This is a genomic window from Komagataeibacter diospyri (assembly GCF_043995075.1).
GTDB classification, from domain to species: domain Bacteria; phylum Pseudomonadota; class Alphaproteobacteria; order Acetobacterales; family Acetobacteraceae; genus Komagataeibacter; species Komagataeibacter diospyri.
This window is the reverse complement of record NZ_CP171836.1, coordinates 3,345,001-3,460,343: the sequence shown is the minus strand read 5'-3', so window position 1 is coordinate 3,460,343 and position 115,343 is coordinate 3,345,001. Positions and strand designations below refer to the sequence as shown.

General features: G+C 58.0%; 88 protein-coding genes, 1 tRNA gene, 2 rRNA genes and 13 pseudogenes. 41 read left to right on the top strand and 63 right to left on the bottom strand.

Annotated features, from left to right (window positions below; genetic code table 11):
- Nucleotides 1-363: 363 nt before the first annotated feature.
- The 3 genes from ACE2AA_RS16075 to ACE2AA_RS16065 all read right to left on the bottom strand — a co-directional run bounded on the left by ACE2AA_RS16075 (nucleotide 364) and on the right by ACE2AA_RS16065 (nucleotide 3,695).
- The gene (locus ACE2AA_RS16075; RefSeq protein WP_395370474.1) at nucleotides 364-1,506 is read right to left on the bottom strand and encodes an acetoin dehydrogenase dihydrolipoyllysine-residue acetyltransferase subunit; all 1,143 of its coding nucleotides are present in this window, start codon (nucleotides 1,504-1,506) and stop codon (nucleotides 364-366) included.
- Nucleotide 1,507: 1 nt separating this feature from the next.
- Entirely contained in the window at nucleotides 1,508-2,536 is a 1,029-nt protein-coding gene (locus ACE2AA_RS16070) for an alpha-ketoacid dehydrogenase subunit beta (RefSeq protein WP_141262359.1), read from the bottom strand.
- 193 nt (nucleotides 2,537-2,729) lie between these two features.
- Nucleotides 2,730-3,695, bottom strand: a complete 966-nt coding sequence (locus ACE2AA_RS16065) for a thiamine pyrophosphate-dependent dehydrogenase E1 component subunit alpha (RefSeq protein WP_141262358.1) — start codon at nucleotides 3,693-3,695, stop codon at nucleotides 2,730-2,732.
- A gap of 217 nt (nucleotides 3,696-3,912) precedes the next feature.
- On the opposite strand from ACE2AA_RS16065, the gene ACE2AA_RS16060 reads away from it, so the two are divergent.
- Complete coding sequence (locus tag ACE2AA_RS16060; RefSeq protein ID WP_141262357.1) at nucleotides 3,913-4,878, top strand: helix-turn-helix domain-containing protein; 966 nt, start codon at nucleotides 3,913-3,915, stop codon at nucleotides 4,876-4,878.
- A gap of 288 nt (nucleotides 4,879-5,166) precedes the next feature.
- Nucleotides 5,167-6,963, top strand: a complete 1,797-nt coding sequence (locus ACE2AA_RS16055) for a Hint domain-containing protein (RefSeq protein WP_395370472.1) — start codon at nucleotides 5,167-5,169, stop codon at nucleotides 6,961-6,963.
- Nucleotides 6,964-7,280: 317 nt separating this feature from the next.
- On the opposite strand, the gene ACE2AA_RS16050 is transcribed toward ACE2AA_RS16055, so the two are convergent.
- The 4 genes from ACE2AA_RS16050 to ACE2AA_RS16035 all read right to left on the bottom strand — a co-directional run bounded on the left by ACE2AA_RS16050 (nucleotide 7,281) and on the right by ACE2AA_RS16035 (nucleotide 13,308).
- Nucleotides 7,281-9,530: an EAL domain-containing protein gene (locus ACE2AA_RS16050; protein WP_227001123.1), complete on the bottom strand. Its 2,250-nt coding sequence runs from the start codon at nucleotides 9,528-9,530 to the stop codon at nucleotides 7,281-7,283.
- 73 nt (nucleotides 9,531-9,603) lie between these two features.
- Nucleotides 9,604-11,577: a bifunctional diguanylate cyclase/phosphodiesterase gene (locus tag ACE2AA_RS16045; protein ID WP_227001122.1), complete on the bottom strand. Its 1,974-nt coding sequence runs from the start codon at nucleotides 11,575-11,577 to the stop codon at nucleotides 9,604-9,606.
- A gap of 1,178 nt (nucleotides 11,578-12,755) precedes the next feature.
- Nucleotides 12,756-13,130, bottom strand: a complete 375-nt coding sequence (locus ACE2AA_RS16040; protein ID WP_395372238.1) for a hypothetical protein — start codon at nucleotides 13,128-13,130, stop codon at nucleotides 12,756-12,758.
- Nucleotides 13,123-13,308: an SDR family NAD(P)-dependent oxidoreductase gene (locus ACE2AA_RS16035; RefSeq protein ID WP_395370470.1), complete on the bottom strand. Its 186-nt coding sequence runs from the start codon at nucleotides 13,306-13,308 to the stop codon at nucleotides 13,123-13,125. Before ACE2AA_RS16035 ends, ACE2AA_RS16040 begins: the two co-directional genes overlap by 8 nt.
- 385 nt (nucleotides 13,309-13,693) lie before the next feature.
- Here ACE2AA_RS16035 and ACE2AA_RS16030 point away from each other — a divergent pair, with 385 nt between their 5' ends.
- Entirely contained in the window at nucleotides 13,694-14,623 is a 930-nt protein-coding gene (locus ACE2AA_RS16030; RefSeq protein WP_395370468.1) for a DMT family transporter, read from the top strand.
- 371 nt (nucleotides 14,624-14,994) lie between these two features.
- Here the strand turns inward: ACE2AA_RS16030 and ACE2AA_RS16025 are convergent, their stop codons facing one another.
- Genes ACE2AA_RS16025 through gspG form a run of 7 tightly spaced genes read right to left on the bottom strand, consistent with a single transcriptional unit; the run spans nucleotide 14,995 to nucleotide 20,694 of the window.
- Nucleotides 14,995-15,603 (bottom strand): prepilin-type N-terminal cleavage/methylation domain-containing protein, encoded by a 609-nt coding sequence (locus ACE2AA_RS16025; RefSeq protein ID WP_141302595.1) that lies wholly within the window; start codon nucleotides 15,601-15,603, stop codon nucleotides 14,995-14,997.
- Nucleotides 15,600-16,019 (bottom strand): type II secretion system protein J, encoded by a 420-nt coding sequence (locus ACE2AA_RS16020; protein ID WP_141262353.1) that lies wholly within the window; start codon nucleotides 16,017-16,019, stop codon nucleotides 15,600-15,602. Before ACE2AA_RS16020 ends, ACE2AA_RS16025 begins: the two co-directional genes overlap by 4 nt.
- Nucleotides 16,016-16,429, bottom strand: coding sequence for a prepilin-type N-terminal cleavage/methylation domain-containing protein (locus tag ACE2AA_RS16015; protein WP_395370466.1), 414 nt, complete (start codon nucleotides 16,427-16,429; stop codon nucleotides 16,016-16,018). Before ACE2AA_RS16015 ends, ACE2AA_RS16020 begins: the two co-directional genes overlap by 4 nt.
- A gap of 1 nt (nucleotide 16,430) precedes the next feature.
- Entirely contained in the window at nucleotides 16,431-17,696 is a 1,266-nt protein-coding gene (locus ACE2AA_RS16010) for a type II secretion system F family protein (RefSeq protein ID WP_395370465.1), read from the bottom strand.
- A complete protein-coding gene (locus ACE2AA_RS16005; RefSeq protein ID WP_395370463.1) occupies nucleotides 17,693-19,441 on the bottom strand; it encodes a GspE/PulE family protein in 1,749 nt (582 codons plus the stop codon). Before ACE2AA_RS16005 ends, ACE2AA_RS16010 begins: the two co-directional genes overlap by 4 nt.
- The gene (locus tag ACE2AA_RS16000) at nucleotides 19,438-20,253 is read right to left on the bottom strand and encodes a prepilin peptidase (RefSeq protein WP_395370462.1); all 816 of its coding nucleotides are present in this window, start codon (nucleotides 20,251-20,253) and stop codon (nucleotides 19,438-19,440) included. The genes ACE2AA_RS16005 and ACE2AA_RS16000 overlap by 4 nt, the downstream gene beginning before the upstream one ends.
- A 15-nt stretch (nucleotides 20,254-20,268) precedes the next feature.
- Nucleotides 20,269-20,694, bottom strand: coding sequence for a type II secretion system major pseudopilin GspG (gene gspG / locus ACE2AA_RS15995; protein ID WP_227001129.1), 426 nt, complete (start codon nucleotides 20,692-20,694; stop codon nucleotides 20,269-20,271).
- A 126-nt stretch (nucleotides 20,695-20,820) separates the two neighbouring features.
- Between gspG and ACE2AA_RS15990 the strand changes: the two genes are divergently transcribed.
- The 9 genes from ACE2AA_RS15990 to ACE2AA_RS15950 all read left to right on the top strand — a co-directional run bounded on the left by ACE2AA_RS15990 (nucleotide 20,821) and on the right by ACE2AA_RS15950 (nucleotide 30,856).
- Nucleotides 20,821-21,237: a lytic transglycosylase domain-containing protein gene (locus ACE2AA_RS15990; RefSeq protein WP_141302537.1), complete on the top strand. Its 417-nt coding sequence runs from the start codon at nucleotides 20,821-20,823 to the stop codon at nucleotides 21,235-21,237.
- Nucleotides 21,238-21,287: 50 nt separating this feature from the next.
- Nucleotides 21,288-22,376, top strand: a complete 1,089-nt coding sequence (locus tag ACE2AA_RS15985; RefSeq protein ID WP_395370460.1) for a PilN domain-containing protein — start codon at nucleotides 21,288-21,290, stop codon at nucleotides 22,374-22,376.
- Nucleotides 22,376-22,981 carry a type II secretion system protein GspM gene (gspM, locus tag ACE2AA_RS15980; protein WP_141302533.1) on the top strand — a complete coding sequence of 202 codons (606 nt, stop codon included), beginning with the start codon at nucleotides 22,376-22,378 and terminating at the stop codon, nucleotides 22,979-22,981. The genes ACE2AA_RS15985 and gspM overlap by 1 nt, the downstream gene beginning before the upstream one ends.
- Nucleotides 22,978-23,640, top strand: coding sequence for a hypothetical protein (locus tag ACE2AA_RS15975; protein ID WP_141302531.1), 663 nt, complete (start codon nucleotides 22,978-22,980; stop codon nucleotides 23,638-23,640). Before gspM ends, ACE2AA_RS15975 begins: the two co-directional genes overlap by 4 nt.
- Entirely contained in the window at nucleotides 23,637-25,979 is a 2,343-nt protein-coding gene (gene gspD, locus ACE2AA_RS15970) for a type II secretion system secretin GspD (RefSeq protein ID WP_395370459.1), read from the top strand. The genes ACE2AA_RS15975 and gspD overlap by 4 nt, the downstream gene beginning before the upstream one ends.
- 26 nt (nucleotides 25,980-26,005) lie before the next feature.
- Nucleotides 26,006-26,812 (top strand): general secretion pathway protein GspK, encoded by an 807-nt coding sequence (locus tag ACE2AA_RS15965; protein ID WP_395370457.1) that lies wholly within the window; start codon nucleotides 26,006-26,008, stop codon nucleotides 26,810-26,812.
- 298 nt (nucleotides 26,813-27,110) lie between these two features.
- A complete protein-coding gene (locus ACE2AA_RS15960) occupies nucleotides 27,111-28,802 on the top strand; it encodes a glycoside hydrolase family 68 protein (protein ID WP_369693089.1) in 1,692 nt (563 codons plus the stop codon).
- An 86-nt stretch (nucleotides 28,803-28,888) separates the two neighbouring features.
- Nucleotides 28,889-30,472, top strand: coding sequence for a glycoside hydrolase family 32 protein (locus ACE2AA_RS15955; protein ID WP_395370455.1), 1,584 nt, complete (start codon nucleotides 28,889-28,891; stop codon nucleotides 30,470-30,472).
- Between the two features lie 156 nt (nucleotides 30,473-30,628).
- The gene (locus tag ACE2AA_RS15950; RefSeq protein ID WP_395370454.1) at nucleotides 30,629-30,856 is read left to right on the top strand and encodes a hypothetical protein; all 228 of its coding nucleotides are present in this window, start codon (nucleotides 30,629-30,631) and stop codon (nucleotides 30,854-30,856) included.
- Between the two features lie 130 nt (nucleotides 30,857-30,986).
- Here ACE2AA_RS15950 and ACE2AA_RS15945 read toward each other — a convergent pair.
- Nucleotides 30,987-32,321: pseudogene (locus ACE2AA_RS15945) on the bottom strand (transposase).
- Between the two features lie 317 nt (nucleotides 32,322-32,638).
- On the opposite strand from ACE2AA_RS15945, the gene ACE2AA_RS15940 reads away from it, so the two are divergent.
- On the top strand, nucleotides 32,639-33,325 hold the full coding sequence (locus ACE2AA_RS15940; RefSeq protein ID WP_395370453.1) for a TetR/AcrR family transcriptional regulator: 687 nt from the start codon (nucleotides 32,639-32,641) through the stop codon (nucleotides 33,323-33,325).
- A 64-nt stretch (nucleotides 33,326-33,389) separates the two neighbouring features.
- On the opposite strand, the gene ACE2AA_RS15935 is transcribed toward ACE2AA_RS15940, so the two are convergent.
- The 5 genes from ACE2AA_RS15935 to ACE2AA_RS15915 all read right to left on the bottom strand — a co-directional run bounded on the left by ACE2AA_RS15935 (nucleotide 33,390) and on the right by ACE2AA_RS15915 (nucleotide 41,512).
- The gene (locus ACE2AA_RS15935; protein ID WP_395370452.1) at nucleotides 33,390-34,811 is read right to left on the bottom strand and encodes an efflux transporter outer membrane subunit; all 1,422 of its coding nucleotides are present in this window, start codon (nucleotides 34,809-34,811) and stop codon (nucleotides 33,390-33,392) included.
- Entirely contained in the window at nucleotides 34,808-37,912 is a 3,105-nt protein-coding gene (locus ACE2AA_RS15930) for an efflux RND transporter permease subunit (protein ID WP_395370451.1), read from the bottom strand. The genes ACE2AA_RS15935 and ACE2AA_RS15930 overlap by 4 nt, the downstream gene beginning before the upstream one ends.
- Nucleotides 37,890-39,110, bottom strand: a complete 1,221-nt coding sequence (locus ACE2AA_RS15925) for an efflux RND transporter periplasmic adaptor subunit (RefSeq protein ID WP_395370449.1) — start codon at nucleotides 39,108-39,110, stop codon at nucleotides 37,890-37,892. The genes ACE2AA_RS15930 and ACE2AA_RS15925 overlap by 23 nt, the downstream gene beginning before the upstream one ends.
- A gap of 331 nt (nucleotides 39,111-39,441) precedes the next feature.
- Nucleotides 39,442-40,692: an IS701-like element IS1452 family transposase gene (locus ACE2AA_RS15920; RefSeq protein ID WP_012812328.1), complete on the bottom strand. Its 1,251-nt coding sequence runs from the start codon at nucleotides 40,690-40,692 to the stop codon at nucleotides 39,442-39,444.
- Between the two features lie 62 nt (nucleotides 40,693-40,754).
- A protein-coding gene (locus tag ACE2AA_RS15915) for an IS5 family transposase (RefSeq protein ID WP_395369507.1) occupies nucleotides 40,755-41,512 on the bottom strand; the annotation gives its coding sequence in 2 pieces (ribosomal slippage) (nucleotides 40,755-41,194 and nucleotides 41,194-41,512; 759 coding nt in all).
- A gap of 119 nt (nucleotides 41,513-41,631) precedes the next feature.
- Here ACE2AA_RS15915 and ACE2AA_RS15910 point away from each other — a divergent pair.
- Nucleotides 41,632-42,882 (top strand): IS701-like element IS1452 family transposase, encoded by a 1,251-nt coding sequence (locus ACE2AA_RS15910; protein ID WP_012812328.1) that lies wholly within the window; start codon nucleotides 41,632-41,634, stop codon nucleotides 42,880-42,882.
- A 479-nt stretch (nucleotides 42,883-43,361) separates the two neighbouring features.
- Here ACE2AA_RS15910 and ACE2AA_RS15905 read toward each other — a convergent pair whose 3' ends face one another.
- A complete protein-coding gene (locus tag ACE2AA_RS15905; RefSeq protein WP_395370447.1) occupies nucleotides 43,362-44,411 on the bottom strand; it encodes a PAS domain-containing protein in 1,050 nt (349 codons plus the stop codon).
- Nucleotides 44,412-44,637: 226 nt separating this feature from the next.
- Between ACE2AA_RS15905 and ACE2AA_RS15900 the strand changes: the two are divergent.
- A pseudogene (locus tag ACE2AA_RS15900) lies at nucleotides 44,638-45,620 on the top strand (IS481 family transposase).
- A complete protein-coding gene (locus ACE2AA_RS15895; protein ID WP_395372244.1) occupies nucleotides 45,514-45,915 on the top strand; it encodes a hypothetical protein in 402 nt (133 codons plus the stop codon). The pseudogene ACE2AA_RS15900 and the gene ACE2AA_RS15895 overlap by 107 nt, the downstream one beginning before the upstream one ends.
- Nucleotides 45,916-46,024: 109 nt before the next feature.
- Here ACE2AA_RS15895 and fdhD read toward each other — a convergent pair whose 3' ends face one another.
- The 11 genes and pseudogenes from fdhD to ACE2AA_RS15840 all read right to left on the bottom strand — a co-directional run bounded on the left by fdhD (nucleotide 46,025) and on the right by ACE2AA_RS15840 (nucleotide 56,377).
- Nucleotides 46,025-46,828 (bottom strand): formate dehydrogenase accessory sulfurtransferase FdhD, encoded by an 804-nt coding sequence (fdhD, locus tag ACE2AA_RS15890; RefSeq protein ID WP_395370446.1) that lies wholly within the window; start codon nucleotides 46,826-46,828, stop codon nucleotides 46,025-46,027.
- Between the two features lie 40 nt (nucleotides 46,829-46,868).
- Nucleotides 46,869-47,291: a molybdenum cofactor biosynthesis protein MoaE gene (locus tag ACE2AA_RS15885; protein WP_395370444.1), complete on the bottom strand. Its 423-nt coding sequence runs from the start codon at nucleotides 47,289-47,291 to the stop codon at nucleotides 46,869-46,871.
- Nucleotides 47,288-47,530, bottom strand: a complete 243-nt coding sequence (locus ACE2AA_RS15880) for a MoaD/ThiS family protein (RefSeq protein WP_395370442.1) — start codon at nucleotides 47,528-47,530, stop codon at nucleotides 47,288-47,290. Before ACE2AA_RS15880 ends, ACE2AA_RS15885 begins: the two co-directional genes overlap by 4 nt.
- The gene (locus ACE2AA_RS15875; protein ID WP_193558304.1) at nucleotides 47,518-48,147 is read right to left on the bottom strand and encodes an NTP transferase domain-containing protein; all 630 of its coding nucleotides are present in this window, start codon (nucleotides 48,145-48,147) and stop codon (nucleotides 47,518-47,520) included. Before ACE2AA_RS15875 ends, ACE2AA_RS15880 begins: the two co-directional genes overlap by 13 nt.
- A 45-nt stretch (nucleotides 48,148-48,192) precedes the next feature.
- On the bottom strand, nucleotides 48,193-49,278 hold the full coding sequence (gene moaA, locus ACE2AA_RS15870) for a GTP 3',8-cyclase MoaA (RefSeq protein ID WP_395370440.1): 1,086 nt from the start codon (nucleotides 49,276-49,278) through the stop codon (nucleotides 48,193-48,195).
- Nucleotides 49,279-49,292: 14 nt separating this feature from the next.
- Nucleotides 49,293-51,596, bottom strand: a complete 2,304-nt coding sequence (locus ACE2AA_RS15865) for an FdhF/YdeP family oxidoreductase (protein ID WP_395370438.1) — start codon at nucleotides 51,594-51,596, stop codon at nucleotides 49,293-49,295.
- A 23-nt stretch (nucleotides 51,597-51,619) separates the two neighbouring features.
- A complete protein-coding gene (locus ACE2AA_RS15860) occupies nucleotides 51,620-52,132 on the bottom strand; it encodes a nitrate reductase associated protein (RefSeq protein ID WP_395370436.1) in 513 nt (170 codons plus the stop codon).
- A 191-nt stretch (nucleotides 52,133-52,323) separates the two neighbouring features.
- A complete protein-coding gene (gene cydB, locus ACE2AA_RS15855; protein WP_141259428.1) occupies nucleotides 52,324-53,343 on the bottom strand; it encodes a cytochrome d ubiquinol oxidase subunit II in 1,020 nt (339 codons plus the stop codon).
- Nucleotides 53,344-53,346: 3 nt separating this feature from the next.
- Nucleotides 53,347-54,780 (bottom strand): cytochrome ubiquinol oxidase subunit I, encoded by a 1,434-nt coding sequence (locus ACE2AA_RS15850; protein ID WP_395370435.1) that lies wholly within the window; start codon nucleotides 54,778-54,780, stop codon nucleotides 53,347-53,349.
- Nucleotides 54,781-55,263: 483 nt separating this feature from the next.
- A pseudogene (locus tag ACE2AA_RS18120) lies at nucleotides 55,264-55,749 on the bottom strand (transposase); the annotation flags it as partial.
- A gap of 58 nt (nucleotides 55,750-55,807) precedes the next feature.
- A complete protein-coding gene (locus tag ACE2AA_RS15840) occupies nucleotides 55,808-56,377 on the bottom strand; it encodes a gluconokinase (RefSeq protein WP_395370433.1) in 570 nt (189 codons plus the stop codon).
- A 231-nt stretch (nucleotides 56,378-56,608) separates the two neighbouring features.
- On the opposite strand from ACE2AA_RS15840, the gene ACE2AA_RS15835 reads away from it, so the two are divergent.
- Together ACE2AA_RS15835 and ACE2AA_RS15830 are read left to right on the top strand one after the other, a co-directional pair.
- A complete protein-coding gene (locus tag ACE2AA_RS15835; RefSeq protein WP_395370431.1) occupies nucleotides 56,609-56,824 on the top strand; it encodes a hypothetical protein in 216 nt (71 codons plus the stop codon).
- 288 nt (nucleotides 56,825-57,112) lie between these two features.
- Nucleotides 57,113-58,231: an L-idonate 5-dehydrogenase gene (locus tag ACE2AA_RS15830; protein ID WP_395370429.1), complete on the top strand. Its 1,119-nt coding sequence runs from the start codon at nucleotides 57,113-57,115 to the stop codon at nucleotides 58,229-58,231.
- Nucleotides 58,232-58,294: 63 nt separating this feature from the next.
- Here ACE2AA_RS15830 and ACE2AA_RS15825 read toward each other — a convergent pair whose 3' ends face one another.
- Complete coding sequence (locus tag ACE2AA_RS15825; RefSeq protein ID WP_141259424.1) at nucleotides 58,295-59,101, bottom strand: SDR family oxidoreductase; 807 nt, start codon at nucleotides 59,099-59,101, stop codon at nucleotides 58,295-58,297.
- Between the two features lie 567 nt (nucleotides 59,102-59,668).
- Here ACE2AA_RS15825 and ACE2AA_RS15820 point away from each other — a divergent pair.
- Nucleotides 59,669-61,012, top strand: a complete 1,344-nt coding sequence (locus ACE2AA_RS15820) for a gluconate:H+ symporter (protein WP_395370427.1) — start codon at nucleotides 59,669-59,671, stop codon at nucleotides 61,010-61,012.
- A gap of 11 nt (nucleotides 61,013-61,023) precedes the next feature.
- Nucleotides 61,024-62,514: a carbohydrate porin gene (locus tag ACE2AA_RS15815; protein ID WP_141259422.1), complete on the top strand. Its 1,491-nt coding sequence runs from the start codon at nucleotides 61,024-61,026 to the stop codon at nucleotides 62,512-62,514.
- 235 nt (nucleotides 62,515-62,749) lie between these two features.
- Here the strand turns inward: ACE2AA_RS15815 and ACE2AA_RS15810 are convergent, their stop codons facing one another.
- From ACE2AA_RS15810 to ACE2AA_RS15760, 11 genes are all read right to left on the bottom strand, one after another.
- Entirely contained in the window at nucleotides 62,750-65,524 is a 2,775-nt protein-coding gene (locus ACE2AA_RS15810; RefSeq protein WP_395370425.1) for a beta-glucosidase, read from the bottom strand.
- Between the two features lie 192 nt (nucleotides 65,525-65,716).
- Nucleotides 65,717-68,053 carry a TonB-dependent siderophore receptor gene (locus tag ACE2AA_RS15805; RefSeq protein WP_162515698.1) on the bottom strand — a complete coding sequence of 779 codons (2,337 nt, stop codon included), beginning with the start codon at nucleotides 68,051-68,053 and terminating at the stop codon, nucleotides 65,717-65,719.
- A gap of 721 nt (nucleotides 68,054-68,774) precedes the next feature.
- Nucleotides 68,775-69,863 carry a proline racemase family protein gene (locus ACE2AA_RS15800; RefSeq protein ID WP_141299799.1) on the bottom strand — a complete coding sequence of 363 codons (1,089 nt, stop codon included), beginning with the start codon at nucleotides 69,861-69,863 and terminating at the stop codon, nucleotides 68,775-68,777.
- A gap of 70 nt (nucleotides 69,864-69,933) precedes the next feature.
- Nucleotides 69,934-71,235, bottom strand: a complete 1,302-nt coding sequence (locus tag ACE2AA_RS15795; protein ID WP_162515696.1) for an MFS transporter — start codon at nucleotides 71,233-71,235, stop codon at nucleotides 69,934-69,936.
- 91 nt (nucleotides 71,236-71,326) lie between these two features.
- Nucleotides 71,327-72,682 carry a hypothetical protein gene (locus tag ACE2AA_RS15790; RefSeq protein WP_227000746.1) on the bottom strand — a complete coding sequence of 452 codons (1,356 nt, stop codon included), beginning with the start codon at nucleotides 72,680-72,682 and terminating at the stop codon, nucleotides 71,327-71,329.
- Nucleotides 72,683-72,871: 189 nt separating this feature from the next.
- Nucleotides 72,872-73,288, bottom strand: a complete 417-nt coding sequence (locus ACE2AA_RS15785; RefSeq protein WP_193557598.1) for a RidA family protein — start codon at nucleotides 73,286-73,288, stop codon at nucleotides 72,872-72,874.
- Between the two features lie 58 nt (nucleotides 73,289-73,346).
- Nucleotides 73,347-74,102 (bottom strand): SDR family NAD(P)-dependent oxidoreductase, encoded by a 756-nt coding sequence (locus ACE2AA_RS15780; protein WP_395370423.1) that lies wholly within the window; start codon nucleotides 74,100-74,102, stop codon nucleotides 73,347-73,349.
- A 134-nt stretch (nucleotides 74,103-74,236) separates the two neighbouring features.
- Nucleotides 74,237-76,546, bottom strand: a complete 2,310-nt coding sequence (locus ACE2AA_RS15775) for an FAD-dependent monooxygenase (protein WP_395370421.1) — start codon at nucleotides 76,544-76,546, stop codon at nucleotides 74,237-74,239.
- 95 nt (nucleotides 76,547-76,641) lie between these two features.
- Entirely contained in the window at nucleotides 76,642-77,415 is a 774-nt protein-coding gene (locus tag ACE2AA_RS15770; protein ID WP_395370420.1) for a cyclase family protein, read from the bottom strand.
- A 12-nt stretch (nucleotides 77,416-77,427) separates the two neighbouring features.
- Complete coding sequence (locus tag ACE2AA_RS15765) at nucleotides 77,428-78,984, bottom strand: indolepyruvate oxidoreductase subunit beta family protein (RefSeq protein ID WP_395370419.1); 1,557 nt, start codon at nucleotides 78,982-78,984, stop codon at nucleotides 77,428-77,430.
- A gap of 48 nt (nucleotides 78,985-79,032) precedes the next feature.
- Complete coding sequence (locus ACE2AA_RS15760; protein WP_141299787.1) at nucleotides 79,033-81,201, bottom strand: indolepyruvate ferredoxin oxidoreductase subunit alpha; 2,169 nt, start codon at nucleotides 81,199-81,201, stop codon at nucleotides 79,033-79,035.
- Between the two features lie 375 nt (nucleotides 81,202-81,576).
- Between ACE2AA_RS15760 and ACE2AA_RS15755 the strand changes: the two genes are divergently transcribed.
- The 4 genes from ACE2AA_RS15755 (at nucleotide 81,577) to ACE2AA_RS15740 (ending at nucleotide 85,197) form a co-directional block, all read left to right on the top strand.
- On the top strand, nucleotides 81,577-82,065 hold the full coding sequence (locus ACE2AA_RS15755) for a DUF3830 family protein (protein ID WP_141259410.1): 489 nt from the start codon (nucleotides 81,577-81,579) through the stop codon (nucleotides 82,063-82,065).
- On the top strand, nucleotides 82,065-83,366 hold the full coding sequence (locus ACE2AA_RS15750; protein ID WP_395370417.1) for an NAD(P)/FAD-dependent oxidoreductase: 1,302 nt from the start codon (nucleotides 82,065-82,067) through the stop codon (nucleotides 83,364-83,366). The genes ACE2AA_RS15755 and ACE2AA_RS15750 overlap by 1 nt, the downstream gene beginning before the upstream one ends.
- Nucleotides 83,367-83,447: 81 nt before the next feature.
- Entirely contained in the window at nucleotides 83,448-84,620 is a 1,173-nt protein-coding gene (locus ACE2AA_RS15745) for a pyridoxal phosphate-dependent aminotransferase (protein ID WP_395370415.1), read from the top strand.
- A gap of 103 nt (nucleotides 84,621-84,723) precedes the next feature.
- Nucleotides 84,724-85,197 (top strand): MarR family winged helix-turn-helix transcriptional regulator, encoded by a 474-nt coding sequence (locus ACE2AA_RS15740; protein WP_162515695.1) that lies wholly within the window; start codon nucleotides 84,724-84,726, stop codon nucleotides 85,195-85,197.
- Between the two features lie 48 nt (nucleotides 85,198-85,245).
- Here ACE2AA_RS15740 and ACE2AA_RS15735 read toward each other — a convergent pair whose 3' ends face one another.
- Entirely contained in the window at nucleotides 85,246-85,659 is a 414-nt protein-coding gene (locus tag ACE2AA_RS15735; RefSeq protein WP_162515694.1) for an acyl-CoA thioesterase, read from the bottom strand.
- Nucleotides 85,659-86,096: a MarR family winged helix-turn-helix transcriptional regulator gene (locus tag ACE2AA_RS15730; RefSeq protein ID WP_162515693.1), complete on the bottom strand. Its 438-nt coding sequence runs from the start codon at nucleotides 86,094-86,096 to the stop codon at nucleotides 85,659-85,661. The genes ACE2AA_RS15735 and ACE2AA_RS15730 overlap by 1 nt, the downstream gene beginning before the upstream one ends.
- 463 nt (nucleotides 86,097-86,559) lie before the next feature.
- On the opposite strand from ACE2AA_RS15730, the pseudogene ACE2AA_RS15725 reads away from it, so the two are divergent.
- Nucleotides 86,560-87,659: pseudogene (locus ACE2AA_RS15725) on the top strand (IS3 family transposase).
- Nucleotides 87,660-87,708: 49 nt separating this feature from the next.
- Here the strand turns inward: ACE2AA_RS15725 and ACE2AA_RS15720 are convergent.
- Both ACE2AA_RS15720 and ACE2AA_RS15715 read right to left on the bottom strand, forming a co-directional pair.
- Nucleotides 87,709-87,975 (bottom strand): annotated as a pseudogene (locus ACE2AA_RS15720) (transposase); the annotation flags it as partial.
- 107 nt (nucleotides 87,976-88,082) lie between these two features.
- On the bottom strand, nucleotides 88,083-88,994 hold the full coding sequence (locus ACE2AA_RS15715; protein WP_141259942.1) for a LysR family transcriptional regulator: 912 nt from the start codon (nucleotides 88,992-88,994) through the stop codon (nucleotides 88,083-88,085).
- A gap of 98 nt (nucleotides 88,995-89,092) precedes the next feature.
- Between ACE2AA_RS15715 and ACE2AA_RS15710 the strand changes: the two genes are divergently transcribed.
- On the top strand, nucleotides 89,093-89,962 hold the full coding sequence (locus tag ACE2AA_RS15710; protein ID WP_395370412.1) for an aldo/keto reductase family oxidoreductase: 870 nt from the start codon (nucleotides 89,093-89,095) through the stop codon (nucleotides 89,960-89,962).
- A 74-nt stretch (nucleotides 89,963-90,036) separates the two neighbouring features.
- On the opposite strand, the gene ACE2AA_RS15705 is transcribed toward ACE2AA_RS15710, so the two are convergent.
- Nucleotides 90,037-90,987 (bottom strand): GlxA family transcriptional regulator, encoded by a 951-nt coding sequence (locus ACE2AA_RS15705; protein WP_395370410.1) that lies wholly within the window; start codon nucleotides 90,985-90,987, stop codon nucleotides 90,037-90,039.
- 180 nt (nucleotides 90,988-91,167) lie between these two features.
- On the opposite strand from ACE2AA_RS15705, the pseudogene istA reads away from it, so the two are divergent.
- From istA to ACE2AA_RS15665, 8 genes and pseudogenes are all read left to right on the top strand, one after another.
- A pseudogene (istA, locus tag ACE2AA_RS15700) lies at nucleotides 91,168-92,692 on the top strand (IS21 family transposase).
- Nucleotides 92,682-93,460 (top strand): annotated as a pseudogene (istB, locus tag ACE2AA_RS15695) (IS21-like element helper ATPase IstB). Before istA ends, istB (ACE2AA_RS15695) begins: the two co-directional pseudogenes overlap by 11 nt.
- Before the next feature lie 451 nt (nucleotides 93,461-93,911).
- Complete coding sequence (locus tag ACE2AA_RS15690; RefSeq protein ID WP_395370409.1) at nucleotides 93,912-94,754, top strand: RNase A-like domain-containing protein; 843 nt, start codon at nucleotides 93,912-93,914, stop codon at nucleotides 94,752-94,754.
- Nucleotides 94,729-95,112: a hypothetical protein gene (locus ACE2AA_RS15685; RefSeq protein WP_395370408.1), complete on the top strand. Its 384-nt coding sequence runs from the start codon at nucleotides 94,729-94,731 to the stop codon at nucleotides 95,110-95,112. The genes ACE2AA_RS15690 and ACE2AA_RS15685 overlap by 26 nt, the downstream gene beginning before the upstream one ends.
- A gap of 341 nt (nucleotides 95,113-95,453) precedes the next feature.
- Nucleotides 95,454-95,915 carry an RNase A-like domain-containing protein gene (locus ACE2AA_RS15680; protein WP_395370407.1) on the top strand — a complete coding sequence of 154 codons (462 nt, stop codon included), beginning with the start codon at nucleotides 95,454-95,456 and terminating at the stop codon, nucleotides 95,913-95,915.
- Nucleotides 95,890-96,273: a hypothetical protein gene (locus ACE2AA_RS15675; protein ID WP_395372236.1), complete on the top strand. Its 384-nt coding sequence runs from the start codon at nucleotides 95,890-95,892 to the stop codon at nucleotides 96,271-96,273. The genes ACE2AA_RS15680 and ACE2AA_RS15675 overlap by 26 nt, the downstream gene beginning before the upstream one ends.
- A 291-nt stretch (nucleotides 96,274-96,564) precedes the next feature.
- Nucleotides 96,565-97,032 carry an RNase A-like domain-containing protein gene (locus ACE2AA_RS15670; protein ID WP_395370405.1) on the top strand — a complete coding sequence of 156 codons (468 nt, stop codon included), beginning with the start codon at nucleotides 96,565-96,567 and terminating at the stop codon, nucleotides 97,030-97,032.
- A complete protein-coding gene (locus ACE2AA_RS15665) occupies nucleotides 97,001-97,384 on the top strand; it encodes a hypothetical protein (RefSeq protein ID WP_395370404.1) in 384 nt (127 codons plus the stop codon). The genes ACE2AA_RS15670 and ACE2AA_RS15665 overlap by 32 nt, the downstream gene beginning before the upstream one ends.
- A gap of 227 nt (nucleotides 97,385-97,611) precedes the next feature.
- Here the strand turns inward: ACE2AA_RS15665 and ACE2AA_RS15660 are convergent, their stop codons facing one another.
- Complete coding sequence (locus tag ACE2AA_RS15660; RefSeq protein ID WP_395370402.1) at nucleotides 97,612-98,007, bottom strand: nuclear transport factor 2 family protein; 396 nt, start codon at nucleotides 98,005-98,007, stop codon at nucleotides 97,612-97,614.
- Nucleotides 98,008-98,100: 93 nt separating this feature from the next.
- Between ACE2AA_RS15660 and ACE2AA_RS15655 the strand changes: the two genes are divergently transcribed.
- Nucleotides 98,101-98,913: a helix-turn-helix domain-containing protein gene (locus ACE2AA_RS15655; RefSeq protein ID WP_395370401.1), complete on the top strand. Its 813-nt coding sequence runs from the start codon at nucleotides 98,101-98,103 to the stop codon at nucleotides 98,911-98,913.
- Nucleotides 98,914-99,090: 177 nt separating this feature from the next.
- On the opposite strand, the gene ACE2AA_RS15650 is transcribed toward ACE2AA_RS15655, so the two are convergent.
- Entirely contained in the window at nucleotides 99,091-100,056 is a 966-nt protein-coding gene (locus tag ACE2AA_RS15650; RefSeq protein WP_395370399.1) for a LysR substrate-binding domain-containing protein, read from the bottom strand.
- A 97-nt stretch (nucleotides 100,057-100,153) separates the two neighbouring features.
- On the opposite strand from ACE2AA_RS15650, the gene ACE2AA_RS15645 reads away from it, so the two are divergent.
- Nucleotides 100,154-101,482, top strand: coding sequence for a D-serine ammonia-lyase (locus ACE2AA_RS15645; RefSeq protein WP_395370398.1), 1,329 nt, complete (start codon nucleotides 100,154-100,156; stop codon nucleotides 101,480-101,482).
- Here ACE2AA_RS15645 and ACE2AA_RS15640 read toward each other — a convergent pair.
- The 4 genes and pseudogenes from ACE2AA_RS15640 to ACE2AA_RS15625 form a co-directional block, all read right to left on the bottom strand.
- Nucleotides 101,466-101,720, bottom strand: a pseudogene (locus ACE2AA_RS15640) (transposase); the annotation flags it as partial. The gene ACE2AA_RS15645 and the pseudogene ACE2AA_RS15640 overlap by 17 nt on opposite strands.
- Nucleotides 101,721-101,765: 45 nt before the next feature.
- Nucleotides 101,766-101,930, bottom strand: a pseudogene (locus ACE2AA_RS15635) (IS3 family transposase); the annotation flags it as partial.
- A 253-nt stretch (nucleotides 101,931-102,183) separates the two neighbouring features.
- Nucleotides 102,184-102,501 (bottom strand): hypothetical protein, encoded by a 318-nt coding sequence (locus tag ACE2AA_RS15630; RefSeq protein ID WP_395370397.1) that lies wholly within the window; start codon nucleotides 102,499-102,501, stop codon nucleotides 102,184-102,186.
- A 2-nt stretch (nucleotides 102,502-102,503) separates the two neighbouring features.
- Nucleotides 102,504-103,265 (bottom strand): helix-turn-helix transcriptional regulator, encoded by a 762-nt coding sequence (locus ACE2AA_RS15625; protein WP_395370395.1) that lies wholly within the window; start codon nucleotides 103,263-103,265, stop codon nucleotides 102,504-102,506.
- A 194-nt stretch (nucleotides 103,266-103,459) separates the two neighbouring features.
- On the opposite strand from ACE2AA_RS15625, the gene ACE2AA_RS15620 reads away from it, so the two are divergent.
- The 4 genes from ACE2AA_RS15620 to ACE2AA_RS15605 all read left to right on the top strand — a co-directional run bounded on the left by ACE2AA_RS15620 (nucleotide 103,460) and on the right by ACE2AA_RS15605 (nucleotide 106,131).
- Nucleotides 103,460-103,768 (top strand): helix-turn-helix domain-containing protein, encoded by a 309-nt coding sequence (locus tag ACE2AA_RS15620; RefSeq protein WP_395370394.1) that lies wholly within the window; start codon nucleotides 103,460-103,462, stop codon nucleotides 103,766-103,768.
- Nucleotides 103,765-104,025, top strand: a complete 261-nt coding sequence (locus ACE2AA_RS15615; RefSeq protein ID WP_395370392.1) for a ParB N-terminal domain-containing protein — start codon at nucleotides 103,765-103,767, stop codon at nucleotides 104,023-104,025. Before ACE2AA_RS15620 ends, ACE2AA_RS15615 begins: the two co-directional genes overlap by 4 nt.
- Before the next feature lie 35 nt (nucleotides 104,026-104,060).
- A protein-coding gene (locus tag ACE2AA_RS15610) for an IS5 family transposase (protein ID WP_395369507.1) occupies nucleotides 104,061-104,818 on the top strand; the annotation gives its coding sequence in 2 pieces (ribosomal slippage) (nucleotides 104,061-104,379 and nucleotides 104,379-104,818; 759 coding nt in all).
- A gap of 62 nt (nucleotides 104,819-104,880) precedes the next feature.
- Nucleotides 104,881-106,131 (top strand): IS701-like element IS1452 family transposase, encoded by a 1,251-nt coding sequence (locus tag ACE2AA_RS15605; RefSeq protein WP_012812328.1) that lies wholly within the window; start codon nucleotides 104,881-104,883, stop codon nucleotides 106,129-106,131.
- A 344-nt stretch (nucleotides 106,132-106,475) separates the two neighbouring features.
- Here ACE2AA_RS15605 and istB (ACE2AA_RS15600) read toward each other — a convergent pair.
- Together istB (ACE2AA_RS15600) and ACE2AA_RS15595 are read right to left on the bottom strand one after the other, a co-directional pair.
- Nucleotides 106,476-107,257 (bottom strand): annotated as a pseudogene (gene istB, locus ACE2AA_RS15600) (IS21-like element helper ATPase IstB).
- Nucleotides 107,247-108,239: pseudogene (locus ACE2AA_RS15595) on the bottom strand (Mu transposase domain-containing protein). Before ACE2AA_RS15595 ends, istB (ACE2AA_RS15600) begins: the two co-directional pseudogenes overlap by 11 nt.
- A 639-nt stretch (nucleotides 108,240-108,878) precedes the next feature.
- On the opposite strand from ACE2AA_RS15595, the pseudogene ACE2AA_RS15590 reads away from it, so the two are divergent.
- Nucleotides 108,879-109,594: pseudogene (locus ACE2AA_RS15590) on the top strand (IS5 family transposase).
- Between the two features lie 16 nt (nucleotides 109,595-109,610).
- Here ACE2AA_RS15590 and ACE2AA_RS15585 read toward each other — a convergent pair.
- From ACE2AA_RS15585 to ACE2AA_RS15560, 6 genes and pseudogenes are all read right to left on the bottom strand, one after another.
- Entirely contained in the window at nucleotides 109,611-110,120 is a 510-nt protein-coding gene (locus ACE2AA_RS15585) for a DUF2285 domain-containing protein (protein ID WP_395370390.1), read from the bottom strand.
- A gap of 25 nt (nucleotides 110,121-110,145) precedes the next feature.
- Nucleotides 110,146-110,394, bottom strand: a complete 249-nt coding sequence (locus ACE2AA_RS15580; RefSeq protein ID WP_395372235.1) for a transcriptional regulator domain-containing protein — start codon at nucleotides 110,392-110,394, stop codon at nucleotides 110,146-110,148.
- Between the two features lie 596 nt (nucleotides 110,395-110,990).
- Nucleotides 110,991-111,730 (bottom strand): annotated as a pseudogene (locus ACE2AA_RS15575) (hypothetical protein); the annotation flags it as partial.
- 247 nt (nucleotides 111,731-111,977) lie between these two features.
- A tRNA-Met gene (locus ACE2AA_RS15570) sits at nucleotides 111,978-112,054 on the bottom strand.
- Between the two features lie 21 nt (nucleotides 112,055-112,075).
- Nucleotides 112,076-112,191, bottom strand: a 5S ribosomal RNA gene (rrf, locus tag ACE2AA_RS15565).
- Nucleotides 112,192-112,302: 111 nt separating this feature from the next.
- A 23S ribosomal RNA gene (locus ACE2AA_RS15560) occupies nucleotides 112,303-115,043 on the bottom strand.
- Between the last annotated feature and the right edge of the window lie 300 nt (nucleotides 115,044-115,343).

Here is a 115,343-nt window from a genome sequence, read left to right as displayed (position 1 = left end):
GCATGGCAAGTATGGGTGGGACACCTTCTGGTGACCTGCAATCACAGAAATTTTTCCGTCATTTCGATATATTACAGAACATTACTGGCAGAACAGGAACAGTATCCGCCATCATTCCAAATTCAAAACCATTACCTGTAGAACAGGACCGTTTCCGTGCTTTCGTGAAATAACCTGCACTTCATAAGGGGAATCTGAGGTGAATAATTGAATATAGTGTCCGGGAAAACTCCACCTGTTTGAAAAAAGGCGGCACCCAAAAGCTTTTATTACTTTCCCAATAGGCTGTTTCGAAACAGCCTCCTGCCCGAGGATGGCAATGCAGGCTGAAACCTGCACGCCATCCTGGAACGGCCTTTGTATTTACGTGGCGACGACTTTTGATTTCATGAAGTCTTCCACCATTTCGTTGACCTTGTCTGCGCATTCAAGCTGTGGCATATGCCCGATATCAGGCAGGATATGCCGTTCAACCGAAGATGACAGCCCATCGGCCTGTGTCGCGGGCAGGATTTCATCCTCCCTGCCCCATATCACCGTTACCGGGACATCTTCCCCCGCCAGCACGGGACGCAGGTCATCACCCTGATGTCCGCCCGGGAAACAGGCATCCGCCACCGTGCGCAGGGCGGTCTGCACCCCATCCAGCCGTTTGTAGCGCAGCACATCATCAGACATGCGCCGTCCGATCAGTGATTTGTCATGCACAAGGTATTTCAGCACGTCCTGCACCGCGCGCACGCGATCGGCTTCGATAAAACCGTTGATGAAGTCCATGTTGATCTGCGGCCCAAGCCCGGCAGGCGCCACCAGCACCAGCGAAGCCACGCTTTGCGGAACAGTATGCGCCAGCGTCAGCGCAATACCACCGCCCAGCGAATGCCCCATGACATGTACCTGCCTGATCTTAAGCTGCGCCAGAAGCTGCGCCGTGACATCCGCGAAGAACGCCAGCGTGCCCGGCCCGACATCCTTCGATGATTCGCCATGTCCCGGCAGGTCAAAGGCAATGACGCGCCGCCCGCGCGCAAGGGCTGCGTGGTTGAGCATCCAGTTTTTCAGGTCACCGCCAAACCCATGGATCAACAGGAGGGGCGTGCCGTCGCCTTCCCCACGTTCATGCACGCGCAGGGTATGATCGCCGACTGTCATCATGACCGGTTCATCAACAGCGGCATTGTCCGACTGCGTATCGGATGACGCGGCAAAGTCAGCCTGAAAACGGGTAATGAAGGCGTCAATATCCGTATCGGGCACCGCCGGATCGGCCACCACGCCAATCAACGCACCCACGGGCAACATTTCCCCGTTACTTGCGACCTGCCGCCGCAACGTGCCGGTGACGGGACTTTCAAAGGCATTGGTGATCTTGCTGGTTTCGATATCAACCAGTTCATCGCCGGTTTTTATTGCAGCACCTGGTTCGACCATCCACCCGGCAATCTTGCCTTCAGTCATGGCCAACCCGAATTTGGGCATGGTGATGGGGGTTATGTCATGGGTCATGTCAGACTTTCTCCACTACGCGGTGGGCCATGGTGGCGGTCACGGCAGCCTCGATCCTGTCCACGCTGGGCAGATAGAGCGTTTCCAGAACAGTGGCGAAGGGAACCGGCGTATGCGGCGGCACCACGCGACGGATGGGCGCGCGCAGGGTATCGAATGCTTCTTCCGCCACCAGGGCCGCGATATCGGTGGCCATGTTACACCGCGGGCTGGATTCATCGACGATCACCAGCCGCCCTGTATCGGCCACGCATTCCAGAATGGTGTCGCGATCAAGTGGGGAGGTCGTGCGCGGGTCGATGACAGTACAGCTTATGCCCTTCTTTTCCAGCCGGTCAGCCGCCTGATTGGCCAGTCCGACCATGCGGCCAAAGGCGACAATGGTGACATCGCGTCCCTCCCGCGTCAGGTTGGCTTCGCCAAACGGGATGGCATAGGGTTCATCCGGCACGTCTTCCTCCTCATCATACATCACCTTGTTTTCAAGGAAGATGACGGGATCATCATCACGGATGGCCGAAATCAGCAGCCCCTTGGCTTCGTAGGGTGAGGATGGGATGACCACCTTCAGGCCGGGAATATGGGTAAACAGGGGATACAGCGCCTGACTGTGCTGGGCGGCGGCATTGAAGCCTGCGCCAAACATGGCACGGATCACCAGCGGGGTCCGCGCCTTGCCACCAAACATGTAGCGGAACTTGGCTGCCTGATTCATGATCTGGTCCAGGCAGCAGCCGACGAAATCAACAAACATCAGTTCCGCCACCGGGCGCAGGCCAGTCACGGCGGCACCTGCGGCGGCCCCGATATACGATGCTTCGGTAATGGGCGTGTCCAGCACGCGGGTGTCGCCAAATTCCTCCAGCAATCCCTTGGTCACGCCCAGCACGCCGCCCCATGCGTCCTTTATGCCAGCCGATCCGCCACGTCCGCCGGCCACGTCTTCACCCATAAGGATGACGGTGGGATCCCGGCGCATTTCCTGCCGCAGGGCTTCATTGATCGCCTGACGAAAGCTTTTCTTGCTCATGGTTCATTTCTTCCGTGCATTGGAGGCTGTTCGAAAAACAACTTGGTGATAAAAAATAAAAGTTTCCGGGTTCCACCGTTTTTCAAGAAGGTGGCTTCCTTGAAGCTTTTTGAAAAATCTTCACCAGAAACTTCCTTATGATTGCAGGATGTTTCCTGATCTGGCTTTCCAGGCAGCCTCCTGGGGATACGTATCAGTAACGGACATACACATCCGCCAGCAGATCAGCAGACTGGGGCAGCGGGTCGTCCTTGGCCTGCACCACGGCGGCCTCGATCTCGTCCGCGACGGCGGCATCAACTTCATCAAGTTCACTGTCTTCAAACAGGCCTGCCTGCGTCACGCGCGTACGAAACAGCTTGAGACAGTCATGGTCGCGCCGGGCGTTGGTCACTTCATCCGCTGCGCGATAGGTCATGGCGTCACCTTCAAAATGCCCGTACCAGCGCGCCAGATGGACATGCAGCATGACCGGCCCCTTGCCTGCACGCGCATGGGCGATCGCCTCGCCTGACGCCTGATGGACGGCGAAGTAATCCGACCCGTCACATTCGAGATAGGGCATGCCAAACCCCGCCGCCCGCGCCTGCTGGGTGCCGGCGCAGGCATAGGATGCGGCGGTGGCCTCGCCATAACCATTGTCCTCCACCACGAACACGGCGGGCAGGTTCCATACGGAGGCGAGATTGAGGCTTTCGAGTGTTGATCCCTCGTTCGACGCCCCGTCACCGTAGAACGCCACCGCCACCCCGCCGTCACGCAGGGTCTTGTGCGACAGCGCCGCCCCGCAGATCAGTGGCGGCCCGCCACCCACGATCCCGTTGGCCCCCAGCATGCCACACGCAAGGTCGGCAATATGCATCGACCCGCCCTTGCCACGGCATACGCCGGTGCTGCGGCCATAGATTTCAGCCATCATGCCCGCCACACCCACGCCCTTGGCAATGCAGTGGCCATGACCCCGATGGGTGCTGGCTATGGTGTCGTTATCCGTCAGGTTGGCGCACACGCCCACGGCGGATGCTTCCTCACCACAATACAGATGCACGAAACCAGGGATTTCCCCCGTGGCAAATTCAACATGCAGGCGCTCTTCGAACATGCGGATGGTACGCATCGCCCGGTAGGAGCGCAGCAGCGTTTCACGCGCTATTTGCATGGTTGTTTCCCCTGTTTTTTCTGGTCCCGCGGCACTGCGTCCGTGCATGCCGCCGGGCTGTGTGCAGCACACACGCATTGCGCCATTGCGGACAAGGATACACCATGGTCCCTTCACGCCCATGTGACACGGGGCGTACGAAGTGTCGCGAAACCGCGACACTCGGGCAGGTGTTTACCCGCCAGCATTCCTGAAACACTGAACGCAAAGAAACAGCATGCTGCGTGGTCCCGGCTTTTTGCGTCCTGACCTGACCTTTTCCGCCATGGCCATGGTCCAGACCGGGCTTGATGCCTCATGGCATCGCTGCCAGCATGAGTACGGCCTTGACCCCGCTGCCGCCCCCCTGCCGGATGTGTTATCGGGCGCGGAACTGCGACAGGCATGTCTGCACATGGGACGACTGTTGCATTTTGCCGGGCCGGAAATGGAACGACTGCATGCAGCCCTTGCCCCGGTGGGCTATACCGTCATGCTGTCGGACATGGATGGCATCGTGCTGACGCATCAGGCAGCCGGCGCCCTCCGGCGCGGTTGCCGCAGATGGCATTTCTGGCCCGGTGCTGTATGGAATGAACGTCATGCCGGGACAAACGGCATCGGAACATGCCTTGCCGAACAACGCAGCATAAGCGTGCATCGCAACCAGCACTGGCGCAGTAGCCTGCATGGTCTGGCGGGCATTGCAACGCCGGTTTATGATGCATCGGGTCGGATGGCGGGCGCGCTGAATGCCAGTTCGTTCCGTCCATCGCCTGACGGCAGCCTGGGCGTGCTGATCGCATCCAACCTGCTGCAGGCGGCGCACCAGATCGAACAGACCTGTTTCATGGACCGGTATCGGGGCCACGCCATCATGCTGCTGGGCAATGCAGTGGGCGCGTCCGTCCCGCTGGTCGCACTGGATCGCGACCGGCACGTGGTGGGCGCAACCCATGCCGCACGCGCGCAGATGGGCATCCCGCCCCTGACGGATGTCAGCATGTGCCTGCTTGATGATACGGCCACCCCTGCCCCGACCGCACCACTTCGCGAAGCGCAGACCATGGCCATCCATACGGCGCTGGCCAGCGCACGCGGCAAGGTTGCGGTCGCCGCGCGCATGCTGGGTGTCAGCCGGTCCACCCTGCACCGCAGGATCCGTAACATTGCAGAACAGGAACAGGCCGGGACGCGCTCCTGAAGAACAGCCCCGCCATCCACCGGATGGCACGGACATATATGAAGCATGACGGCAAGACTACCCGTTTTCCCCAGGGACAGACAGCCTGTTTTCATGCCCATGGTAGCATGGCTGTGGCCGTTCGTTTACGGATTGATCATTTTTATAAAATAGACTGCGAATTCAGATTTTATGGACTTTCCGGTGTCAATCGCTCCAGAAAAAGGTGTCAGCCATGTCATTCATGAAAATAAAAATCCGTCATCATAATTTTAAAATAAATACATAAGTGCATAAGGATAAATAAAAATGTCTGATTCGACCATTCTTTATGCATATGGGAATACCGTCGACACCAGCGGTGACTATGTCCTTGCTCCGGCATTATGGGTATTGGGTGTTGCTGGTGTAGGCGGAGGAAGCGCTACGTTCGAAGGGAGTGATGTCAATGCAACCCTTTCCTTCGCCCCGACCGTAATAGGCCTGCTGAGCCCCTATTCCGTAACGTCCGAGGACGGAGCGCATGTTACACTGACAGGAACCGACGGGTCCCTTGTTTCCGCCCTGACTGGCACCACGATTACCGCGAACGGGGGAACGGTTACGCTGGCGGGCGAAGATGCCATTTCAGCCCTGTCCGGTACCACCTATAATATTGAAAATGGTGGCACGTTGATGATCAACCAGGTGCAGGGGGCCGATGCCATCGCCGCACTGGGGGGGTCAACGGTCAATTTCGGGACGGGTGGAGGAACACTGGTCATCACCCCCGGGTCCAACGTATCCATTCTGGAATTCCCCAGCATCACCGGGTTTGACCAGCCGGGCGCAACCATAGAAATTCCAAATGCGACCGCCATTTCTTCCGTATCGCAATCCGGCAGTGACACCAATATCGTCACAACCACCGGCCAGACCATTCAGGTTCAGGGTGATTTTTACGATTACGCGACCCAGCACAACCTGTTCCAGTCAACCAGTGACGGGAACCTGTATATCAGCACCACCCCCGTAAACAGCACAGGCGATACGGGTGTTCTGGTCTGTTTCCTGCCGGGTTCAATGATCTCCACCCCCTCCGGCACGGTCGCAGTGGAGGATATCCGGGAAAATGATGACGTCATGGCCTGGGTGGACGGTCAGCAGATCCCGCGCAAGGTCACATGGGCAGGCAAGGCACGGGCGAATGTGCGTGCGGGCATGCCCGATGATGAAGCGGGATATCCCGTGCGTATCCTTCCAAACGCCATTGCCGACGGCGTGCCCTATAAGGACATGCTGGTAACTGCTGAACATTGCCTGTTTTTGGACAGCCGGTTCATCCCTGCCCGCATGCTGGTCAACGGACGGTCGATTTTTTATGACCGCTCAATCACTTCCTATGATTACCATCACATCGAGACGGAAGAACATTCTGTCATCATGGCCGATGGCGTAATGACCGAAAGCTATCTTGATACCGGAAACCGCCGCGCCTTCCAGCAGGCTGACAATATCATCCGGATCGGGGAAAAGGTCCGTAACTGGGCACATGATGCTGCAGCCCCGCTTGGCGTCAGTCAGGCTTTTGTTGAACCCCTTTTTCGCCAGATTGCGGCGCGGGCCATTGCAGCAGGCCGGGAAAACGTATCTGAAGCCCCTGTCCTGAGTGATGATCCGGCACTTTACCTGTTGACGGAAACAAATGCCGTCATCAAACAGATACGCGCCGCCAACGGATTTGTCTTTTTCATGATTCCCCCGGGTGTGCAGGACGTACGCATCATGTCCCGTACCAGCCGCCCGTCGGATACAATCGGCCCCTATGTGGATGACCGTCGCCGACTGGGTGTTCTGGTCAAGGATATCAAACTGTTTGAAGGCAATGCCGTCCGTGCCATCACAACGCATCTTGCACAAAATGCACCATCTGGGTGGTACGATGGCTGGTACGCACCATCCAATGTCCCCTGCCGATGGACAGATGGTCAGTCATCCCTGCATCTGGGCACTACGCATCGCGCTACTTCCATGGGCCTGCTCTGCATCGAAATTCTGGCAGGCGGCCCTTACGCTGTTGTAAACAACGACACCCCTGCAACAGATATACCCCGCCTTACAGCCTGAACTGGCACATTTACTGCAGATAAGCGGTAATGTCGGCCGATCAGGGAAGCAGATGCTGGTGCTGCTTCCCTATCGTGCAGACCGCATCAACCCGGCACCCATGAATACCGTTCGGTCTTGAACTGCCTGTACCCGCATCTCTCTATTTTCCAGACCAGCAGCAAGCCGGTTTCAGGATACTTTAAGCCGACTATTTACCACCCCGCTGAAAAATGGTCCGCAAGTCTAAAAAAATCTGGCAAAGATTTTTTTAAATATTCGAAGAACGCCGCCTTTTAAAAAAGGCGGCACCCAAAAATATTTATTACTCCAGTTAATTATTTTGATTTCGGCTGACCAGGCGCCTGTTTTTTACCAAGAGCCTTGCGCATCGCGGGCATGATCTTGCGTGGTTGCCTGAACCACGCTTCAAGATCCTTGGGCGCCATGGGTTTCGCGAACAGATAGCCCTGCATGACATCACAGTGCAGGCTTTCCAGAAGTTCATACTGCGCTTCTGTTTCAACCCCTTCGGTGACAACCGTCATACCCAGACGGTTACCAATCCCGATGACGGCGGTCGTCACGGCCTGCGCATTCGCATCATGTTCCAGATTCATGATGAAGCTACGATCAATCTTGATTTCCGTAAGCGGCAGACGGGTCAGGCGAGACAGGGATGAATAACCGGTTCCAAAATCATCCATGGACAGGCCAACATCCAGGGCACGGATGGCATTCAGCACATCCATCGTGTCCTTGTTTTCATCCATCATGACGCTTTCGGTTATTTCTACCGTCAACCGCTTCGGTGCGATACCGAACCGTGTCAGCAGGTTGGAAATCATTTCAGGCAACTGACGTTTGCGGAAATGCCCGGCGGACAGATTGACGGATACAGCCGGGATCATGACACCGTCACGGTCCCATGCGACAATCTGGCGGCAGGCTTCTTCCAGGCACCATGCACCGATGGCCTCGATCTGCCCGGTATCTTCCGCCACCGCGATAAAACGTGACGGGAAAATGTTGCCCAGATGCGGATGATGCCACCGCGACAGGGCTTCCACACCGTACAGTTCCCCTGTTTTCGCCTCGATCTGTGGCTGGTAATGAAGGTTCAGCAAGCCCTTGGCCAGGGATTCACGCAGGGCGGACCCAAGAACAAGACGATCCTGCGCCGCTGCATGATCTTCCGGCGTTGCAACACGGAATGTGCCCCGTGCTTCCTTTTTGGCAAGGCGCATCGCGGCTTCGGCATGACCGATCAGGGATTCACTGTCCGGCCCGTTTTCGGGGAACATGCTGATCCCCACGCTAACCGAGGCCGCAAGGAAATTGCCCCCGATTTCGATGGGTTCTTCCATGCCCGCGATCAACGTTTCGGCAAATGCCGTTGCATTGGCGGCCTTTGTGTCAGGCAGGATGATGACGAACTCATCCCCGCCTGCGCGGCTGAGGATATAATGGCTACGGCAAAGGCTTTTGATCCGTATGGCTACCGCCTTCAGGAAATCATCCCCGTTGGCATGCCCCAGCGCATCATTAATGTCGCGAAAACGGTCCAGATTGAGCATCAGCACGGCAAAATGGTTATCTCCCGGCTTGCCGACCAGGGTTTTCAGGACTTTATGGATCGCGGTCCGGTTGAGGAAACCCGTCAGGGGATCATAATTCGCCAGTTGGGAGATATGGTGCCGGGCATCATACTGCTCGATCAGCACACTGCAGAAGGGCACGCAGCCTGCCACGACTTTCTGCGGCCAGTCGCTGGTTTTATTCAGGTTGCGTGAAAACAGGGCGAATATTCCCGATATCTTCCCATTTCCTGCCTTGATCGCCGATGCCCAGCAATGATGGAGACCCAGCGAAACCCCAAGGGATTTATAGCTGTCCCACACCACCGTCGCAGCTTCGTCCAGATCATTGGACAGGGCCATGATATCCGCATCGGAAAGGGTCACGTTCTCCAGCGCCCCGGCATAACGTCGCGGCAGGCCAGGACCCGACAGAACATGCAGGCGGTGATCCTCACCGATCAGGACCAGAATGGCGACAGTATTGGGAACGAAATTTTCAACCTCGCGACAGACAAGATCAGCCACATCCTGAATCTGCATTTCGGTCGAAAGGGACTGAAAGACCGTATTCTGCAGATCCAGCAGCTTCTTGCGATGGTTTTCCTCCGTTACGGCCTTGATGGACGCCAGATAGTATTTCGCGCCCTTCGGACCAACGGGGCTTGATGACAGGGTCAGTTCGCCAGTGATGTAATCGCCATGCTTGTTCTCGAATATGATTTCCCGTGATATGCCAATAATGGTGCTGGCATCCGTTTCCCGGTTATGGGCAACGTGACCATCATGTTCATGCCAGACGAAATCCGGGACAAGCATCCTGACGTTATGGCCAAGAACCTCACCCTGCGTATAACCCCACAGCTTTTCCGCCCCGGTGTTGAAAAAGATGATGTCATTCTTGTCGTTGACAACGACAATGGCCTCGGTCGCGTCATGGAGCAGGGCCAGTGCCGCATCCCCTGAGAGGGCGGGTTTCCTGGACGGCGGGGAAAGAAGAAGTTCGTTCATGATGATGGGCCAGTTCACAATTGGGCAGGTACGGTGCGTTAGTCTGCATCGGACGGTAAAACGGGGTCGTGGGTCAGGCTGATTGCAGTCCCAGTGCTTCAGGACGGGCCGGACGCCCCAGCAGGAAGCCCTGTCCCGCCACACAGCCTTCGCCCCGCAGGACTTCAAGCTGTCGTGGCGTTTCAATCCCTTCCGCCAGCACGGAGATATTCATGGTGCGGCCAAGGGCCAGGACCGAGCGGACAATGGCGGCGGCATCCGAATTGGTTTCGATCCCCTTCATGAAACTGCCATCCAGCTTGATCCGGTCAAATGGGAAGGACCGCAGCGTATCGATGGATGAATAACCCGTCCCGAAATCATCCAGTGCAATCGCAACGCCCAGTTCCTTGATCCTGCGTACGATTTCCAATGCACGTTGCTTGTCATCAATAATTGAAGTTTCCGTTAATTCCAGTTCCAGCCGGGCTGGCGCCAGCCCGGTATTTTCCAGCGTTTCCTGAACCAGCCGAAACAGGTCAGGATGAAAGAACTGTACCGGCGACAGGTTTACCGCCAGTTTATAGGCAGGATCCCAGTGGGCCGCCTGTGCGCAGGCGGTCTGCAGCACCCATTCACCCAATGGAATGATCAGGCCATTTTCTTCCGCCACGGGAATGAACGTGGCGGGAGGCACCTCGCCACGTTCCGGGTGGTTCCAGCGCAGCAGGGCTTCGTAGCCAAATATCTCGCCCGTCGCTATGGCCGTCTGTACCTGATAATGCAGGGAAAGTTCACCCTTCTCCATTGCAGTCCTGAGATCCGCCGCAAGCGCACGTGCCTCACGGACCGTTTCATCCATGGATGGTTCATAATAGGCGACAGTCCGCACCGGGTCCGCCTTGGCGCGATACATCGCAAGGTCCGCGCGTGTCACAAGTGTTTCCTTGTCGGTCGCATCCTTCGGGAACAGCGCCAGCCCCACGCTTCCGCCGGTAGTGACGGCGTAATCATCAATCGGGATGGGCAGGTTGATGGCTTCCTCGATCCGGGCAACAAAAGCCGTCAGTTCGTCGGGATTACTGGTCAGGTGGACCGCCGCGAATTCATCACCACCCAGACGGGCCACGAATTCCCCTTTCCCCAGCATTTCGGTAAACCGGTTGGCAATGGTGACCAGAACGGCATCCCCTGCAGCGTGCCCCCTTACATCATTGATTTCCTTGAATTTATTTAGGTCAATGCCGATCAGGGCAAATTGCGTTCCGTCCTTTTTGGCATCCTCGATCACCTGATCCAGATGATCGTTGAAGCTGACACGGTTCGGCAGCGATGTCAGGGCATCGTGCAGGGCCATCTGCCGCATGCGTTCATAGGATTCCGCCCGCGTCGCATCATCAATCGAAAAGCTGTTCCCCCCCGTGGCGACAAGCAGAAGGGTCGTGATGGCCAGCGCAACCCCGAGCACGACCGGTGCATTGCCACCGGATGTAAGGTCAGCAGACAACATGGTCGTGCGCATGGCTGACACGCCGACAAAATGCAGTCCGGCAATGGCAGCGACAAACAGGACCGTCGCCAGAAATTCGCGGTGCCGGTTCGCGCTGCGCAGCAGGCACTGAAGCGACAGGGTGCCAAAAACCATGCCCAGCAGCAGGGACAATGCGATTGTTGGCGCGCTCCATGCCATATGTTCGCCAAAATCTACTGCATACATTCCTGAATAATGCATGCCAGCAATAGCCAGCCCCAGTACGGCGCCCCCCATGGCCGGCCCCATCCGGCTTTTGCTGGTGGTCGCGATGACGGTTGCCGCCAGTACGCCCCCGGCCGCCACAATGAACGAAAACAGCGTGAGCGGAATGTTCAGCAGGCCAGCAACGCCGGGCATGTAAGCCAGCAAGGCCAGAAAATGGGTGCACCAGATGGTGGTCGCGCCAGCTGCCGCACATTGCAGATACCATGAATGGTTTTGTCGTCCTGGCGTTGCAGCGATACGCGCCATGATACGTACAGTGATCCACGAACCCGCGATACAGACGATCAGGGCAGAAATAAGAAGGGGCATGTTGGAATCCACTATCGTTTCAAACAATTGGGGCACGGCATTATTCCATGAGTAAACAAACGCCATAATACATATGACCAATTTACTTAGACAAAATGTGTATGACGTAGATTATGTTATATTTTTATAACTGTATGGATAATCAATAATTTGAATATCCATGTTACTTTAACGATTTCTGTGGCGGATTAAGCGCTTACGTCCTTAATCGAATGCTTGTTGCAACAAAAATATACCTTACCCGATCGCCGATAAGTATCATTAATACAAATCAACTAATCGTGATATATTATTTATACCAATTGGTATAATTCCTAGATGCATTCCAAAGGATATATTTATCCTTATAGTCCATATTATACCGAAATTACAATCATATCATTTTTTTCTTATTTTTCATCGCATTGGCTTATATTCATCCAGATCATCGGTACAACGGTTTGTAACGATCATGCGCAGAAAGATAAAATGACCATCACTAAATATTGCAAACGCATTACCAATCGATAATACTTATAAAATATACGTATCCATTTGCCCGAATGAAATATCATCTGCATGACCTGCCACACCAGGGCAGACAGGCGAAATCAGACAGATGGCCATCACCATTCATGTAAACTGACCCAATGACATGCTGCGTATGACAGCTTCAGGGTTTCGAATACGGAAAATGACTTCTGGCAAGGGCTGAACTTACGCCCCGGTTTACCCAAAAGTAAAAATCCCGGGAGATAAGCTCCATACCAGAAAATAAAGAAAACAGCGCATCATTTTTCTGAATTCCGCAAATCCACGACAGATCTGCCAAATGCACATCCTGTTTCACATTACACAGATCAGTCCCCCTATTGCGCGTATGGGGCGACGCCCCTCATGGCAGCGTCTCCTGCCCATGCCGGCTGGCACGCCAACATGGATACCGCGCCCCATAGTCAGGAATGCCCGGGCCGTCATTGCGCCCAACGCGCCTGTTGCTGCAGATAAGGATAGCCTGACTGCCAATGTCCTCAGACCATGCCACTCCAGGGGGATGCGCAGAATCTTCCACGGCGACAGATGCCAGCCGTCATCACCACGCACTCGGGTCAGAACGAACGGATTTTCCACCTGCTCTGAATAATGGTGGAAAGTTGAGGGGACTTTTGTCATCCCGTCCAAACCCCGAGGGATCATTGTCATGCTACCCGGCGGAACGCACGATATCGGCCCTGAGCAGGATGAACATATCCGGCACGGAGACAATTTTTCGTGCACACGCGCGGCCCATGGAGCCCGCGGGGCTTTGCTATCCTCATTCCCGATATGATTGACCGCACCAACCTCCAGCCTACGCCCACATTGTCGCAAACCTGATTACCCTTGCACACCAGCAGGGACCGGAATCCGTTTTTCTTCGGGGCACGAGTCAGGGCAGCAGCATTACTAATCAGATAAGCGACGGCGCTGGCAATTTCGTCCGGCCGGGCAAAGCGGCCCGTTGGCACCGGCGTGCGGAAGATATCGCCGACCGGCCCGAACCAGACCTGCCTGCCCGGTTCCGTCTCAACCACAGCGGGCGAGATGGCGTTGACCGTCCCCCCCGACGCGCCACCATTCAAACGCCAGCACCTTTGTCAGGCCCGGAATGCCAGCCTTGCTCGCGCTATAGGCCACATGCTTGTCCAGTGCGACGAGTGCCGCCTGCGATGCAATATGTTCACGATCCGCCCGAAACCCCTTCCTGCACATGGCAGGCTCGATCCAAACCCCCCCCAAGGTCGAGCAGCGACATCGCAGCCTGACTGTCATCGGGCGGAAGTCAGGGCATCAGCGCCGAAGGCGGCACGTAGGCTGCAGCGTCACGCCATACAGCCCCCGGCGACAGGGGGGATAGCAATGCCCCGGCCCGAAACGGGTCGGGCACCAGTAAAGCAGCAGCGTGCTGATAGCCGACTACCGCCCGTTTTACAGGGGCAGGCCATGATTTTCGGGCGCAACCTGCTACCCGAAAAAACCGGACACGTCATATGAAATCCGTCGTAAAAAACGCATGACTGGATTTACCGACAAGCGCTGGTCTTTCCCCATCAACATCCATATCTGCGCCTGAATAATTTTTTCGTGAGCAGTGTGGATGAAGAATACCGGTCTTTCGGCGGGCATGATGCTGGCGTTTGCGGCATTCGCCTCGTTTTCGATCAGTGACGCTTATTCAAAGCTGCTTGCGGGGCAGATTGATCCGTTTGAAGTGGCGTTTTCCGGCGGTGTTTTCGGGCTGCTGCTTATTCCCTTCATACGGGGAAAAAACGAATCCTACCGCGACCTGATCGTAATCAGGCAGCCGGTCATGTGGCTGGTGCGGGCGGTATCCACCTTTGCCGCTACGGCGGCGAGTGTCGAAGCCTTCATGCTCCTGCCCATGCCGGAGGCTTTCTCCCTTATTTTCCTCATGCCACTTTTTGTGACCATCCTCTCGGTCTTACTGCTGCGTGAAAAGGTTTCCACACTGGGATGGCTGTCGGTCATCGTGGGCTTTGTCGGCGTGCTGATCGTGCTGCGGCCCGGTCTGCGCGCGCTTCAGTTCGGACATCTGTGCGCGCTGATCTCGGCCGTGGCGAATGCGGTCGGCGTCATTGCCTACAGGTTGTCAGGAAAGAACACACCACGCCTGTCCATGTTCAGTTCCAGCCTGTGCGGTCCCCTGCTGGGCAATGGGATCCTGATGCTGGCCCATGCAAGCTGGCCACAGGGGGCAACGGTATGGATGTTCCTGTTCGGCTATGGTTTTCTGGCCGCACTCGGGCAGCTTCTCATGATGATGGCCGCCACCCGGGCTACCGCCAGCGCAATCGCCCTGCCGCAATACAGCCAGATGCTGTGGGCCGTGGCGTTCAGTTTCTACGTATTCCATGAACCGCTGGACAACTGGACCTTTGTCGGTATCGCTGTAATCGTCGCGTCGGGTCTTTACAAATGGGCCTATCCGCGTGCGATTACCAAACTGGCAGTCATAAAGCGGCAGAGGATCATTCAGCCGCCATGTGGTCCGTACCCACTGGCCTGATAACACGATAACCGTGGACCGTACGCCCGCAGGCTTTTCATGCCAGGGGGCGCATATCATGACCAGCATCCGCCCCATGGTCAGCATGACTGTCGGTCAGGCCAGCATGTACATCCCGACGTCCGGGATCGGCCTGTTGCCTGACGTGACACCGGTCCATTCGCAGGGCCATCAAATATGGAAAAATCAAATCCGATAGAAGGCTCATCCTGATCCTGCTGTTTTAGGGGCTGTCATAGGGCAAGCCAGTAAAGGATTGAGCTCGCAGCCTGATCGTTCGACAGATCTTTTCCGGCAAACGCGGGGCAGTTCATTGTCACGCAATCAAGCCAGCCCCGGGAGCGTGAAGGATCATACCGGGTGCATTCACATTAATTATGCGGGCTGCGTATCAATGCGACAACGATATCGGGCCATATCCGCCTTTCACGATCGGACAATACGATACGGATGCGGACAAGATCGGGAAATCCGTCCGTTGCCCATTCCGCCAGCCACTGCCCACGGGCAAAATAACTGATTTCCAGATCCGAAACAGGGGACAGCAGAACGGCCCTCTGCGGTGGACCTGGCAATCCCCGTGGCATGACATGCTGATGGGGCAGCCAGGATAAAAGCAGAGCGTTCCCTTCGCGGGTCAGGCGGACATCCGCCAGACGATCGGCAGACGCCATCGCCGCCCCTTCGGGCAGGCGGGTACGGAAAACCATACCATGATGGGTACCCGTCAACGTGCGGGTATCCAGACTGCTGCCGGGATCAGCCTGTTCGATCATCGGACGCAACAGGCCGTCAAGATCGATCAGGCGCTCGCTTTCCCCAATGGACCTGCGTTGCCGCTCGAACACCGTGACGCCGAAATAAGTGCCCTGACCCAGCGTGGCCAGCAGGACGCCGAATATGACCAGAACCACCAGCAGTTCCAGCAACGTAAAACCCGCATCGGATACAGGCCCGTCATATCGGTCATGACGGGTCATGGTCCGCCCCCTGCCGCCCGACCGATACGCATCGTGCGCAACAGGACCATGCGCGGATTATCTTCATCCGCCGGCGCTGTCCTGTTCTCACCGCGCGACCACGTTTCCGCGACCTCGACGGAATAAAGCGTAAGGCGTCCCGCGCTCTGGACGGGTACGATGCGCAGTCGCCATCGAAAACCATGGCCATCATCGCCTTCCTGCACCGTAGCCGACACAGCCAGCCCATGCCCTACGACCGCCAGATGGGACTGCGCACGCGACAGGGCCTCTGACGCGCGATCAGCAATCCATGCGTTGCGCCATCCCCCCATGCCCGTATCAAACAGGACACCCAGCGCAAGGGCGGCAATGAAAAAGGCGACCATGACCTCCAGCAGGGTAAAACCCGCATCATGCCCCGCCCGTTCCGTCATGGAACGTTCTCACGCACCGTCACGCTACCCGTCAGGGCACTGGCGGCAAGCGTGATCCGCCGCCCGCCCCGCAACAGCGTGACCGTACGGCCCGTCACACTCCCGTCGGGATGGAATACAAGGGTGACATCATCCGCCAGCATGACGCCGTATGGCAGCGCATGGGACGGCCTGCCCTCCATGCCATACCGGCCCAGCGGCGCATTAGCCTTGAAGATGACGGGGCGGGCCATGACAATGGCGGTCATGCGTCCATCACGCATGGCGGCCATCATGCCCTGTGCCGCGACGCGCAGTTCCAGCGTGGGTGAACGCATGGGACCACGAGACACGATCACCATACCAACCAGCCCCAGCACGGCCAGCACCACGATCATTTCAAGAAGGGTGAACCCCTCCGCACGTTTCACGCTAGTGCTGCGCAAGGTCGTTCAGCCCGAGCATGGCCAGCATCAGCGACGATACGATACCGGCGATCATGGCCCCCATGACGATGGTGATCAAAGGCACCAGCAGCGCCACCAGACGCTGTACCCGCAGGCGCACCTGTTCTTCATGAATACCGGCGGCCCGTAGCGCAAGCGGGCCAAGCTGCGCCGTATCCTCTCCCAGCCTGAGCAGATGGATGGTGCGGGAGGGAAACAGGCCGGATGCACCAAGCGAACGCGACAGCACGCCACCGCCCCGCGCGGTATCCGTTGCCTGTTCCACTGCCCCCAGCACGGCCCGGTTGCCGATCACATCACGTACAATGCCCAGCGCTGCCAGCAGGGGCACACCGTTGGTCAGCAGGGTACCCAGAGTACGTGTAAATCGTGCTGCGATCGTCTCACGCAATAACACGCCGATCACGGGCAGATGCAGCCATAACCGGTCAGCACGCAGGCGGGGACCGGGCTGGCGGAGTATCCACCTTCCTCCCATACCGATCAGGAACAGGCCGGACAGCGCAATCACCCCGTATTGCGCCAGCCAGTGCCCCGCCCCGATCAGCAGACGGGTGGAAGGCGGCAGTGTCGCCCCGTTTTCCATGAATAACGGTACGAACTGCGGCAGCACCTGCGTCAGAAGCAGAACGACAGACCCCACGGCGGCGACCGACAGCAGGGCAGGATAGATCATGGCGGACTGGATGGTCGCAACCAGCGCGCGTTCACGCTCCATCATGCCCGCCAGATGTTCAAGCGTGGCAGACAGGCTTCCCCCCGCTTCGGCCGCCCGGACCAGCCCGACATACAGCGGTGGAAAACTGTCCGGGCATGAAGCCAGCGCCACATGCAGGCTGCGCCCGTCACGCAACGCAACGCGGATACGCTCCAGCACCGTGCGCGTACGCGGACCGGACGCCGTTTCGACCAGAAAACGCATGGCCCGGTCCAGATCCTGCCCCGCCGCCAGCATGACGGAAAGCTCCCGCGTCAGGTGCGTGACCTCCGTACGACGCAGGCCGTGGCGGCGACCGGCAAAACGGAAATTTCCCGACGGCAGCCATCCCAGCAGAAACTGGATTATTCCCAGTCCCCCCGGTTCAGCGCGAAGCGGCAGATTACCCTGCCGCCGTATCCATGCGACGGCTTCGGCCTCGCTGGTGGCACTGACCGTACCCCGTATGGTCTGTCCGTCGGGGGTCAGGGCCGAAAAGCGGAATGTATGACTGACGGACGAAGGCTGGATCATGGCTGTTCCGCCCGTATACTGCGGGTGACTTCCTCGATCGTGGTCTGGCCGGTAAGGGCGGCGTTCAGCCCCGTCTCGAACATCGGCACCATGCCGCCTGCAATCGCCGCACGTTCAATGGCCGCGTGGTCGCCGCCCGTAAAGACCAGATGCGTGACCACCTCATCAGGCACCAGGAATTCCGTAATGGCCAGACGACCGGCATACCCGGTGTGACGGCAACGGGGACAGCCCATGGGCTGAAACAGGATGACTGCCTGCCCGCCGCTGCGTTCCGCCAGGCCAAAACGGGTAACCAGTTCGGGTGATGCCGGCCGGGGCTGGCGGCAGGCCCCGCACAACCGCCGCACCAGGCGCTGCGCCATGACCCCACGCAGCACGGCGGTCAGAAGATAATCCTCCACCCCCATGTCGCGCAGGCGCACGATGGCGGCAGCGGCAGAGTTCGTATGCAGGGTGGACAGGACCAGATGCCCGGTCAGGGCGGCCTGAACCGCGATCTGCGCGGTTTCCACGTCACGGATTTCGCCCACCATCACGACATCCGGATCCTGTCGCAGGATGGCACGCAGTAATGTTGCAAAGTTCAGGCCGATCTGTGGCTTGACCTGAATCTGGCTGATGCCGGGTAGCTGGAATTCGATCGGGTCCTCGACCGTGACAACATTCCGATCAACCGTATTAAGGGTTAGCAGACCGGAATAAAGGGTTGTGGTTTTCCCCGATCCGGTTGGCCCGGTCACCAGAACCATGCCATTGGGCAGCGCAAGCGTCCGGGACAGGCACGCGACCACGGCTGGTGCTATACCAAGGGTTGCATAATCAAACGTTACGGCCGAGCGGTCCAGAACGCGCAGCACCACCGTTTCACCATGCAGGGAGGGAATGGTGGAAACGCGGAAATCGACCTCATGCCCCCGGATGGGCAGGCGGATACGTCCATCCTGCGGCAGGCGGCGTTCGGCAATGTCAAGACGCGCCATGATCTTGATACGCGAGATGACAGCCGCCGTCAGTGATGCAGGCGGGCTTTCGACTTCGTGCAATATACCGTCATAACGGTAGCGTATGCGCAGGCGGTCTTCGAACGGTTCGATATGGATATCGGATGCCCGGTTTTCGACCGCGCGGAAAATGATCTGATTGACAAGCCGGATGACCGGCGCTTCAGACGCCATATCGCGCAGGCGTTCCGTATCTTCCTCAAACGGCGTATCGGCTTTTTCTTCTCCTTCCGACGCATCGCTCGGGGGATAAAGACGCTCGAAGGCGGCTTCGATCTCAACGGGGATCGCAATGGCGGGTGTCACCGCAAGGCCCGTGGCGGCAGTGATCGCGGCCGTGGCAAAGTGGTCCAGCGGATCGGTCAGCGCGACGACAAGTGCATGCTCCGTGCGGACGATCGGCAGCGCATGGACATCACGCAGGAAACGTGGCCGCAACCTGTCGGACAGGATGGGTTCAGCAGGAAACTGGTCGGGGGTGACAATAGGCATTCCCAGCAGTTCGGCATAGGCTTCCGCCAGTCCCCGTTCTGAAATCAGCCCCAGCCGCAGAAGGGCGATATCAACCCGCCCCCCCATATCCACCGCCGCCCGGCGTGCGCGATCAAGCGTACGCGGATCGCACCGCCCCGTCCGGGCCAGAAGCTGAAGCAGACGTGTCTGCGCTGTATCGGGTGCAGGCGTCCCCTCCGTCACGACTACCGGTGCGGGAGCGTCATCCCCATACGGTTCCGTCATCATGACGCGCCGCCCCCCACATCAAAAAGGAATACAAGCCACGTGACCAGACCCAGCCCTGGCCCGAACGGAATGCGGATGGCCGTCACATGGCCCCGTTCGCTGTGCACAGGCCGGACATCCATCTGCCTGTGCAGGGACAGGCCGGTATATGATGCCACCCCCGTTGCAACCAGTGTCACGATGGCGCCACCCGCAATGACGAAAGGCAGGGAATCAAGGCCCGTCCACGCCCCGGCCGCAGCCAGCAGCTTCGCATCCCCCATGCCCAGTCCCTCGTACCCGCGCAGGCGACGGTACATCAGCGCAATCAGACGAAAACTGCCATACCCCACTGCCGCCGCGACCGTATGCGCGGGCACGGCTGCGGGTGACAGCAGGCGACATGACAGCAATCCCCCCAGCAGTAACGGCAGGGTCAGCGCATCGGGCAGACGCAGAATTTTCAGGTCAATCCAGCCCAGTGCAAGCACGCACCAGCCCAGCGCGCAGCCACTCCATATCCATACCGGGTCCGGTGTGGAAAAACGCATGTATCCCGCACACGTCACGATAACCGCCACCCCCAGCGCCAGCAGCTCGACCAGGGGATGGAGCCAGCCGATAGGTACATGGCAGTACCGGCACCGTCCGCGCGCCAGGACATAACTCAGTAACGGCACCAGATTGCGGGCCGTCAGTACCGATCCACAGTGCTCACAGGCGGACCGGGACAATATGACCGGCAGGCCACGCGGCAGGCGACGGATCAGGACACCAAGGAATGATCCCGCGAAAGGGGCGGCCAGCAGCGCAACAAGAGACGTTCCGTCCATTCCCGCACATCCCGTCTAGGGGTTGCATATCTGGTGGGCGGGATCATCTCCATGACCAGCCGGTCCGGCAGAGCACAGGTCATAATCATGACCGGGACGATCGGAAGGATTGCGATAGATATAAGGATGGTTCCACGGATCGAGCAGCGGATGACTGTCCTTTACATAAGGACCGTTCCACGTCTCGGAATCGGTGGGACGGGCCACAAGGGCCTGCAGGCCTTCATCGGTGGAAGGATAGGACCCGACATCAAGTTTATAAAGATCGAGGATCTGCCCCATCCGTTCGATTGACTGCCGGGCGATGGAGGCCCGCGCCCCACCCAACTGGCGCAGGGCCGCCGGGGCGACCAGCCCGATCAGCAGGCCAAGGATTGCAATAACGACAAGCAGTTCAATTAACGTGAATCCTGCCTCGTCGCGTTTTTCGTGGAATCCGATGAAACGGACGACATTTTTTCTTTTCCCTGAAATAAACTGCCGTTCTTTTCTTGCGTTTTGCAAATGATTGCGCGGGGCCATCCCTCCGCATTGCACAACGTCGCGGTCAGAAGGTGCGGGAGAACGATGGGCATTCCTTATCTGGCCTGCATGGCGCTTGTCGCATCGCTCTATCATCTTCCGCCGCGCGTACTGCCTGCAATCCAGGCGGTGGAAGGGGGGTATCCCGGTCTGGAACACCCCAATACCAACGGCACCCGTGACCTGGGGGTCATGCAGGTCAATACGGCATGGCTTGTTCCACTGGCCCGTTATACCGGTACCCCCGTAACCATGGTCTATCGCCGGTTGCGTGATGACATCTGCTACAACATCGCGGCGGCAGGGGCGATCATGCGCACCCAGCTGGATGCCACGCATGACGGTCTGCTTCGGGCTGTCGGCAATTACCATTCCCATACTCCCGACCTGAACCGGGCCTATCAGTTACAGGTCATGCAATCGGCAGCCCGCCTGTTCGCCACGGCACAGACCGGACAGTGAAACGTAATCGCCATGCTGGCCGATACTTTCTCCGACACCCGGAACACACCATGGATGCGAGAGTTTCCCTGACCATGAAAATACGCGACGTGCGGGACTGGTGGTTACGACAGATGCGCGACCTCATGCCTGCGTGGCTCAGGCATGAAAGCCGTGCATTCGATGGCTACATGATCGACTACCTGCCCGATAGGATCATGCTGCGCCTGCCGGACGGAACGGCCATGTCCGTGCCCACCCCTGCGCGGCAGGCGGATGATGGGGACATACCGGCGCCCGATCAGTCCACCATGCACGACGCGCTGGCGGCGATCGTGACAACCCATGGTCGCAGGGAAGTCATCCTGCATCCAGATCCCGCGATGCTGCTGGAACGTGAAGTGATCCTGCCGCCAGCAGCGGAACACTCCCTTGACCATGTACTGACCTACGAAATGGACCGCCTGACGCCCTTTGTCGCGGCGGATGTTGTTTTCGGCGCACGGGTCATGCGCCGGGACATGGCGGCGGGACGGCTGCATGTGCTTCTTTCACTTGTTCCGACCGCGGCACTGCGTGGGTTACTGCCCGTCCTGCGCACAGTCGGCATGGAGCCAGTGGCGCTGGAAATCCCCCGTCCCGGTCATAATCCCCTGCGCCTTTCGCTGACACGGCGGGGATCAGAGGCGCAGCGCCGCACCCGGCACCTTCTTACCGGGGCGGCAGCGACATGCGGTGGGCTGGCGGTCGTGGCCCTGATCCTGCCCTTTGTATTGCAGTCCGTGGCTTACGCACGGCTGGACCGCCGCATGGCCAGTGTGCGTGCCCCGGCACAGGCCGCGACCCGCATCAGGCAGGACATACAGGGCGAAGCCGCAGGACGAAACCTTATGCGCGCCGAACAGCAGAGACTGGGTAATCCCCTTGTCATACTCGACGCCCTGACCACGGCCCTGTCCGATGAGACCTACCTGACCGACCTGTCCCTGCAGCAGGGACGACTGCTGATAAGCGGCCAGTCGCATGCGACGACTGCGGTCATACAGGCGATGAACGCCGACCCGGTTTTTGTGGCACCATCCTTCGCGGCCCCCGTCACCCAGTCCAGCGACCGGGGCTACAGCCAGTTTTCCATACAGGCTACGGTGGGAAAACGCTGATGGTTTCCCTGCAGCCCCCCACCATGACACAGGGCATCCTGCCCGAAGGGCGGCCGGGCAGGATACTGGCATGCGCCATGACGGGTATCGTCATTCTGGTGATGTGGAACGGCATCGCGCTGCCACTGATGGGCTGGTACCATCAACGGGCCGAAACACTGGCCATGCGCACCGCAATGACCGCCCGCATGACCGAACTGGCGGCGGCCCTGCCCGCCCTGCGCCAGCGGGCCGCGACATCCCGCCCCACGCCGTCGTTTTTCCTCAACGGGGCCAACGATACGGTTACCGCCGCCGCGTTGCAGGACCGGGTGCAGGAAATGGCATCTGCGCTGGGCGCGACACTGTCGAGTGTGGAAACCCTGCCCGCCGTGCAATCAGGGGCCTATCACCGCATCAGCGTGCGGATTGCCACCACGGTTTCCTTTGAAACGGATGTCCGGCTGCTGGATGCAATTGCGCGGGCGACGCCAGCAATGGTGGTTGATGAACTGCAACTGCACCTTGCCGCAGGGGCGCGGCGCGACAGTCCCATGCTGGATACGGCCATGACCGTCATTGCCTACAGGCCGGAAAGCAGCACGCCGCGCAAGGGGGCGCAATGATCCGCCCTTCCCTGCCCCGCCGGCTGCCCGTTCCTGCCGGCCTGCTGGCGCTGGTCTGCTGTGGCGTGATGCTGGCGGGCATTGTGATTGAAGAATGCCGCAGTCCCGCCGCCCCCCACCAGCCTGCGCAACCCGATATCCTCAGGGGACTGCCCATGGCGCAGGGGGGCGGGCAGAATGGGACAGACCGGCTGGAAGGCCTGTTGCCGACCATCCTCCAGCGGCCCCTGTTCGTTCCCTCCCGTCGCCCGGCGAATAACGGTACCATGGCCATGCCGGGCATGCGGCTGAGTGGCATCGTGGTCGGACCGGGCGGCAGCAGGACTGCCATCTTTTCCCTGCCCCGCGGCGCAGTTCCATCGGGCGCCATGCACGGCCCCGGCAATCCCGTGGTTGCAGGCAGTCGCGGCATACTGGCGCGTGAGGGGGACGTGATCGGGCCATGGCGCATACGCCGGATCGGACCGGGAACAGTGGGCGTGGAAGGCAGTCATGGCATGACGGAACTGCGTCCTGATCGGGAGCGCGGTGGTAGCAAACGCGCCCCACCAGGCAGCCTGCAGGGCGACGATGCGTCTGCCGGTCCGGATGATGCCATTACACTCCCTGAAGCCCGCTTTCCCGTTCCCCCGCCCCCTCCGGCCCGGTCGCATCCATGAACCCATTTTCTGTTGCCCCTACCCGCTTCGCCACCCTGTCCGGGTGGTGTGCCGCCCTGCTGGTGTGCATGTCCGTGACAGGATGCGATACGGGCGCACCGCCCAAGGTATCGCCACTGCCCGGTCCCCAGTTGCTGCATGGCGGGGCCGAACCCCCGGTGAACGGGCCGGTCGGATCGACCGATCGTCCCATGACGGCACAGGTCAGCTATGGCCGAGACAGCAGCCCCCGTCTGGGTCACGAAGTACAGACGACCCCATCGGGAACCGTGACGCTGGATTTTGCCGATACGGATATCCGTGATGTCGTGGCGCAGATATTGGGCAATGTGCTGCACGTCAATTACACGATCGATCCAGCCGTAACAGGCACGGTCACACTGCATACCGCAACACCACTACTGGCCGGTGAAATGCTGCCAGTCCTGCAGATGCTCCTGTCGGAAGTGGGTGCTACACTGGGCCGGATGGGCGACCTGTACCGGGTAACGCCCGGTGCCGGCAGACCTGCGGGCACCGCTGCCGGGGCGGGTACCGCTGGCGGCAGTCCGGTGGGGCTGGCGGAAGATCCGGCAATGGCGGGCAGCATCATGGTACCCCTGCGCTATGCCGGGGCGGAAGACCTTGCCAAGGCGCTGCAACCCTTCATGCAGGGCAGCGGCCATGTCAGCGCGGTCAGCGGAGCGAATGCACTGCTTGTCGCCGGCGATCCCGTCACGCGCAATACGATCGTGGATCTTATACACGCCTTCGATGTCGATATGCTGGCGGGACAGTCCTATGCCCTCCTTCCCGTCTCCTCCGGTGCGGCACGCGACATGGCCACGGCGTTGCAGGAAGCCCTGCGCGGTCATGGCGGCACACTGGCGCAGATGGTACGGGTCATTGCGATGTCGCGCGTGGACGCCGTGCTGATTGTGGCCAGTTCCGCCCGATACATTACCGACACGCGTCGGCTGTTCGACCTGCTGGAACGGACCCGGCGGACGACAATGCGTACATGGCATGTCTATTATATCCAGAATACCAATGCCAATGACGCGGCCTATATCCTGCAGCAGGCCTTTACCCCTGACGATGTGACAGCCCAGCCCACCCAGCCACCACAGGCAAATATTCCCGGTGCGGGCCAGCAGGGCACCACGGGCATGGGTGGAGGCCTGTCCGGACTGGGGGGGGTGGGGGGCATGCAATCCGGCAGCACGCCGGGTGGCGGGGCCGGACTGGGGGCCGGCACGGGCATGATGTCCGGTGTCACACAACCCGGCGCACAGGGCGGTGCGGCTGGCGGCACGCAGCCTGCGAACGCCAATCCACTTCTGGGCGGCCTTGATAATACCGCCGGGGGAAACGGTCGGGTCCGGGGCATGCGGATCATCCCCAGCCCCCAGCATAATGCACTGCTGATCTATGCCACCGATCAGGAAAACGACACGATTGAAGACATGCTGCGCAAGGTGGACATCCTGCCCGTGCAGGTACGCATCGATGCCGTGATTGCCGAAGTGCAACTGAATGACGCCCTGCGCTACGGCACGCAGTTCTTTTTCAAGTCGGGTGGCATCAACGGGGTCCTGAGCAGCAGCAGCCAGACCATTACCACCGGCAAGCTGGCCTCCGCCGCGTTCAGTCATACCCTGCCCGGTTTCATAATCGGCAGCGCAAGTGGCAGCGGGGGCGCCCCCATCGCCCTGGACGCACTGCAGAATGTGACAAAGGTACATGTCCTGTCCTCGCCCCAGATCATGGTGCTGGACAACCAGCCCGCGCGCCTGCAGGTGGGACAGCTTGTTCCGATCCAGACGGGATCACAGTCCAGCACGATCGGGACCTCGATCTACAACCAGTTCACGTACCAGCCCACCGGGGTCATCATGCAGGTGACGCCACGGGTCAATAACGGCGGACTGGTGACGCTGGATATTTCGCAGGAAGTCAGTTCGGTCAGTTCCACATCATCCAGCACGGTCAACCCGACCTTCAATGACCGCTCCGTCACTTCCCGCGTGGTCATACAGGACGGGCAGACGCTGGGGCTGGCCGGGCTGATTACCGATACATCTTCACGTAACAACAGTGGCATTCCATGGCTGAAGGATATCCCGGTGCTGGGCATACTGGCAGGCGACCAGAGCAATAACCGCCAGCGCACGGAACTGCTGGTTCTCATTACCCCCCATGTCATGCATGACCAGCGTGATGCACAGGCGCTGACCGCCGACCTGCGCGATGCATTGCCCAATGCGGCAGGCGTGCCCGATGAACTGCTGAACATGCGTTCCACCGGCAGCGCCGACCCGCAGGCCCGCATCCGACGTGGCGTCGGTCTGGGGCCATGAAAACCCCACCGCCATGCCTGCGAACCATGACCGATGGTGGTTTCGCACTGCTGATCGTATTATGGACGGTGGTCCTGCTGTCATTTCTGGCATTTGCCATCGCATCCGCAGGACGGGGGCAGATACATACGACCGACATGCTGCGCCTTCATGCACGCCTGCAGCAGGAAGCCGATGGAGGGATATGGGAAGCAGCGTTCCACCTGCTTGATACTTCGGCCGGGCATTGGGGGGCGGATGGAACCGATCACCTGATCCGGCACGGAAACACCCGCCTGGACCTGCGGATCACCAGTGAAGCGGGAAAAATCAATCCCAACATTGCCTCAACCGGGCTGCTGCTGGCGCTGTTACGGGCGACAGGGTCGGATATGCACGAAGCGCAGGCGCTCACCCTCAATATCCGTGCGTGGCGCTTCCCGGCATCATCTGACAGTGCAGCACTGCCCGGCACAATGGCCGCCTATGTCACGGCCGGCCGGCCCTACGGACCGCCGGGCGCACCGTTCCAGAGCGTGGGGGAACTGCGTCTGGTGCTTGGCATGACGCCCGTAATCGCAGCCCGGCTTATACCGCATCTGAGCATATACTGGGATGATGAACCGGTTGTCGAACAGGCTGATCCGGTGGTGCGTCAGGCCATGATGAGCGTTGGGAACACTTTTCCCACTGGTGGAATGCCCCGGGCCGAGCGGGTGGTCAGTATTGAAGCTGCTGCGATAGACAGGTCCGGCGCACGCGCCTTCCGTCATGCGATCATCATGAAGGCACCTGCTGATAACTCTGCAGTCCCCGTCAGATTACTGGAATGGGACATTCCTGTAGGAAAATAAAACGTATGGCTGTGCTTCGGGGCTGCATTAAAAATCAGTTAAAATATTTTTCTGTCCGGGCAACCTGTCCATAACCCTGCCGTTCGAGACACGAGATCTCATGCCTGTATATTCTTGAAATATGGCAAGATGATTCTCAAATAAAACGAAAATAGACGCGACAGTCATGATCGTGTTCTTATGCCCTGAAATATCCAGAAATAATGATATGGAACAAGTAATGACGTCGAGTCCATAACCCGTATACTTCGGCACGGCGTCTGAAGTGCGGGTTCATCCTATGCCGGAGTACGTAAAAATGGAAATTTCCAATCAGGATGTCCCCAGAATAATCGGCAACGGTCATTCTGGCCGAAAAGTATATGGGACCGCCATCAGGCTGGTCCTTGCCAGTAGCATTGCGGGCTATATCCCCTTTACCATGGCGCACGCGCAGACCGCAGTAACCCCGGTTCCCGGTTTTCCGGCGCCCACGACCCATTCGCAACAGGCCTATAGCCCGTTCGACACGTTCACCTCCCGGTGGACACGTGCGGATGCGCGGCAGATCAAGGCCCGATCCGACCCGAATGTTGCGGTAGGAGCTAATTCCATGCCGACCAGCGTGACAATGCCCGATATACCCGCCGACTTTCCCCAGACGAACCCCGATGTCTGGCTATGGGATACATGGACGTTGATCGATGCCCACGCCAACCAGTTCAGCTACAATGGATGGGAAGTCATTTTCGCGCTTACGGCTGACCCCAATGCCGGATACACGTTTGATGACCGGCACGTGCATGCACGTATCAGTTATTTCTATCGCCGTGCAGGCATCCCCGCTTCGGCGCGGCCGCGTAACGGGGGCTGGATATATGGTGGTCACCTGTTCCCCGACGGAGCCAGCGTAAAGGTATTCGGTTCCACAACACTGACCAACAATGCCGAATGGTCGGGATCGACCCGCCTGCTGAAAACGGACGGGAACGAGGTGGCGGTGTTTTATACCGCACTTGGCTTCAACCGCACGGCGGATGGTGCAAACGTCGCGCCCCCCGTTGCGATCATTTCCAAGGCGAACGGCCGGATCCATGCGGACCTGAACCATGTCTGGTTTACCGGTTTCAACAACCATACCGGCCTGCTGCAGCCTGATGGAACCTATTACCAGACCGGGCAGCAGAATGAATTCTATTCCTTCCGCGACCCCTTCACGTTCGAGGATCCGCAGAACCCCGGACAGACATTCATGGTATTCGAAGGGAACACGGCAGGCGAACGCGGCGCCAAGGACTGCACGGCAGCCGATCTTGGCTATCAGGCGGGCGACCCATATGCCGAAGACCTGGATACCGTACAGAATTCGGGGGCAACATACCAGAAAGCCAATATTGGCCTGGCGGTATCCACCGACAGCTCCCTGACGCAATGGCGTTTCCTGCCACCCCTTATTTCTGCGAACTGTGTCAATGACCAGACCGAGCGGCCTCAGGTCTATATCAAGGATGGGAAATACTATCTGTTCACCATCAGTCATCGCTCGACTTTTGCTGCCGGCATTGATGGGCCAGATGGGGTCTACGGTTTTGTCGGCAATGGCGTGAGAAGCGATTTCGAGCCGCTGAACTGGGGCAGCGGTCTGGCACTGGGCAACCCCACCGACCTCAATACCGCAGCGGGTTCGGATTTTGATCCCGATCCACAGCAGAACCCACGAGCCTTTCAGGCCTATTCGCATTATGTAATGCCCAATGGCCTGGTTGAATCGTTCATCGACACGGTAGAAGGCCGACGTGGCGGGGCACTGGCGCCCACCGTAAAGATCCAGATCAGTGATGCAACCACCCAGATCGACCTGTCTTACGGTCAGAACGGACTGGGTGGATATGGCAACATCCCGGCAAACCGGCATGATCTGGACTGGCAGGGGTTTGTGCGTGATCTGCTGCGGTCCGGAACGTCATCCAGCGCCAATGTGTCACTTGCTTCGTTCGTCCAGCAGCAATAATGCGGCCACTGTTCATATGATGCCTGCATTCTGAAGGGGGAGACATCAATAATATGCGGGCAGAAACGATACGGCGGACTGTATTGATGGTATTACTGACCAATCTGCCTGCGCTGGCGATGGCGCAGGCAGCCGACACGCAACAGATCCCTCCGTTACAGGCCACCACCCCGCAGTGGCGGCCGCTGCTGCATTATACGCCCCGACGCAACTGGATGAATGACCCCAATGGCCCGTTTTTCCACAAGGGGGTCTATCACCTTTTCTACCAGTACAATCCTGTAGCTCCGGAATGGGGCAACATGTCGTGGGGGCACGCGACCAGCACGGATCTGCTGCATTGGCATGAACAGGATGTGGCCCTGCCGTTCAGTGCGACAAAAGACATCTTTTCCGGAACGGTCGTCGTGGACACCCATAATACGTCCGGGCTTGGCACGCCTGATAACCCGCCACTGGTTGCATTGTACACCAGCGTTTTCAAGCAAGGCGCGCCCAGGGCGCCCGGTGTGCAGGCCCAGTCCCTTGCCTACAGTCTTGATGATGGCCGGACATGGAAGCCCTGCCAGAAGGATCCTGTCCTGACGTTATCACCTGACTCACTCCATTTTCGTGACCCTGGCGTTTTCTGGTACGCACCCGGTGGATACTGGGTCATGGCAACAGTCGTTGCAAATGCACCGGTCGTGAAGCTGTACAAATCATCAAACCTGACAGACTGGACGTTCCTGAGCGATTTCGGGCCTGCAGATTTTGTCCGGTCGGGCATGTTATGGGAAATGCCGTCACTGTTTCCCCTGCCACTGGATGGAAATCCGGCACAGCAGAAATGGGTGCTGATGCTGGGGGTCAATCCATGGGGCATCGCAGGCGGGTCGGGCAGTCTCTATTTTGTCGGCTCCTTCGATGGCACGACATTCCGGCCGGAAGGACTGCCGCCCAAGGGTTCAGACCCTGCGGCCCATGACTGGCTCGATCACGGGGCGGACCATTATGCCGCCATCCCGTTTGCGGGCCTGCCTGAAAACACACCGCTCACCATCGGCTGGATGGGCAACTGGGATTATGCAGCGCAGGTACCGACATCTCCATGGAAAGGCCAGATGACCCTGCCCATGGATATGGCCCTTCGGACAATTGATGGCCGCCCGCAGCTGTGCCTGGAACCTGACAGGCATTACATGGCACTGGTCGCTGCCCGGCCGGCGCTGTCTTTCGATGGACTGCAGCTTTCCTCCGGACGGCATCTGTTGCCCGACCGTGCGCGTGGTCAGGTTATGGATATCGACATGAGCATGCATATGCACGGCGCGGATCGTGCCGGAATATTCGTACGGGCGACGGCCGATGGCCGCATTGGCACCAGCATTGCGTATGACATGAAAAAGCATGTGCTGGTCATCGACCGGTCACATTCGGGTCTGACTGACTTCTCGCCCAAATTCAGTCAGGAACATATCGTCAATATGCCTGCCCCCACAGGGGAGGTTTCATTGCATGTCATTGTTGACCGCAACTCGGTGGAAGTTCTGTCACGCAATGGTTCGGTTGTCATAACGGATCTTGTCTTTCCGCCTGCCGATGCCGACCGCATCATCGCTTTTTCCGAAAATGGCATGACCGAATTCAGTCATATGAAAATAACGCTTCTGGACCGCGATCAGGAATAGAACCTGTCCTGTCCCGCAGTTGCCCACAGGGTGTACGGACATCCATCAATGCTGGACAGGACCAGTCAATGCCAGTTGGGCTTCCCGATCGTCCGAAATCGCGGATGACAGGTCATCCAGCCTGACCGGCTGTGAATTCAGGAGAATGGAAAAAACATGGTGGACCTGACGCGCATCAGTTGCCGACGCACCGTGGCCCGGACCATGACCGGGCTACTGTTTCTGGCCACCGCGATGACCTGCGGCATCACCGGCAGCCATGCAGGGTCCGTGTCCCATTCCCTGGACCAGATCCAGACCGTTGTCGTAATCTTTGCCGAAAACCGCTCCTTTGATAACCTGTACAATGGTTTCCCGGGTGCCGACACGTTTGCGGGCTGTTAAGCAGCATGGAAACGTGCCTCATCCGGACGGGGGGGGGTACACAGGCAGCCAAAATGACCTGAATAGCCCCTGGCAGGCTGTCGGATAGGCCTCTGCTGTCATGGTGAGTGAGGGGGAGAGGCGACGGGGTTTATGCGGCCGTCAGTCGCGTGATCCTGCGGCAGTTGTATGCGAGGGCGACAAGCGTCCATTCGGTTGCGACGTTGGCGAGGCCACGGAGATGGAAGCGGATGAAGCCCATGCCGCTCTTGATGATGCCGAAAACCGGTTCGACGGTCTGCTTGCGTAAAGGGCCTTTGCCGGGTTCTGTTGCAGCCTGGCCTTCATTTCCAGGCGCCAAGGTTCGGTGATCCGGCGCGACGCCCTGGGTGGCGGTTCTGCCCGGAAGTCATAAGAGCGCCGATCCAAAGGGCGTCCGATGGCGACCAGCGGATCCACGCCGCTGGCCTGCAACGTTCCGATGGCTTTGCCGCTGGCGAAACCCGTGTCGGCGAGGACGGTTCGTGGCAGGCCGATCCTTTTCTCCATGCCCAGGATGGTGGCGGCGAAGCCGGGCGCGTCCGCCGTCGTCGCAACAACTCCAATTTCCAGGACCAACTGGCTACCCTCGGCACAAACCACGGCCTGGGCATTGTAGGCTTGCCGGTATTCATGCGCCTCGGAGCGGCGCATCAGCTTGCTGTCCGGGTCAGTCAGATTGATCTGCCGGTCTGGTGGCGGTTCATCGTCCGGCGCTTTCGGCGGCCGACCGCGCCGTCCCCGCTTCGCATTAAAGGCCGCTTTCCTACGTTCATACTCGGGCCTGGCGGCCTCGCCCTGCTTGCGGGCACCGCTTCCAGCCGCGCGCAGGCTTCATCCAGTTTTGCCTTCAGAACCTCGCGGCGGCCAGTTCGTCCGGCAAGGCCTGATGATCCGTTTCGGTCGCATCTGCTGCCTCTGCCCGCTCCATCAGGGTGGCGATGTCGGTGGCCAGTTTCTCGCGTAGTTCTTTCGCGCGGTCATAACGGATGGAACGGTATTTCGAGGCATTGGCATCGATCTTCGTGCCGTCGATCGACACCGTGCCCAGCCGCATCAACCCCGTCTCGCGTGCCAGTTCCAGCACATGCATGAATGCCGCCTCGATCGCCACGCGGTTGCCGCGCCGGAACGTCGCGATCGTGTCATGGTCAGGATGCAGGTTCGCCACCACAAAGCGCATGCCGATGTCACGATACGTCGCCCGTTCGGTCCGACGCGATGAGAATACGCCGTTCGCATAGGCGTAGATCAGCAGCACCAGCATCAGGCGCGGATGATACTGCGCCTTGCCGCCAGGCCGCCGTGGCACTAAAAATGTCCCTGGCAGCATCCGCTCCACCGCCGCCACGATAAAATGCGCTACATCGTCTGCAGGCAGCCAGAACTTCAGATCCGGCGGCAGAAGATACGGTTGCGACCGGTCAAACAGGATGAAACGGCTCATCCTGAAAACTTACCGCAGATCTCCACAGGCCGTTACCCCAACCCGACAGCCTCCGAACCAGTAAACTGATCACTTTATGGCGGAAAAACATTACCGTACCTAAACAGAATATGCATCGGGCAAAGACAGCGATACGCCCTGATTTTCAGACAGGTTGTTAAGCTCCCATGACCGTCATCTGGATGCGTTATTCATGGAATGCAGGCGAACAGGATGATGCCTTCTTTCTGCTCCAAACGGGATGTCGGTCCTGTCGAAAGCCCTTGCGGGAGGATTTCGTCCCCTATAATCGGATGGGACTGCAGACAGGAGGTCGAATGGCGGATCAGGACAGAAAAAAGAAATTTTCAGGTCGGCCCGACAGTCGCATGTCGGAAGAACTGGACGCCCATATCCTGAAAACCGCCACCCGACTGTTTGGGGAGCAGGGCTACGCGGCCACATCCGTCGAACAGATCGCGGCCGTGGCCAAGGTGGGCAAGCAGACCATCTATCGGCGGCATCCTTCCAAGGAAAACCTGTTCAAGACGGTCATTTCCGAACTGGGAAACAGCTTCCTGCTCGCCGCTTCCCCGTCAGATGAAATGGTTTCCAGCGATCCGCTACAGGCGCTGTACAAAACCATGCGGATGCTGCTTGATCTGATTCTCAGCCCCGAAACACTTTCGCTGAGCCGCACCTTCATCGCGGAAGGGTGGCGTTTTCCGGATTTGGTGAACCATGCCGGTGCCCATATCTTTGATCCACTTGAAAAACTGACGTGCAAGCTCCTGACCGCTGTCTCCAGGGCGGGTCTTCTGAAGGTGGGTTGTGACCTTGAAGAAACCAGCCAGATGCTTGCCACGCTCTGCCTTGGCGGTCCCCACCAGCAGATGCTGTTTGGACGCAGGATCCTGACAACGGCAGAGGAGCGCGACGCCTACCTCGACCACGCCTGGCGTGCCTTCATGACGGGCATACTGGCGGTCCCCGCTTTCAGTCCGTCCGGCAAACGGAGCCGGTAAAAGACACGGTCTGGTTTCTTCTGGCATGCACCCATAGCCGGGACGCAGGCCCTCTGCCCCACCGTTATTTCTGCTTCCTGCCCTGCGGGGCGCTGGTGTCAAATCCGCCCCCGATCGCCCGGTACATGTCAACCGACGCATCAAGGCTGGACAGCAGTGCTGTCGTATGCGCCAGTTCCGCCTGCTGCGCGAGTACCTGTGCGGAAAGCACATCCAGCCTGCTGGAATAGCCGTGTTCCAGCCGCAGCTGCGTCAGTTCCACGGTTTTTTCGGCGGCTGTCTCCCTGTCTCCGTCGCCCTGTTCGCGCTCATGGGCATTGTTCTGTTCCAGCAGGGCGTCATGCACTTCCTTGAAGGCCGCGCGGATACTCTGCTTATACAGGATGATCTGCTCGTTCTTCTCGGCTTTCGCCAGTTTGACGCCGCTTGCCGTGCGGCCAAAATCCATCACCGGCGCCGCCATGGAGGCCGCCAGCGTCCATGACCGCGTGGTGGCGCGATACAGGTTATCGATGTCGATGTTGTTCACCCCTGCCAGACTGGCCAGCGAAATGGTGGGAAAATAGGCCGCGCGCGCAAAGCCGATATTGAAGTTGCTGGCGATCAGCGTCTGTTCATGCATGGCGATGTCGGGCCTGCGTTCCAGCAGGGTGGACGGAATTTCCGGCGGCGTCGCGATGGGGATTGTCAACGCGTCTATGTCCCTGCCCCGCTCCATTGCCTGCCCGATGATCTGCTGGGGCGAGCGGCCCAGCATGACGGCCAGCGCGCTTTCGGCCTTGCCGCGCTGATCCTCCACATCCGGCAGGGCAGCCTGGGCGGCGTCACGCTGCTCGGTTACATTCTGCACCACCAGCGCGTCCACCGCGCCCACCTCATGCTGGCGCTGCACAAGCGCCAGGAGTGCCGTCTGGGTCTCGATGGTCTGTTGCAGAATCTCGCGTTGCCGATCCAGCGCGCGCAGGCTGAAATACAGCTTTGCGGTTGCGGCAGCGATGGACAGCCGGGCGGCCTCGTGTCCGTAACCCGCCGCCTTAACGCCCGCTTTCGCCGCCTTGCTCAGACTGGCATTTTTGCCCCAGAAATCCGCTTCATAATTCAGCATGCCGCCGACGAAGCCCAGGTTGCTCATCTTGTGCGTGACCGGCAGGTCGTCCTTCAGGTGCAGGCGGCCAACGGCATCTGCGCCTGCTACCGAGATGGAAGGCAACTGGTTGGCGAAAGCATATTTATACTGTGCCCGCGCCTGCTGCAGCTTTGATCCGGCCAGCGCAAGGTCATCATTGTTCTTCAGCGCTTCCGCCACCAGCGCGTCCAGAACCGGGTCTCCATAGCTGCGCCACCATTCGCCGCCATCTGGCACGGTAGCGGCCTGCTGCGTGCCCCATTTATCGGGCATGGGCATCCGTGGCCGGTGATAGGCCGGCGCCAGCCATGCGCAGCCCGCCAGCAGCACGGGTAGCAGGAGGATCGGGGTGCGTTTCATCGGGTAGCTCCCTCAACCTGCGGCGGTGGCGTTTCCTTCACCCTGAACCACAACACGTAAAGCGAAGGCAGGAAGATCAGCGTCAGTACCGTCGCCACGGCAAGCCCGCCCATGATGACATCCGCCATCGGCCCCCAGAACACGCTCGATGCAATCGGCAGCATGCCAAGGATGGCCGCGACAGCCGTCAGCATGATGGGGCGGAAGCGGATCCTGGCGGCATTCATCACCGCATCCCATTCCGATTGTCCCAGATCCTTCTCGATCTGGATCTGATGCACCAAAATGACCGAGTTACGGATGATCATGCCAATCAACGCCACCAGTCCCAGCATGGCAATGAACCCCATCGGACGCTGGGTCAGGAACAGCGCGCCGACCACCCCGATCAGGCCGAAGGGCGCAACACTGATGACCAGCGCCAGACGCCTGAAGTCCTGCAACTGGATCATCAGCACGCCCAGCATGACCAGGACCATGAGTGGCACGACGGCAATGACGGATTTCTGGGATCTGGCACTTTCCTCTACCGTGCCACCCACCGCGACATGGTAGCCCGATGGCAGACCCGCGTTGAACGCCGCGATTTTCCGGGCCAGCGTGGCAACGGCCGTATCCGCCTGCACGCCGTCACGGAGCTGCGCCTGTATGGTCAGGGTCGGCAGCCGGTCACGCCGCCAGATCAGGGGATAATCCTCGACGTAAGAGACGCTGGCCACGGTGGACAATGGCACCGTCTGGTCATTGGGCAGGCGGATGTCGAGGTTGCGCAGGTCCTCGATCGACAGACGCTGGGCATGGTTGGCGCGCAGCACGACATCGACCAGATAGATGCTGTCGCGCACCTGTGTCGCCGTAAGCCCGGTCACCGCCGAATTGATGGCCAGCGCAATCGCTCCCGATGACAGGCCCAGACGGTGCGCTTCATCCTGCCGCACGTCGATCTTCAGCTTGCGCGCGGGGTCGCCCCAGTCGAAATTGACCATGTGCAACTGGTTGCTGTCGGCCATGATCTTCGCCACGTCATGCGCGTAATGCCACACCCGGTCCGGGTCGCGGCCCGTGACGCGGTACTGCACCGGCCAGCCCACCGGCGGCCCCAGTTCCAGCGGGAACAGTCCATGCACCACATCGGGCATGTCGCGGCTTAACGCCACGTCCAGTCGCCTGCGCAGCCGGTCGCGCGCCATGGCACTTTTTGCAACAATGACGGTCTGGGTAAAGAAATCATTGGGCAACTGCTCATTAAGCGACAGGTAAAAGCGCACGGCCCCGCGCCCGACATAGGAACTCCAGTGGTCAATATCGGGATCATTGCGCAGGATGCCGTCCAGACGGCGCGACACATCCGCCGTCGCCCTGATCGACGCACCCTGCCGCAGCGAAAGGTCAACCAGCAGTTCCGGCCGGTCGGATGACGGGAAGAACTGTCGCGGCACCAGCGGCGAGAGCGCAATGGCCACGACCAGCGCCGCAAGGCTGGCCAGCACTGTCGCACGCGGTCGACGCATGGTGAACAGCAACGCGCGGCTGAACACGCGCAGCAGCCGCCCTTCCGGCGGGGCATGGGGGGATGCTGCCGGACGCTGCTTAAGGATGGTCACGCCCACCAGGGGCGCCACCAGCACGGCGACGAACCATGATGCGATCAGCGCCATGCCTACCACGGCGAACAGCGAGAACGTGTATTCCCCCGCCACACTTTTCGCGAACCCGACCGGGATGAATCCCGCCACGGTTACAAGGGTTCCGGTCAGCATGGGAAACGCGGTCGAGACATAAGCGTAAGTCGCAGCCCGCGTCAGGCTCCAGCCTTCCTCCAGCTTGCTGACCATGCTCTCCACCGTAATCATGGCGTCATCGACCAGCAGGCCGAGGGCGATGATCAGCGCGCCGAGCGAGACGCGCTGCAGGTCGATGCCGAACAGCTTCATGCACACGAACACCACCGCCAGCACGAAGGGAATGCAGAACGCGACCACCGTGCCCGCGCGGCCACCGAGGCTGAGAAAGCTTATGCCCAGCACGATGGCGATGGCCTCGAACAGGGCTTCGGTAAAATCGCCCACCGCGTCATGCACGACCCTGGGCTGGTTGGCGACCAGATGCGCCTCGATCCCGATGGGCATGCGGGCATGCAGTTCGGCCATTTTCGCCGTGATGTTCTTTTCCAGTTCCAGCACGTTGCCACCGCTGCGCATGGACAGGGCCAGGCCGATCGCGTCATGCCCGCCCACGCGGAACATGGTCTGTGGTGGGTCGGAATAGGTGCGGGTGATGGTGGCAATGTCACCCAGCCGGACCTTGCGGTTGCCTGCATAGACCGTGACATTGGCAATATCCGCGACCGATCCAAACTGCCCGGTGGGCTGGACCTGTATCTGCTCGCGCCCGGTATCGATCACGCCGGATGGCACCGTGGCGTTCTGCGCCAGCAGGGCGGCGGCGATCGTCGCCCCGTTTATGCCCAGCCGGGCCAGGTGGTGGGTGGAGAAATCGACATAGATCTTCTCATCCTGCGCGCCCAGCGTGTCGATCTTGGCGACATCAGGCACATGCAGCAGTTCGTCGCGCACCGTCTCGACATAGTCACGCAGGTCGCGATGGGAAAACCCGTCGGCGGTAAAGCCGTATATGATGCCGTAGGTATCACCGAACTCGTCATCAAAGAACGGGCCGACCGTGCCCTGCGGCAACTGGGCCCTGATATCGCCCACCTTCTTGCGCACCTGGTACCAGATATCGGGCACTTCCGCCTTGGGCGCACCCGACAGCAGGTTGACGAAAATCGTGGTCTTGCCCGCCAGCGTATAGCTTTTGATGTAATCGAGGTCGGGCGTTTCCTGCAGCTTCTTCTCGATGCGCTCGGTCAACTGATGGGTGGTTTCCTCCACCGAGGCACCGGGCAGGAACGCTTCCACCACCATGGTCTTGACGGTAAAGGGCGGGTCTTCATTCCGGCCCAGTCTGAAGTAGGACTGGATGCCCGCAACACCGATCAGGATCATGAAGAACAGGACCAGCGCGCGATGGCGGATGGACCAGTCGGACAGGTTTATGCCCCCCGGCGCGCGTGGCTCAGGGGCGGACATCGGCTTCATCCAGCAGGCTGACCTTTTCTTGCGGATACAGCGCCTGCACGCCCGCTGTCACCACCCTGTCCCCGGCGTTCAGGCCAGATGCGATCACCACATCATCGGTGCCATAGCGTGCGATGGTGACGGGGCGTTGGGATACACGCAGCCTGTCGGGGGCGATGATCCATACGGCAGGTCTGCCATCCTGCATGGTCAGGGCCGCGGGAGGCAGATGGACGGCTGGCGCCGATGGTATGGACAGATGCCCCGTCACCACCGCCCCCAGCGGCATCGTGTCCCGCGTGGCGCGCAGCAGCGCCCTGGTATGATAGGTACGGGTCAGCGGATCGGTATCGGGTGCGATTTCATAGATCGCGGCAGGCGCGCATACCGCAGGGGCCGCGTCCAGACATACCTTCATGGTCATGCCCACGGCCAGACGGGACTGCGCCAGGGCTTCGGGCATGTCGAACTGTGCGTCCAGCCCGTCATTGGCCGCCATGCGCAGCACCGGCTGGCCTGCCGCCACCACCTCCCCCGCTTCCATCAGCCGGTCGGTTACGATGCCGTCCTCCGGGGCCACAAGGCGGGCATAGCCAAGCTGTTCCTGCGCCACGCGTACCTGTGCCTGCGTGGCCTGCACCTGATCCTGCGCGGTTTTGTACCGGCGAACCGCATCATCATAATCATTGCGCGAAATCGCCTGCACCGGCAGCAGGGCCGCGGCGCGCTGCTTCAGGGGGGCAGCCTGTTCCAGCGCCGCTCTTGCCGTGGCGTTTTCCGCCAGCGCGGTGCGCAGGGTCTGCTGCGGCACCGTATCATCCAGCCGCGCCAGCACATCCCCCGCATGCACGATGCTGCCTGCAGAAACCGTACGTTCCGCCACCTTGCCGGGCAGACGGAAGGCGAGATTGATGGACTGATGGGCAGCGACCTGGCCTGTCACGACCTCCCCATTTGCATCGGGAGCAGGTTCGACAATAACGGAGCGGACGGGCCGGACTTCCTCCACCGCCACCTTTTTATGGCATGCGGAGAGCAACAGCAGCAGGCAGAACAGGATCAGGCCCGGAGCGCTACCCGGTTTTTTCACGGCGGGCATGGAGTGCGGGTCCGGCGGAGCACTGTCTTCCCTGTGCAGGACCGGATGAAAAATGGTGGTCAGGAAGAAGGGGGGGTTCACATAGCCCCTGACCTCACTGCCAGTATGTCTGGTTTGCATGGATGCCGACCACCCTCAGTCATTTCCGGAACCCGGCGGCAGAACGCAGCCGTTATGGCCCACATAGACGAGACCGTATCGTATTGCAATGAAGTTCAGGCGCTATTCCCCTGGCGGCAGATGTGCTGGCAACAGGAACAAACAATGATCCTTTTACATTGCGAGACGATACCATCTGGTGGGTGTCCAGCCGGGCCATTTCCCTGGACGGCTTAGCACTACAGTTGCATTTTGTGTCGTGAGTGAGCGCGGATAGCACTGGCCTGATGCGTTCGTCGAAAGACGGACCATCTGAGGATGTGAGAGACGGGTAGTCTGCGTTGTGCAAGTTTTACGACGAGGCGCCTGATCTCCTGAATGGACCAGCGGACAAGGACTGTCGTGTTCTGAGTTGTGTTTTTTTCGGTTTCAGTGAGTTTGCCTGGTAACGGACACTGGCCATGACGGCATAGGCCAGCATGACCAGAGAGACATGCCGATGCCAACCATGCCAGGAGCGGGTCTCGTTATGATCAAGACCAAATTCGTTTTTGGCCGTCTCGAACCCTTCTTCGATCCTCCAGCGCGTCCCTTCAACGTTCACCAGTTCCTGCGTGGTTGTCCCTTTCGGGCTCCAGGTCGTAAAATAGGCAAGGTCCCCGTCAGCGATGTTTCGGCGGATCAACAGGCCACGTGTCCATGGTCCGGCTATAGGGCAGTCAAATTCTTCAGCATCCAGATCAGCAAGCGGAAGATACGCCCAGTCATAAAGTCGCTCACCTTTTGTGCCGTGCCCCGCTGACAGACGACGCCAGGCCTGGTCTGGCAGTCCTGCTGCAATATCTTTCGCCTCTCCGGCAATCAGCGGTTCCGTTGCCCATGATCCGAACCAGTGATTGCCCTTGACCCCAAGCACATATCCAATTCCTGCCCGGCGAAGCGTGCGTTCTACGTCGCCCACGCCATACACGCTGTCTGCTGCAACCCAGCGGAACGGCACACCGGCCTCAATACTTCGCTCAATCATCATCGAGGCTAACGCCGGTTTGGTTGCAAACACCACGTCATCGGGAACGTGGGCCCGCTTCAGACGCTCAGGCTTTGATGTCCAGTCTTTCGGGAGATACAGGGCGCGGTCAATAAAGGCATGCCCCCGTTCCGAAACATAAGCGCCAAACACACCAATCTGGCAGTTCGTGATCTTGCCGGCAGATCCCGTATACTGCCGCCCCACACCGCAGGACGCCTGACCCTTCTTCAGAAAACCGGTCTCATCAATGACCAGCACGCCCTCTTCAGTGCCCAGATGCTCAATCACATAATCCCTGACGACGTCACGAAGGGCATCGGCATCCCAGTGCCCGCGTCCCAGAAGCGCCTGCTGCCGCCATGGACCAGGATCTCCTGCGGCTTCCGCTCGCATCCATCCCGTCTTGCGTGGTTCATTGCCAATCAAAACATCAAGAAAAGCACAGGCCGAATCTACGACACGTTTTTGCGTGAACAGCGGCGCCATCCGATCCTTGGCGGACCGAAGCGAGCGCGCCCATAATTCCAGCGTCTCTTCAACAGACGTACCGCCACTCATCATATCCTGAATCATGGTTACCCATAGATTCAGAACTCAACACAAAATGCAACTGTAGTGTTAGGTTCTGTCTGCATTCAACGTAGCCAGATCATGGCGCATGCGAGGTGGACGAACCCCATGAATGCAGGGAGAGTTTTCTCGCATCGCAAGGCAATCCTGCGGAAACGTTTGAGTTTGTTGAAGAAGCATTCGATCTGATGGCGTTCCTTGTAGAGGCTCCAGTTGATCGGAGGCATGATGGCGCGGCTGGGGTTGGCTTTGATTTGTGCGATTGCCCCGAGGTCATCAGCTATGAAAATGCGTAGTGGGTCAGCGTCGTAAGCGGCATCGGCAATGACATGGCCCACACCCTGCAAGCCGGACAGGAGCGCCTCGGCCTGTGGCCGGTCGCCCCATTGCCCCGGTGTCGGATGAATCCGGAGCGGTAGGCCGATCGCATCGACGACTGCATGCAGTTTGGTCGTCAACCCACCACGTGAACGACCGATGGCGGCAGTTTCAGCCCCCCTTTTGCGCCGGCCGCATCGGCATGGACTTTCGAAATGGTGCTGTCGATCAGGACGTATTCGAAGTCCGGAGTGTCGGCCAGGGCATGGAAAAGCCTTTCCCAGACACCAGAGTGTGACCAGCGTCGAAAACGAGCATGGACAGCGGTCCATTTACCGAACACCTCTGGCAGGTCACGCCAGCGCGCCGCATTGCTGGCCATCCACAAGATCGCATCCACGAACAACCGGTTGTCGACTCCACTCCGCCCAGGCGTTCCGATCCGGCCGGGAAGATGGCCTTCGATCCGGTTCCATTGCTCGTCTGTCAGTGTTCGTCTGCTCAAGGCTCGTCCTCCCTCGACAGCCTTGAATCAGAACTTCAACCCAAAGGGAATCCGTGAATGCAGACACAACCTAACACTACAGTTGCATTTTGTGTTGAGTTCTGAATCTATGGGTAACCATGATTCAGGATATGATGAGTGGCGGTACGTCTGTTGAAGAGACGCTGGAATTATGGGCGCGCTCGCTTCGGTCCGCCAAGGATCGGATGGCGCCGCTGTTCACGCAAAAACGTGTCGTAGATTCGGCCTGTGCTTTTCTTGATGTTTTGATTGGCAATGAACCACGCAAGACGGGATGGATGCGAGCGGAAGCCGCAGGAGATCCTGGTCCATGGCGGCAGCAGGCGCTTCTGGGACGCGGGCACTGGGATGCCGATGCCCTTCGTGACGTCGTCAGGGATTATGTGATTGAGCATCTGGGCACTGAAGAGGGCGTGCTGGTCATTGATGAGACCGGTTTTCTGAAGAAGGGTCAGGCGTCCTGCGGTGTGGGGCGGCAGTATACGGGATCTGCCGGCAAGATCACGAACTGCCAGATTGGTGTGTTTGGCGCTTATGTTTCGGAACGGGGGCATGCCTTTATTGACCGCGCCCTGTATCTCCCGAAAGACTGGACATCAAAGCCTGAGCGTCTGAAGCGGGCCCACGTTCCCGATGACGTGGTGTTTGCAACCAAACCGGCGTTAGCCTCGATGATGATTGAGCGAAGTATTGAGGCCGGTGTGCCGTTCCGCTGGGTTGCAGCAGACAGCGTGTATGGCGTGGGCGACGTAGAACGCACGCTTCGCCGGGCAGGAATTGGATATGTGCTTGGGGTCAAGGGCAATCACTGGTTCGGATCATGGGCAACGGAACCGCTGATTGCCGGAGAGGCGAAAGATATTGCAGCAGGACTGCCAGACCAGGCCTGGCGTCGTCTGTCAGCGGGGCACGGCACAAAAGGTGAGCGACTTTATGACTGGGCGTATCTTCCGCTTGCTGATCTGGATGCTGAAGAATTTGACTGCCCTATAGCCGGACCATGGACACGTGGCCTGTTGATCCGCCGAAACATCGCTGACGGGGACCTTGCCTATTTTACGACCTGGAGCCCGAAAGGGACAACCACGCAGGAACTGGTGAACGTTGAAGGGACGCGCTGGAGGATCGAAGAAGGGTTCGAGACGGCCAAAAACGAATTTGGTCTTGATCATAACGAGACCCGCTCCTGGCATGGTTGGCATCGGCATGTCTCTCTGGTCATGCTGGCCTATGCCGTCATGGCCAGTGTCCGTTACCAGGCAAACTCACTGAAACCGAAAAAAACACAACTCAGAACACGACAGTCCTTGTCCGCTGGTCCATTCAGGAGATCAGGCGCCTCGTCGTAAAACTTGCACAACGCAGACTACCCGTCTCTCACATCCTCAGATGGTCCGTCTTTCGACGAACGCATCAGGCCAGTGCTATCCGCGCTCACTCACGACACAAAATGCAACTGTAGTGCTAAAGTAGCGGTCGGCATGACGACCGCGCACAGACCCGACCATCGTCGATGGTAGTGTGGTTGCGGATGCACGTCACCACGTCCTGCATCAGGACGCGACGGTCATGAGTGTGGAACAGCATATCATTGGTCACGACCGTATGCGATGACCGACATCCGTGAAGTGGTCAGGGTCAGCCCGCATCGCCGAAGAAGTTGACGAGGATCAGGGCGTTAAAGCTCGGTCCGTCAAGCTTGAGGCGCAGATAGTCGCGCCTCTCCACATAATCCCGATGGCAGAAGGTCCGTGCCCATCAGCATGGGCGCGGCAAGATAAAAATATCGCCTTCCTCTCGATGATGTGCCTTCTGGAAACGAGAGATCCTAATCCTGAGCTGGAATTGGCAAATGTAGATCGGCGACGAGTCCTTCCGCCCGCCAAATTCTATCGATCCGGCCGCCGGCAGCCTGAACGATACGGTCCACCATCGCGCTACCAAAACCTCGTCTCTCAGGCGAGGCCGCGATTTTCGGGCCGCCGGTTTCGCTCCAGGTCAGATCAAGCATATCACCGTCTGCCTTCCACCGGATTGTAACATCGCCACCGTCGGTACTGAGTGCCCCGTATTTTACCGAATTGGTTGCAAGTTCATGGAGAAAGAGAGCAAAAGTCGTCATAATCTTGCGGGGTATGGCTGCCTGTCGGCCGCCAATCAGGCATCGATCCCCGTAGGGTTGCAAGACCGAACGGACGAGCGTTTCAAGGTCAGGCTGGCCCGCATCACAGACTCCACTATCGATTCCCGAAAAGACTGCATCGGAAGCCCGGGAAAGAGCGCCCAGCTTCTCACGAAGGATTTGTGTTGCGGTATCCTGCGTATTGCTCCTGACGGCTTCCTTCTCGGCAATGGAAATGAGGCCCGCCACCACAGAAAAAAGGTTCTTGATGCGATGCTGCATCTCGTTGGAAAGCAGCTTCTCCCGATTGATTGACTCTTCCAGTTCCTTTTCCAGCTTCGTTTTCGTGGTCACGTCTCGTGAGACACACAGGATCGAGAGCACACGACCGGACGCATCGACCAGGGGGGTCAGCAGGTTGTCCCAGTACATGAGCCCGTCAGGAGATTCACTCCTTCCCTGGAAGCGCGCGCTATGTCCTTCTGCAGCCTTCTGAAGTGCTTCCTTGCCAAGTTGATGAACGTCTTCCGGCAGCAAGGAGAGCCACGGCATCCCAAATGCTGAATCCTGAGGTACATTCAGCGCAAGACAGCCTGCCCGGTTCATGGTCAGGAGCCTGCCGTCAACAGACAGGACCTTGATGCAATCAAGCGTGGCATCAAGCATCGTCTTCTGCAGGTCGAATAAATGCGGGTCGGTCCCGGAAAGAATATTCGGAAAAACAATACTCGTATAGATTTTGGCAGCGGCTTCCATGTCCCTGACTCCCCTGATTGGAACGCTACCAACTTCGTGGCACTACCGTATTACGATTTCGCCTCCATTGCGGTATCTGTCAATCCGCACTCAAAAATAACTCCCGATCGGCGCGCATATTAACCTTTGATGAATATCCGGGCTGTCTGTTAGAACGCGCGCGGCCTAATTGTTTAGTCCCGGGGTTTGATGGTGTGGCATTTTCACGCGAGTGGAAGGAAGCATTATGGGACAGATACGTCATGGCAGCGCCACGACCACGCACGCGGTGCGAGCAGCAATACAGCGATCGCAGGCTTCGCGCTCTCGGCGCCAAGCGAGGCGTTCGGGATCAATCCAAAAACGGTGGCGAAGTGGCGGAAGCATCAGACTGGCGGGGATCAGAAGACCGGCCCCAGAGAGCCGCGCTCAACGGTCCTGTCCGGGACGGACGAAGCGATGGTCGTGGCTTTTCGTCGGCATGCTTTACTGCCGCTGGACGATTGCCTTTATGCATTGCAGGCCACCATCCCGTATCTGACATGCTCGGCCCTGCATCGCTGTCTTCAGCGTCACGGGATTTCACGCCTGCCTGACAGTGACGGGGACAAACCGAAGCGTCAGCGCTTCAAACGCTACCCGATCGGGTTCTTCCACCTCGACATCGCCGGGGTCCAGACCGCTGAAGGCAAGCAGCATCTTTTCGTCGCCATAGACCGGACAGGCAGGTTTGCGGTGGTGCAACTCGCGGACAAGGCCAACAGAAGAACAGCCCGGGCGTTTCTCGAACATCTTCTGCGTGTCGGGCCCTACCGGATTCATACCATCCTGACCGACAATGGCATCCAGTTCGCCGAGCGGCCTCGTAACTGCGGTATGGCATGGTCACGTTCCATGCGTTTCGACATGATCTGCGAGGCCAACGGGATCGAGCAGCGCCTGACAAAGCCCAATCACCCCTGGACCAATGGCCAGATCGAGCGGACGTGTCGCACGATCAGGGAAGCAGCTGTCAAACGCTTCCATTACGACAGCCATGAGCAGTTGAGGACTCACCTCAATGATTTCATAGCCGCCTATAATTTTGGATGAAGGCTCAAGACCCTCAAAGGTCTCATGCCCTATGAATACATCTGCAGGATCTGGACTTCAGAGCCAGAAAGATTCATCATCAATCCAACCCATCAAACCCCGGGACCAAACAACCAGGGCACTCCGCGCAATACGTGATGCCAATGTCCAGCTGCTTTATATTCAGCTTTCCAACGATCTCTGTGTTGGACAGAACCAGAACGTCACATACAAAATCCCCGATATGCTCCTTTACCGCATCCATAAGAAGGGGGATGATGTGAACAGATGTTGGAATAACGCCAAGCTCTTCCTCCATGAGGCGTATGGCGCGCGAGAGAGAAGGCTACGATACGTTGCATGCAACTGCTGCCTTCGAAAAGCTCCTGAACTTATCTATCTCCCGGAGATAGTAAAGCTGCTTGAGAAACATGTCATACTCCACGAATACTGACTGACCAGCAGCCAGCGGACCGGTTCATTTTCCTATGGATGTCATATCGCCCACCATTCCGACATGATCGGAACAGGGGAGCGTCTTTATTTGTTGGGAACGTGAAATACTATCCAGTAAGGCGCTTTCCACCACAGAACAGTGTCTGCTCATCCTGACGCGCAATGGCGACCAGGGTCTGGTTCATCTTTTCCGCAGTAAGGAAGGCACGATATGTTGGGGCCGAAATCGCGACCACAACGGCAATACCTGCCCGCACGGTCTTGAGTGCCATCTCAAATGAATAACGGCTTGTCAGCAGGCAGAAGCCTTCGTGAAAAACGTCCAGGTCACAGGCCCGCGCGCCGATCAGCTTATCCAGCGCATTATGCCGTCCCACATCTTCCCGGATCATGTGAATACTGCCGTTATTATCTGCCCATGCCGCCGCATGGACCATGCGTGTCGCCGCATTCAGCGTCTGCCACCTGCGCAGTTCATGCAATGCCCTGCGTATTGCCGCCACCGACAGGCAGGGACCATCCCCAAGCGGAGTTGCGGCCACAGCATCATATGCCGGTACCGTCTCGCTCCCGCATATGCCGCAGCTTGAATGACCCGTCTGCATGCGGACATTACGGCGCATGAGTTGCGTCAGTGCCCTGCCTTTTATAAAAATATCAAGGGTCAGGCCGTCTTCTGCCTCTACAACATTCACCGAACGGATATCTGCAACTGAACTGACAATCTGTTCTGTTATACAGTATCCATAAGCGAAATCTTTCAGATCCGCCGGTGTCATCATCATCGTGCCATACGGAAAAATCCCGTTGAACATGAGACCGACCGGCACTTCCTCTGCCACATTCAGGCTGAATTTCTCATCTGGACGGGACAGGCCGCTGACATCTAACGGATAAAAAAGAGCGGACATCACGGCATCCTCATGCATCCAGACAGGCACTGTTCAATGGTCAGAGGGTGTGGCACGGCACCCAGCCGGTTACACCGTTCGCGTAATGCTCGTTTTGCCAGACCGGAACATGCTGTCTGATTTCATCAGTGATGTAACGACAGGCATTAAAAGCGGCATCGCGGTGTGCTGCGGATACACCAATCCATACCGCTGTTTCACCGACCGGCAGATAGCCAGTCCGGTGCGTGGCGGTTGCATGACGGATGGCAAAATGCTGTTTCGCATCCATCAGGATCACCTGCCCTTCCGTCAGCGCCAGTGGCCCGAAAGCACTGTAATCAATGCCAGAAACGGCCTGACCTTCGTTCGTCTGCCTTACCCGCCCCTCAAAGGAGCAGCCCCCTCCCGCTTCAGGGAGAAGGAGCATCCTGCGCAGTGCACTGATATCCACAGGCGCATCCGCCATGATGAAGTCGCTCATCCGCCTGTCACCGGCGGTATGCAGGCAACGTGATTCCCTTCGGCCAGAGACTGTTCCCATGGAGCGAACGCAGCATTGATCGCAACACGCATACATGCGGGTTCCAGGGCAAAGCCGTATGCATTACGGAGTTCGTCATATAGTGCAGTTGCCGCAAGGGCCTGGGTCTGTCGTATTTCGTACGCCCGTCCTGCCTCATCCTGAAGCTGTGCGAAATACTGTAACTCTATATTGAGCATTTTACTTCCTGTTCAGAAGATCCAAGGCGTTCCAGCACCCGGGCGCGTTCATCAGGCGCGTTTACGTTTTCCAGCGCACCTGTTTTTTTTACTTCAAGAAGGCGGATAGCAGGGCCGCCAAGCATCTGACGCAGCCGTATTGTCTGGTCTGCCTTACGCTTTGCCAGTTCTGCCAGCATCGCGGGCTCCCATATCGTGCAGAGCGGCTCAGGCAGTCCGTCACTTTCACTCAGATAGGCCGTGGCATCCATATCCGCGTTACGTTCATCAACAAGGATGGCAAGCGTTCTGTCATCCAGCATGGGCAGGTCGCAGGCCACGACCAGCCATGCCACATCCGGGTACGCCGTGTGGGCCGACAGCACGCCAAGCATCGGGCCGCCACCCAGCATTTCCTTTATCTCCCGCCTGTCCACAATACATGGATAGGACGCCCGGAGTGGATCATGGCCCTGATCAGGACGTATCGAGACGAAACAGCGTCTGACATGATGGTCCAGCAGGTCAAAAACGCGGGCAAGCTGCGGGCGGCCACCGTAAGGCAGTGCAGCCTTGTCCTGCCCCATGCGGCGACTTTCACCACCAGCAAGGACCAGCCCGTACAGTAATGCTGTCATGGCTTGCGCCCCTGTAAACATTGGGGTCTGCACATGAGATTCACGTCATCCTCCGATATAATGCATTTCGATTTTTTCCTGGGAAAACGTCTTTTTTCCATCGGCCCATAATGCGGGCCGGTGCGTGCGTTCCTCACTATAGCGATCCGTCCGGTGGTGCCAGATCCGTGACAGGGTTGTGCGCAGCCGTTCATCAACTTCGGCATTGCAGGTACTCTGGCGCAGCAGTCCACGCAGATCCGTGCCAGTTGTCGCAAAAAGACAGGCATAAAGCTTCCCATCGGAAGACAGGCGCGCACGGGAACATGTTCCACAGAACGGCTCGCTTACTGATGAGACAAACCCGATTTCTCCCGCACCATCGACGTAGCGATAACGTCGGGCCACTTCGCCGCGATACCGTGGCGGAAGCGGTTCAAGGGGCCAGAGGGCTGCAATACGGGCGCGCAGTTCGCGCGACGGGACGACGTCGGCACGGCCCCACCCGTTACGATTACCCACGTCCATGTATTCGATAAGACGGACTGTCACACCGGCATTCCGAAAGCGCGCCAGAATATCCGGAACGCCCGCGTCATTCACGCCCCGCTGGACCACGGTATTGATCTTGACGCCACCTTCAAACCCGGCGGCACACGCGGCGTTAATGCCCTCCATTACGGTAGACAGGTCCCCCCTGCCGCCGCTCATATAAGCGAACACGGCTGGATCAAGGCTGTCGAGACTGACCGTCACGCGCCGCAGTCCCGCCCGCCGTAATGCTGGCGCAAAACGGGGCAGCAGGACGCCATTGGTTGTCAGGGCGACATCCTCAATGCCCGGCAGGGCGCTCAGGCGACTGACCAGATCGGGCAGGCCGGGCCGCAGGAGGGGCTCGCCACCCGTCAGCCGTATTTTGGTAACGCCCAGTTCGGCCGCCATGCGCGCAACCCGTTCGATTTCGTCAAAATCCAGCCGTTCCCTGGGATCAAGAAACCGGAAGGCCGCGTGATAGGTGGTTTCCGGCATGCAGTAGGGACACCGGAAGTTACACCGGTCCATAACCGAAATGCGCAGATCACGCAGCGGGCGGCCAAGCCTGTCGACAGGCTGCACAGGGCTGACCGACCGGCTGCTGTTATCGTCATCCATGGCCGCCAGCCCTGTCAGCCTGCAATCCGGATTGGCGGTGCGGATGCAACACTTTCCACAACCTTTACCGGAATGGATTTCGCCGCGGGCGTTCCACTGATCCCGTCAAAGTAATCCAGCGGCAGCAGCGGATTCAGTTCCGGGTAGTATCCGGCAATCGCACCACGTGGCATCGGGTAATCCAGCACGTTCAGGCCATCGACATACCGCCTGATCCCGTCATCGCTATAGGTCTCCAGCCCGATCACGTCCCCGTTCACCAGACCGCGCTCCGCCATGTCATCCCTGTTCATGAAGATGACGAGACGGGTATTGTACACGCCGCGATACCGGTCACTATTGCTGTAGATGGTCGTGTTGTACTGATCGTGCGAACGAATGGTTGCCAGACGCAACATGGCCGTATCCTTGACCGGAACGTTGACTTCCAGCCCCGGCAGCACAAGGAAATTCGCCTTGCCATTGGGCGTCTGCCATACGCGGCGACGGGGGGGAATATCGAGGTGCAGACCATGCGGATTTTTGATCCTTTCGGAAAAATCCGCATAGATTTCAGGATAGACCTCGGCGATCTTGTCCCGGATCAGGGTGTAATCAACCATATAATCCGCCCACGACGTGCGGGAGTTGGGTAGCGTCGCCATGGCCATGCGGCAGACGATCTCCGTTTCCGGCCGCACATGTTCGGTCACGGGTTCGAACACACCGCGCGATGCCGTGACATTCGCCATGGCGTCCTCAATGGTTACAAACTGCTCGCCTGCTTCCGTGCGGATGATTTCCGAGCGGGCGACAACCGGCAGGATGAGCGCATCCCTGCCATGCACCAGATGTCCCCGGTTCAGCTTGGTCGCCACACCAACCGTCAGGTTGAGGTTGCGCATGGCCGCATAGGAACGGTCCGTATCCGGTACGGCGCGGATGAAATTGCCCCCCATGCCAAAAAACACCCTGGCGGTGCCTGCTTCCATGGCTTCGATCGCTTCCAGCACATGGTGACCATGTTCACGCGGCGGTTCAAACCCGAAGGCATCACGCACGCGGTCCAGGTAAGCATCGGTCGGTTTTTCATCAATGCCAACCGTGCGGTCGCCCTGCACGTTGGAATGTCCACGGATCGGTGCGATCCCGGCGCCGGGTTTGCCGAAATTGCCGCGCAACAGAAGCAGGTTCGCCACCTGCTGCAGCAGGCGCGATCCTTCCTGATGCTGTGTAAGCCCCATGCCGTAACAGATGATCGTGGCGTTGGATTTCATGTAGATATCCGCAATCCTGCGGATCTGGTCCTCGGCTATGCCCGAGATCCGGGTAATATCTTCCCAGCTACACCCCATGACATCAGCACGCAGGGCTTCCATGCCCGCCGTGTGTTCATGGATGAAGTCGAGATCCAGTACCTTCTCGCCACGTGCTTCCGCTTCAAAAAGTGCTCTCATCATGCCCTTGAAGATGGCCAGATCGCCGCCGATGCGCACATGGATGAATTCACTGGAAATCGGGGTCGAACCAAACGTGCCCATCTGCAGCACATCCTGCGGTTCCGTAAAGCGGATCAGCGCGCGCTCCGGCATGGGGTTGATCAGGACAATCGGCACGCCGCGTTTGCGGGCTTCGACCAGATTGGTCATCATACGGGGGGAATTGGTGCCCGTATTCTGCCCTATGACGAAGATCGCTTCGGCATGCTCGAAATCGCTCATGACGATCGTGCCCTTGCCAATACCGATGGCGGGCGGCAGGCCACGGCTGGTCGGCTCGTGGCACATGTTCGAACAGTCGGGGAAATTATTGGTGCCGAATTCGCGCACGAATATTGAATACAGGAACGCGGTCTCGTTCGCCGTGCGGCCCGATGTATAAAACTCAGCCTGATGCGGGTTGTCGAGGGCGCGCAGGTGCTGGCCGATCAGGGCAAATGCGTCATCCCACGCCACCGGCACGTAGCGGTCGCTTTGTGCATCATAGCGCATCGGCTCGGTCAGGCGGCCCTGCATTTCCAACCAGTAATCGCTTTTCTGCATCAGTTCGGTGACGGTGTATTTTTCGAAGAATTCCCGCGTCACACGTCCCTTTGTTGCCTCATGCGCCAGCGCCTTGGCCCCGTTTTCACAGAACTCCAGCGTTTTGCGATGGTCGGGATCAGGGAAGGCGCAACTGGGACATTTGAAGCCACCCGGCTGATTCATGGACAGCAGCCCGCGTGATCCCTTGACCAGCACGCTCTGTTCCATCAGCACTTTCGCGGTCGCCCCTGCCGCACCCCATCCCCCTGCCGGATGATGATAGGGTTTGTATTCAGGCGTTTTCTCGTTGCTCATGATCTCGACCCCATTGGCTGTATTCAGTTGGGCAGGCGTGTGTGGGCACGCGATACGGCTGTCGAACTGGAGAAAGCACCCGCATCATGCAGCAGGCCGAACTCCCGCATTGCCGGCACGAAGTTTTCGTTTTCATGCTTCGAGCGGGCAAGCTTCACCAGGGCAAATCGCTGGAGCGGCAGCAGGGTTGCCCATTGCGCGGCCGTAGGCGGCGCTATGCCATCAGCCTGCGCCTGGGTCTTTACCGCATCCGGCATCCTGCCCGCGTCACGCCAGGCCTCGAGCCCACGGGTTGCAAGCGGGCGCAACGGCTCGTCACTGCGGGTTGCGATCAGGTGGGCCACCAGTGCGCGATAGGCGGCCTGTTCGGACACGGTTTCGCACGGCAGGTCGGCCAGCTGGCCCCTTTCTTCGCGTGTAAACCGGCTCCACTGGCGCAGGCTCAGTTTGATGCCGACGATGTCAAGCTTCTGGCGGGCGATCATCGGAATGCACCGCAGAGACCCTGCAAAATCACGTTCAAAGTCAAAAAGCATTGGACCAGATCCCTTATTGGAGGGAGGGGAATGTCGGGCGGCCATGCCGCCCGGTTTACCTGGGAACGATCAGGTGAAGCAGGGACGCTGCCCCGAAAAACACCGTGGTGCTCAGCGACCAGATCGCAACAAACCATGCGATCCGTACACCGGTGCGCGGTGGTGCATCATCTCCGTTCCCGCGGACAATTTCAGTGATACCCATCGGTTTCCGTCACCTTTCCGCGAAAGACGTGGTAGGAATAGATCGTGTAGGTCAGGATGATCGGCAGCAGGATGGCGGTGCCGATTAACTGGAAGAACTGGCTGGAGGGCGGGGACGACACATCCCACAGCGTCAGGCCCGGCGGCACGGCATAAGGCCATACCGTAATCCCCAGCCCGGACAGGCACAGGAAGAACCACCCCAAGGCGCACAGGAACGGCCCCCTGGAGTGCCCCCTGCGCAGCCCCATGACAAACAGGGCACCCAGTACGACAACCAGAACCGGCACGGGAGCAACAAACGCAATGTTCGGCCAGTCAGTCCAGCGGCGCAGGTACGGTGCATGCAGCAGCGGCGTCCACAGGCTGACCGCCACAATGCCGATGAACAGACCCACAGCCAGCCGGGCGGCCCAGCGGCGGCAGGATTCCTCCAGCACGCCGGTTGTGCGCCAGATCAGCCACGTTGCCCCCAGCAGGGCGTAACCGCACATGACGGACAGGCCACACAGGATGCTGAACGGCGTCAGCCAGTCGAGCGGGCCACCGGCAAAGGCGCCATCAACAACTTTGATCCCCTGCACCACGCCACCGAGGATCGCGCCCTGACAGAAGGCGGCGATAGCAGAGCCTGCCATGAACCCGGCATTCCACATGCCTTCCCGTCCCGTGCCGCGCGTCATGACACGGAACTCAAACGCCACGCCGCGGAAGATCAGCGCCAGCAGCATCAATACGATCGGCAGGTAGAAAGCTGGCAGCAGGGTGGCATAGGCACCGGGGAAAACCCCGTAAAGCACCGCCCCACCCAGCACCATCCACGTCTCGTTCCCATCCCAGACGGGGGCGATGGTGTTGACCATCACATCCCGGCGGTCTGGATGGCGTTCGAGCGCGAAGAGCATCCCGATGCCAAGGTCAAAGCCGTCAAGGACGACATAGATCGAAATGGCGGCGACCAGTATGACGGCCCACACGATGGGGAGCCAGTATGCGAAGTCCATCATGCCTCAGGCTCCTTTGCCAGCAGAAGGGTCAATCACACCCGGATGCATGCGGGCTGCCAGAATCTCGGTAGCGTGCCCGGGCGGGGTATCATGCTCGCCTTCCTGCGGCGCCCGCCCCAGCATGCGGACCAGAATGCCCAGACCTGATCCGAACACGAGCACGTAGACCACCACGAACGCTGTCATCGAAAACGCCATGGAGGACAGGGCAACCGGTGATACGCTGTCAGACGTGCGCAGCAGGCCGTAGACCGTCCATGGCTGGCGCCCTACTTCCGTCGTAACCCAGCCACACAGCAGCGCGAGGAATCCTGCGGGCGCCATGCATAGCGCGACACGGTGGAAAACCGGGTTGGTGAACAGCGTGCTGTTCCGCCGCAGCCACAGCGACCATAATCCGACCAGCATCATCAGCATGCCCAGGGCGACCATGATGCGGAAAGAGAAGAAGATGACCGGTGAAGGCGGCCGCTGGTCACGGGGAAAATCCTTCATGCCGGGCACCTTGCCATTCAGGCTGTGTGTCAGGATCAGCGACCCGGCCAGTGGCAGTCTGATGGCATAATCCGTATGTTCGGTCTTCATGTTGGGAATGCCGAACAGCAGTTCGGGCGCATGATCTTCCGATACCCAGTCCCCTTCCATCGCCGCAATCTTCACCGGCTGATATTTGAGCGTGTTCAGGCCATGCGCATCGCCCGCCAGGATCTGCAGAGGGGCGACAATTGCAGCCATCCACATGGCCATGGAGAACATGACCCGCACCGGCTCGCTGGAGATCTTTCCTGCTTTGCGGGCCTTCAGCATGTGCCATGCCCCCGTCGCCCCCACGATGAAGGCGACGGACAGGAACGCCGCCAGCCCCATATGCACCAGACGGAACGGAAAGGACGGATTGAAGATGATGGCCAGCCAGTCGGCGGGCATGAACCGCCCGGTAACCGGGTCGATGGTGTAACCGCGCGGGGTCTGCATCCATGAATTGGATGACAGGATCCACGTCATGGAAATCAGGGTGCCGACCGATACGCAGCACGTGGCGGCAAAATGCAGTTTGCGCCCCACCTTGTTCATGCCAAACAGCATGACGCCAAGGAAGCCTGCCTCCAGAAAGAAGGCGGTCATGACTTCATAGGACAGAAGCACGCCCGTAATCGGCCCGGCCTTTTTGGAAAAGATCGACCAGTTGGTGCCGAATTCATACGACATGACCAGTCCCGAGACGACGCCCATGCCAAAGACAATGGAGAACACCTTGATCCAGTATCGGTAAAGATCAAGGAATACGGGGCGTCCGGTCCTGAGCCACAGCCCTTCCAGCACCGCCAGATAGGCCGCCAGCCCGATTGAAAAGGCTGGAAAGATGATATGGACGCCTACGGTAAAGGCGAACTGAAAGCGCGCCAGAAGAAGCGCCGGGTCATGTGCGTACTGCATCGATACTTCCAAAACTTATGGCGAGAGGAATAAAAAATTATAAAGAACTTCTCGGCATAGTGGCCCCGCAAGCAATGGACCGGCCTGAAAGACGGATACATGCTTCGGTGTCTTGGAAATGATAGTAGATCAATCAGACGTATGACGTCCAAGAGAGATTATACATAAGATCATAAGCGGCGTTTATAATCGTAGCATTGGAAGGTTTTGTATAGTTATAGATGAATATAGACAATCGAAAAATATTAATAATCAATCACAGAATATTTGGCGGATATCCCCTGTTTTTAAGCAGAGGATGATTTTCCCGTATAACCTGCTCATGCATTCCAGACATAATGTGGGCTAGCCAGACCTGGTCCGAGTCTGTTGTGTCTGCATCCCTGATCATATAAAATTGAATACGAAAGCCTGTTTGATAGCGTCAAACATAATCTGGCTGTTTTGTTCCGATCTGCCCCTTTAAAAAGTTAGGGCATGTCGTCAGTTGATTCCAATGATAGCGGGGACAAGTTGCACTGCTGCGATGAAGATTGATTGCAGCTTATCATAGCGTGTTGCAATGCCTCTGAACTGCTTCAGTCTGCCGAAGAAGCGTTCAATGATGTTTTGTTTTTTATAAAGCAAGAACATAATTTTCCGGGAATTGCGTCGGTTTTTCCTTTGACGCGATAACGGTGTGATCTACCGCTATTCAAGCTTTTCAATGAGCGGAACGGCATCATAAACCTTGTCGGCGATGAAGGTCCCGGGATCGTCCGATGGCCTGATCTACGCCCACTTTTTACGGGCAACTGCGCTGTGCTGATGTGCACGGACAATCATGCTGTCAGTCAGCATGTATGCATTATCGCGATCGGCGGGCAGATGCCGGAAAATCCGTTCGATCACGCCACTTGCGCACCAGCGGCCCAGTCGTCTGTGAACATTCTTCCAATCACCAAAACGGGCAGACAGGCCACGCCAGGGCTTCAGGAATTTCGGTATCAGATATTGAGGAAATACTGGTCATGGCACACCATGTTTTTTACAGAGAAAACTGAGTCAGATGTGCACAGGCCCGTTCAGCCAGATGTTCCTGTGGGGCGTTGACATCAAGAACCATGACCACTTCCTCATGCATGTCGGGTTCCTCCAGCGTGGCGAACTGGCTGTCCAGCATGGCAACCGGCATGAAATGGCCGGTGCGCTGGTACAGGCGGGGCATGATGTCCTCCCTGCTGCCCTTGAGATAGACAAAACAGACATCCGCGCTGTCGCCGCCAATCTGCCTACGGTAACTACGCTTGAGTGATGAACACGTCACGATGCCACACTGGCCTGCATCCCGCCATGACTGTATCCGGCCAGCAATAAGATCAAGCCATGGCGTACGATCCGTATCGGTCAACGGAATGCCGTTGCTCATTCGGGCAATATTGGCGGGTGGATGCAGGTCGTCCCCTTCGATAAGGGGCCAGGCCATCCGTTCAGCCATCAGTTGGGCAAGTGTACTTTTGCCACAACCTGACACGCCCATAACAATCAGCACACACGGTCGTCCTGCTTCACCAAATCTACGTGAGAGTGATACCGTCTTCTGCCCAGTATCATACATTGCGCATCCTACCGAATATCATCATGAGAAAATGGTCAGCTTTTGTCTTTCTGAACAGAAAACGGAGAGGCAAGTAATCGTTCCTCAGCCAGTTGACGTTCAAGGCCGCCCCACCCTGACAGAAACGGGATAAATAAATCCAGTAAAATAGTAGCGTACAGACATTCATGAAATACTGACCGGTCCCGTAATCGATACAGACGCTTCAGGCTGGACAATATTCAGGCTACCATGCGCACAGCACTGGATCTACGCGCACGGTTTGTCCGGCTCTATCGCGCCTGTCTGCTATGGCAGGAACATATCGCAGCGCCACCGGTCGGCGCGACTGCGCCATCTCGTGCCAGACAGAACAACGCTTTCGATCGGATGCAGTTTCTGCGTGACTATTTTGATGAGGCCGACCGTGCGACAAAACAGCAGTTCGAGATGATACGACTGGATTAATGGAAACCCGTGGGAACAGCTTTCCCACCATCTTCTGGACCATCATCGCATAACACAGGCAAGCCGATCTCAACCTCAGGTCGTGCCTCTCCCATGCCGCCATGTAACTGATCCGTCCACCAGCGGCCTGAGGAGTTGTCCGCACATCCTCCACCAGCGATTGAAACGATGACTGACATTGTCATGCTGGAAACCAGACCGTCTGCTGTCTCGTTAGAGCGAGCGCGGCCTTATCTTTTTTGCCATGCACTATCCAACGCTGTCATGTCGTCTCAAAAAAACAGAAAAATGGCCTGCCCTCCATACGAAACGGCGGCCCTGTTACAGGCGGGGAGCATTCTGAACGTGTATACTGAAGCGAGTCATGAAAATATTGGTTCCTGCCTGACCGAGGCACTTGTTATCCATGCACCGCATGACCTGAGGCTGGACCCAGCGCCCCTGCCCCAACCCGGCCCTGATGAAGTGCGGGTGAATATGGCCTGGGGCGGCATATGTGGTTCGGACCTGCATTATTTTTCTCATGGGGGTGTCGGTGCATCCGTACTGCACGCCCCCATGGTTCTGGGGCATGAAGTCTCGGGCACCATTGACGCGCTGGGCCGCGATGTGAAAGGCTTTTCCGTAGGCGAGGCCGTGGCCATTCACCCGGCGCGGCCCTGTGGCCACTGCCCCGAATGTATGCGCGAACAGCGCAACCTGTGTCGCAACATGCATTTTCTGGGAAGTGCCGCACGTGATCCCCATACCGATGGCGGCTTTCGCCGGGCGATGACAGTCAAGGCGGCACAGCTCCATTCCCTTCCCCCCGGCCTGACTCTCCGCCACGCCTGTCTTGCCGAACCTTTATCCGTGGCCCTGCATGCCATTGCGCGCGCGGGCGATGTGCACGGTCGTAGCGTGATGGTGCAGGGTGCAGGACCAATCGGGCTGTTAATCGTAGCGGGGCTGGTGCATCACGGGGCAAAACGGATTGTTGCAACCGACCTGGAAGATTTTCCACTCCAGTGCGCAACCCGGCTGGGCGCAAGCAGGTGCTACAACACCCGCCATGCCGCAGTGGAGGAAGAATTCGATATCCTGTTTGAGGCCACAGGCGTGCCAGCCGCCCTGCCTGCAGCCATAGCCCGCACACGGCGGGGTGGCATGATGGTACAGGTTGGCATGTTCCCGCCAGGGGACATACCCGTGCCGATTGCCCAGATCATCAACCGTGAACTCGATTTCAGGGGCACCTTCCGTTTTGACACGGAATTCGATGCAGCCCTTGCCCTACTGGCCGAACGGCCCGAAATTGCTGATATTCTGGTCACCCAGCAGTTTCCCCTGCGTGAATTTGCCGCAGCCTTCGCCCTGGCGCCAGACCGCAGGCAGGCAGCCAAGATCCTGCTGTCCCTGAGCAGTTGAAGGAACGCTGCCCATTTCTGCCCGACCTTATCGACAGGAATGGGCAAGAAGTCCGGCTTCCATTTACACGGAAACGGTTATGCCCCCGTCAACCATGAGCACATGCCCGTTGACAAAGCTTGAAGCATCGGAAGACAGAAAGACAGCCGCCCCGACAAGTTCCTCCACATTCCCCCACCGGCCGGCAGGCGTGCGCTGGCACAGCCACTGTGTGAATGCCTGATCCGCCACGAGCTTTTCATTCATTTCCGTTTTAAAATAACCCGGCGCAAGCCCGTTGACCTGCAGGCCGTGACGGGCCCAGTCCGTTGCCATCCCTCTGGTCAGGTTTTTGACCGCCCCCTTGGTGGCGGTATAGGGCGCGATTCCTGGGCGTGCCAGTTCGCTCTGTACCGAACAGATATTGACGATCTTCCCTCGCCCACGCGGCAACATATGCTTTGCTACGGCCTGCCCCACAAAGAAAACCGCGTTAAGGTTCGTCGCGATCAGGGCATCCCAGTCTGCCCGGCTGAACTGGTCCAGCGGCGCACGGCGCTGGATACCCGCATTGTTGATCAGGATGTCAATTGGCCCGTATTCGCTCTCTATCTTTTCAACCCCCGCAATGACGGCATCCTGATCAGTCACGTCAAAGGGCGCGATCGCGGCATCCACCCCTTCGCGTTCCAGCATGGCGCGGGCGGCCTCCAGTGGTTCGGGGTGGCGGCCATTCAGCACAATTTCTGCCCCATACCGGCCAAGGCCACGCGCGAGGGTCAGGCCAATGCCACGGGAGGCTCCGGTCACAAGCGCCCGCCTTCCGGCAAGTGAAAAAAGGGTATCATCCCGCATGAGAATGTCCGTCTGTGTTATCAGGACTCTGATCATAGCAGGACCGCGCGCCAATACCCTTACACGTCTGCGCGTGCGGCTGGACAATCGTGCCGCAGGCCCGTTGCCCTGTATGGAAAGCTACGCGATCACGACGGGTAATTTATCACCCCGATGGGCTGTTCCATGCGATCTGTCGGGATCACGCGGGCCACCATCAGGATCGGGATGGCCAATATCGTCTGTAATATGCGATGCTTCCTGTTCCTCGACTGAATCAGCGCAGCCGCTTGATAGCCTGAAGGGGAGAAATATTCACCCTACTTAAAAAGTAGATTGAGGAACGCCCCTGGGAGCCTCAAACCAGCCAGCACGACATCATTCAGCAGTTCCTCATCCTTTTGGCCTGTGCCAGACATTGTGCATTGCACAATTTATAAAAAATCTGGCTGTAAAAGGCATGTATATCTTCAGTTTCGATGTTTATTTTTATTTCATCCCCTGCCGCAGGCATCAGAACAATTATAGTACAAAAGATGTTTTCATAACATTTTCTTTATGCCCTGACCTTCCCGTCAACCGCAGGCGTTAGGCATTGTGTCAAACCATGGGAGTATTGATGGGATGAGCGCGGCATTTGCCATCTCTCTTGCGGTAACGGCAATTCTGGCCGTTATTGTTCTGATTGCCCGGTTCCGTCTGAACCCTTTCATTGTTCTTTTCATCGTATCCATAGCCCTTGCCCTTTTTGCAGGCATGCCGGCAGATCATGTCGTTGCGTCCTTTGAAAATGGCGCGGGCCATGTGCTCGGCCATGTTGGCACCGTCATCGCGCTTGGCACCATGCTGGGCAAGATGCTGGCGGAATCCGGCGGGGCGGACCGTATTGCACTGACCATCTCCGGGTTCGCGGGGCGCGAACGGGTGGACTGGGCCATGATGGTGATTGGCCTGCTGATTGGCCTGCCGGTGTTTTTTGAGGTGGGCTTCGTCCTGCTCATTCCACTGGTATTCGTGCTGGCTGACCGCACCAATATGCCCCTGCTGCGGGTGGCGCTGCCCATGGGGGCAGCGCTGTCGGTCACGCATGCGCTTATTCCGCCGCATCCGGCAGCGTTGCTGGCCCTTAGCGCGTATCACGCCAATATCGGCCATACGATCATGCTGGGTATCATAATCGGCACACCCATCGCAGTGATTGCCGGGCCGGTCTTTGGCCGCTTTGCCTCTGCCCGCGTGTCGCTGACCGGGGTAAACCCGCTGGCGGAACAGTTCGTTAAACACGAACCGGCGGCCAATATGCCGAGCTTTTTCCTGACGGTTTTTACCATCCTTTCGCCAGTTGTCCTGATGCTGGTCGGGTCGATGGCCGACCGGATCACGACGGTACAGGGTACGGCCAATACCGTGCTGCATTTCGTGGGCAATACGGACATAGCACTTGCGCTGGCAACGCTGCTGTCCTTTTACGTGCTGGGGGTGGCGCAGGGATTTTCGGCTACCACCATCCTGCGCTTTACCAACGAATGCCTTGGTCCTACGGCGCTTATCATGCTGCTGATCGGCGCGGGCGGCGGCTTTGGCCGGGTGCTGATTGACAGCGGGGTATCGCGCGCCATTACCGATGCGGCCCTTGGCGCCCATATGCCGCTGCTGGTGCTGGCATGGGTTCTGGCGGCCATCGTACGTGTGGCGTGCGGATCATCCACCGTGGCGATGGCGACGGCGTCCGGCATTGTCGCCCCCATCCTGGAACATAGCACCGGGGTTTCACCCGAACTTATGGTGCTGGTGACCGGGGCGGGATCGGTTGCCTTCGGCCCGATGAATGATGCCGGTTTCTGGCAGATCAAGGAATATCTGGGCCTGACCGTACCGCAGACCATCAAGACATGGTCGGTCCTGGAAACGCTGATTGCTGTATGCGGGCTGGTCTTCTGTCTGATCGCTTCCATTTTCGTGCATTGAAGGGACGGATCATGCTGTTTCCAGATACCGCAATGCCCGTGCATGCGCGCAACATCGCGCAGACGGCGCTGCAGACGGTCACCCTTGCGCTGGGCTGCCTGCTGTACGGGGCCATGCCCGCAGGGGCACAGGTCATGGATCGCGACATCGGATCGGCCCCCAGCCTGCTGGTGTCGCGCCCGCTGCCAAAGCATGACTCGCACAAGACATGGGTGCCGCCGTTTTCCCAACCCGAAGCGGTAGCTTCCAACCCCGTGTCAAAATGGCTGCGCCGTCGCGGCATCAACTTCCTTGTGGACAATACCAATGAATTCGCGGGTGCGATCACGCCGCCCACGCGGGGTAGCACGCCGGGGTTCAGCAATTACAAGCAGGGGGCCAGCAATGCCGGGCAGTACGCCATGCAGCTGGACGTGGACTGGGACAAGCTGGTGGGCTGGCACGGGTTCGCCACCCATATGATAACCGTGGGCCGATACGGCACGACCGCCAACCGCATGTTCGGCGACTGGCTGAACCATGCATCCGAAGATTACGGCGGCGGCGGCAACGTGGTGGTCCATCTTGTCTATGCCTATGGGGAGGAAACGCTTCTGGGCGGACGGCTGGCGATTGCCGCCGGGCGCATGGCCGAAATATCGGATTTCGCGGCCAGCCCCCTGTTCTGCAACTTCCAAAACGGCAGTTTCTGCGGACGGCCCAAGGGCATTACCGACACCAATTACGACGCGGGCTACCCAGCGGGCACATGGGGGTTCCGCGTGCGTGGCCGTCCTGCCCGGTCGGTTTACGTGCAGACCGGCCTGTACCCGATTGAAGACGGGATTTACCAGGTGTACCAGCACCGCACCGGGTTCAAGTTCAATGGCGCAAACATCATCGGTTATGCCGCGCCGATCGAAACCGCGTGGGAACCCGTGTTCCGCCATGGCACCCTGCCGGGGCATTACAAATTCGGCGCACAGCTGTTCAGCACGCCGCAGAACGACAATTACCTTGACGTAGCCGGCGCGCCCTACGCGCTGACGGGCCGCAAGCAGAGAAAGCATGGCGCGTCATGGTCCACATGGGTCATGTTCGACCAGCGCCTGCTGCATTACCATGACAAGGATTCCGGCCTGACCGCGCTGTCTGGCGCGATATATAACGACCCGCGCACGTCGCTGCGCAAATACCTTGTATATGCGGCGCTGATCAATCGCGGTTACTTCCGCGCACGTCCGTATGACACGATGGGCTTTGCCCTGACCTATACACGGATTGCCGATGGCGTAACGATGACAGAACAGGACATGATCGACACCGGCAACAGAAGCAGCCTACCCAACCATGCAACCGGCGTACAGCGTGATACGGTCGTCATGGAAGCGAACTACGCGATACATGTCATGCCGGGCGTTATCTTCACCCCACTGTTCGAATACTATATTCACCCCAATGCCCAATCCAACCTGCGTGATGCAGCCTTGTTGGGATTCAAAAGCCACATCCAGTTGATGTAAAGCTGAATAGATTACACACTAGCACTACAGTTGTTTTTTGATGAGAGAGATATATAAGCTTTGGCCTGATATGTTCTTCTAAATCGTGACCAGTATGGCGTGATCTTGAATGGCAAACCAGACTGTATGTTCCGTCGGTCCCTGCGTCAGTCCTCTCCTGCTGGTTCTGTCCGTATCCTGTACCGTGGCCATTACCGGCCCCCGCGTTCCGAGGGAACGCGGGGTTGCGGTCAGGTTAGATCCTGCCCTTCAGCCGAATGTCGCCTGACGAAGCACCGACCAGGACCGGACGTGTCCCTGGCACCTTGCGCCATGCATGGTCATGCGTGGACCAGTACTGCAGGGCACGGGGGGCTACATGCAGCGTAATATCCCGGCTTTCCCCGACATCAAGATGCACCCTGTCAAAAGCGACAAGGCTTCTTACGGCAAGATCGGCACCAGGCACAGGCGCCCCTGGGGCGTCGATATAGACCTGAGGCACTTCATCACCTGCGGCCCCGCCGCTGTTCCTGATCCTGAACCGGACGTCCAGGCCACCTGCATTACTGGCATCAACATGCAGCCGCGAATAGGCGAAACGGCTGTAGGACAGGCCATGCCCAAACGGGAACAGGGGCTTGCGACCGGATTTAAGGAAGGCGCGATAGCCAATATTCACCCCTTCCGAGAACATGGTCTTTCCGTCCTGTCCCGTGCCGGAGCGCTCCTTGTGCATCGGGTCGGTTGCCGGATAATCGCTTAGTTGCCTGCCCCATGTAACGGGCAGACGGCCAGCAGGATTGACCTGTCCCGTCAGGACCCTGGCGGCGGCAACGCCACCCCGATCGCCTGACCACCACATTTCCATCACGGCCGCGGCCTTATCAAGCCAGGGCAGCGCCACGGGCTGGCTTGTATTGAGCATGATGACCGTATTGGGATTAACGGCCAGAACGGCCTCCGCCAGTTCATTCTGCCCACCCGGCAGCTGGAATGGCGGCTGGCCCCGGCTCCACAGGAAAAGGATAACCTTACGTGCATGCCGGGCGACATCAACCGCATGATCCCGGTCCGCCCGGCGTGTTGCCGGCGTTGCCCATGCCAGCCTCAGCCTTTCGGGGGTGCCGGAATCATCAGGTACGGCATGGATCACAACCTTATGCCTGCCGGCGGTCAGCCTGACCGGCACACGCACGTTGTCCAGTCCGTCCGTGCCCGGTAGCAGGTTATCCTGATTGGGTTCGACAATATCCCCGTGCAGGCCGCCTTTCAGGGCATGGGTGCCGCCGATGCGCGCGCCATCCACGATAATGTCGGCCCGCGCACCCAGTACATGCAGGCACAGCCAGTATTCCCCTTCTTCATCAGTCTGGAGGTCACCGCTCCAGTCCATCGTGCTGCCTGCGGGCGCGGTGGTACCCGTAGCTGCGGTCAGGACGGAAAGAGGCGCCTGCCCTGCCTTATGCCCCATGTCCTGTGGCATGGTGCTGATAACATGGTCCGCGGCGATGACGTGGCCATCCATGTCATCCGCAACGGCGGCCTGGATATGGGCCTTCCCTCCCCCGATCTGGCGCAGCGCGGTAACGGGGCTGATTTGATGATCAAGTTCACCCAGTGAACGTTCATTGGGTTTGCCAACCGCAATAACCTGTGAGCCCCCCGGCCCGATAACCGCCAGATCTGTCAGGTCATCAGGTGTGAGCGGCAGCGCATGATGGACATTCCTGAGCAGGACGGCAGATGCAGCACTAGTGCGTTCATTGATGTCGTCAACCTGCCCGGGCGTAAGGCGCGCGCCCGTCCCCTGACCCGTCGTGCCCGGCAACCGACCGAACAGTGCCATTTCAAACAGGACCCGCCCCGCCGCACGGTCGATTTCGACCTGTGTCACCGCCCCGTCGCGCAGGGCATCATACAGGTTTCTGAACTGGTGATTGACGGGAAACAGGACATCCCACTTTACCGGCTCGGGTTGCGGTTCTTCGGGAATGGTCCCTTCAAAGATACGATGCATGGCATCAAAGTCGGGTGGCGGAACATGGTGGGGTGGCGGCGTATTGTCATAATAAGCGGGAATAATGCCCGCAAAGGGATTGGCTGGATTGAGATGCCCCGGCATTTCCATGTCCAGACCCGCCATCAGGCCCAGATTGTCATGCACCGCGCCCCAGTCCGATACGACAAACCCTTTGAAACCCAGCTCATCACGCAGCACATGGTCCATAAGCGCCCTGTTTGCGCAGGCGTAAGGTCCATTGATCATATTATACGCACACATGATCGATGCGACATGGGCGTTGATGGCGGCTTCGAACGGGGCCAGATAGATTTCGTGCAGCGGCTGTTCGTCAATAAAGACATGTTGGCCGTCAGTATCGTAGCCGATGAAATGCTTGGCATCCGCCATGACATTGCGTGACTGGATGCCGCGTATCTCAGCAGCACCGATCATGGACGTCAGGGTCGGGTCCTCGCCAAAAGTATTATAGGCCCGGGAATAGGTGATATCCCGATCTATATTGATGAAAGGCTGCAGGACAACGTCAATATTCAGTCGATTGGCTTCATCCCCAATCAGAACGCCATTATCAAATGCAAGCTTCGGATCGAATGTGGCCGCAACCCCCATTGTCGCGACTTCAGCGACCGACGGTTTGCTCAGCAGCAGTCCCGGCGGTCCGTCCGCCATGCGCAACGCTGGCACATTCAGCCGTTTTACGCCTGGCAGGTAGCCTGCCTCCCCATCATTGTGCGCAGCGGGTTCTTCCGTTCCCCGGATAAGGTTCAGCTTTTCCTGAAGGGTCATCTGCTTCAGCAGGCTGGATGCTATACGGGTCGCCCTGGCGTCCGCATCCTCCCGGTCGGCTGCCTGCGCGGAGTGGAAGGGATTGCAGACCGACAGGGCCAGACAGCAGGCACTCCCATACAGAAGTATTGTGCTGCGTTTTTTCAGGATCCGGGCCAGTCCATGTACTGGCCTGTCTGGCCAGCGCGACGTGAGGGCGGCAAAAATCCGGGTTGGCATGACCATGTACCTGTCCCTTTTTAATATTATACATACCTGCGCCTGACCGGGTTTTCCCGACCAGGCGCATGATACCGTCCCGAAGGATCTGCTACTGCAGGGGGACAGAAGTCCGGTCCGGCGCAGGCTGTGCCCCATGGCGGCAGGACCTTCAGCAGGACACGGACTGTATTGCTGATGGATATGATGTTTTTAGAACTTCATATCTGCGCGGAAGTAATAGAAGCCACCGTTGAAGGCCAGCTGCGACGCATAATAATCATACTTGGTCACGCCATAGGCACGACCCTGTGCCGGCACTTCGGTCGGGTGGGTATTGAAGATGTTGTTCCCGCCAATGGCCAGATGCAGGTTGCGCGTTGCCGCGTAACCGAATTCCAGATCGGTCACCCACCGTGGTTTTGCTTCAAACGGGAAGAACGTATTGACCGACCATGCATTCGGACCCGTTGTATATTGCATTTCGTCGGTAACGGAACCCCAGCGTGTTTCACGCAGCGTTGCGTCAAATCGACCCAGTGACCAGTGTCCGGACATGATGATCTTGCTGCGCGGCGTTGTCGTTGTCAGGAACGCAACCTGCTGGGCATTCAGTACGGGGGTACCGTTACTGTTATAGGACATGTGCGATACACGTGTCCTGTTCAGATTCAGGCCAAGTGACCAGTCAACACGCCCATACTTCTTGAAATCGGTCAGATAGGTCGCAGTAATGTCCAGCCCCTGCGTACGCGTGCTTGCCCCATTGGTGAAGTAGTTGACCGAAACGGCCGAGGGATCGAGGCTGGTCGGCACTGGAATACCGGACAGGTCGATGGCGTTCAGCGCTTCCGCGCCAGAGGCGTACCCCCCTTCCACAATACGATCACGGATATTGATCTGATAGACATCAGCAGCAATATGCAGTTTTTTCAGTGGATTGATAACAATACCGCCGCTAAGGTTGGTAGAGCGTTCCGGCTTGAGCGCCTTGGCGCCCAGTGACCGCGCCGCTGCCGAATTGACGGCCAGCACGCCACTGGCGGCTTCGGGGCTGACATTCAGGTTGGTGAAATTTTCCTCCGCCAGTGTCGGGGCGCGGAATCCGTTGCTGATCGTGCCACGGATCGCAACCCATTTATTGATCTCATAACGGGTGGACACCTTGCCGCTGATCGCATTGCCTACGTCGGAATAATGTTCCAGACGGCCTGCCAGATCGACTTCCCAACCATTGAGCGGCTTGAAGTTTACATCCACATAGCCTGCATAGATATGGCGCCCATGTACGCCGGATGCGACGTCGGGCAGGCCAGGCAATGCCTGTGAACCATTGCCGTAAAGCGACGCGGCATCACCCGCTCCCATCTCGTACTGCTCGTTACGGTTTTCAAACCCGAGCGCCACCGCTACAGGCGCAGCGAAGAATGGCGCCGCGATCGAACGGCGCAAATCGACGTTATTGACCCACTGCGCATTACGGTAATTGCCGATCGAGAAACTGTTGGGGGACGTGCCCGTGGCCTGCAACAGATCCAGGTTGATCGACTGATCCAGACCACTATGGAACCAGTCAGACCCGTACGTACTACTGACATCCCACGAGAAACCAAAGAAGTTGTCCCCCTTGAACCCTGCGGTCACACCCATGTCGTTTTCGTCCGATGTCTGGATCGGGCTGTAACCGTTGGGATAGATTCCAGGATAGCCGCTTGGCATGGTGCGGTAAAATGCCCAGGCCTTCGCATCCCTGTGGGCATAGGTTGCGTTACCGTAAAAAGTTACGTGTTCCGTAAGCGGCAGGTTGAAGTTGACGCCCAGCGCCTCGCGGTCACTGGCCGGAATGCCGAACAGCCGGTCAACCTTGGCGTTATAGCGTGTATCCGTGCCGTCATGATGGGTTGGGTCCTGGTGACGGTAATCAAAGCTGAGCTGCAGGGAACCGCCATGGCCGATCCTGAAGCCCTCATTGAACATGCCGCCCGCGGTAAAGCCCTGATTGTTCCCGTAATTGCCAACAAGGCTCTGGGCGGAAATGCCATGATCCTGTGATTTCAGGATGATGTTGACCACACCGGCAACAGCGTCAGACCCGTACTGGGCGGCCGCGCCATCACGCAGTATCTCGATATGATCGATCATGGACATCGGAATCATATCAAGATCGGTTGGGGTCGATCCCTGCTGTGAACCGGGAGACGCATAGATATTGGCCGTCGGGTGGCGTCTTTTCCCGTTGATCAGGATAAGCGTCTCGTCCGGGTTCAGGCCGCGCAGCGATATGGCATCGGTCAGACCACCTGCCCCGGTGCCGAATGCCGGCGTCGTGACCGACGGCGATGTCACGATCAGCGCATCACGCAGGTTCGTCTGGCCCGTGCGCAGGATCTGCTGCCTGGAGGTCACATCAACCGGGCTCATGCTCTGGTAAAGCTTGCGGTTGGTGGTACGGGTGCCCGTTACGATAAGCTGTTCCGCCTCACCCGAATTACGGGTGGTTTTCTTGTCTTTGGTCTGTGTTTCAGCCGTTGCCGCAGCGTACCCCGGCATGGGGACGGTGGATATTCCTGTCAAAAGGAACAGAAGAAACGGCAGCTTCCTGTTACGCATCCAATTCTCCATCCTGATTACTGTTATGAGAAGCACGCAGATGCCGTGACTTCGAAAAAGGGATTGCCCGGTTGCGTGTAAAAGGCTTGGTCGCGCCGTACCGACCGGGAGTGACGTGGAGCAGAGAAAGTAAGGTATTTCTTCACGTGAATATGGACATATAGTATGAAAAGCTTATGTCTAAGTCAATACGAACTAAGAACGTTTCCCACTAAAAATGCCAGCGGGGCATTTCTGTACATTTAAAATAAAAGCATTTTATTTCAGTAGATTAGACCAACGCGCTAACGGAAAACGTTGCGATATCGAAAATTTGTATCAGGTTATGTTGCAAAAATGCCAGAATAGCTGGCGGGATCAAGACCATCTGGATTTTGGCAAAATATTACTGCACCGATATGTAATATCAATTTGGTTTTGTTCTGGTCCATCTGATTGGATAGCGTGTCAGGTTTAAAATCCAGCCAAAAAACATTACAAAAATGAAATGGATTTTCCCGCGGAAGATTTTTGTTCGGAAACTATAGAAAAATGCCACCTTCATGAAAAAAAGGTGGCACGCAGGACCGTCTGTTATTTATATAAACGTATTGTTCTGAAATAATATCCAGATCCCCATGCCCGGGCGAAGCCATGGGGCTGGATGCGCCGTCGTGACGCGTTACACTACAGCCTTGCCGCCGCCGATAAGAAAACCATTGCCCAGCGGATCATATTTCGAGACCATCAGCTGGGACAGTGCGGTGATCCAGGCGGAACCGGTTACGCGCGGCACAAGATAGGTGCTGCCGTCTTTCCGCTCTTCCTTTACAATCCTGCCCCGATAATGTGTTCCCATGATGCTTTCGTTAACGAAATCATCGCCTACCTTTAACAGACCCTTTGCCACCCTGACCGCCATCCTGGCACATGTGGCAGTGCCGCAGGGCGAGCGGTCAAAGGAGTGGGCACCGGAAACTGGAACATTCAGCCCATCGGCCCCTTCCGCCCGTGGTTCATCGGTCCAGACGATATTGCCCACCGATGGCACGACACCGGTCAGGGGATCGGATAAGGTGGATGTCCGGCCCAGTTCCTGACGGATGAATTTCGCTTTTTCAATCAAGGTATCTATCAGGTCCGGCTGAACCGACAGACCGACACTGGCTGATTCGACAAATCCATAATACTGGCCGCCATAGGCTATTTCCACGGTTGTCTTTTTACCGTGTCCGGTATCGACTTCAACAGAGCCAATATAATATGCTTGGGGAATCTGGAAGGAAACCGCCTGGCATCGGCCGTCCTTTATTTCCACTTCTATCTCCAGGGTGCCCACGGGCGTCAGGAGTGGAAGTTGAAAATGCCCGTCCGTGCCCAGGTCAATCGAGGGGATCAGCGCCAGTTCGCACAGCGTTGTCACAACACCGATCGTGGCGTGTCCGCACATATCCGGATAGCCGTTTGCATCCATGAATACGATCCCGAAGGGCTCACCGGCTGCGCGGGGCGCAATCAGCGCGGCGGCAAACATTGACCGGTGCCCGCGCGGTTCCAGTACCGCCATCCGCCGGACCCAGTCGGCCTGAGTTCTGAAATGATCCCGGGCCGATGTGGGGGAAAGGCCGGCAAGGTTTTCGCCGCTGTCCATAATCACGCGTGTTGTCTGGCCACAGGTATGGGAATCCACAACATGCAGGGTCCTTGCGCCGTCATATGACCCGTTGGGATGAATAAGGCGCGCACTGTAATCTTGCATGTTATTACTCATGTTTTACCTATCCGGGCAGAAGAGAGGAAAAGGAAATATTCACCGGGGTCACAAAAAGCGCGCGGCTTCGTCAGCAGGAAGTCTGCTTCACCGTTCCCACGGAAAAGGTGGACATTTTTCGGCATGTCAGAACCAGCCCGCAGAACGAGATGATGGACACGGCATAAAATATGACAATCACGCCATTAAAGGAGCCGGTCCTGTATAGAATGGCCGTAGAGATCAGGGGAATGAACCCCACGATAACCGACGCGATGGACTGCCCCAGCGCCAGACCGGAAGAGCGTACCTGAACCGGAAACAGCGCCGTCAGCAGGCCGGGCTGGGTACCAATCATGGCGGCATGGAAAATGCCGTTTGTAATGACAAAGGCCGCCATGATGACATAGGGGTTGCCAGTACCGACCGACATGAAAAACGGGTATATGGAAATGGCAGAACACAGGATGCCAAGCCCGTAAACAACCGGTGCGCCCAGCAGGTCGGCCAGCCGCCCGAATATGACCATCATGACCGTATCAGCAGTCATAGAGACAAAAACCGACGCAATCAGGATACTTTCATTCACATGCAGCCACGCGCCGTAAGAGAGCGAGACGGTTGTAGTCATGAGGACATAGATCATCTCGGACAGGATCAGGGTGGACGCAGCCAGAACCGACGTCTTGTAACTGCGGATCACTTCCGTCATGGGGGTCTGGACGCCGTTTTTTTCGGCAACCCGGGCAAATTCGGCCGTATCGCCCACCTTCAGCCGGATCACGACACCCAGCACGACAACCACGATGCTGACCAGAAATGGCAGGCGCCATCCCCAGGTCAGGAACTGATCACCGCTGATGGCGCGGAAAAGGAAAAACAGCCCCGACGAGAGTATGAACCCTACCCCGACCCCTGCCTGGCTCCACGCGCCATAAAACCCCTGCTGCTTCGGGGGAGCGTTTTCAGTCGCCATAAGGATCCCGCCACTCCATTCCCCTCCGGCGGCAAATCCCTGGATCAGGCGCAACGTAATCAGGGCGATGGGGGCGATGATGCCCGCCTGCTGGTAGGTTGGCAGCAGACCGATCAGGAATGTCGCCCCCCCCATCAGTGACAGCGTCCATGTCAGCGTGGTCTTGCGGCCATACCGGTCTCCGACCGAACCGAACACGATTCCGCCCAGAGGCCGTGACACAAAGCCCACTGCATAGCCCACAAAGGCACCGCTGGTGCTGAGTATGGGGTTGCTCAGGGGGAAAAAGGACGGACCAAAGACCAGCGCGGACGCCAGCCCGTACAAAAAGAAATCATAAAATTGCAGCGCATTGCCAATAGATGACGCCAGTATTGGCAAAATGACCTTGAAGTGCCGCAACAGTCCACGTTCCACACTGAATACTCCAGGTATGAGGGCAGTTATATCCGGGAAGAAACCCGTCAGGAACAAGACGGGATGACAGGCTGCAGTGCTGCTTATCGGGTCATGCGGGTGCCTCAAGCCGCCGCTTCCCATCAGCGCAAAGCCGCGTGTCCGGGCTATCCAGGGCGGTGCGGTCCCATAACCGGCAGGTCACGGCCTTGTGCTTCTGGTCCAGTCCTTCACAGTAATTGGTGTATTTACAGACGCGCATGCTGTCAGCACGCCCCTCTCGCGCCTTGAGCAACCAGTCCGGGTCCGCCATGAACTGCCGCGCGCTTGCCACCACATCGCATGTGCCGTCTGCCAGCATCGTTTCCGCCATATCTACGGTATGAACCCCGCCGGCACAGATGACGGGCGTGTCGAAACCGGCGCCACGGAGCTGCGCGCGGATGAAGCGCGATGCCTTTGCATTACGGCCAAACGGCCCGAAGGAATCTGAAATCGCGTGTGGAATGCATTCATATCCGCTTGGGCCGGTATAGGGATAGGCCGCCTCACCTACCCGCGGCTGGAGCGCGTCTTCAAACTTCCCCCCACGGGAGAGCGAGAGAAAATCAAGCCCGCGCGCCGCCAGCCGTCCTGAAAACCAGGCGGCATCTTCTACCGTGCCGCCACCCGCAATGCATTCTTCGGCCAGCAGGCGGCAGCCAACCGTATAGTCCGGAGCGACCCTGCCGCGCACGCTGTCCAGTACGGCTTCCGCCAGCCTTACGCGCCCTTCGCGCGTCTGGCCCCACCCGTCTCCACGCGTGTTCAGCGCCGACAGGAACGAGGCCATGGTATAGGCATGGGCATAATGCAGTTCCACCCCGTCAAAACCGGCATCACGCGCCCGCAGGGCCGCGTTGGCGAACAGGTCGGGCAGGACATCGGGCAGATCCTTTATCCACGGTAGATGCACATCCGTTATCCGCTCCCGCGCCCCGTAATCCAGGGCTTCGCGTTCACGTGGGTCAAGAATGGCCTCCAGCTCGGCGCGGCTCATGTTTTTCAGGCGGTCGCGGATGATCGCGTCGTCCGTCTCGCCCAGCAGTGTCCGGTGGCGGTCGGTTATGACCAGAAAACGCGTCAGGAAACGATCTGGCTCCGGCCTGCGGCGTATGTTCAGGAAATCGATAAGCTGGACGAAAACCTTTGTCTCGCCCCTGCTGGCCTGCCGAATGGTCGCAACCAGTTCCGCCATGCCCGCCACGTATCTGTCATGCGACAGGCGAAGAAGCGGGCCGCTGGGAATATCCCTGATCCCTGCCGCTTCCACCACGATCGCGCCGGGTCGGCCCATGGCGATGCGCCTGTACCATGCAAGGGTGGATGGGGTGACATGACCGTCCTCACTGGCCCGCCAGCTTACGACGGCGGGGTACCAGCTTCTGGTTTTCAGGGCGAACCTGTTGACCGTAACAGGTCTGAACAATGGGGAATCCGCCGCGCCGGCGGAAGCAGCCGGCGCATGGGACTGCCACTGAATTCGGTCCGATGGTTTCCACATCCTGCCCTCTGTCTTTCCTGATCCCATTCATACCCGAAGAACCTCAACATTCATTATAATGTCGTGTTCGTAACAATTGGCGTGGACGTGCCCGTTGCCATGACCTGTTCCCTGTTACGGAATGACGGCAGTCGCCTCGATTTCCACAATGGCCCCGGGCTCAACCAGACGACCAACCTGCACCAGACTCATGACCGGGTAATGCCGTCCCATCGTCTGCCGGTACACAGCTCCCAGCGGACGCAGGCTGGCATTGTAGACGGCTATGTCCGTAACGAACCATGTCATGCGCACCAGATGTTCTGGCATGGCCCCTGCCGTTTCCAGCAGGCAGCAGATGTTCTGCAACGCCTGTTCGCACTGTGCCACGAACCCGTCGCGCATGTCGCCCTGCGGGGTTATTCCGATCTGGCCACCCAGCACCAGCAGCCGCCCGGAGGCGGCAATGGCATGGGAATACCCGCGTGGCGCGGGCCAGCCGTCCGGCAGCAGTATCCTGTGATCCGTTTTTTTTGTAAGACATGAATCCATGTTTGTTTCCACCTGCATGAAATAGAAAAAGTCCTGGCCGGAACGGTCGGGAACGGGCCTACCCCACCTCTCCCCCGGCCACGGGCAGTGCAATGCCGTTGATGGCACCTGCTTCGCGCCCGCACAGGAAGGCAGCCGCCACGGCCACTTCCTCCACGCTGTTCAGGCAGCCACGGGGATTAAAACGGGCGAATTCAGTGCGGATGTCCTCCGCCGGGCGACCACTCTTCCTGACGATGCGTTCCACGCTGTCACGCACCAGATCACTTTCCGTAAAGCCCGGACAGACGGCATTCACGGTTATGCCGTGACGCGCGTATTCAAGCGCCAGCGAACGGGTCAGGCCCAGCAGGGCATGCTTGGCGGTGACATAGGGGGAAACATAGGCATACCCGCGCAGTGCTGCCGTGGAGGCAACATTGACGATGCGTCCGTCCCGTCTTTCCACCATGGATGGCAGCACAAGCTGACACAGCCGCGCCGCCCCCAGCACGTTCAGCCGGAATGCCTGCACGAACGCATCCATGGCCATATCGGCAAAACGGGCGCTGGACGATCCACCGGCGTTGTTGACAAGGACATTGATCGCCCCCGCTTGTGCAACGGCCCTGTGAAAGGCGTCATCCAGTTCCTTTTCGCACGTAATGTCAGACACGACGTAATGATGTGCATCACCCGCATCGACCACCGCCTCAAGCTGCGCTTCCGAGCGGCCAAGAACGGTCACGATATCGCCGCCCTGCGTCATTTTACGGGCAATTTCCCGGCCTATGCCCCTTGAACCGCCTGTAACCAGCACATGCCTTGCACGCATCAAGATTTCATTCCCCTGTCGGTCGGGTGGACCGCATTATTATCTTATATTTAAGATACATTGATATGAAGTATATCTGCAACCGCTTTATGGGCCTCCCCCGCAGGTAGCTGCCTGCGGGGCTGATGACCCTATCAGGTCACTGCATGTCGGCGGGGCCGCGCCCGGATGCGCAACGCCTGCTCCTCGGCAAAATTGCGGCCTTCGTTACGTTCCAGCGCATGTAGTCCGGGCAGGTTGCCGGGGCACAGCCGTGGCATGGGTGCGCCATAACGGGCCGCCGCGCGCAGGATGAGGGCGGTATCAACCAGCATGGGACGACCCAGCGCAACCAGATCCGCACGACCGGCTGCAAGGATGGTATTGGCCTGGTCAACGGTGGAAATATTGCCCACGCACATGACGGGCATCCTGGTTTCCGCCCGGATCTGCTCGGCAAACGGCACCTGGAACATCCGGCCGAACACGGGCCGGGCATCAGGCGTGGTCTGCCCGGTGGACACATCGATCAGGTCACAACCCGCCTGCGCGAACAGTCGCGCCGCCGTCACGACATCGCCTATCGAGATGCCGCCTTCCTGCCAGTCAGTTGCTGAAATACGGACCGCCATGGGACGTTCGGCAGGCCAGGCCGCCCGCACGGCCCGCACCACCTCCAGCGGATAGCGCATGCGGTTTTCGATGCTGCCGCCATATTCGTCGTCCCGGATGTTGGTCAGGGGCGAAAGGAAACTGGCCAGCAGGTATCCGTGGGCACAATGCACCTCGATCATGTCAAAGCCGCAGTTCACGGCCCGCCGGGTCGCGGCAACGTAGTCCGCCGTAATCGCGTTCATGTCATCACGCGTCATGGCGCGGGGCACCGCGCTGTGTGGATGATAGGGCAGAGGTGACGCGGAAATCAGGTCCCAGCCCCCTTCGGCCAGCGGCTGGTCCATGCCTTCCCACATGACACGGGTCGCGCCCTTGCGGCCCGCATGTCCCAGTTGCAGGCAGATCCGGCTGTCACCTTCGGCATGGACAAAATCGACAATCCGACGCCAGGCGCTTTCCTGCGCGTCGGTATAAAGACCGGTACAGCCCGGGGTGATCCGGCCATCGGGGCAGACATCGGTCATTTCCGTGTAGACCAGCCCCGCCCCGCTGGCGGCGAACTGCCCGTAATGCACCAGATGCCATTCTCCCGGCACGCCGTCACGGGCGCGGTACGTGGACATGGGCGACACCACCAGGCGGTTGGGAATGTCCATATCACGCAGCCGGAACGGCTGGAACGCGGGCACGACCCCTGCCCTGGTGGCATGGCCGGATGCCGTGCAGTCCGTCTCGAAATCCTTCTGCACCTGCGCCACGAAATCCGGGGCGCGCAGGGCAAGGTTATCCCATGTAATGGCTTTTGAACGCGTCATGAGGGAGAAGGCGAAGCGGATCTCGCTCATGGGCCAGTAGCGGTTAAGGTGCTCAAACCATGTCAGCGAGACTTCCGCCGCATGCTGGAGGCGTTCGACTTCATCACGCCGTTCGGCATCATATTTTGCCAGCGCATCGCCAATAGTGCCGGTCGCCATGACGGCGGCATGCAGGGCAATGGCATCCTCCATGGCAAGTTTCGTGCCCGAACCGATCGAATAATGGGCCGTTGACTTGGCGTCACCCATCAGGACGATATTGTCCTTTGACCAGTTTTTACACCGGATGGCGGGGAACCGGCGCCATATGGACCGGTTGGCGATCAGCCCGTGGCCGTCCAGTTCCTCGGCAAAGACGCCTTCCAGATACGCGACATATTCGGCCTCGGTCATGTCTCCCAGCCCGCACCGGGCAAAGGTTTCCTCGTCCACCTCAATGACCCAGGTACTGCGTTCGCGCTCGTACTGGTAGCAGTGCGCCACGAATACGCCGCCCTCATGTTCGCGGAAAAAGAAGGTGAAGGCGTCCAGCGCGCGCGTGCTGCCCAGCCAGACAAAACGGTTGGAACGCAGGTCAATAGCGGGCTGGAAATGGGCGATGTTCTTTTCGCGGATCGCGCTGTTGATGCCATCGGCCGCCAGGATAAGATCCGCTTCGGGGAATTCCTCGGGCGATACTTCGGTACGGAAGGCCAGTTCGACGCCCAGTTCTTCCGCCCGCCGGTACAGCAGCTGCAGCAGCGTGCGGCGCGAACAGCCGCAGAAGCCATTGCCCGGCACCCGGAATGTCCGCCCCCTGACTGCTATGTCCAGATCATCCCAGTACGAGAACTCACGGCGGATCATTTCATAGGACGGCAGATCGGCCTGCGCGAAGATATCAAGGGTCTGGTCACTGAATACCACGCCAAAACCGAACGTGTCGGCCGGAGCATTCCGCTCGAAAACCCTGACCCGCGCCTGCGGGAGATCGCGCTTGAGCAGGATTGCAGCGTACAGACCGGCAGGCCCGCCACCGATTGAAACGATGTCCATCCAGACATTCCTTTTTTTGGCAGGCCCGAAGTATTATATATTACACAAATCAGTTATACAATACTTCGGAAATGCAGTTGATATTTTAATATATATTATCGCGTTACAAGGGCGAAGACCCGCAGCGGGCTGCCCGATCCGTCACGCAGTTTCAGCGGCGCCGCCATGACAATCGCACCACGCGCAGGAAGCCGGTCCAGCCCGGTCAGGCATTGCAGCCCATATTTGCCCGCGCCATGCAGCAGGGTATGGGCGGGGTATTGCGGCTCAAGCAGATGGGCCTGGCCACAGTCGGTGCCGATCGTTTCCGTGCCAAATCCAAAAATGTCCCGCTCCTCAATCAGGAAACGGATGCATTCGGCGGATGGCCCGGGCGTATGCGCGCCGTCCTCCTTGCGGTTGGTGTAATCCTCCGGGCTTCTCCTGCCCCAGTCCGTGCGCATGAAAACCCAGGTACCGGGTTCGATCGTGCCGTGTTCTTCCTCCCACTGGCGGATGTGTTCGCATGTCAGCAGGAAATCGGGATTTTCCGCGGCGGCGGCAGCGCAGTCTATGACATTGACCGGTGCTACGAAGTCGCGGGCGGGCATGGTATCGACGGTATTGTCCGGCAGGTTCCGGCCACTGATCCAGTGGGCCGGGGCATCAAAATGCGTGCCGGTATGTTCCCCGACGGTAAAGTTACGCCAGTACCACGCAATGCCGTTTTCATCGTAGCGGGAAATGACCTCGCTGGAAAACGGCAGTGTCTGGCCAAAGGGCTCGGGCAGGACCAGCGTGGGGAAATCCTCGCTCAGCGTGTGGGTAAGATCCACCACCTCGATGCTGCCGCTTGCAAGGTCGGCAGCCAGTTCGGACAAAAGTGACATGATCGTACTCTCCTATGCCATGGCGCCGCGCTGGAAGCGGGCCAGTGCGGCCTCCAGCGCCGTGCCTTCCGGGTCTTTCAGGGCGGCTTCACGCAGAAGCCGGGTCCATACCGCCGCCTTGCCCTGCGGCAGCGGCCTGTCGACCATGACGCCAACCGCCGTCATGACCCGATCGAACTTTGACAGGCCGCGGGCGTGGGTATCGCTGTAGCCCTTGACCAGGCGCCTGCAGCGCAGCACCTCGACACCGAAATCGTAATCCTGCTCCAGCGCGGCACGGCTCAGGTCGAGCCATTCGTCCCGATGGCGCATTTCGCGTTTGTGGCGCAGCGAAACAGGGCGCAGGCGATAGAGTTCGGCAGTAATGGACAGCAGCACGAACCAGCGCAGCCGGTCGGTCCGCACCCGCCAGCCCCTGCGCAGGAACCGCCCCATGAGCAGTCTGCCCAACCCGGTTTTTTCCAGCACCAGGGCAAGGCCGGATGGCAGCAGGCCCAGCACTTCTTCAACGCGCGGATGCATGAATTCGGTAATGGCAAGCGGCTGACCGGCGGCTACACCCATTTCCGCCGCGATGCGGGAAAAGCGGGTCCGGCGGGTCTTGAGGTCTGCCACCCGGATCACGTCGTCATAGGCCATGGCGTTGGCAATATGGCGCGCGGCTTCGATCGTCAGCGCGGGCGCGCCCTGCGCGCGTTCCTTCAGCGCAAACTCACGCACAAGCGCCAGATAGGCGGCTGCATACGCAATGTCCTGAAAATCCGCCACGCGCCGCAGTCCGGCATCAAGCATGGTGGCGGCACCGGAAGGCAGCCCGGCCGCCGCGTGCAGCAGCGCATCGAAATCCGCTACGCCAGACGGGCTGAACGGGGCCGCCGCCTGCTTCACCGCAACGGGGCGGGCCGGTTCAGGCGTATTGCCGGTGGTGCGCGCAAAGCCACGGTCAAAGGCGGCCAAGCTTGGCTTGACCCCGATCCCGCCATTGCGGATTGCATCCTCGAACGCCTTGCGGGGAAATGGAAGGGCATTACTGGCCGCCAGCGCCCCCAGCATGACGGCGGAAATGACGCTGCGCGCCTCCTTCGCCACCTGCTCCATATCAAAGGCGATGACTTTTTTTGCGGCAAAGGCCGCGGCGTCATACACCGGCGCGGGGTCTATGCGCCCGTCGCCGGGGTTGATGCGTTCTTCCACCGCGTAGCTGCGGTGTGTGGAAACGAGCAGGGTCGTGCGCTCCGGCGTGACCAGGCCGCGCAGCATGGCCCGGCCGCCTTCCATCAGCTCGGCCCCCATAACGATGTCCACTTCGCCCGGCGTGGGCAGCAGGGCCAGAACGGGCATCCGTCCCGCCGGGTCGGCCGGTGCGATCTCGATGTAATAAATGGTTGCCCCGGTGCGCTGGGCCACGCCGGGAACCGATGTTGACTGGGCGATCCAGCCGCACTGTTCCGCAAGGGAGACAATCCAGCTGACCAGAACGCCGCCGCCCTGACCGCCCATGGCGCAGACGGCTATTGAAATCGGTTTTGTCGCAACGGCCACGGAGTTTTTTCGTGAAAGAACGGTCATGAAAAATGTTGATCCTGTACAGCTACCAGATGGGGCGATGGCCGGACGTCAGCTGAATACCGGACGGCGCGCTTCGCGCCATTGCTGGACGGACGCAATGAGTGCCGAACGGATGCGGTGTTTCCACCGCTCCGACCGTGCCGCATTGACCACTGCATCCGCACGATAGAAGGAGGGGCACAGAACGGCGGCATCCGCCACCTCGCCACAGTTGCCGCAGGCGACACAGCTCTGGTCGATGCTGGCGACCGGGTCCTCTTTCAGCGGGTCCCCCGATGGCTTGACCGACAGGGACGGACAGCCGGACAGCCTGATGCATTCATGATCGCCAGTGCAGACGTCCTCATCCACGCCAAAACGCTGGGTGACCACCCGCTTGCCGTCCTTCAGCGCCTTGCGCTTCAGCGGCTTTTCGCGCCGCTGACGATTGAGCATGCATTCCGAAGACGCCACGATCACCTTCGGCCCGCTTTCGCGCGTGGTCAGGGCTTCGCTCAGTACCTCGCGCATCCGGCCGACATCGTAAGTATGATCGATTTCCCGCACCCATTTTACGCCCACCCCCTCGATCGCCTTGGAAATCGGATGGTGGGTGGAACGACTGGCGGGGGCCGAGCGCGAGGACGGGATATCCTGGCCACCCGTGGCGGCAGAATAATAATTATCGACAATGATGGTGACATCATCGTTTTTATTGAAAACCGCGTTCCCGATACCGCTGGTCAGCCCGTTATGCCAGAAGCCGCCGTCGCCCATTACGGCAATCGTGCGTTTACGCTCGCGCCCCTTGCGACGGCTGTCCCCGCTGAAGGCCGAGGCGGAAGCCGGCGCCAGTCCGTAACCCATGGTCGTGGCGCCAAGGTTGAAGGGCGGCAGGATGGAAAAAAGATGGCAGCCGATATCAGACGCGATGTGATGTGGCCCCAGTTCCTTTTCCACCAGTTTCATGGCGGCAAAGATCGGCCGCTCCGGGCAGCCGGTGCAAAATCCGGCGGGACGGGCGGGCACGCTGTCTTTCAGCGCCGCGATCTGCGGGGCGCAGGTGATGGGAGGCTGGTTGGTGGCCCGTGCCGTACCGTCAAGCAGATCGGGCGCATCCGCCACGAACAGGTTGCGCAGCCCGTCGGTCAGCACGCCCACGGTATATTCGCCCCCCATGGGCAGCATGTCCTTGCCATGCAGGGTGCAGTCGATCCGGGCGCGGTGCAGGATCCGGCCGATGGCCTGCTCAATATAGTCGGGCTGGCCTTCCTCGATGACCAGAACGCTTTTCTTGCCACGACAGAATTCCACGACCTCGTCATCAATGACCGGATAGGCAACGTTCATGACGTAAAGCGGGATGTCAGTCTTGCCATACAGATCGGCCAGACCCAGCCGCATCAGGGCACGCAGCGTATTGTTGTACAGGCCACCCAGCAGGATCAGCCCGACATCCGCATCCGGCTGGTCAAAAAATTCGTTAAGCCTGTGCTCCCTGATGTACTGCACGGCGGCCGGCCAGCGCTGTTCCAGCTTTTCGGCTTCCTGGACGTAGGCCGCGGGCGGCAGCACGATGCGCGAAAGGTCACGCTGGGGGCTGCGTGTCGCTTCATCCAGCGTCATTGTGGGCCGCCTGTTATCCCTGGCTACAAATGTGCCGTGCAGGTGGCAGCTTCTGATCCGGACCTGGAGCATGACCGGGGTGCTGGAGGCTTCGGACAGTTCGAACCCCTTCTCCACCATATCGACGATACAGGGCAGCGAAGGGCGGGGATCGAGAAGCCACATCTGGGATTTCATGGCGAAGGCATACGAACGCTCCTGCATGATCGAGGAGCCCTCACCATAATCCTCACCGATGATGATGAGCGCGCCCCCCTTCACCCCGCCCGAAGATAGGTTGGAAAGCGCATCCGATGCCACATTCGTGCCTGCGGTGGATTTCCATGTCACCGCGCCACGGATGGGATACATGACGGAAGCGGCCAGCGTGGCTGCGGCCGTTGCCTCGCTGGCACTTGATTCAAAATGTACGTCCAGTTCCGCCAGCAGGTCCTGCGCGTCCGACAGCACATCCATCAGGTGGGAAATGGGCGCGCCCTGGTAGCCCGCCACATAACCCACGCCCGACTGCAACAGGGCCTTGGTTATGGCGAGTATCCCCTCACCCCGGAAGGTTTCTCCGGCACCAATGCGCAGATCCTGCACTTCAAGCGCAAACGACCGCTCTGCCATGATGTCCCGCTCCTCATTCAGATATGAAAAATAGTTAGCACATAAGATATTTTTGCTTCAACCATTTACTGTTCGATATCGCAATGAATTTGCATCCCCCCGGGCGCACGCCCGTCACTTCCGACAGTAAATGTTACGGTAAAAAAACAATTTCATGGCCTGCCAGGTGCCGATTATATTCCCTGTCCCGACAGAAACCGGCTGAAGCCTGGGAACGACATGATGGTACATGTACCTGTCCCCGTCTGTTTTGCGCATGCCGCATCCATTCATGATCCTGCCAGTCTTTCCGTCCGGATGCCACAAAAAACGATCGACATCATGTGATTTTGGTTATAATATTATATTAACCCTGGTTAATGGATATGCCCTGACATGACCCGTTTCATTACTGTTAAAGAAGAAAAATCAGCACTGGCCGCACGGTTCCAGTTACTGGACAAGGAAGCACCCCGTCACGCTGAAATGCTGTGGCGTATCGCGCAGCAGGGCGGTAACCATGGCGCAATCCATGCCATGTGGACGGGGCCGGAAATTTCATGCCCCGTCGTGGGTGACAGCCTGCCACAGGGCGCGGCATTCGACCTGCCGCCGGAAAACGCCACCAGTTTTCCCGATATGGGCGAAATCGCTACGGTATTCGCGCCAAAGGGTACATGGAAGGGCGCACCGGACGCCGATTTTTTTGATATCGGCATTTTTTACGGTCCGGGCGGGCGAATGCTCATGCCCATGGGGTGGATCATGGGTTCCGTCTGCGCCCGCGTGGTGCCGGAAGATCTGGCAGCCCTTCGGGAAGGGTGCTGCGTCATCCGCAGGAATGGCAGTTGCAGCCTGACCTTTGAAGCCACGAGCCAGAACTGATGGCCCCCTCAGCAGAGCGGCCGCTGTGGCAGGGCAGCGCCACACTGGATATTCCGCACGGACGTGGCTGCCAGCAGGCTGAAACCGTTGTGATCGGTGGCGGCATTGCCGGTCTGTCCACCGCGTTCCATCTGGCCCGCAACGGGCATGACGTGGCTGTTCTCAACGCGGGAACGGCCCTGGGGCTGGCCACGCGCGCCAGTGCCGGTATCATTACCGGCCAGCTTGTGCGCAATACGCCCGCTTCCATCATGAAACGTCTGGGCAAGGAGGACGGCAGCCGCCTGCTGGAAGCGGTCGCCGCCTCCCCGCGCGAAACATTTGCCCTGATCCGGGAGCAGAACCTTGCCTGCGGCGCCATGCCCAACGGGTTTCTCGCGCCGTTTTTCGGTAATGGCCAACGTGAACGCCAGACAGTGGCGGACTGGCAGCCATGGCGGCAGGACATGTCCCTGCTGGATGCGAAACAGACAGCACAACTGACCGGATGCCAGGGATATGCCGGGGCTGTCCTCGACCGCAGTGGCGGGGGCGTGAACCCTGCGGCCTATGCCGATGAACTGGCCCGGCGCATTATGGAAGAAGGCGGCCGGGTCTTCAACAGTTGCCGCGTAACCTCCGTCACGCGGGATACGGGTCATGGGGCTGCGCGCTGGCTGGTAAGTTTCCCCGGCGGGGAATTCGTGGCGCGCAACGTCATTCTGGCGGCAAATGGCGGCAACCAGTTCCTACACCGCGCGCTGCGTCATGCGGTGCTTCCCCTGCCGGTGCTGGAGGTGGCCACCGCGCCCGTCTCCCCTGCCCTGCGGAAAGTCATTCTGCCCCAGCGCCACGCCCTGACCGATCTTGCCACCGATGTCTTTTCCATCCGTTTTGACACCGAAGGCCACCTGATTACGGCAGCACCCGCGCCCGAGCATTTCGACTGGGCACGGATTGAAGACAGCATTAACGACCGGCTGGAAAAGGCCATTCCCGGCTGGGAACGGCTGCCGCTGGAATTCGCCTGGACGGGCACCGCATGGCTGCGCAGTGACTGCGTGCCGCGCATGCCGATCCTGGATGAAGGGCTGCTGGCCATTCAGGCGTGCAACGGACGCGGCCTGGCCATCAACACGCTGGCGGGTGGTGACGCAGCCAACTGGATTCTTTCCGCCGGGCGGGACCTGCCGCGCCTGCCGACCAGTCGCCCCCGGGCGGTGCCGGGATTCATGCTGCTGCGCCATGTGCCACGCCTGATCATGACCGCCGCGCGCCTGCGTGCGCGCGTCACGCAGATGATAAAACGACCCGCGGCATAGACGCGCGGATTTTTACAAAACTGGCAGCGCGGGACGTGATGAACGTACCGCGCATTCCGAACTTTCTGACGGAACCTGATCATGAGCCGACTGGCAAAACGTATTACCGAATCATCGCCCAAGAATTATGGAATGTTTTCCAAGGCGATGGCGATGGCAGGCACGCGCGATCTGATCCATCTTGAACTGGGGCAGCCGGTTCATGACACCCCTACCCATATCAAGGAAGCGGTGGTGGATGCCCTGCATGCCGGGCACGTTCACTACAGCGATCTGCGGGGCAATGCCGAACTGCGCACGGCGCTGGCCAGCAAGCTGCAGCGGGAAAATGCAATTGATGTTACCCCCGATCAGGTGCTGGTTACCAACGGCCTGACGCAGGCTTCCTTTGCCGCCCTGTTCGCCACCATCAATCCGGGGGATGAAGTCATCCTGCTGGAACCCTTCTATCCGCAGCATATCGGCAAGATCGAACTGGCAGGTGGCGTAGTGGTGCGCGCACCACTGGACCGGGCGAATGGCTACAGCATCAATCCCGACATGATCGCGCCGCACATTACGCCGCGCACCAGAGCGATCATTCTGGTTAATCCGTGCAATCCAACCGGCCGCGTCTACAGCCGCGAGGAACTGTCGGCATTGGCCGATCTGGCCATCCGCCATGACCTGCTGGTCATTTCCGATGAAGTGTACGAGCAGATCCTGTTTGATGATGCCAGTCATACCAGCATTGCCTCACTGCCCGGCATGGCGGAGCGCACGATTACCCTCTTTGCCTTCACCAAGGCCTATGCCATGGACGGATGGCGACTGGGCTATGCATGCGGCCCGACGGACCTGATGGCAGGGCTGCTGACGGTCACGTCCAACGAGGTGACGCATGTGAACACCTTCATCCAGTATGGCGCCCTTGCCGCCGTGACGGGTAATAAAGGCCCGCTGCAGGGCATGCTGGCCGAAGACCGCAGGCGCCGTGACCAGGTGGTCCATGCGCTGAACCAGTGTCCCGGCGTCACCTGTCCGCTGCCGCAGGGCGCGATCTATGCATTCCCTGACATTTCAGGCACCGGACGCCGGGCGCAGGATATTGCCGATGCCCTGCTGGAACGCGAAGGCGTGGTGGTGGAAGCTGGCAGTTTCTATGGCCCTGCAGGCGAAGGCCACCTGCGCGTGTGCTTTGGCGCGGAAAGCGCTGACCGCCTGACCACGGCGCTGGAACGCATGCGGCATTTCTTCAACACGCTAGCCAGCTGAAAGCGCCGATCCGGCATTTCGCCGCATGACAGGTTGAACGTGACGTGCGCCGCATTAACGACTATGTTCAGCCTGTTCTCATAAACCCGATACAGAGCTGCCCGTGAACAAGAACGTCATACTAGATCCCGCCGCGCATGACTTCGACCTGTTCGGATCCCCTTTCTATCTGATCGCGCATGCGGATTTTCAGTATCACGAAGATGTGGAAACCGTTCTTGTAAAAAACGGCGTCAATAAAAGTATCTATCGCATACTGACTGTCCTGCGCGCGCAGGAAAACATCAGTATTTCCGGCTTGGCGCAGCATTCGCTGATCAAGCGCAATACGGTCGGGCGACTGATCGAGCGCATGGCGCAGATGCAGCTTGTGACGACCTTCCTTTCCCCTGATGACAACCGCGTGACCATTGTCACCCTGACCCCGGAAGGTCGTAAGCTGCTTGACAGGCTGACGCCCGTCGTGGCCCGTCAGACCATCCGGGCCATGGAGGGCCTGAACCAGGAACAGCTGCAGGCGTTTGTAAAAACCCTGCGCCATATCATCAAAAATCTGGACAGACTTGGGATAGAGTAGAAACCATCCCGTTCAGGAATGGGCATGCATAAATATACCGCGTCTGTATTATTTTGAAATTTCCCTAGGCTTTCCCTTTGCATCCACGGCCACCATCACGAATGTAGCCGTAGCACACTGGATAGCTTCCGCCTTGCCCAGATCCGCCGCCCACATTTCCAGATGGAAATGCATGGACGTACGCCCCGTCCTGAGCAGCCGGGCATAGACCTTTACATCCTGATGCGGATACACGGGGTGGAGGAACAGCAGTTCCTTGACCGCGACCGTCGTCACGTTTCCCGAACTGGCGCTGCCGCCGGCAAGACCGGCCGCCTGGTCAAGACGCGCCATGATCCAGCCACCGAATATGCTGCCCGCCCCGTTCAGGTCGGCTGGCATGGTCATGACCCGCAGCGCCAGTTCCGCCGACATTTCATTGGCCGGTGTCTCGTTATGTGCCTGCGCGACCTGTTCCGTCATTATCCTGCTCTTGTCCGTTTCTTTTCCCATTGCTCTTCCCTTGCCGCAATGGCAGCCTTGGTCTTGCCCAGCAACTGGTGAAGCTGGGACAGTTCATCCTCGGTCATGCCTTTCAGCATTTCCTGTATCCATTCCTGATGAGCAGGCATGGCGGTTGAACAGAGCTGTTCACCCAGCGCGGTCATCTGCACCAACGTGCTGCGCCGGTCGGTGGGATGAGGGTGACGTTCAACCAGCCCTTCCTGTTCCATCAGGTCGATCAGTCCGGTCACGTTGCCCGTGGTGACCATCAGGCGCTGGGACAGATCGCCCATCGAGAGCGTTCCGTTGCTGGAATCAAGCTGGGCAAGAACATCAAAGCGCGGCAGGGTAGTATTATACTTTTTCCGCAAAAGCTTGCGCACGCGCTTTTCAACCAGCTGGGTGCAGGCAAACATCCGGATCCAGACCCTCAGTGCCATCTTGTCGACTGATTGTTTCGTGTCCTCCTTATGCTTGGCGGAGTTTGCTGCGAGCGATGATTGCACAGGCATTGTCTGTTCCATACCGTATGATGCGGATTATCATAAATCGATGTTATATCATAATATTTTAGATCAAAGCTTCTAAGGCATGTTTTTCTTTTTTGCAAAGACAAGATTGCTCTGGCAAGCAATCACGCTTTAAATGCAGCTTTCTGACGACTTTGTGTTGGTCAGCCCGTTGCGCTGAATGCATTACGCAGACATCTGCCTGTTTATATTATTGATTTCCAATAGGAACCGGTTTGGCCAGAATAACAGTCTTCATTGACATCTGACCACATCTTCACACCCTTGGCGCCATATGCCGGGGGACTCGTAACGGTTTTGTGCCGGTCATCTGGGCGTTTCAGGCCCGCAACAGGAGATCGACGAGACCATGAAGCATACGGAAGATTTCAAACGCGAGGCCGTGAGGATTGCGTTGCGCAGCAGGCTGTCACGCACGCGCATTGCAGCCGATCTGGATAAATGAATCGTGGAGTACCGTCCGGCCGAGCCGGCATCCCGGCCTCAGGCTGATCTGGCCCGCGAGAATGAACGTCTTCATCTGGAGAACCGGATTCTGCGGGAGCAGAGGGAAATCCTGAAAAAGCTACCCGGTTCTTCGCGAACCGGAAGCCATGAAGTTCGCCTTCATCCATGGGCATCGACATGAGTGGCCAATCGAGAGGCTTTGCCGCGTTTTGCAGGTCTCGGCACGTGGTTACCGGGCCTGGACATCCCGACTGGCCTGTCAGCGCCAGCGCACCGATCTGAAGATACTGGCGCATATCCGTGCACACCATGCCCCGGGCAACGCCTCCTGCGGACGGCCCCGTATGCCTCTGGAACTCAGGGAAGCCGGGCCTGATGTCGGGGAACGGCGCATTGGGCGACTGATGAAGGACAACGGAATCCGGCCCGTGCGCCCCCGTCGCCACAAGATCACGACCGACAGCCACCACAAGTCTGTCATTATGGCCAACCTTCTGGACAGCGATTTCCCTGATGATGCACCCAACCAGAAATGAGCGGGAGATATCAGTTCTATCTGGACCGCCGGGGGTGGCTCTACCTGGTGGTTGTCATCGATCTGTTCGGTCGTCGCGTGATCGGGTGGGGCGTCAGAGACCGGATGAAAAAGGATCTGGCCATTCGCGCCCTGGACATGGCGGTACGGCTGCGTGATGCGGTGCCCGGCTGCATTTTCCACCCTGATCGCGGCAGCCAGTACGGCTCTCATGATTTTCAGGAAAAGTTGCTGGCCCATGGACTGCCGGCTTCAATGTCCGGAGAGGGAAACCGTTTTGACAACGCTGCTGTCGAAACGTTTTTCAAAAGCCTGAAGGCGGAACGGCTCTGGAGACAGAACTGGCCAACCCGTCGCGAGGCTACCGCCGCCATCTTCCAGTATATCAATGGGTCCTACCATCCACGTCAACGCCATTCATATCTGGGCGGCATCTGCCCCTCGCTTTCGAAGCAAGGGGGGCATAATCACTTCCTGACCGGCACAAAACCGTTACAAGTCCGATGAAGGCGTATCTCTGCATCCCTGGCGAAATACGCGGTGATTTTTTTAAGATGTCACGCTGCCCGGTCACTCGGGACAGGTCGCGCTTCAACTGCCGGATCTCGGCATCCTTGCCGGTATTGCCTGATGCCGTCTTCGCGAATTGCCGTTTCCACGCATACAGCGAATGTGCACCCCTCCCCCAAGCCGCTGTGAAACTGCCGCCATCGGATATCCCCGTTCGGTAATCTGCACCACCGCATCACGCTTGAACTCATCACTGAAATTGGGCTTTTCCATCAACGCTTCCTGATTTTTAGAAGCTCGGGCGTCCAGAAATCCAGGGGCTATTCATATCACCAGAAAAGCAGCCTCGATTGCTCTATTCATGAGCATCGCAATGACACTCATTGTGTCGGAGACTGATGCGAGCGAATAAAATCGACAAATGCGCGAAGCGGCGGTGGCAGCTGGCGGCGACCGGAATAGTAAAGCATCGGCCCCGAAAACGGTGTGGCCCAGTCTTCAAGCACCACTTCCAGCGCACCGCTGCGGATGTGAGGCACCAGCCAGTCTTCAAACAGACAGACAATACCAAGACCTGTCAGAGCAGTTTCAACCAGGAGATCGCAGGCCGATCCGGGCTGGACCAATAAAGGGCCTGGTGGATCGAGGCGGATAATCTCACCATTTTTCTCGAACTCCCACATGGCTGGCGCTCCACCGGAAAAGCGAAGACGCAGACAGACGTGTTCCAGCAACTCGCTCGGGTGTCGGGGACGTCCCTTTGCAGACAGATAGGAGGGTGCGGCCACAGTCAGCAGGCGCTGAGTGGCCGGCCCGATGGGGACTGCAATCATGTCCTGCTCCAGCCGCTCTTCATAACGGATACCGGCATCTGCGCCAGAAGCGAAAATATCGACAAAACTGTCCTCCACGGTCACTTCCACGCGGATTTGCGGATACGCAGTCAGGAAAGGCGACAGAATGCCCGGAAGTACGGTCCGGGCAACATTGGCCGGCACATTGAGGCGGATCGTGCCCGCAGGCTGGTCGGTTTGCGCATGGACCGTATCGAGCGCGGCGCTGATCTCGGCAAGCGCAGGCGAGAGCCGCTCGAACAGACGGGCGCCTGTTTCTGTGAGCGAGATGCTGCGCGTGCTGCGATGAAGCAGACGCGAACCAAGACGGGTTTCCAGCCTGCGCAGAGCTTCGCTGAGGCCGGACGCTGACAGACCCGAAACACGCGCAGCCTCTCGAAAACCACCTGCCCGCGCAACCGCGACGAATGCTGAAAGATCATCAAGTTCGAATGACATTGTGCGAATTTCCGTACGACCCGTTCAGGATTGAACAGCTTATCGATCATTCAAGCGTAGTCCATGTTTGGTGCACACCGCTTGTCATGGAGATACCAATGAGCAGTCGCATCAATGCAGGAACCTTTTCACTCGGTGACCGCGTCGTGAACCGTATGGGATATGGGGCAATGCAGCTTGCGGGCCCCGGTGTATTCGGACCGCCACGGGACCACGACGCTGCTGTCGCCGTGCTTCGCGCCGCTATCGAAGCTGGCGTCAATCATATCGATACCAGCGACTTCTATGGCCCGCATGTCACGAACCAGATCATCCGCGAGGCGCTGCATCCTTATGATGATGACCTTGTGATCGTGACCAAGGTTGGTGCGGTGCGGGGCGAGGATGCATCATGGCTGCCAGCCCAGAGCAGGGAGGACCTGACCAGGACCGTGCATGACAACCTGCGCAACCTGGGGCTTGAGCGGCTTGATGTGGTCAACCTGCGGCTGATGGGTGATGTCCTTGCACCAAAAGAAGGTTCGCTGGCAGAGCCGTTTTCGGCACTGGCTGCGCTGCGTGAACAGGGCCTCATCCGCCATCTCGGCCTCAGCAATGCGACTGCCACGCAGGTGGCCGAAGCGCAGGCAATCGCGCCAGTCGTATGCGTGCAGAACCACTATAACCTCGTCCATGGAAAGGATGATGCACTGATCGACGCGCTGGCCGCACAGGGCATCGCCTATGTACCATTTTTCCCGTTGGGTGGGTTTAGCCCGATCCAGTCAAATGTCCTGTCCGAAATTGCAGCAGACATCGGAAAAAGCCCATTGCAGGTGGCGCTTGCGTGGTTGCTGGCCCGTTCACCCAACCTGCTCCTGATCCCGGGGACTTCGAACCCCCTTCATCTGTCAGAAAATCTTGCGGCAGCGACGCTGGAACTGTCGGTCGATGTTCGGGCGCGCCTTGACACTATCGCCCTCTCTTGATCCTGGAAGCCAGAACCATTTTTGTGCATGGTGCTGCAGGCTTTCCGCTTGCAGTACCCTTCGCCGAGAAGCGTTTAATATATGGTCTTTGCGTTTCGCCGGACCGCCTGAGGCGGCTGGTGGAATTCACGCAGGAAGGCACGCCGCATCCGCTCGGGATCATGGAAACCGGTCATGATGGCAATGGCTTCGATGGGGAGAGTCGATCCTTCTACACGCTCCCGTGCGGCCTCCAGACGCAATCGTTCCACTGCTCTGGCAGGACTCATTCCTATGGCTGCCCGGAAACTGCGTGAAAAATTTCGAGGACTCATGCCGACCTGACTGGCGAGAATGTCCACGGTCAGGCGCTGTTTCAGGTTGGAGCGGATCCACCCCAGAAGCTCGGTAAAACGTTCCTGAGGGCTCTCCATCTCAAGCAGTATCGAAAACTGAGACTGTCCTCCGGGGCGGTGATAGAAAATCACCATCTGCTGCGCCGTACGACGCCCGATGTCTGCACCAAAATCTTCGGTCACCAGCGCCAGAGCCATGTCGATGCCTGCGCTGATGCCAGCAGAGGTCCAGACCGGGCCGTCATGAACATGAATGGCCTCTGCCGAGACCCTGATTTCTGGAAACTGTGCTTTCAGGGTGCCGGCCTGTTGCCAGTGCGTCGTCACGCGGCGTCCATCGAGCAGCCCGGCTGCCGCCAGCAGGAAAGCTCCTGTACACACGCTGCATATCCGCCGTGCCGTGCCCGCCTGATATCGTATGAAAGCCTGCAACTCCGGGCAGGCCATGGCCTGTTTGTGACCTTTGCCCCCCACAACGACAAGCGTATCAAAAGACCCGGCTGCTGCGAGAGGGACGGTCTCGATCGCCATTCCGGAAGAAGAGCGGACCAGACCGCCATGGTGAGACAGGGGCGTCGTCTCATACGGTGCGCCCCCAAACTCACCGGCGATCTCGAAGGCTGCCGTCACTCCGGCTGCGTCAAGTAACTGGAAGTCAGGATAGAGGAGAAGACCGATCTGTCTGGGCATGTCCTGAAATGAGGGATCATTGTCCTTTCGTCAAACGCTCTTCCGGAAAACACTGACGGACGTCCGATTGTTGATTTTCACTGAGAACTGACCCGGGTAGGGCGGAAATTTTCATCGAGATTTGACCCATGCCTTCACACTCCCCGGCAGCATCTGTTGGGGGTTTGAGGAGTGATTGACATGGAGCTTCTGAGTGTGATCCGTCGGTGGCACTGCCGGGATCATCTTCCGATCCGCGAGATCGAACGCCGGACGGGACTGTCACGCAATACGATCCGGAAATATCTCCGGGCACAGAGTATTGAACCGCGGTTCCAGGTTCCCGAACGTCCCGGCCGACTGGACCCGTTTGCTGACAGGCTGAGGGGATGGCTGGTCCTGGAAGCCGCCCGTCCCCGCAAGAACCGGCGCACGGCGCGACGACTGCATGAAGACCTTGTGGCACTGGGTTATGATGGATCCTACGGACGGGTAGCCGCTTTCATCCGGCAGTGGAAACACGAACAGCACCAGGCACGCCAGACAACGGGTCGGGGTGTTTTCGTGCCCCTGTGCTTCCAGCCCGGGGAAGCCTTTCAGTTCGACTGGGGCGAGGACTGGGCGGTCATTGCCGGGCATCGCGTCAAGCTGCAGGTTGCCCACACAAAACTGTCCTTCAGCCGGGCCTTCATACTCAGGGCCTATCCCCTGCAGACCCACGAGATGCTTTTTGATGCGCTTACCGAGGTCTTCCGCGTACTCGGTGGCGTGCCGCGGCGGGGTATTTTTGACAACATGAAGACCGCCGTGGACCGGATTGGCTCTGGCAAGGCACGTCAGGTCAATCTGCGCTTCATGGCCCTGGCCAGCCATTATCTGTTCGAGGCGACCTTCTGCAATCCGGCAGCGGGATGGGAGAAAGGGCAGATCGAGAAGACCGTGCAGGATGCCCGGCGCCATATCTGGCAGGATCTGCCTGCCTTTCCTGATCTGGGGGCGCTGAATGCCTGGCTGGAAGCCCGCTGCCTGGACTGCTGGGAACGGCTGCAGCATATCGAACTGACCCGGAGCATCGCCGAGGTCCATGCAAGCCGAGCGTCCTCACCTCATGGTTCCGGGGCGTCCCTTTGACGGGTTTGTCGAACAGACCAGGCGCGTCTCACCAACCTGTCTGATCCGGTTCGAAGGCAACCGCTATAGCGTGCCGGCCTCCTTTGCCAATCGTCCGGTCAGCCTGCGGGTTTATCCCGACAGGCTGCGCGTTATCGCCGAAGGGCAGGTTCTGTGCGTGCATGACCGGATCATCACACGTTCGCATGGCGTGCCAGGCCGCACGGTGTATGACTGGCGGCATTATCTGGCGGTCATACAGCGCAAACCGGGCGCCCTGCGCAATGGCGCGCCGTTTGCCGAATTGCCAGCCGCCTTCCGGACCCTGCAGGATCAACTGCTCAGGCGACCTGGAGGCGACCGGGAAATGGCTGAAATCCTGGCCCTTGTGCTGCAGCATGATGAGCAGGCCGTGCTCTGCGCGGTTGAACCGGCTCCTGAAGATGGCGTGCCGACCAGGACCCATGTTCTCAATACGCTTCATCGCCTGACCGATGCCAGGAGAACCGCAGTTCCCCGGCTTGATGCCCCACAGGCCCTGGTGCTCGAACACGAACCGTGCGCCGATACAGGGCGCTATGACACCCTGCGTGGGGACAGCCGTCGTGCGCCATGATCCTGCCGCCGCTTCACTTGTCGTCATGCTCCGTGGATTGCGGATGTATGGCATGGCCCAGGCCGCGGCTGACCTCATCGAGCAGGGCGCACCCGCCTTCGAGGCGGCCATCCCCATCCTCTCGCAACTCCTGAAGGCCGAACTGGCCGAACGCGAAGTGCGCTCCATCGCCTGCCAGACAAAGACCGCCCGGTTCCCTGCCTACAGGGACCTGTCCGGGTTCTCCTTTGCCGATACGCAGGTCAACGAGCCCATGGTCCGCCAGCTCCATGGCGGGGACTTCATCGAGCGTGCTAAAAATGTCGTGCTGATCGGCGGTCCGGGAACCGGGAAAACCCACCTGGCGACCGCGCTGGCCATCCAGGCGATCACCCATCACAGGAAGAAGGCGCGCTTGTGGTCAACGGTCGACCTGGTCAATGCGCTCGAACAGGAAAAGACCGCCAGCCGGGCCGGGCAGATTGCCGACAGGCTGCTCCGCCTGGATCTCGTGATCCTTGATGAACCCGGTTATCTTCCCTTCAGCGCGTCTGGGGCGCCCTGCTGTTCCATCTGCCCAGCCGCCTCTACGGGCGCACCAGTGTCATCATCACAACCAATCTGAGCTTCAGTGAATGGGGAGACGTCTTTGGTGACCCGAAGATGACAACGGCGCTCCTCGATCGGCTGACCCATCACTGTCATATCCTCGAGACAGGAAATGACAGCTACAGGTTCCGCGCCAGCACCGCCGCGTCAAAAAACAGAAAGGACAGATCCTCTTCTTGACCGCCCGTCCGACTATGCCTGAAATAGCATCTGGCTGGGTCAATTCCTGATGAAAAACCCGGGTCAGTTCTCAGTGAAAATCAACATTTCTGCCAGACCTGACATTGCTGAAGGTCCGTATCAGCCTGTATTTTCTGGTCCCTGCATGCAGTTTTTTTCTGCTATACGGAATATGGTTCGAATTGTGGTGCTTACTGACCCGGACGCTTCTATAAATTCATGATCCCGAAAAACGGCTGCGATATCCGCCGCCGCACGGACCATCCATGCGAACGCAAGGCCCGCCTTCACCGGCGGGCTTTTTTGTGTCTGCACTGCAGGACATGTCATGCCGAATACCAACCAGCATCCTGCCCTGACATTTGTCATGGGCGAACATCAACTCGTCAATGTCGTCAGGCGATACCTGCCAGGCCACGAAAGTATCAACAGGGCCGAAGGTCTGGCCACAATGGGCATTGGCGCAGCAGAAATGGCCGGTGCCGCGGGCCTGCTGGCTGCCCCTGAGCCGCTACTTGGCAAGGTTGGCGGCATTGCGCTTGCGGCCCATGGCGCCGACATGATGGCCGCCGGACAGCAGGCGTGGAAAAATGGCACCGAACCGCACATCCTGACCGAACGCGCGGTCCACGCCGTGGCCCTGAAGGCCCATGCGCCCCCTGCTGTTGCCGATCTGGCCGGTCAGGCTGCCGATGCCGTGATTCCTGCTGGCATACTGCATGCGGCAGCGAATTTCGCGGCAACACGGGCCATTCGCGTTGCCATGGCGGATGCAAACCGGCTTGCCTTCAGGCAGGACGACATCACTACGGAGCACTTCCACCGGCCTGTCGTGCAACGCACCGGTCAGCCGGCGCGGACACCTGCCAACCAGAATCTCCTCTCACCGCATCGACAGAATCGGCTTGACCTCAACCATCATGAAGAGCCCCCGCATAACCGCAAGGCGGGCGGGCATGTGCTGCTAAAGCATGTTGACCCGACCGAGGCGTATATCGAGCGCCGGTTTACGAAAGAGAGGCATCCGGTCATTTCATTCTTCACCTCGAAGGAAGACGCCGAACGTGCTATTCACGCAGTGCTTCGGGATAATTCTTCCAAGGTTGCTACGTGGCTCAGGGATGCTGGAAATGGAAACAGAATTACTCTTGAAGGATCTTTCTTCGGGAGAGGGGCCGTCATTATCGAAAGTGCCAATCGGGAACACAAAGCTGCGCGGCGCATCGAAATTACAATTATCAAAAAAGAACACAATGGGATGATCTACTATGTCCACACTGTTAAACTTGACTAAATATAATATTCTCGACCTGTTTCCGCGTCTCACTAATCTGGGCTCCAGCTCGTTTGGCGAGGATCCTGATCTCTTTGGCGATACGCTGTTCGAGGTCATTGATGATGCACCGCGAGGTCATCGCCTGCCGTTCAAACAGCAGACAGTCAACGAATTAAGGACGTTACTGGCCTATGACGATATGGACCTCGATCGCGTCAGTTGGGCTGTGCTCAGTATAGACCCCACAGTTGACCCTGAAGAACCACCTAACTGGGGCAGCTTCCCAAGCCTGCGGGCATTCTGGTCTGCCGTCCTGCACGTTTTTGAAAATGACCCCGAGGTGCAGGCAGGAAAAGAGATTGACCGAAACCCGTAAGGGCGCAGCGTTCACACCATGAAAAACTGAGAGGTCTGTTTTCATGTACTGGCGTTGCAGAATCAGGCCATCCACTTCCCCCTTAACTGCCGGTCTGCCAAATGAACTTGAAGCAGACCGGCGGAAGTCGCCTGCATGCTGGACACAGGAAGCACCATGCCAAATTCCGAAAAGCGGACGTAAGTGTCTGTATCCGCCAATCTGAAAAAAACTGAAGAGCGCCGCCAGTGAGGGTCGTAGGTGAGAGCCGTGCAGCCCAGATACCGATACCGGCTCTATCTTGCTCCTAAATCCTTCCCCAACCCTGATTTCTCGCTGTCGAGCACTTCCACCGGCCTGTCGTGCAACGCACCGGTCAGCCGGCACGGACACCTGCCAACCAGAATCTCCTCTCACCGCATCGACAGAACCGGCTTGACCTCAACCATCATGAAGCGCCACCGCATAACCGCAAGGCGGGCGGGCATGTGCTGCTAAAGCATGTTGACCCGACCGAGGCGTATATCGAGCGCCGGTTTAGGAAGGAAAACCGTCCTGTCGTTTCATCCTTCACCTCGAAGGAAGAAGCTGAACGTGCTATTCACGCAGTGCTTCGGGATAATTCTTCCAAGGTTGACACGTGGCTCAGGGATGCCAGAGATGGAAGTTCAATTCACGTTGAAGGGCATCTTTCAGGCAGCGGGGCGATTGTCGTCGAAAAAGCTGATCGTGTAAGAAAATCTGCGCGATATCTTAGAGTTACAATTACTAAAAAAGAACATAACGGGATGTTTTATTATTTCCAGACTGTTAGACTTTACTGATTACGAAATCCGCCAAACATTTGATTGTCTGGCCGGTCTCGGCGCCAGTTCTTTAGGCGAAGATGCCGATATGTTTGGAGATACGCTGGAAGAAGCAATCCAGTGCGGACCGCGAACGCATGATCTTCCGTTCAAACTGCAAACAATCGCTGAATTAAGAACTTTACTGGCCTGCAACGATGCAGAAATTGACCATGTTACCTGGGCCCTGATCCGCATAGATCCAACAGTTGAACCGGAGGAACCACCCAACTGGGGCAGTTTTCCAAGCCTGCGGGCATTCTGGTCTGCCGTCCTGCACGTTTTTGAAAATGACCCCGAGGTGCAGGCAGGAAAAGAGATTGACCGAAACCCGTAGGGGCGCGGCGTTCACACCATGAAAAACTGAGAGGTCTGTTTTCATGTACTGGCGTTGCAGAAGCAGACCGGCGGAAGTCGCGTGCATGCTGGACACAGGAAGCACCATGCCAAATTCCGGAAAGCGGACGTAAATGTCTGTATCCGCCAATCTGAAAAAAGCTGAAGAGCGCCGCTAGTCAGGGTCGTAGGTGAGAGCCGTGCAGCCCAGATACCGATACCGGCTCTATCTTGCTCCTAAATCCTCCCCCAACCCCGATTTCTCGCTGTCGAGCACTTTCACCGGCCTGTCGTGCAACACACCGGTCAGCCGGCACGGACACCTGCCAACCAGAATCTCCTCTCACCGCATCGACAGAACCGGCTTGACCTCAACCATCATGAGGCGCCACCGCATAACCGCAAGGCGGGCGGCCATGTGCTGCTAAAGCATGTTGACCCGACCGAGGCGTATATCGAGCGCCGGTTTAGGAAGGAAAACCGTCCTATTGTTTCGTTCTTTACCTCGAAGGAAGAGGCTGAACGTGCTATTCACGCAGTGCTTCGGGATAATTCTTCCAAGGTTGATACGTGGCTCAGGGATGCTGGAAATGGAGACAGAATTATTCTTGATGGATCTTTCTCCGGAAGAGGGGCCGTCATTATCGAAAGTGCCAATCGGGAACACAAAGCCGCGCGGCACATCAAAGTTACAATTATCAAAAAAGAACACAATGGAATGATATATTATGTCCACACTGTTAAACTGTACCGATCGTGATATTCTCGACCTGTTTCCGCGTCTAGCCGATCTGGGCGCGAGCTCGTTTGGCGAAGATACAGATACTTTTGGCGATACGCTGTGCGAGGTCATTGATGATGCGCCGCGAGGTCATCGCCTGCCGTTCAAACAGCAGACAGTCAACGAATTAAGGACGTTACTGGCCTATGACGATATGGACCTCGATCGCGTCAGCTGGGCTGTACTCAGTATAGACCCCACAGTTGACCCTGAAGAACCACCCAACTGGGGCAGCTTCCCAAGCCTGCGGGCATTCTGGTCTGCCGTCCTGCACGTTTTTGAAAATGACCCCGCGGTGCAGGCGGGAAAAGACATTGACCCGAGTATGTAGAGGCAGGTCGTTCGCCAACACGAATACAGGGATGTCTGTTTTCATGTGTTGGCACTCCAGCAGCAGACCATCCGCTTCCCCCGAAGCCGCCAGTCTGGTTTACAGAGAATAAAGCAGACTGGCGGCATTCGCCTTCATTGCGGTCGTTCAGCAGTTCGTTTGCGTTTTCCGAAAGCAGACACTCCATATCTGAAATGAGAACATCTGCTCGAATTGAATGGGTTCTCTCATTGTAGTGCCCCAAGCACCTGGTCTTTCTCACTCCCTTTCAGGAGATGCGTCAGTTCATCTACAAGACAGATGCGCCCTTTTCGAAACTGATAAAAAGCAACGACCTTGATTAGACTTTGCTTGCCGGAGCGACGTGTTGCACGAGCCACGTGAACGGTGGCAGCTTTATCGTCTTCACATACGACATGCTGAATATCTATTTTCAACGCATGAAGAGTGTTGCGTAAAGCATATGTGTGGGTCAGGAAGTCACCCAACGTCATTTCACATCCATCGACAAATTGCCGATAGTCCGGAGTCATGAAATCCAGCAGCTTATCCGGAGTTGAACCAAAGTCCGTGAATGTGGTGAACATTTCCCTGATGATCTGCTCGTGGTGTGTGGAAGACATGGAATCCCCTTTAATCTTGTGAATTGAGTGGACCAGAAGATTGTAAAGGAGATACTTTTGGCATTCTGCCGACCGTAGGCCATAATGCGACTCATGCACGCCAAATCGTTTTACTTTTTATTAGAAGATCCTCCTCCGTCATGTGGTCTTCCCTGGCTATCTGGAAGTCCCGTAAGACAGACGAACCGCCGGACCACGGACCTGCATGTTCACGAAAGAGGGCAGATATTCGTAGTGGAAAGCGGTGTTATGGCCGTGATGACCCAAAGTTCTTACTGGCTGATCGGGCCGGGACAGCTCCTTTGGCTGCCTCCTGGCTTTGTTCATGAGGCACGCTCCCACGGTGCTATCACAGGCTGGAGTCTGTATATTACTGCTGAGAGGTATTATTCAGTTTCACACAAGCCTTTTCTGATAGACTGCACGCGGTTATTGATGGCTCAGGTTGAACGTCTGTCGCAAAATGCCAAAGAAGCAGTATGGCAGGACAGCCTTACAAGGCTGGCCGAAAGCTTCTGGGATGAATTCCTGTCCATTCCGCATCATTCTGTTTCACTGCCTTTTCCCGAAGATGCCCGGCTAAAACGGGTCGCAGAGGCCCTGAGTGCCACTCCCGCTGATCCGCGAGGACAGCAGGAGTGGGCGGATATGGCAGGAATGTCTTTGCGGTCATTCATTCGGCATTTTACCGCTGATACGGGCATGCAGTTTTCAGCCTGGCGGCAGCGCCTGCGTATTCTTAATGCGCAGGAGAGGCTGGCGCGACGTGAGCGTGTGACCGATGTCGCCGCCGCAGTCGGTTACGAAAGTCTGGGCGCTTTTGCAGCGGCTTTTAGAAAAAACACCGGATATAGCCCAAGTGCTTATGCACAACGCTGCCGCGCTGGAGCAACCGACCCAATGTAAACATGAAGCTGGCAATCTTCGTCGTTGATAGGCATTCAGTAACCGGACCACTACAGGCTCATGTCAGTCATTTGGTAACTAATTTCTGAAGACCTCTACGTGGGTATTTTTCTTCCACGGTGCGGGTAAGTTTTTGATTTTGTCTTACGCGTGCTGGTATCCCTGCCGGGCGGGCAATCATCTGTTTTTCAATGAACAGACTTTTGTTGGCAGGGATTTCAACATGTTGTCTCGCTGTCGCCGAAAATGGGCACATTCAGTTCTTAACCAATTCGTGAAAACATTTACTCTTCTGTCTGCAGCATCACGGCAGATCAGGACATAACGTGCTCTTGCAGGTATCGCTTTCCCAAATGGGAAAACAAGTCTTCCAGAAAGAATGTCGTCATACACCAGGGCCATTCTACCCATAGCCACACCCTGATTTTTCAGGGCAGATCCCAGCGCAAGACTGGACAGGTTAAACTGCGATCCGCCAATCGTGCATTTGTAATCGTCCATGTTTTCTTTTATCCAGTCATTCCATTCACAATATTCAGGGGCACCTGTCCACGGTTCGTTATCGTGTAGAAGGTGGACACTTCTTATCTCCAGTGGTTGTGCTTTTTCTGCAAATGATGGTGTCGATACAGGAATGATAAACTCATCAAGCAGGTCTTCCGCCACCACATCATTGTATTTTTTTGGATCGTAACGAATGGCGATATCAATACGGCCTCGCGCAAGTTCCTCACAATCCAGATCCTGAAACTCTGCAACAAGTCGAACCGGGACATGGGGATACTGTGCGTTAAAATCTGCCAGACGGGGCGTCAGCCAATGCAGGGCAAACGAAGGCGAGCAACTTATCTGCAGAGGAGCATCGGGTGTCTGTAGTTCTTCAAGAATAGCCTCAGTATCAGAGAACACACGTGTCATAACTTGGTGCAATGCCTCTCCTTTTGCTGTTAATGTTAGGGTGCGCGCGGAGCGTATGAACAATCTGAGGCCAAGATGCTGTTCAAGCAGCCTGATCTGTTGACTGACCGCCCCCTGGGTTACGCACAGATCGGCGGCTGCCCTCGTAAAGGAGAGCTTCGTTGCGACGACATGAAAGCTGCGAAGCGCTCCCAGAACTGATGTTGAGGGCAGAGGCATATCCATTAGCTCCACTAATGCATAAATTAGAATATATCGTTCCCACGTGATGCCACGACGCGCTATACGTCGTCCCAGAACCGCATCATTCAGGCCGTTTGAAATGACGAATAGCAAAGATTATAGCCATATTATAGATTGTTTGCGCACGAAAAGTCGTTGTCTCTGGCTGAATGAGCGGCTGTTTCCCAACTGCCGCCCTGATCAATCCATATTAGCTGGAATCGCTGGTGCAGGCGCGCGCTTCAAGCGGAGTGAACCGCTTCTGGCAGCGCTCTTCAACGAATTGGGTCCGACAGGTGGTCGGATTGAGTCTCCCCTGACCAATGCGGGGAAACTGGCCGCATGTTCGCCTGTAACCGCACCAGGTGCGTGGTTCATCAAGCGTGATGATCTGCTTCCAGTCGCGGGTTCGATCAAGGCACGGGGGGGATTTCACGAGGTTCTCGCCTATGCCGAAAAACTCGCACTTGACCATGGCATCATCAATCCCACCTCTGACAGGCGTTGTCTGGCAGAAGAGGCAGCCAGAGGACTCTTTTCCGCGCATAAGATCCTCGTAGGCAGCACTGGAAATCTGGGCCTTGCCATCGGCACCCTGTCGGCTGCCCTCGGGTTCAGATCGGAAGTCCATATGTCTGCCGATGCCAGGCAATGGAAGAAAGATCGCCTTCTGGCGCGGGGCGTGGCTGTCGTTGAACATCAGGGGGACTATTCCGCAGCGGTTGCGACGGCGCGTTCGCTCATGAAAGAGTCCGATTACTTTGTTGACGATGAAGCATCCGCCCTTTTATTTTACGGCTATGCAACCGCAGCGCTGGAACTGAAAATGCAATTGCATGCGGTCGGTCGCAAGGTGGACAGCCAGATGCCGTTGCTGGTTTATCTACCGTGCGGGGTAGGCGGTGCACCTGGAGGTATTACCGTCGGGCTGAAAGCAATTTTTGGCCCAGACGTACACTGCTTTTTTGCCGAACCGGTCGCATCACCTTGCATGCTGCTCCAGTTATGTTCTGGACAAACAGGGCCAGTTTCCGTTGCGGAAATCGGATTGGATAACAAAACGGAAGCCGACGGACTTGCCGTCGGACAGGCGTCGTTGTTTGTCGCGCATCGCATTCAGGAAATGCTGGCAGGCGTATTTACGGTTTCCGATGACGAATTATATGAAAATATGGCTCTTGTAGAGAAACATCTGGGATTTTTACCGGAGCCATCTGCAGCGGCCGGACTGCGCGGGCCAATGTGGCTTAATGAAACCGAAGCAGGGCGAGAATATCTGAGGAGACATCAGATCGTTCCAGATCACGCGACACATGTTATCTGGACAACAGGAGGTTCTCTTGTTCCGGAACTTCAGCGCATTCATTACAGGAATACGGCTGAGATGAAGATAAGGTCGTTACGCTCAGGACTCATAGCCAGAACATGACGGTTGCAGCGAGACAGATGGCCGAGAAGAATACGGTTGGGCATCTGTCTTGGCGTATTGCGACACACCGCCAGTCCTTACGCCTTCCAGGCATGATCTCGATGCGGTTGCGGCGTTTGTATTTCTGCCTGTCGTATTTGACAGGTTTTCCGCGGGATCTCCGTCGTGGAATGCAGGGCCTGATCTCCTTTTCTTCCAGTGCATCCCTGAACCAGTCAGCGTGATAAACCCTGGTCGCCCGACTGAATTGCCCCGGGTTTTGTGGAGACGTTTTTTATCTGAACTAAGCGGCTAAAGCATGTAATTTCTGCTGAGCATAAAAGCGAGCCTCAGCTTCTGCCGGGGGGATGTTTCCAATAGATGACAGAATGCGGCGATTATTGAACCAGTCCACCCATCTGAGTGTGGCCAGTTCAACAGATTCCCTGTTTTTCCATGGCCCCTGCTGAAAGGGGAGCGGGGGAATGGAAATGGATGTTGACCGGGATATGACGGGATATCCGGGGACTTAGTGAGATAGAAACGTTAGGAAAGCTGCGGGCTGAAACGGCGCATGGAGGTTATCCACAGCGCCGTTTTCTGTTTGGTGGGATGTCTGGGACTGTCAATCGAACCCAAACACATGGACGTAGGGTTTGGAACTGCAACCTGTTCACGGGACTATAATTTCTGAACGGTCTTATGACCCTCTTAAGCGTCCTTTAATGCCGCCGTGAATGACCGCCATAGGCGTGATGTCCATATCCTCTGCCTGAACGGTAGTTGCCGCCGCTCTGGCCTGATCCAGAGACAGAAGAATGGTGATTATCCACGACAACCTTGTCCGGCTTTTCGCAATAATAGCCATCAGGTTCCAACTCCATGGCAGTTTCGTCCAGACCGTCTAGATTGACGGTTTTTGTCCAGTGAGCACAGGAAGGCTTGGTGGCAGAAGTCTGTCCATATGAATGAGTTGCCGTTCCAATGGCAATCAAAAGAAATAGAGCAAAATTATAATATATATTTAGTAATACTCTCATAATCAGCAACTAACCTCGCCAATTCTCCAAACAACACGCCCGAGAATATGGCATGGACCATCACCATCTTCTGAAAGCTGACTTGCTTTTTTTGCGTCAATTTCCTCCGTTTCATAGCGGGGGTTGTCGCTCATTATTGCCAGATTGCCATTGATCCGCAGCGCAAGGCGCTTGACCAGAAGTTGGTCACCTAGCCGGATGCAATAAACGAACCCATTTCTGATAGGCTGCCTGCGAGTATCCACGATGATCGTATCGCCGTCGGCAATCAGCGGCATCATGCTATCGCCGTTAGCAGTGACTGAAATAAGGTCTTTTTTGATGGAAACCAATTCCTGGGGAAGAGACGCCTTTAATATATTATAGGAAATCGGGGCAATATTATTGTCATATATCATGCCGTATCCCGCAGAAAAACTTACATCATACTTTGGTATAGATATAAGATCATTTTCGGAAGCCTGAATACTGCCGGATTCTATAGACGCGTCATTATTTTTACCAGAAATATTCCCAGTGCCAGCGATCAGCCATTCCATACTGACGCCACAGGCTCTTGCGACCCGAATGGCTGTTGATGCCTTCATCTCCCGACCGGAGACGTAGTTGTTCAGGGAACTAAGAGGCACCCCAGCGTTACGGGCAACCTCAAGGTTTCCGCCGCCTTTGCGGATCGCCTCCTTCAGGCGTTCAACGCGGGATTCCATTTCCCAGTTCTCTTCTGAAACCGGGAAATCAGAAATTGGTTCCTGTTTGGGATTCATTTCTGGTTTCTTTTCAGGCTGCTAGCCACGTTATCAACAGAATATCCCCAGAAAAGAACCGGTAAATGGAACTTATCGCTTGCATATGATACCAGTAGTGGCATTTTACGTGTGTTCCTCCGTTGATAACAGACGCGGTTGGACGAAAAAGAGAGGCCGGGGGCAACCGGCCTCAAAGCTCAAGGAGTCCACTTATGGCACAAAAGCCATCGGGGATGCACGTAGAGGATATCAAGGCCGCGCTTCGCAAGAAGTATGGGTCACTCGCCGCGCTATCCCGTCATCTGGGTAAGAACCCCAACCTTGTCAGCACCACGATCAGCCAGCCGGGCCACTCCGTGCTGATGGAACGCGAGATCGCGGCCATTCTGGGTAAACGTCCCTATGAGGTATGGGGACCGGGTCGGTTTCATGCTGACGGTTCTCCTGTTCGCACTCGTGTTGACAGAACACCTACCTGTCCGCTGCCTGACGCGCACCGTCAAAACGGAGCGGCGGCATGAACACTGAAATGATCCTCATTGCCGATATCAATGCAGACGACCGCCTGCGTGAGATCGACCGCGAGTATGCAAAGTTCATTTCGGCATCCATGGCTGACCGTGGCCTGCGTCAGCCGATCGAGGTCAGGAAAGTAGGCAAGCGGTATGAACTGATTGCCGGTGGCCATCGTCTTGAAGCGGCAAAAATCCTGAATTGGGTGGACATTCCCGCTGTTGTCCTAGGTTGTGTCTGCATTCACGGATTCCCTTTGGGTTGAAGTTCTGATTCAAGGCTGTCGAGGGAGGACGAGCCTTGAGCAGACGAACACTGACAGACGAGCAATGGAACCGGATCGAAGGCCATCTTCCCGGCCGGATCGGAACGCCTGGGCGGAGTGGAGTCGACAACCGGTTGTTCGTGGATGCGATCTTGTGGATGGCCAGCAATGCGGCGCGCTGGCGTGACCTGCCAGAGGTGTTCGGTAAATGGACCGCTGTCCATGCTCGTTTTCGACGCTGGTCACACTCTGGTGTCTGGGAAAGGCTTTTCCATGCCCTGGCCGACACTCCGGACTTCGAATACGTCCTGATCGACAGCACCATTTCGAAAGTCCATGCCGATGCGGCCGGCGCAAAAGGGGGGCTGAAACTGCCGCCATCGGTCGTTCACGTGGTGGGTTGACGACCAAACTGCATGCAGTCGTCGATGCGATCGGCCTACCGCTCCGGATTCATCCGACACCGGGGCAATGGGGCGACCGGCCACAGGCCGAGGCGCTCCTGTCCGGCTTGCAGGGTGTGGGCCATGTCATTGCCGATGCCGCTTACGACGCTGACCCACTACGCATTTTCATAGCTGATGACCTCGGGGCAATCGCACAAATCAAAGCCAACCCCAGCCGCGCCATCATGCCTCCGATCAACTGGAGCCTCTACAAGGAACGCCATCAGATCGAATGCTTCTTCAACAAACTCAAACGTTTCCGCAGGATTGCCTTGCGATGCGAGAAAACTCTCCCTGCATTCATGGGGTTCGTCCACCTCGCATGCGCCATGATCTGGCTACGTTGAATGCAGACAGAACCTAGCACTACAGTTGCATTTTGTGTTGAGTTCTGAATCTATGGGTAACCATGATTCAGGATATGATGAGTGGCGGTACGTCTGTTGAAGAGACGCTGGAATTATGGGCGCGCTCGCTTCGGTCCGCCAAGGATCGGATGGCGCCGCTGTTCACGCAAAAACGTGTCGTAGATTCGGCCTGTGCTTTTCTTGATGTTTTGATTGGCAATGAACCACGCAAGACGGGATGGATGCGAGCGGAAGCCGCAGGAGATCCTGGTCCATGGCGGCAGCAGGCGCTTCTGGGACGCGGGCACTGGGATGCCGATGCCCTTCGTGACGTCGTCAGGGATTATGTGATTGAGCATCTGGGCACTGAAGAGGGCGTGCTGGTCATTGATGAGACCGGTTTTCTGAAGAAGGGTCAGGCGTCCTGCGGTGTGGGGCGGCAGTATACGGGATCTGCCGGCAAGATCACGAACTGCCAGATTGGTGTGTTTGGCGCTTATGTTTCGGAACGGGGGCATGCCTTTATTGACCGCGCCCTGTATCTCCCGAAAGACTGGACATCAAAGCCTGAGCGTCTGAAGCGGGCCCACGTTCCCGATGACGTGGTGTTTGCAACCAAACCGGCGTTAGCCTCGATGATGATTGAGCGAAGTATTGAGGCCGGTGTGCCGTTCCGCTGGGTTGCAGCAGACAGCGTGTATGGCGTGGGCGACGTAGAACGCACGCTTCGCCGGGCAGGAATTGGATATGTGCTTGGGGTCAAGGGCAATCACTGGTTCGGATCATGGGCAACGGAACCGCTGATTGCCGGAGAGGCGAAAGATATTGCAGCAGGACTGCCAGACCAGGCCTGGCGTCGTCTGTCAGCGGGGCACGGCACAAAAGGTGAGCGACTTTATGACTGGGCGTATCTTCCGCTTGCTGATCTGGATGCTGAAGAATTTGACTGCCCTATAGCCGGACCATGGACACGTGGCCTGTTGATCCGCCGAAACATCGCTGACGGGGACCTTGCCTATTTTACGACCTGGAGCCCGAAAGGGACAACCACGCAGGAACTGGTGAACGTTGAAGGGACGCGCTGGAGGATCGAAGAAGGGTTCGAGACGGCCAAAAACGAATTTGGTCTTGATCATAACGAGACCCGCTCCTGGCATGGTTGGCATCGGCATGTCTCTCTGGTCATGCTGGCCTATGCCGTCATGGCCAGTGTCCGTTACCAGGCAAACTCACTGAAACCGAAAAAAACACAACTCAGAACACGACAGTCCTTGTCCGCTGGTCCATTCAGGAGATCAGGCGCCTCGTCGTAAAACTTGCACAACGCAGACTACCCGTCTCTCACATCCTCAGATGGTCCGTCTTTCGACGAACGCATCAGGCCAGTGCTATCCGCGCTCACTCACGACACAAAATGCAACTGTAGTGCTAGATGTTTGGTCCCGGGATTTGATGGTGCATTATTTTCACCCGAGTGGAAGGAAGCACTATGGGCCAGGTTCACCACGGAAGCACCACGACGACAGCGACAGTCCGTCGAGCGATACAACATAGTCAAGAGAGCCTGAGGGTGTTGATTTTCACTGAGAACTGACCCGGGTTTTTCATCAGGAATTGACCCAGCCAGATGCTATTTCAGGCATAGTCGGACGGGCGGTCAAGAAGAGGATCTGTCCTTTCTGTTTTTTGACGCGGCGGTGCTGGCGCGGAACCTGTAGCTGTCATTTCCTGTCTCGAGGATATGACAGTGATGGGTCAGCCGATCGAGGAGCGCCGTTGTCATCTTCGGGTCACCAAAGACGTCTCCCCATTCACTGAAGCTCAGATTGGTTGTGATGATGACACTGGTGCGCTCGTAGAGGCGGCTGAGCAGATGGAACAGCAGGGCGCCCCCAGACGCGCTGAAGGGAAGATAACCGAGTTCATCAAGGATCACGAGATCCAGGCGGAGCAGCCTGTCGGCAATCTGTCCGGCCCGGCTGGCGGTCTTTTCCTGTTCGAGCGCATTGACCAGGTCGACCGTTGACCAGAAGCGCGCCTTCTTCCTGTGATGGGTGATCGCCTGGATGGCCAGCGCGGTCGCCAGGTGGGTTTTCCCGGTTCCCGGGCCACCGATCAGCACGACATTTTCGGCACGCTCGATGAAATCCCCGCCATGGAGCTGGGGCGAACCATGGGCTCGTTGACCTGCGTATCGGCAAAGGAGAACCCGGACAGGTCCCTGTAGGCGGGGAACCGGGCGGTCTTTGTCTGGCAGGCGATGGAGCGCACTTCGCGTTCGGCCAGTTCGGCCTTCAGGAGTTGCGAGAGGATGGGGATGGCCGCCTCGAAGGCGGGTGCGCCCTGCTCGATGAGGTCAGCCGCAGCCTGGGACATGCCATACATCCGCAATCCACGGAGCATGACGACAAGTGAAGCGGCGGCAGGATCATGACGCATGGCGGCTGTCCCTTCGCAGAATGTCATACCGCCCTGTATCGGCGCACGGTTCATGTTCGAGCACCAGGGCCTGTGGGGCATCAAGCCGGGGAACCACGGTTCTCCTGGCATCGGTCAGGCGATGAAGCGTATTGAGAACATGGGTCCTGGTCGGCACGCCATCTTCAGGAGCCGGTTCAACCGCGCAGAGCACGGCCTGCTCATCATGCTGCAGCACAAGGGCCAGGATTTCAGCCATTTCCCGGTCGCCTCCAGGTCGCCTGAGCAGTTGATCCTGCAGGGTCCGGAAGGCGGCTGGCAATTCGGCAAACGGCGCGCCATTGCGCAGGGCGCCCGGTTTGCGCTGTATGACCGCCAGATAATGCCGCCAGTCATACACCGTGCGGCCTGGCACGCCATGCGAACGTGTGATGATCCGGTCATGCACGCACAGAACCTGCCCTTCGGCGATAACGCGCAGCCTGTCGGGATAAACCCGCAGGCTGACCGGACGATTGGCAAAGGAGGCCGGCACGCTATAGCGGTTGCCTTCGAACCGGATCAGACAGGTTGGTGAGACGCGCCTGGTCTGTTCGACAAACCCGTCAAAGGGACGCCCCGGAACCATGAGGTGAGGACGCTCGGCTTGCATGGACCTCGGCGATGCTCCGGGTCAGTTCGATATGCTGCAGCCGTTCCCAGCAGTCCAGGCAGCTCCATAGGATCCATCATGGCCCAGTGCCACAAGATCCTCATGCAGTCGCCGCGCCGTGCGCCGGTTCCTGCGTGATCGGGCGGCTTCCAGGACCAGCCATCCCCTCAGCCTGTCAGCAAACGGGTCCAGTCGGCCGGGACGTTCGGGGACCTGGAACCGCGGTTCAATACTTTGTGCCCGGAGATATTTCCGGATCGTATTGCGTGACAGTCCCGTCCGGCATTCGATCTCGCAGATCGGAAGATGATCCCGGCAGTGCCACCGACGGATCACACTCAGAAGCTCCATGTCAATCACTCCTCAAACCCCCAGCAGATGCTGCCGGGGAGTGTGAAGGCATGGGTCAAATCTCGATGAAAATTTCCGCCCTACCCGGGTCAGTTCTCAGTGAAAATCAACATTATGGTGCGAAACCGCCATCTGATCCCCGCTCGAACGGGACCGGAACAGACGGCCCCTACACGGGGATGATTAAAAGAGGGCCATTTTGGCTCGATTCAACAACTATCACGCACCGTGCGGTCATCGCGTGGAAACGGCGGTGATTGGCGGGATTGGCGAATTGGCAGAATGGTTGCTTCGAGTAAGCACTGCTTTAAACCATCATCGCAATCCGATAGCAGATTCCGCCATTGATCTCTCGTCGATCATCCGCCGACCCGCATCTTTTGATCATATTTAATTATGACTTGTTCATGATAATCGAACTCAGAACAAGACTGCAACCACTTGGCAATTTAGGAGCATTAACGACATGACCTATTGAAGACACCCCCATTCCAGATCCTACGGCGTGTCGTCAGTTAAGCCCTGAGTGTGGCAGGTGAGGGTTGTACTTTGTGTCTGCGTGTGCTGACTGTTTTCCCGTTTTTTGGGGGAGACAGACAGATGCGGCGCTATGGTTTACGCGATGACCAGTAGGAGCGGATAAAGGATTTTCTTCCCGGTTGAGAAGGCTATGTCGGCGGCACTGCGGCGGACAACCGTCTGTTCTTGGAGGCGGTGCTGTATCGCTATCACGCGGGTATTCCATGGCGCGACCTTCCTGCCCGTTTCGGGGACTGGAAAAACGTGCACCGGCGTCTGCGCCGCTGGTGTGAAAGCGGCGTCATCGAACGGGTATTTCGTTATCTGGCCGCTGATCATGACAACGAATACATGATGATCGACAGCACAATTGTCCGGGCGCATCAGCATAGTGCCGGAGCTCTCAGAAAAGGGGCACGGATCAGGCCATCGGACGATCACGAGGCGGGCTGACTACAAAGATCCATGCCATCTGCGACGCTCTGGGCAATCCGGTGGAACTCGGCATCACACCGGGACAGGATGCCGATATCACCCAGGCGGAACCACTTCTGGAAAACATCGACCCGGATGCTTTCCTTGCTGACAGGGCGTATGACGCGGACAGGTTGATCGATCGGCTGATACAGCGCGGGATTACCCCGGTCATCCCGCCAGAACGCAACAGAACGACACGACGGAAAACCGATTTTTCTCTCTACCGCGAACGGAACCTTGTTGAGAGGTTCTTCAATAAACTCAAGCAGTTTCGCGCTATCGCAACCCGCTACGATAAACTGAAATCGACCTTCCTCGCAGCCGTGCAGTTCGCCTCAATCATCATCCTGCTTAACTGACGACACGCCGTAAAGCTCAACACTCCTGCAAACTGATCGGATAGCACAACAGATCACGGTAGCCTCCTCGAACATAATACCGGCCATCGGCGACAAGGCGGCGAACCTGGTTCTTGCGAGGATCGTTTTCCCAATCAGCCTTTCTTCCGCGAAACCCGAGCAAGACCTCGGCGAGCCTGCGATAGCTCGCGCCATTTGCTCGACCATCAACCGCGCGCAATCTCAGGATATGTCGGCCCCTTGTCTGCTGCGGGAAATCATGCACCCATCTGCCCTCAGGTCGGCCGGCCAGCGCGCGCCATAAACGCAGTACTGCCTCCGCGCGAAGTTCTAGCAGTTTATCCAACGGCAGGATCACGACATAGGTGGCGCATCCATCCGGTGGATGTATCGGAAGCCAGAATTGATGTGACGACGCGCCTGACCGCCAGAAACCATGCCACCCCTCTTCGTTATCCAGCTGCGCGATGACGCCGGATAGTTCCGCGAGGTTGATGGGCATGGCGCCCGGATCATTCGTGTCCATGAACGCCGCACGCAGTTCGATAACGTCAGGCGAGAGTTCCGGTATCCAGAAGACAGGGGTGCAGCCGGCAGGCTACGCCGGATCGACAGGGAAATCGCAAACCCCATCGTTCGGAAAAGGCTTTGCTGCCCGCTGACTTCGGAGCCGAGAGCGTTTTCATTCTCAGGAACGCGCGACGGTATTCGTCGTCACGTCGAAGATATTCCCAGGCCATGCCGGCAGCAGCAATGTCTTGTGCATGTTCATAAGCGGCCGGCGACTGCCAATCTGACATCAGCATCGCGTTACCCTTCCTCTTGCGCCTGTTTCGGGCAGCAGGAAAGTCAGGATGCGGAATGGGAAGGTTTTGTGCAGACTGTGTTTGGAGATATGTCGATCTCGTAACGCGATCGCACGACGTTTTGTCGTTCTTCCTCTCCTGACAGAATATTCCGCGAGGCGGGCATTTGCCCGGCGAGCGTCGCCTATTTTTCATCTTCCTGCCACCGATCCGCGAAGTCGGGTCGGCGCAAATTTGTGCGGACAAACAGGCCAAGGAAGGGGGGCACCGCAAAACCGAATTGTCGGCCCTGCAGCGTTCACTCCCTATGCTGCTATTTTCTTAGCCGCGTGCCAGGCCAGCCGCCGGGTCGCCGTTACCGCGTGTTCTACGTCGAGTTCCATCCCCAGCCACTCACGGCCAAGATGCTGCGCCGCCACCAGCGACGAACCCGAACCTCAAAACGGGTCCAGCACCAAGCCACCAGCCGGGCAGAATGTATCCACCAGCGGAAGCAGCGCCGCGACGGGCTTTTGCGTCGGGTGCAGTTTGTTCCCGGAATACGGCATGTCGATCACATCGGGCACTGGCTGACCGGGCCGCTTCACATTCCCCTTCGCCAGCGGGAAACACACTTCATGGAAGACCAGATCCTCGCCATCGCCATTGAACAGCGCAGGCCCCTCCATCTGCCGGGCCATGTCTTCCAGCGTCCGGAACAGCCAGGTGAGCGTGAACATCGGCGCGAGTTCCCGCAGGGTTTCCGTATCGACTTTGGGGAATTCCGCCTTGCCGCGTCTTTTCCGCAGCGCCCTGTAAAGGTTTGCGGCCAGATCCTCACAGGCGCCCCGTGAACAGGCGAGCAGACCGCCAGCCAGAATGGTCTTTCCATCGGATGGCACAAGCCGCGTTGCAATCCGGTCCCACTGTCTGAGTGTCCGGGTGGCGGTGCCTTCATGCACGAGAACAGGCTCGCCACCCCGCAGCAGGTCACGCGCCATCAGGCTCTGGCCGGGTCTGATGTCCGAGACTTATACAGGCTCATGACCGAAGCCCTGAGCGCACGCATATAGGCGCTGTTGCGCGGCCCTTCCTTCCAGCCACGGCGCTTCAGATAGACGTCAACGATGTTCCGACCATCGTCCCGGTCCTGCCCGAGAAAATCCTCGAAGGCACAGCCCCACAGCGTCATGGCGACGTCGGGGCCGATCATCTCCGCCAGATCCTCGAACGTGATGTCGCCCGCTTCCAGCGCCGGACCGATGTGATCGCCGAGCACTTCCGCGAAACGGTCCTGCCAGTCATCCTGACCGAGATATCTGATCAGTCCCGTGAGTTCGTCTGCGGCCATGAGGCTTTCCTGCTACTCCAGTTATGGACAGCAGAGGGGAGACTGTCCTGACTCGACAAGGCAGGATCATACCCTGAAACAGGCGACGGGATGCCCCTTCCCACCTTCACGCATTTGTGACATTCGACAAAAATACGCCAGATTACCTTTCCGTCTGTTTCCTATGTGTTTCCTGCATTGTGATTTAGTCACAAAAAAAGCCACCCTTGAGGGTGGCTTTTTTTGTGTCTTTTCAGACGTTTATTGTTGGTTGCGGGGATAGGATTTGAACCTATGACCTTCAGGTTATGAGCCTGACGAGCTACCGGGCTGCTCCACCCCGCGGTGGTGAGGGGTGACTGGAAGACCTGGCGGCGACCGACTTTCCCGTGCCTTAAGGCACAGTATCATGGGCGCTGGGGTGTTTCACGGCCGAGTTCGGGATGGGATCGGGTGGATCATTCCCCGCCATGGCCACCAGGTCATCCAGTCATCCCTGGTTAGGGGCTGAGAGGATGTGATGGGTTGGTGCTTTTTGTAAGTATTGAAGAGTGGATGACTGCTGTGCATGTGTGTTGCCACTGTTGTGGCGATGGAATGAGCCTGTTGGGCGATTAGGACCAGTTAGCTGCACGCATTACTGCGCTTCCACACCTGGCCTATTGACGTGATGGTCTATCACGGCCCTCGGGGAGACCTTGTTTTGAGGTGGGTTTCCCGCTTAGATGCTTTCAGCGGTTATCCCGTCCACACTTAGCTACCCGGCTGTGCCGCTGGCGCGACAACCGGTGCACCAGAGGTATGTTCATCCCGGTCCTCTCGTACTAGGGACAAATCCTCTCAAGTCTCCAACACCCACGGCAGATAGGGACCGAACTGTCTCACGACGTTCTAAACCCAGCTCACGTACCACTTTAATCGGCGAACAGCCGAACCCTTGGGACCTGCTCCAGCCCCAGGATGTGATGAGCCGACATCGAGGTGCCAAACCTCCCCGTCGATGTGGACTCTTGGGGGAGATCAGCCTGTTATCCCTAGAGTACCTTTTATCCGTTGAGCGATGGCCCTTCCACGCGGGACCACCGGATCACTATGGCCGACTTTCGTCTCTGATCGAGCTGTCACTCTCACAGTCAGGCGGGCTTATGCCATTGCACTCGACAGCCGGTTTCCGACCGGCCTGAGCCCACCATCGCGCGCCTCCGTTACACTTTGGGAGGCGACCGCCCCAGTCAAACTGCCCACCATGCAGGGTCCCGGACCTGGCTAACAGGCCTCGGTTAGACATCAGAAACAGTCAGGGTGGTATTTCAAGGATGGCTCCACCGGAACTGGCGCCCCGGTTTCAAAGCCTCCCACCTATCCTACACAGAATGTCTCTGATGCCACTGCAAAGCTGCAGTAAAGGTTCATAGGGTCTTTCCGTCTGACCGCGGGTACCCCGCATCTTCACGGGGAATTCAATTTCGCTGAGCCGATGCTGGAGACAGCGGGGAAGTCGTTACGCCATTCGTGCAGGTCGGAACTTACCCGACAAGGAATTTCGCTACCTTAGGACCGTTATAGTTACGGCCGCCGTTTACCGGGGCTTCAATTCGGTGCTTGCACACCTCCTCTTAACCTTCCGGCACCGGGCAGGCGTCAGGCCGTATACGTCGTCTCTCGACTTCGCACAGCCCTGTGTTTTTACTAAACAGTCGCTACCCCCTGGTCTGTGCCACCCGCCAATGGTTGCCCACTGACGGGTCTTGCTTATCCCGAAGTTACGCAAGTAATTTGCCTAGTTCCTTCAGCATCGTTCTCTCAAGCGCCTTGGTATTCTCTACCAGTCCACCTGTGTCGGTTTCGGGTACGGTCTATATGCCAGAGCTATTTCCTGGAATACTCCAAAAGCCGGATCAATCCGATAAGACCCGACAACATATTGTATTCGTCACTTCTGGCAGGCCCGGGAATATTTGCCCGGTTTCCATCGACTACGGCTTTCGCCCTCGCCTTAGGGGCCGGCTCACCCTGCGCGGATTAACCTTGCGCAGGAACCCTTGGACTTTCGGCGACAGTGTTTCTCGCACTGTTTGTCGCTACTCATGTCAGCATTCGCACTTCCGATATCTCCAGAGAGGGTCACCCCGTCTCCTTCACAGACCTACGGAACGCTCCGCTACCGCGCATACATAGTATGCACCCACAGCTTCGGCACGTGGCTTGAGCCCCGTTACATTTTCGGCGCAGGGTTTCTATTAGACCAGTGAGCTATTACGCTTTCTTTAAAGGATGGCTGCTTCTAAGCCAACCTCCTGGTTGTTTTGGAATCCCCACATCCTTTCCCACTTAGCCACGATTTGGGGGCCTTAGCTGGTGGTCTGGGCTGTTTCCCTCTCGACAATGGACCTTAGCACCCACTGTCTGTCTGCCTGGCTCATACTTCCGGGTATTCGGAGTTTGGTTAGGTTTGGTAAGGCTTTGGGCCCCCCTAGCCCATCCAGTGCTCTACCCCCCGGGGTAATACCAGACGGTCTACCTCAATAGATTTCGCGGAGAACCAGCTATTTCCGAGTTTGATTGGCCTTTCACCCCTAGCCACAGCTCATCCCCGACTTTTTCAACAGGCGTGGGTTCGGCCCTCCAGTGCGTGTTACCGCACCTTCAGCCTGGCCATGGCTAGATCACTCGGTTTCGGGTCTTCTGCCAGCAACTCGTCGCCCTATTCAGACTCGCTTTCGCTGCGCCTACACCTATCGGCTTAAGCTTGCTGCAAACAGAAACTCGCTGACCCATTATACAAAAGGTACGCCGTCACCCCATAAGAGGCTCCGACTGCTTGTAGGCATTCGGTTTCAGGTCTCTTTCACTCCCCTCGTCGGGGTGCTTTTCACCTTTCCCTCACGGTACTTGTTCACTATCGGTCACCAGGGAGTATTTAGGCTTGGAGGGTGGTCCCCCCATGTTCAGACAGGATTTCACGTGTCCCGCCCTACTCAAGGATCATTCCTGACACTACGCATACGGGGCTATCACCCGCTATGGCCGGACTTTCCATTCCGTTCTGCTTCTTCAAAAATGACCACTGGCCTGTTCCGCGTTCGCTCGCCACTACTAGCAGAATCTCAATTGATGTCTTTTCCTCCGGGTACTTAGATGTTTCAGTTCCCCGGGTTCGCCTCATGCCCCTATGTATTCAGGACATGATACCCATCGCTGGGTGGGTTGCCCCATTCAGATACCCACGGATCAAAGCCTGCTCGCGGCTCCCCATGGCTTTTCGCAGCGTGCCACGTCTTTCATCGCCTCCTGGTGCCAAGGCATCCACCGAATGCCCTTATCGCGCTCATTGCCCACACATGCACAGGAGCCATCCACCCAAACCACCAGTCAGATAACCGGCAGATCAAGCAGCAGCACCCGCACAGAGAAAGTGCAGTGCATCGCACAATTCAACACTTAACTCGCTCATGAACGCATACGCCTCCGTCACCTAGCATGTGATACCCCGACTGCTCGGACCATCACACGGGTCAGACCAACCCGTGACAAAGGCACGTCCACAAACGCACCAACCTATTCACATTATCAAAGAGCAAACTTACCAGACCGCAACACCCCGTGCACCGCCAACGCGGTTCCACAAGGTATC

Bases quoted from the DNA above. Each gene is read 5' to 3' on its own strand.
- ACE2AA_RS15765 (WP_395370419.1), bottom strand. From the start codon at position 78,984: ATGACCGTTCTTTCACGAAAAAACTCCGTGGCCGTTGCGACAAAACCG.
- ACE2AA_RS15760 (WP_141299787.1), bottom strand. From the start codon at position 81,201: ATGGCAGAGCGGTCGTTTGCGCTTGAAGTGCAGGATCTGCGCATTGGT.
- ACE2AA_RS15920 (WP_012812328.1), bottom strand. From the start codon at position 40,692: ATGATTCAGGATATGATGAGTGGCGGTACGTCTGTTGAAGAGACGCTG.
- ACE2AA_RS15710 (WP_395370412.1), top strand. From the start codon at position 89,093: ATGAGCAGTCGCATCAATGCAGGAACCTTTTCACTCGGTGACCGCGTC.
- ACE2AA_RS15815 (WP_141259422.1), top strand. From the start codon at position 61,024: ATGCTGTTTCCAGATACCGCAATGCCCGTGCATGCGCGCAACATCGCG.
- ACE2AA_RS15775 (WP_395370421.1), bottom strand. From the start codon at position 76,546: ATGGACATCGTTTCAATCGGTGGCGGGCCTGCCGGTCTGTACGCTGCA.
- ACE2AA_RS15605 (WP_012812328.1), top strand. From the start codon at position 104,881: ATGATTCAGGATATGATGAGTGGCGGTACGTCTGTTGAAGAGACGCTG.
- ACE2AA_RS15630 (WP_395370397.1), bottom strand. From the start codon at position 102,501: ATGAGAGTATTACTAAATATATATTATAATTTTGCTCTATTTCTTTTG.
- ACE2AA_RS15990 (WP_141302537.1), top strand. From the start codon at position 20,821: ATGGGCATTCCTTATCTGGCCTGCATGGCGCTTGTCGCATCGCTCTAT.
- moaA (WP_395370440.1), bottom strand. From the start codon at position 49,278: ATGGATGACGATAACAGCAGCCGGTCGGTCAGCCCTGTGCAGCCTGTC.
- ACE2AA_RS16010 (WP_395370465.1), bottom strand. From the start codon at position 17,696: ATGATCCAGCCTTCGTCCGTCAGTCATACATTCCGCTTTTCGGCCCTG.
- ACE2AA_RS15800 (WP_141299799.1), bottom strand. From the start codon at position 69,863: ATGAGTAATAACATGCAAGATTACAGTGCGCGCCTTATTCATCCCAAC.
- cydB (WP_141259428.1), bottom strand. From the start codon at position 53,343: ATGATGGACTTCGCATACTGGCTCCCCATCGTGTGGGCCGTCATACTG.
- ACE2AA_RS15810 (WP_395370425.1), bottom strand. From the start codon at position 65,524: ATGCCAACCCGGATTTTTGCCGCCCTCACGTCGCGCTGGCCAGACAGG.
- ACE2AA_RS15940 (WP_395370453.1), top strand. From the start codon at position 32,639: ATGGCGGATCAGGACAGAAAAAAGAAATTTTCAGGTCGGCCCGACAGT.
- ACE2AA_RS15985 (WP_395370460.1), top strand. From the start codon at position 21,288: ATGGATGCGAGAGTTTCCCTGACCATGAAAATACGCGACGTGCGGGAC.
- ACE2AA_RS15975 (WP_141302531.1), top strand. From the start codon at position 22,978: ATGATCCGCCCTTCCCTGCCCCGCCGGCTGCCCGTTCCTGCCGGCCTG.
- ACE2AA_RS15580 (WP_395372235.1), bottom strand. From the start codon at position 110,394: ATGTCAGATTGGCAGTCGCCGGCCGCTTATGAACATGCACAAGACATT.
- ACE2AA_RS15660 (WP_395370402.1), bottom strand. From the start codon at position 98,007: ATGTCTTCCACACACCACGAGCAGATCATCAGGGAAATGTTCACCACA.
- ACE2AA_RS16000 (WP_395370462.1), bottom strand. From the start codon at position 20,253: ATGGACGGAACGTCTCTTGTTGCGCTGCTGGCCGCCCCTTTCGCGGGA.
- ACE2AA_RS15805 (WP_162515698.1), bottom strand. From the start codon at position 68,053: ATGCCGGGGTACGCTGCGGCAACGGCTGAAACACAGACCAAAGACAAG.
- ACE2AA_RS15830 (WP_395370429.1), top strand. From the start codon at position 57,113: ATGGCCTGCCCTCCATACGAAACGGCGGCCCTGTTACAGGCGGGGAGC.
- ACE2AA_RS15655 (WP_395370401.1), top strand. From the start codon at position 98,101: ATGCACGCCAAATCGTTTTACTTTTTATTAGAAGATCCTCCTCCGTCA.
- ACE2AA_RS15585 (WP_395370390.1), bottom strand. From the start codon at position 110,120: ATGGACACGAATGATCCGGGCGCCATGCCCATCAACCTCGCGGAACTA.
- ACE2AA_RS15950 (WP_395370454.1), top strand. From the start codon at position 30,629: ATGGTGGACCTGACGCGCATCAGTTGCCGACGCACCGTGGCCCGGACC.
- ACE2AA_RS15885 (WP_395370444.1), bottom strand. From the start codon at position 47,291: ATGAGCGACTTCATCATGGCGGATGCGCCTGTGGATATCAGTGCACTG.
- ACE2AA_RS16060 (WP_141262357.1), top strand. From the start codon at position 3,913: ATGCTGCGTGGTCCCGGCTTTTTGCGTCCTGACCTGACCTTTTCCGCC.
- ACE2AA_RS16020 (WP_141262353.1), bottom strand. From the start codon at position 16,019: ATGACGGAACGGGCGGGGCATGATGCGGGTTTTACCCTGCTGGAGGTC.
- ACE2AA_RS15650 (WP_395370399.1), bottom strand. From the start codon at position 100,056: ATGGATATGCCTCTGCCCTCAACATCAGTTCTGGGAGCGCTTCGCAGC.
- gspD (WP_395370459.1), top strand. From the start codon at position 23,637: ATGAACCCATTTTCTGTTGCCCCTACCCGCTTCGCCACCCTGTCCGGG.
- ACE2AA_RS15910 (WP_012812328.1), top strand. From the start codon at position 41,632: ATGATTCAGGATATGATGAGTGGCGGTACGTCTGTTGAAGAGACGCTG.
- fdhD (WP_395370446.1), bottom strand. From the start codon at position 46,828: ATGTCCGCTCTTTTTTATCCGTTAGATGTCAGCGGCCTGTCCCGTCCA.
- ACE2AA_RS15645 (WP_395370398.1), top strand. From the start codon at position 100,154: ATGACGAATAGCAAAGATTATAGCCATATTATAGATTGTTTGCGCACG.
- ACE2AA_RS16050 (WP_227001123.1), bottom strand. From the start codon at position 9,530: ATGAACGAACTTCTTCTTTCCCCGCCGTCCAGGAAACCCGCCCTCTCA.
- gspM (WP_141302533.1), top strand. From the start codon at position 22,376: ATGGTTTCCCTGCAGCCCCCCACCATGACACAGGGCATCCTGCCCGAA.
- ACE2AA_RS16075 (WP_395370474.1), bottom strand. From the start codon at position 1,506: ATGACCCATGACATAACCCCCATCACCATGCCCAAATTCGGGTTGGCC.
- ACE2AA_RS15690 (WP_395370409.1), top strand. From the start codon at position 93,912: ATGGGCATTGGCGCAGCAGAAATGGCCGGTGCCGCGGGCCTGCTGGCT.
- ACE2AA_RS15930 (WP_395370451.1), bottom strand. From the start codon at position 37,912: ATGAAGCCGATGTCCGCCCCTGAGCCACGCGCGCCGGGGGGCATAAAC.
- ACE2AA_RS15620 (WP_395370394.1), top strand. From the start codon at position 103,460: ATGGCACAAAAGCCATCGGGGATGCACGTAGAGGATATCAAGGCCGCG.
- ACE2AA_RS15875 (WP_193558304.1), bottom strand. From the start codon at position 48,147: ATGACAGCATTACTGTACGGGCTGGTCCTTGCTGGTGGTGAAAGTCGC.
- ACE2AA_RS15705 (WP_395370410.1), bottom strand. From the start codon at position 90,987: ATGCCCAGACAGATCGGTCTTCTCCTCTATCCTGACTTCCAGTTACTT.
- ACE2AA_RS15840 (WP_395370433.1), bottom strand. From the start codon at position 56,377: ATGTATGATACTGGGCAGAAGACGGTATCACTCTCACGTAGATTTGGT.
- ACE2AA_RS15865 (WP_395370438.1), bottom strand. From the start codon at position 51,596: ATGAGCAACGAGAAAACGCCTGAATACAAACCCTATCATCATCCGGCA.
- ACE2AA_RS16035 (WP_395370470.1), bottom strand. From the start codon at position 13,308: ATGTGCAGGAAGGGGTTTCGGGCGGATCGTGAACATATTGCATCGCAG.
- ACE2AA_RS16055 (WP_395370472.1), top strand. From the start codon at position 5,167: ATGTCTGATTCGACCATTCTTTATGCATATGGGAATACCGTCGACACC.
- ACE2AA_RS15880 (WP_395370442.1), bottom strand. From the start codon at position 47,530: ATGCTCAATATAGAGTTACAGTATTTCGCACAGCTTCAGGATGAGGCA.
- ACE2AA_RS15905 (WP_395370447.1), bottom strand. From the start codon at position 44,411: ATGGAAGCCGCTGCCAAAATCTATACGAGTATTGTTTTTCCGAATATT.
- ACE2AA_RS15860 (WP_395370436.1), bottom strand. From the start codon at position 52,132: ATGCTTTTTGACTTTGAACGTGATTTTGCAGGGTCTCTGCGGTGCATT.
- ACE2AA_RS15625 (WP_395370395.1), bottom strand. From the start codon at position 103,265: ATGAATCCCAAACAGGAACCAATTTCTGATTTCCCGGTTTCAGAAGAG.
- ACE2AA_RS15820 (WP_395370427.1), top strand. From the start codon at position 59,669: ATGAGCGCGGCATTTGCCATCTCTCTTGCGGTAACGGCAATTCTGGCC.
- ACE2AA_RS15895 (WP_395372244.1), top strand. From the start codon at position 45,514: ATGAATACATCTGCAGGATCTGGACTTCAGAGCCAGAAAGATTCATCA.
- ACE2AA_RS16030 (WP_395370468.1), top strand. From the start codon at position 13,694: ATGAAGAATACCGGTCTTTCGGCGGGCATGATGCTGGCGTTTGCGGCA.
- ACE2AA_RS16070 (WP_141262359.1), bottom strand. From the start codon at position 2,536: ATGAGCAAGAAAAGCTTTCGTCAGGCGATCAATGAAGCCCTGCGGCAG.
- ACE2AA_RS16005 (WP_395370463.1), bottom strand. From the start codon at position 19,441: ATGATGACGGAACCGTATGGGGATGACGCTCCCGCACCGGTAGTCGTG.
- ACE2AA_RS15750 (WP_395370417.1), top strand. From the start codon at position 82,065: ATGGCCCCCTCAGCAGAGCGGCCGCTGTGGCAGGGCAGCGCCACACTG.
- ACE2AA_RS15850 (WP_395370435.1), bottom strand. From the start codon at position 54,780: ATGCAGTACGCACATGACCCGGCGCTTCTTCTGGCGCGCTTTCAGTTC.
- ACE2AA_RS15730 (WP_162515693.1), bottom strand. From the start codon at position 86,096: ATGTTTGCCTGCACCCAGCTGGTTGAAAAGCGCGTGCGCAAGCTTTTG.
- ACE2AA_RS15665 (WP_395370404.1), top strand. From the start codon at position 97,001: ATGTCCACACTGTTAAACTGTACCGATCGTGATATTCTCGACCTGTTT.
- ACE2AA_RS15960 (WP_369693089.1), top strand. From the start codon at position 27,111: ATGGAAATTTCCAATCAGGATGTCCCCAGAATAATCGGCAACGGTCAT.
- ACE2AA_RS15935 (WP_395370452.1), bottom strand. From the start codon at position 34,811: ATGAAACGCACCCCGATCCTCCTGCTACCCGTGCTGCTGGCGGGCTGC.
- ACE2AA_RS15770 (WP_395370420.1), bottom strand. From the start codon at position 77,415: ATGTCACTTTTGTCCGAACTGGCTGCCGACCTTGCAAGCGGCAGCATC.
- ACE2AA_RS15965 (WP_395370457.1), top strand. From the start codon at position 26,006: ATGACCGATGGTGGTTTCGCACTGCTGATCGTATTATGGACGGTGGTC.
- ACE2AA_RS15780 (WP_395370423.1), bottom strand. From the start codon at position 74,102: ATGCGTGCAAGGCATGTGCTGGTTACAGGCGGTTCAAGGGGCATAGGC.
- ACE2AA_RS15925 (WP_395370449.1), bottom strand. From the start codon at position 39,110: ATGCAAACCAGACATACTGGCAGTGAGGTCAGGGGCTATGTGAACCCC.
- ACE2AA_RS15825 (WP_141259424.1), bottom strand. From the start codon at position 59,101: ATGATCAGAGTCCTGATAACACAGACGGACATTCTCATGCGGGATGAT.
- ACE2AA_RS15735 (WP_162515694.1), bottom strand. From the start codon at position 85,659: ATGACGGAACAGGTCGCGCAGGCACATAACGAGACACCGGCCAATGAA.
- ACE2AA_RS16065 (WP_141262358.1), bottom strand. From the start codon at position 3,695: ATGCAAATAGCGCGTGAAACGCTGCTGCGCTCCTACCGGGCGATGCGT.
- ACE2AA_RS16045 (WP_227001122.1), bottom strand. From the start codon at position 11,577: ATGCCCCTTCTTATTTCTGCCCTGATCGTCTGTATCGCGGGTTCGTGG.
- ACE2AA_RS15835 (WP_395370431.1), top strand. From the start codon at position 56,609: ATGCGCACAGCACTGGATCTACGCGCACGGTTTGTCCGGCTCTATCGC.
- ACE2AA_RS15785 (WP_193557598.1), bottom strand. From the start codon at position 73,288: ATGGATTCATGTCTTACAAAAAAAACGGATCACAGGATACTGCTGCCG.
- ACE2AA_RS15685 (WP_395370408.1), top strand. From the start codon at position 94,729: ATGTCCACACTGTTAAACTTGACTAAATATAATATTCTCGACCTGTTT.
- ACE2AA_RS15715 (WP_141259942.1), bottom strand. From the start codon at position 88,994: ATGTCATTCGAACTTGATGATCTTTCAGCATTCGTCGCGGTTGCGCGG.
- ACE2AA_RS15755 (WP_141259410.1), top strand. From the start codon at position 81,577: ATGACCCGTTTCATTACTGTTAAAGAAGAAAAATCAGCACTGGCCGCA.
- ACE2AA_RS15615 (WP_395370392.1), top strand. From the start codon at position 103,765: ATGAACACTGAAATGATCCTCATTGCCGATATCAATGCAGACGACCGC.
- ACE2AA_RS15745 (WP_395370415.1), top strand. From the start codon at position 83,448: ATGAGCCGACTGGCAAAACGTATTACCGAATCATCGCCCAAGAATTAT.
- ACE2AA_RS15955 (WP_395370455.1), top strand. From the start codon at position 28,889: ATGGTATTACTGACCAATCTGCCTGCGCTGGCGATGGCGCAGGCAGCC.
- ACE2AA_RS16025 (WP_141302595.1), bottom strand. From the start codon at position 15,603: ATGACCCGTCATGACCGATATGACGGGCCTGTATCCGATGCGGGTTTT.